Origin of the sequence: Polaromonas sp. C04 (assembly GCF_002002705.1) — a bacterium.
Lineage (GTDB): Bacteria > Pseudomonadota > Gammaproteobacteria > Burkholderiales > Burkholderiaceae_C > Rhodoferax_A.
Map to the genome: position 1 here is coordinate 225,507 of NZ_MUNS01000020.1, position 114,730 is coordinate 340,236.

At 64.5% G+C, this 114,730-nt stretch carries 97 protein-coding genes, 3 tRNA genes and 1 riboswitch (2 of these 101 only partly in view); of the genes, 50 read left to right on the forward strand and 50 right to left on the reverse strand.

The features are described from left to right. The 4 genes from B0E49_RS02335 to B0E49_RS02350 form a co-directional block, all read left to right on the forward strand. A protein-coding gene (locus B0E49_RS02335) for a branched-chain amino acid ABC transporter permease (RefSeq protein WP_077560354.1) crosses the window boundary here: on the forward strand, positions 1-446 show its 3' portion. 637 nt of this gene lie to the left of the window's left edge; 446 of the gene's 1,083 nt are visible here — the last part of the coding sequence; the start codon falls outside the window, past its left edge; it ends in the stop codon at positions 444-446. 10 nt (positions 447-456) lie between these two features. Then, positions 457-1,233: an ABC transporter ATP-binding protein gene (locus B0E49_RS02340; RefSeq protein WP_077560355.1), complete on the forward strand. Its 777-nt coding sequence runs from the start codon at positions 457-459 to the stop codon at positions 1,231-1,233. 1 nt (position 1,234) lies between these two features. Then, complete coding sequence (locus B0E49_RS02345; RefSeq protein ID WP_077560356.1) at positions 1,235-1,963, forward strand: ABC transporter ATP-binding protein; 729 nt, start codon at positions 1,235-1,237, stop codon at positions 1,961-1,963. Positions 1,964-2,153: 190 nt separating this feature from the next. Next, the gene (locus tag B0E49_RS02350) at positions 2,154-3,233 is read left to right on the forward strand and encodes a branched-chain amino acid ABC transporter substrate-binding protein (protein ID WP_286137747.1); all 1,080 of its coding nucleotides are present in this window, start codon (positions 2,154-2,156) and stop codon (positions 3,231-3,233) included. Positions 3,234-3,277: 44 nt separating this feature from the next. On the opposite strand, the gene B0E49_RS02355 is transcribed toward B0E49_RS02350, so the two are convergent. Continuing rightward, positions 3,278-4,270, reverse strand: a complete 993-nt coding sequence (locus B0E49_RS02355; protein ID WP_077560358.1) for a Bug family tripartite tricarboxylate transporter substrate binding protein — start codon at positions 4,268-4,270, stop codon at positions 3,278-3,280. Between the two features lie 117 nt (positions 4,271-4,387). On the opposite strand from B0E49_RS02355, the gene B0E49_RS02360 reads away from it, so the two are divergent. Then, on the forward strand, positions 4,388-4,786 hold the full coding sequence (locus B0E49_RS02360) for a hypothetical protein (protein ID WP_077560359.1): 399 nt from the start codon (positions 4,388-4,390) through the stop codon (positions 4,784-4,786). A gap of 8 nt (positions 4,787-4,794) precedes the next feature. Here the strand turns inward: B0E49_RS02360 and B0E49_RS02365 are convergent, their stop codons facing one another. Further along, the gene (locus tag B0E49_RS02365) at positions 4,795-5,835 is read right to left on the reverse strand and encodes a CDP-6-deoxy-delta-3,4-glucoseen reductase (protein WP_077560360.1); all 1,041 of its coding nucleotides are present in this window, start codon (positions 5,833-5,835) and stop codon (positions 4,795-4,797) included. 46 nt (positions 5,836-5,881) lie between these two features. Here B0E49_RS02365 and B0E49_RS02370 point away from each other — a divergent pair, with 46 nt between their 5' ends. Then, on the forward strand, positions 5,882-6,829 hold the full coding sequence (locus B0E49_RS02370) for an NAD-dependent epimerase/dehydratase family protein (protein ID WP_077560361.1): 948 nt from the start codon (positions 5,882-5,884) through the stop codon (positions 6,827-6,829). Here B0E49_RS02370 and B0E49_RS02375 read toward each other — a convergent pair. Together B0E49_RS02375 and B0E49_RS02380 are read right to left on the reverse strand one after the other, a co-directional pair. Beyond that, positions 6,826-7,860, reverse strand: coding sequence for a S1C family serine protease (locus tag B0E49_RS02375; RefSeq protein WP_077560362.1), 1,035 nt, complete (start codon positions 7,858-7,860; stop codon positions 6,826-6,828). The genes B0E49_RS02370 and B0E49_RS02375 overlap by 4 nt on opposite strands. Positions 7,861-8,006: 146 nt before the next feature. Continuing rightward, positions 8,007-8,091: transfer RNA gene (locus tag B0E49_RS02380), tRNA-Leu, on the reverse strand. A gap of 39 nt (positions 8,092-8,130) precedes the next feature. Between B0E49_RS02380 and cysM the strand changes: the two genes are divergently transcribed. Then, on the forward strand, positions 8,131-9,033 hold the full coding sequence (gene cysM, locus B0E49_RS02385) for a cysteine synthase CysM (RefSeq protein WP_077560363.1): 903 nt from the start codon (positions 8,131-8,133) through the stop codon (positions 9,031-9,033). Continuing rightward, positions 9,030-9,557, forward strand: coding sequence for an NUDIX hydrolase (locus B0E49_RS02390; protein ID WP_077560364.1), 528 nt, complete (start codon positions 9,030-9,032; stop codon positions 9,555-9,557). Before cysM ends, B0E49_RS02390 begins: the two co-directional genes overlap by 4 nt. Before the next feature lie 100 nt (positions 9,558-9,657). Here B0E49_RS02390 and B0E49_RS02395 read toward each other — a convergent pair whose 3' ends face one another. Continuing rightward, entirely contained in the window at positions 9,658-10,650 is a 993-nt protein-coding gene (locus tag B0E49_RS02395) for a Bug family tripartite tricarboxylate transporter substrate binding protein (protein ID WP_077560365.1), read from the reverse strand. A 48-nt stretch (positions 10,651-10,698) separates the two neighbouring features. After that, complete coding sequence (gene rpoH / locus B0E49_RS02400; RefSeq protein WP_077560366.1) at positions 10,699-11,634, reverse strand: RNA polymerase sigma factor RpoH; 936 nt, start codon at positions 11,632-11,634, stop codon at positions 10,699-10,701. Positions 11,635-11,953: 319 nt separating this feature from the next. Here rpoH and gnd point away from each other — a divergent pair, with 319 nt between their 5' ends. The 12 genes from gnd (at position 11,954) to B0E49_RS02460 (ending at position 26,774) form a co-directional block, all read left to right on the forward strand. Then, entirely contained in the window at positions 11,954-12,973 is a 1,020-nt protein-coding gene (gnd, locus tag B0E49_RS02405) for a phosphogluconate dehydrogenase (NAD(+)-dependent, decarboxylating) (RefSeq protein ID WP_077560367.1), read from the forward strand. Between the two features lie 13 nt (positions 12,974-12,986). Further along, positions 12,987-14,375, forward strand: a complete 1,389-nt coding sequence (zwf, locus tag B0E49_RS02410; RefSeq protein ID WP_077560368.1) for a glucose-6-phosphate dehydrogenase — start codon at positions 12,987-12,989, stop codon at positions 14,373-14,375. Then, positions 14,372-15,079, forward strand: coding sequence for an HAD family hydrolase (locus B0E49_RS02415; RefSeq protein ID WP_077560369.1), 708 nt, complete (start codon positions 14,372-14,374; stop codon positions 15,077-15,079). The genes zwf and B0E49_RS02415 overlap by 4 nt, the downstream gene beginning before the upstream one ends. Then, complete coding sequence (tal, locus tag B0E49_RS02420; RefSeq protein ID WP_077560370.1) at positions 15,076-16,182, forward strand: transaldolase; 1,107 nt, start codon at positions 15,076-15,078, stop codon at positions 16,180-16,182. The genes B0E49_RS02415 and tal overlap by 4 nt, the downstream gene beginning before the upstream one ends. After that, positions 16,179-17,834, forward strand: a complete 1,656-nt coding sequence (gene pgi, locus B0E49_RS02425; RefSeq protein ID WP_077560371.1) for a glucose-6-phosphate isomerase — start codon at positions 16,179-16,181, stop codon at positions 17,832-17,834. Before tal ends, pgi begins: the two co-directional genes overlap by 4 nt. After that, positions 17,831-18,799 (forward strand): 2-deoxy-5-keto-D-gluconate 6-phosphate aldolase domain-containing protein, encoded by a 969-nt coding sequence (locus B0E49_RS02430; RefSeq protein WP_077560372.1) that lies wholly within the window; start codon positions 17,831-17,833, stop codon positions 18,797-18,799. The genes pgi and B0E49_RS02430 overlap by 4 nt, the downstream gene beginning before the upstream one ends. Beyond that, entirely contained in the window at positions 18,796-20,442 is a 1,647-nt protein-coding gene (gene pgm / locus B0E49_RS02435) for a phosphoglucomutase (alpha-D-glucose-1,6-bisphosphate-dependent) (RefSeq protein WP_077560373.1), read from the forward strand. Before B0E49_RS02430 ends, pgm begins: the two co-directional genes overlap by 4 nt. A gap of 34 nt (positions 20,443-20,476) precedes the next feature. Continuing rightward, positions 20,477-22,543, forward strand: coding sequence for a transketolase (tkt, locus tag B0E49_RS02440; protein WP_077560601.1), 2,067 nt, complete (start codon positions 20,477-20,479; stop codon positions 22,541-22,543). After that, the gene (locus B0E49_RS02445) at positions 22,540-22,749 is read left to right on the forward strand and encodes a hypervirulence associated TUDOR domain-containing protein (RefSeq protein WP_077560374.1); all 210 of its coding nucleotides are present in this window, start codon (positions 22,540-22,542) and stop codon (positions 22,747-22,749) included. The genes tkt and B0E49_RS02445 overlap by 4 nt, the downstream gene beginning before the upstream one ends. Positions 22,750-22,761: 12 nt before the next feature. After that, on the forward strand, positions 22,762-23,331 hold the full coding sequence (locus B0E49_RS02450) for a DUF488 domain-containing protein (RefSeq protein ID WP_077560375.1): 570 nt from the start codon (positions 22,762-22,764) through the stop codon (positions 23,329-23,331). Positions 23,332-23,557: 226 nt separating this feature from the next. Next, positions 23,558-25,999 (forward strand): membrane-bound PQQ-dependent dehydrogenase, glucose/quinate/shikimate family, encoded by a 2,442-nt coding sequence (locus tag B0E49_RS02455; protein WP_077560376.1) that lies wholly within the window; start codon positions 23,558-23,560, stop codon positions 25,997-25,999. A gap of 28 nt (positions 26,000-26,027) precedes the next feature. Further along, the gene (locus B0E49_RS02460; protein WP_174571052.1) at positions 26,028-26,774 is read left to right on the forward strand and encodes a hypothetical protein; all 747 of its coding nucleotides are present in this window, start codon (positions 26,028-26,030) and stop codon (positions 26,772-26,774) included. A 506-nt stretch (positions 26,775-27,280) separates the two neighbouring features. Here the strand turns inward: B0E49_RS02460 and pgl are convergent. The 3 genes from pgl to B0E49_RS02475 are packed head-to-tail and all read right to left on the reverse strand — an operon-like array spanning position 27,281 to position 30,833. Beyond that, the gene (gene pgl, locus B0E49_RS02465; RefSeq protein WP_077560377.1) at positions 27,281-28,000 is read right to left on the reverse strand and encodes a 6-phosphogluconolactonase; all 720 of its coding nucleotides are present in this window, start codon (positions 27,998-28,000) and stop codon (positions 27,281-27,283) included. Beyond that, entirely contained in the window at positions 27,997-29,529 is a 1,533-nt protein-coding gene (locus B0E49_RS02470; RefSeq protein ID WP_077560378.1) for a mercuric reductase, read from the reverse strand. Before B0E49_RS02470 ends, pgl begins: the two co-directional genes overlap by 4 nt. Further along, positions 29,529-30,833, reverse strand: a complete 1,305-nt coding sequence (locus B0E49_RS02475; RefSeq protein WP_077560602.1) for a glucoamylase family protein — start codon at positions 30,831-30,833, stop codon at positions 29,529-29,531. The genes B0E49_RS02470 and B0E49_RS02475 overlap by 1 nt, the downstream gene beginning before the upstream one ends. Positions 30,834-30,982: 149 nt before the next feature. Between B0E49_RS02475 and B0E49_RS02480 the strand changes: the two genes are divergently transcribed. The 4 genes from B0E49_RS02480 to B0E49_RS02490 all read left to right on the forward strand — a co-directional run bounded on the left by B0E49_RS02480 (position 30,983) and on the right by B0E49_RS02490 (position 45,018). After that, complete coding sequence (locus tag B0E49_RS02480) at positions 30,983-34,909, forward strand: GH36-type glycosyl hydrolase domain-containing protein (RefSeq protein WP_077560379.1); 3,927 nt, start codon at positions 30,983-30,985, stop codon at positions 34,907-34,909. Positions 34,910-35,028: 119 nt separating this feature from the next. After that, on the forward strand, positions 35,029-35,790 hold the full coding sequence (locus B0E49_RS02485) for a hypothetical protein (RefSeq protein WP_353647336.1): 762 nt from the start codon (positions 35,029-35,031) through the stop codon (positions 35,788-35,790). Positions 35,791-36,051: 261 nt separating this feature from the next. Then, on the forward strand, positions 36,052-36,294 hold the full coding sequence (locus B0E49_RS19955) for a hypothetical protein (RefSeq protein ID WP_144264397.1): 243 nt from the start codon (positions 36,052-36,054) through the stop codon (positions 36,292-36,294). Positions 36,295-36,297: 3 nt separating this feature from the next. After that, positions 36,298-45,018, forward strand: coding sequence for a GH36-type glycosyl hydrolase domain-containing protein (locus B0E49_RS02490; protein ID WP_077560381.1), 8,721 nt, complete (start codon positions 36,298-36,300; stop codon positions 45,016-45,018). Positions 45,019-45,078: 60 nt separating this feature from the next. Here the strand turns inward: B0E49_RS02490 and B0E49_RS02495 are convergent, their stop codons facing one another. From B0E49_RS02495 to B0E49_RS02515, 5 genes are all read right to left on the reverse strand, one after another. Continuing rightward, on the reverse strand, positions 45,079-46,383 hold the full coding sequence (locus tag B0E49_RS02495; protein WP_077560603.1) for an APC family permease: 1,305 nt from the start codon (positions 46,381-46,383) through the stop codon (positions 45,079-45,081). Between the two features lie 226 nt (positions 46,384-46,609). Next, a complete protein-coding gene (locus B0E49_RS02500) occupies positions 46,610-47,347 on the reverse strand; it encodes a DUF3047 domain-containing protein (RefSeq protein ID WP_144264398.1) in 738 nt (245 codons plus the stop codon). Positions 47,348-47,471: 124 nt separating this feature from the next. Next, positions 47,472-48,104: a LysE family translocator gene (locus tag B0E49_RS02505; RefSeq protein ID WP_077560382.1), complete on the reverse strand. Its 633-nt coding sequence runs from the start codon at positions 48,102-48,104 to the stop codon at positions 47,472-47,474. 7 nt (positions 48,105-48,111) lie between these two features. Next, positions 48,112-49,053, reverse strand: coding sequence for a LipP1 family hormone-sensitive lipase (gene lipP1, locus B0E49_RS02510; protein ID WP_077560383.1), 942 nt, complete (start codon positions 49,051-49,053; stop codon positions 48,112-48,114). A 26-nt stretch (positions 49,054-49,079) separates the two neighbouring features. Then, positions 49,080-49,328, reverse strand: a complete 249-nt coding sequence (locus B0E49_RS02515; protein ID WP_077560384.1) for a DUF3297 family protein — start codon at positions 49,326-49,328, stop codon at positions 49,080-49,082. A 95-nt stretch (positions 49,329-49,423) separates the two neighbouring features. On the opposite strand from B0E49_RS02515, the gene B0E49_RS02520 reads away from it, so the two are divergent. The 3 genes from B0E49_RS02520 (at position 49,424) to cysK (ending at position 52,094) form a co-directional block, all read left to right on the forward strand. Continuing rightward, positions 49,424-50,008: a molybdopterin-dependent oxidoreductase gene (locus B0E49_RS02520; protein WP_077560385.1), complete on the forward strand. Its 585-nt coding sequence runs from the start codon at positions 49,424-49,426 to the stop codon at positions 50,006-50,008. A 431-nt stretch (positions 50,009-50,439) separates the two neighbouring features. Then, a complete protein-coding gene (locus B0E49_RS02525) occupies positions 50,440-51,048 on the forward strand; it encodes a class I SAM-dependent DNA methyltransferase (protein WP_077560386.1) in 609 nt (202 codons plus the stop codon). Between the two features lie 128 nt (positions 51,049-51,176). Further along, on the forward strand, positions 51,177-52,094 hold the full coding sequence (cysK, locus tag B0E49_RS02530; RefSeq protein ID WP_077560387.1) for a cysteine synthase A: 918 nt from the start codon (positions 51,177-51,179) through the stop codon (positions 52,092-52,094). Positions 52,095-52,865: 771 nt separating this feature from the next. On the opposite strand, the gene B0E49_RS02535 is transcribed toward cysK, so the two are convergent. The 3 genes from B0E49_RS02535 to B0E49_RS02545 form a co-directional block, all read right to left on the reverse strand. Next, the gene (locus tag B0E49_RS02535) at positions 52,866-53,603 is read right to left on the reverse strand and encodes a type 1 glutamine amidotransferase domain-containing protein (protein ID WP_077560388.1); all 738 of its coding nucleotides are present in this window, start codon (positions 53,601-53,603) and stop codon (positions 52,866-52,868) included. Between the two features lie 32 nt (positions 53,604-53,635). Next, positions 53,636-53,995: an oleate hydratase gene (locus B0E49_RS02540; protein ID WP_286137749.1), complete on the reverse strand. Its 360-nt coding sequence runs from the start codon at positions 53,993-53,995 to the stop codon at positions 53,636-53,638. Between the two features lie 366 nt (positions 53,996-54,361). After that, positions 54,362-55,258 (reverse strand): LysR family transcriptional regulator, encoded by an 897-nt coding sequence (locus tag B0E49_RS02545; protein WP_077560389.1) that lies wholly within the window; start codon positions 55,256-55,258, stop codon positions 54,362-54,364. Between the two features lie 181 nt (positions 55,259-55,439). Here B0E49_RS02545 and B0E49_RS02550 point away from each other — a divergent pair, with 181 nt between their 5' ends. Beyond that, complete coding sequence (locus B0E49_RS02550; RefSeq protein WP_077560390.1) at positions 55,440-56,756, forward strand: MFS transporter; 1,317 nt, start codon at positions 55,440-55,442, stop codon at positions 56,754-56,756. 5 nt (positions 56,757-56,761) lie between these two features. After that, positions 56,762-56,852, forward strand: a riboswitch (glycine riboswitch). A gap of 170 nt (positions 56,853-57,022) precedes the next feature. On the opposite strand, the gene B0E49_RS02555 is transcribed toward B0E49_RS02550, so the two are convergent. Then, a complete protein-coding gene (locus tag B0E49_RS02555; protein WP_077560605.1) occupies positions 57,023-58,183 on the reverse strand; it encodes an IS30 family transposase in 1,161 nt (386 codons plus the stop codon). A gap of 359 nt (positions 58,184-58,542) precedes the next feature. Here B0E49_RS02555 and B0E49_RS02560 point away from each other — a divergent pair, with 359 nt between their 5' ends. After that, positions 58,543-59,676, forward strand: a complete 1,134-nt coding sequence (locus B0E49_RS02560; RefSeq protein WP_077560606.1) for an MBL fold metallo-hydrolase — start codon at positions 58,543-58,545, stop codon at positions 59,674-59,676. Position 59,677: 1 nt separating this feature from the next. On the opposite strand, the gene B0E49_RS02565 is transcribed toward B0E49_RS02560, so the two are convergent. Beyond that, entirely contained in the window at positions 59,678-61,138 is a 1,461-nt protein-coding gene (locus tag B0E49_RS02565; protein WP_077560391.1) for an NCS1 family nucleobase:cation symporter-1, read from the reverse strand. Positions 61,139-61,453: 315 nt separating this feature from the next. Between B0E49_RS02565 and B0E49_RS02570 the strand changes: the two genes are divergently transcribed. Genes B0E49_RS02570 through B0E49_RS02590 form a run of 5 tightly spaced genes read left to right on the forward strand, consistent with a single transcriptional unit; the run spans position 61,454 to position 65,989 of the window. Beyond that, a complete protein-coding gene (locus B0E49_RS02570) occupies positions 61,454-62,710 on the forward strand; it encodes an ABC transporter substrate-binding protein (RefSeq protein ID WP_502688693.1) in 1,257 nt (418 codons plus the stop codon). Between the two features lie 45 nt (positions 62,711-62,755). Beyond that, positions 62,756-63,607 carry a branched-chain amino acid ABC transporter permease gene (locus B0E49_RS02575; RefSeq protein ID WP_077560392.1) on the forward strand — a complete coding sequence of 284 codons (852 nt, stop codon included), beginning with the start codon at positions 62,756-62,758 and terminating at the stop codon, positions 63,605-63,607. A 1-nt stretch (position 63,608) separates the two neighbouring features. Then, on the forward strand, positions 63,609-64,574 hold the full coding sequence (locus B0E49_RS02580; RefSeq protein WP_077560393.1) for a branched-chain amino acid ABC transporter permease: 966 nt from the start codon (positions 63,609-63,611) through the stop codon (positions 64,572-64,574). After that, on the forward strand, positions 64,555-65,277 hold the full coding sequence (locus B0E49_RS02585) for an ABC transporter ATP-binding protein (RefSeq protein WP_077560394.1): 723 nt from the start codon (positions 64,555-64,557) through the stop codon (positions 65,275-65,277). Before B0E49_RS02580 ends, B0E49_RS02585 begins: the two co-directional genes overlap by 20 nt. Positions 65,278-65,281: 4 nt before the next feature. Beyond that, the gene (locus tag B0E49_RS02590; protein ID WP_077560395.1) at positions 65,282-65,989 is read left to right on the forward strand and encodes an ABC transporter ATP-binding protein; all 708 of its coding nucleotides are present in this window, start codon (positions 65,282-65,284) and stop codon (positions 65,987-65,989) included. A 230-nt stretch (positions 65,990-66,219) separates the two neighbouring features. Here the strand turns inward: B0E49_RS02590 and B0E49_RS02595 are convergent, their stop codons facing one another. From B0E49_RS02595 to B0E49_RS02635, 9 genes are all read right to left on the reverse strand, one after another. Continuing rightward, complete coding sequence (locus B0E49_RS02595) at positions 66,220-67,437, reverse strand: MFS transporter (RefSeq protein ID WP_077560396.1); 1,218 nt, start codon at positions 67,435-67,437, stop codon at positions 66,220-66,222. Positions 67,438-67,560: 123 nt separating this feature from the next. After that, positions 67,561-69,045, reverse strand: a complete 1,485-nt coding sequence (gene xylB / locus B0E49_RS02600) for a xylulokinase (protein WP_077560397.1) — start codon at positions 69,043-69,045, stop codon at positions 67,561-67,563. A 4-nt stretch (positions 69,046-69,049) separates the two neighbouring features. Then, positions 69,050-69,985, reverse strand: a complete 936-nt coding sequence (locus B0E49_RS02605) for an AraC family transcriptional regulator (RefSeq protein WP_077560398.1) — start codon at positions 69,983-69,985, stop codon at positions 69,050-69,052. A gap of 39 nt (positions 69,986-70,024) precedes the next feature. Further along, entirely contained in the window at positions 70,025-70,810 is a 786-nt protein-coding gene (locus B0E49_RS02610) for an L-iditol 2-dehydrogenase (RefSeq protein WP_077560399.1), read from the reverse strand. Next, the gene (gene dalD / locus B0E49_RS02615) at positions 70,807-72,192 is read right to left on the reverse strand and encodes a D-arabinitol 4-dehydrogenase (RefSeq protein WP_077560400.1); all 1,386 of its coding nucleotides are present in this window, start codon (positions 72,190-72,192) and stop codon (positions 70,807-70,809) included. Before dalD ends, B0E49_RS02610 begins: the two co-directional genes overlap by 4 nt. A gap of 57 nt (positions 72,193-72,249) precedes the next feature. After that, positions 72,250-73,281: an ABC transporter ATP-binding protein gene (locus tag B0E49_RS02620; RefSeq protein ID WP_077560401.1), complete on the reverse strand. Its 1,032-nt coding sequence runs from the start codon at positions 73,279-73,281 to the stop codon at positions 72,250-72,252. Positions 73,282-73,299: 18 nt separating this feature from the next. After that, a complete protein-coding gene (locus B0E49_RS02625) occupies positions 73,300-74,124 on the reverse strand; it encodes a carbohydrate ABC transporter permease (RefSeq protein ID WP_077560402.1) in 825 nt (274 codons plus the stop codon). Between the two features lie 14 nt (positions 74,125-74,138). After that, entirely contained in the window at positions 74,139-74,996 is an 858-nt protein-coding gene (locus B0E49_RS02630) for a carbohydrate ABC transporter permease (protein WP_077560403.1), read from the reverse strand. A 44-nt stretch (positions 74,997-75,040) separates the two neighbouring features. After that, positions 75,041-76,348, reverse strand: a complete 1,308-nt coding sequence (locus B0E49_RS02635; RefSeq protein ID WP_077560404.1) for an ABC transporter substrate-binding protein — start codon at positions 76,346-76,348, stop codon at positions 75,041-75,043. 117 nt (positions 76,349-76,465) lie between these two features. Between B0E49_RS02635 and B0E49_RS20410 the strand changes: the two genes are divergently transcribed. Both B0E49_RS20410 and B0E49_RS02645 read left to right on the forward strand, forming a co-directional pair. Continuing rightward, positions 76,466-76,645 carry a hypothetical protein gene (locus B0E49_RS20410; protein ID WP_077560405.1) on the forward strand — a complete coding sequence of 60 codons (180 nt, stop codon included), beginning with the start codon at positions 76,466-76,468 and terminating at the stop codon, positions 76,643-76,645. A gap of 137 nt (positions 76,646-76,782) precedes the next feature. Next, positions 76,783-77,604: a nitroreductase family protein gene (locus B0E49_RS02645; protein ID WP_077560406.1), complete on the forward strand. Its 822-nt coding sequence runs from the start codon at positions 76,783-76,785 to the stop codon at positions 77,602-77,604. A gap of 57 nt (positions 77,605-77,661) precedes the next feature. Here the strand turns inward: B0E49_RS02645 and B0E49_RS02650 are convergent, their stop codons facing one another. The 4 genes from B0E49_RS02650 to ftsY form a co-directional block, all read right to left on the reverse strand. Beyond that, positions 77,662-78,009: a winged helix-turn-helix domain-containing protein gene (locus tag B0E49_RS02650; RefSeq protein WP_077560407.1), complete on the reverse strand. Its 348-nt coding sequence runs from the start codon at positions 78,007-78,009 to the stop codon at positions 77,662-77,664. 68 nt (positions 78,010-78,077) lie between these two features. Beyond that, on the reverse strand, positions 78,078-79,340 hold the full coding sequence (locus B0E49_RS02655) for an Hsp70 family protein (protein WP_077560408.1): 1,263 nt from the start codon (positions 79,338-79,340) through the stop codon (positions 78,078-78,080). Beyond that, positions 79,340-80,017, reverse strand: a complete 678-nt coding sequence (locus B0E49_RS02660) for an alpha/beta hydrolase (RefSeq protein ID WP_077560608.1) — start codon at positions 80,015-80,017, stop codon at positions 79,340-79,342. The genes B0E49_RS02655 and B0E49_RS02660 overlap by 1 nt, the downstream gene beginning before the upstream one ends. A 53-nt stretch (positions 80,018-80,070) precedes the next feature. Then, on the reverse strand, positions 80,071-81,156 hold the full coding sequence (gene ftsY / locus B0E49_RS02665; protein WP_077560409.1) for a signal recognition particle-docking protein FtsY: 1,086 nt from the start codon (positions 81,154-81,156) through the stop codon (positions 80,071-80,073). A 28-nt stretch (positions 81,157-81,184) separates the two neighbouring features. On the opposite strand from ftsY, the gene B0E49_RS02670 reads away from it, so the two are divergent. From B0E49_RS02670 to B0E49_RS02695, 6 genes are all read left to right on the forward strand, one after another. Then, complete coding sequence (locus B0E49_RS02670; RefSeq protein ID WP_077560410.1) at positions 81,185-82,618, forward strand: M16 family metallopeptidase; 1,434 nt, start codon at positions 81,185-81,187, stop codon at positions 82,616-82,618. After that, entirely contained in the window at positions 82,615-83,961 is a 1,347-nt protein-coding gene (locus B0E49_RS02675; protein ID WP_077560411.1) for a M16 family metallopeptidase, read from the forward strand. The genes B0E49_RS02670 and B0E49_RS02675 overlap by 4 nt, the downstream gene beginning before the upstream one ends. Before the next feature lie 79 nt (positions 83,962-84,040). Further along, the gene (gene rsmD / locus B0E49_RS02680) at positions 84,041-84,616 is read left to right on the forward strand and encodes a 16S rRNA (guanine(966)-N(2))-methyltransferase RsmD (RefSeq protein WP_077560412.1); all 576 of its coding nucleotides are present in this window, start codon (positions 84,041-84,043) and stop codon (positions 84,614-84,616) included. 61 nt (positions 84,617-84,677) lie between these two features. Next, positions 84,678-85,178, forward strand: coding sequence for a pantetheine-phosphate adenylyltransferase (gene coaD / locus B0E49_RS02685; protein WP_077560413.1), 501 nt, complete (start codon positions 84,678-84,680; stop codon positions 85,176-85,178). Between the two features lie 78 nt (positions 85,179-85,256). Next, positions 85,257-85,700 (forward strand): universal stress protein, encoded by a 444-nt coding sequence (locus B0E49_RS02690; protein ID WP_077560414.1) that lies wholly within the window; start codon positions 85,257-85,259, stop codon positions 85,698-85,700. After that, positions 85,697-86,362, forward strand: a complete 666-nt coding sequence (locus B0E49_RS02695; protein ID WP_077560415.1) for a histidine phosphatase family protein — start codon at positions 85,697-85,699, stop codon at positions 86,360-86,362. Before B0E49_RS02690 ends, B0E49_RS02695 begins: the two co-directional genes overlap by 4 nt. A gap of 7 nt (positions 86,363-86,369) precedes the next feature. Here B0E49_RS02695 and B0E49_RS02700 read toward each other — a convergent pair whose 3' ends face one another. The 6 genes from B0E49_RS02700 to B0E49_RS02725 all read right to left on the reverse strand — a co-directional run bounded on the left by B0E49_RS02700 (position 86,370) and on the right by B0E49_RS02725 (position 93,133). Next, the gene (locus tag B0E49_RS02700) at positions 86,370-87,773 is read right to left on the reverse strand and encodes an amidase (protein ID WP_077560416.1); all 1,404 of its coding nucleotides are present in this window, start codon (positions 87,771-87,773) and stop codon (positions 86,370-86,372) included. A gap of 82 nt (positions 87,774-87,855) precedes the next feature. Further along, positions 87,856-89,349: an ABC transporter substrate-binding protein gene (locus B0E49_RS02705; protein ID WP_077560417.1), complete on the reverse strand. Its 1,494-nt coding sequence runs from the start codon at positions 89,347-89,349 to the stop codon at positions 87,856-87,858. Positions 89,350-89,440: 91 nt separating this feature from the next. Further along, positions 89,441-90,328 (reverse strand): ATP-binding cassette domain-containing protein, encoded by an 888-nt coding sequence (locus B0E49_RS02710; protein ID WP_077560418.1) that lies wholly within the window; start codon positions 90,326-90,328, stop codon positions 89,441-89,443. Then, on the reverse strand, positions 90,325-91,311 hold the full coding sequence (locus tag B0E49_RS02715) for an ABC transporter ATP-binding protein (RefSeq protein WP_077560419.1): 987 nt from the start codon (positions 91,309-91,311) through the stop codon (positions 90,325-90,327). The genes B0E49_RS02710 and B0E49_RS02715 overlap by 4 nt, the downstream gene beginning before the upstream one ends. Before the next feature lie 5 nt (positions 91,312-91,316). Continuing rightward, a complete protein-coding gene (locus tag B0E49_RS02720) occupies positions 91,317-92,186 on the reverse strand; it encodes an ABC transporter permease (protein ID WP_077560420.1) in 870 nt (289 codons plus the stop codon). Further along, positions 92,183-93,133, reverse strand: a complete 951-nt coding sequence (locus B0E49_RS02725) for an ABC transporter permease (protein ID WP_077560421.1) — start codon at positions 93,131-93,133, stop codon at positions 92,183-92,185. Before B0E49_RS02725 ends, B0E49_RS02720 begins: the two co-directional genes overlap by 4 nt. Before the next feature lie 80 nt (positions 93,134-93,213). On the opposite strand from B0E49_RS02725, the gene B0E49_RS02730 reads away from it, so the two are divergent. Beyond that, on the forward strand, positions 93,214-93,486 hold the full coding sequence (locus tag B0E49_RS02730; protein WP_077560422.1) for a YfhL family 4Fe-4S dicluster ferredoxin: 273 nt from the start codon (positions 93,214-93,216) through the stop codon (positions 93,484-93,486). 12 nt (positions 93,487-93,498) lie between these two features. On the opposite strand, the gene pth is transcribed toward B0E49_RS02730, so the two are convergent. The 7 genes from pth to B0E49_RS02765 all read right to left on the reverse strand — a co-directional run bounded on the left by pth (position 93,499) and on the right by B0E49_RS02765 (position 99,232). After that, positions 93,499-94,104, reverse strand: a complete 606-nt coding sequence (gene pth, locus B0E49_RS02735) for an aminoacyl-tRNA hydrolase (protein WP_077560423.1) — start codon at positions 94,102-94,104, stop codon at positions 93,499-93,501. A gap of 76 nt (positions 94,105-94,180) precedes the next feature. Further along, complete coding sequence (locus tag B0E49_RS02740) at positions 94,181-94,861, reverse strand: 50S ribosomal protein L25/general stress protein Ctc (protein ID WP_077560424.1); 681 nt, start codon at positions 94,859-94,861, stop codon at positions 94,181-94,183. Between the two features lie 85 nt (positions 94,862-94,946). Further along, the gene (locus tag B0E49_RS02745; RefSeq protein ID WP_077560425.1) at positions 94,947-95,921 is read right to left on the reverse strand and encodes a ribose-phosphate pyrophosphokinase; all 975 of its coding nucleotides are present in this window, start codon (positions 95,919-95,921) and stop codon (positions 94,947-94,949) included. Positions 95,922-95,967: 46 nt separating this feature from the next. Continuing rightward, positions 95,968-96,044, reverse strand: a tRNA-Gln gene (locus B0E49_RS02750). Positions 96,045-96,089: 45 nt separating this feature from the next. Beyond that, complete coding sequence (gene ispE / locus B0E49_RS02755) at positions 96,090-96,956, reverse strand: 4-(cytidine 5'-diphospho)-2-C-methyl-D-erythritol kinase (RefSeq protein WP_077560426.1); 867 nt, start codon at positions 96,954-96,956, stop codon at positions 96,090-96,092. A gap of 21 nt (positions 96,957-96,977) precedes the next feature. Then, a complete protein-coding gene (locus B0E49_RS02760; RefSeq protein ID WP_286137752.1) occupies positions 96,978-97,442 on the reverse strand; it encodes an outer membrane lipoprotein LolB in 465 nt (154 codons plus the stop codon). Between the two features lie 32 nt (positions 97,443-97,474). After that, a complete protein-coding gene (locus B0E49_RS02765; protein ID WP_144264399.1) occupies positions 97,475-99,232 on the reverse strand; it encodes a tetratricopeptide repeat protein in 1,758 nt (585 codons plus the stop codon). A 31-nt stretch (positions 99,233-99,263) separates the two neighbouring features. Here B0E49_RS02765 and mutM point away from each other — a divergent pair, with 31 nt between their 5' ends. From mutM to mutY, 3 genes are read left to right on the forward strand one after another with little or no spacing between them, the layout of a single operon-like run. Further along, positions 99,264-100,079, forward strand: a complete 816-nt coding sequence (gene mutM, locus B0E49_RS02770) for a bifunctional DNA-formamidopyrimidine glycosylase/DNA-(apurinic or apyrimidinic site) lyase (RefSeq protein ID WP_077560429.1) — start codon at positions 99,264-99,266, stop codon at positions 100,077-100,079. A gap of 51 nt (positions 100,080-100,130) precedes the next feature. After that, positions 100,131-102,092 carry a dynamin family protein gene (locus tag B0E49_RS02775; protein WP_144264400.1) on the forward strand — a complete coding sequence of 654 codons (1,962 nt, stop codon included), beginning with the start codon at positions 100,131-100,133 and terminating at the stop codon, positions 102,090-102,092. Beyond that, complete coding sequence (gene mutY / locus B0E49_RS02780; protein ID WP_077560430.1) at positions 102,089-103,132, forward strand: A/G-specific adenine glycosylase; 1,044 nt, start codon at positions 102,089-102,091, stop codon at positions 103,130-103,132. Before B0E49_RS02775 ends, mutY begins: the two co-directional genes overlap by 4 nt. Positions 103,133-103,150: 18 nt before the next feature. Here mutY and rapZ read toward each other — a convergent pair whose 3' ends face one another. From rapZ to B0E49_RS02795, 3 genes are read right to left on the reverse strand one after another with little or no spacing between them, the layout of a single operon-like run. Further along, entirely contained in the window at positions 103,151-104,065 is a 915-nt protein-coding gene (gene rapZ, locus B0E49_RS02785) for an RNase adapter RapZ (RefSeq protein ID WP_077560431.1), read from the reverse strand. Positions 104,066-104,120: 55 nt separating this feature from the next. Then, positions 104,121-105,791 carry a DNA repair protein RecN gene (gene recN / locus B0E49_RS02790; RefSeq protein ID WP_077560432.1) on the reverse strand — a complete coding sequence of 557 codons (1,671 nt, stop codon included), beginning with the start codon at positions 105,789-105,791 and terminating at the stop codon, positions 104,121-104,123. A 2-nt stretch (positions 105,792-105,793) separates the two neighbouring features. Further along, positions 105,794-106,690 (reverse strand): NAD kinase, encoded by an 897-nt coding sequence (locus tag B0E49_RS02795; RefSeq protein WP_077560433.1) that lies wholly within the window; start codon positions 106,688-106,690, stop codon positions 105,794-105,796. Positions 106,691-106,718: 28 nt separating this feature from the next. Between B0E49_RS02795 and hrcA the strand changes: the two genes are divergently transcribed. The 3 genes from hrcA to yjjJ all read left to right on the forward strand — a co-directional run bounded on the left by hrcA (position 106,719) and on the right by yjjJ (position 110,197). After that, a complete protein-coding gene (hrcA, locus tag B0E49_RS02800) occupies positions 106,719-107,723 on the forward strand; it encodes a heat-inducible transcriptional repressor HrcA (protein ID WP_077560434.1) in 1,005 nt (334 codons plus the stop codon). A gap of 23 nt (positions 107,724-107,746) precedes the next feature. Beyond that, positions 107,747-107,823 (forward strand) — tRNA-Ile (locus B0E49_RS02805). Positions 107,824-108,838: 1,015 nt separating this feature from the next. Further along, entirely contained in the window at positions 108,839-110,197 is a 1,359-nt protein-coding gene (gene yjjJ / locus B0E49_RS02810; protein WP_077560435.1) for a type II toxin-antitoxin system HipA family toxin YjjJ, read from the forward strand. Positions 110,198-110,734: 537 nt separating this feature from the next. Here yjjJ and B0E49_RS02815 read toward each other — a convergent pair. After that, entirely contained in the window at positions 110,735-112,075 is a 1,341-nt protein-coding gene (locus tag B0E49_RS02815) for a sigma-54 dependent transcriptional regulator (protein WP_077560436.1), read from the reverse strand. 10 nt (positions 112,076-112,085) lie between these two features. After that, a complete protein-coding gene (locus B0E49_RS02820) occupies positions 112,086-113,423 on the reverse strand; it encodes an acetate kinase (RefSeq protein ID WP_077560437.1) in 1,338 nt (445 codons plus the stop codon). A 910-nt stretch (positions 113,424-114,333) separates the two neighbouring features. Here B0E49_RS02820 and B0E49_RS02825 point away from each other — a divergent pair. After that, on the forward strand, positions 114,334-114,730 hold the start of the coding sequence (locus tag B0E49_RS02825; protein WP_077560438.1) for a hypothetical protein. It continues 803 nt past the right edge of the window; only the first 397 of its 1,200 coding nucleotides appear in the window; its start codon is at positions 114,334-114,336; the stop codon falls past the right edge of the window.

Sequence of the window (114,730 nt, forward strand, 5' to 3'; positions counted from 1 at the left end):
GCATCGGCCGCGCCTGGATGGCCATTCGGGAAGACGAAATTGCGGCCAAGGCCATGGGCATCAACACCCGCAACATGAAATTACTCGCGTTCGGCATGGGCGCCACCTTTGGCGGCGTGGCAGGCACCATGTTTGCGGCTTTCCAGGGCTTTGTGTCACCCGAGTCATTCAGCCTGATGGAGTCGGTGATGATCGTCGCCATGGTGGTGCTGGGCGGTACCGGGCATTTGCCCGGCGTGATCCTGGGCGCCGTGCTGCTGTCGGCGCTGCCCGAGGTGCTGCGTTTCGTTGCCGGTCCGCTGCAGGGCATGACCGGCGGCCGGCTCGACTCCGCCATCCTGCGCCAGCTGCTGATTGCACTGGCCATGATCATCATCATGCTGCTGCGTCCGCGCGGCCTGTGGCCCTCGCCCGAGCGTGGCAAGTCACTGCTAACCAAGAAATAAGGAGGGCGATATGGCAGATACAGATACAGTCCTCAACGTCTCCGGCGTTTCCAAGCGGTTCGGCGGTTTGCAGGCGCTGAGCGACGTGGGCATCCGCATCGAGCGCGGCCAGGTCTACGGCCTGATCGGGCCCAATGGCGCCGGCAAGACCACGTTCTTCAATGTACTCACGGGCTTGTACACCCCTGACAGCGGCACCTTCGAGCTGGCCGGAAAACCGTACAAGCCGCATGCCGTGCACGAAGTCGCCAAGGCCGGCATTGCGCGTACCTTCCAGAACATTCGTCTGTTCTCCGACATGACGGCGATCGAGAACGTGATGGTGGGACGCCATGTGCGGACCCATTCGGGTGTATTCGGCGCGATTTTTCGCGGCCCCGGCTTCAAGGCCGAGGAAGCCGCCATTGCCAAGCGCGGGCATGAGCTGCTCGACTACGTGGGCATTGGCAAGTTCGCCGACTACAAGGCGCGCACGCTGAGCTACGGCGACCAGCGCCGCCTGGAGATTGCGCGAGCGCTGGCCACCGACCCGCAGCTGATTGCGCTGGACGAGCCCGCGGCCGGCATGAACGCAACTGAAAAAGTGCTGCTGCGCGAACTGATCAATCGCATCCGCAATGACAACCGCACCATCTTGCTGATCGAGCACGACGTGAAACTCGTCATGGGACTGTGCGACCGCGTCACCGTGCTGGACTACGGCAAGCAGATTGCCGAAGGGACACCCGCTACCGTGCAGAAGAACGAAAAAGTGATCGAGGCCTACCTGGGGACAGGGGGACACTGATATGGCCAACACCAACGCAAATACATTACTCAAAGTGAGCGGCCTGAAGGTCGCCTACGGGGGCATCCAGGCCGTCAAGGGGGTGGACTTCGAGGTGCACGAAGGCGAGCTGGTCTCGCTGATCGGCTCCAACGGGGCCGGCAAGACCACCACCATGAAGGCCATTACCGGCAGTCTTTCCATTGCCGACGGCGACATCGAATACATGGGCAGGAGCATCAAGGGCCAGGGGCCCTGGGATCTGGTCAAGCAGGGTCTGGCCATGGTGCCCGAGGGCCGCGGCGTGTTTGCCCGCATGAGCATTACCGAGAACCTGCAGATGGGCGCCTACGTGCGCAACGACAAGGCCGACATAGCGGCCGATATCGACAAGATGTTCACCATCTTCCCGCGCCTGAAGGAGCGCAAGGACCAGCTGGCCGGCACCATGTCGGGCGGCGAGCAGCAAATGCTGGCCATGGGCCGTGCGTTGATGAGCCGGCCCAAGGTGCTGTTGATGGATGAGCCGTCCATGGGCCTGAGCCCCATCATGGTGGACAAGATCTTCGAGGTGATTCGCGACGTGTACGCACAGGGCGTGACCGTCCTGCTGGTCGAGCAGAACGCCAGCCGGGCGCTGAGCATTGCGAATCGCGGCTATGTCATGGAGTCGGGCATCATCACCATGAGCGGCGATGCCAAACAGATGTTGAGCGACCCGAAGGTGCGCGCGGCCTATCTGGGCGAGTGACGGGGTTTTGCCGCGGCAGGGGTGTGATCGCGCAGGGCAAAGATGTAGGATGACGCTCTTCGGGCGGCCCTGCGGGGCGTCCCGTCGAATCCTCCTTTATTTGTTCAAGAACGACATGATGAAACACTGGGCACAATCGACTTTCTCCTTCCAACTTGCTGCTGCGACCGCGTTGACCGTGGCGGCGTCCATGGCTATGGCCCAGGACGTGCAAATCGTCAAGATCGGGCATGCGGGTCCGATCTCTGGCGGGATTGCCCACATCGGCAAGGACACCGAGAACGGGGTTCGCCTGGCCATTGACGAAATCAATGCGCAGAACCCGGTGATTGGCGGCAAGAAAATCAAATTCGAAATCGATGCCGAAGACGATGCCGGTGACCCGCGGCAAGCCACCGCCGTGGCGCAGAAAATGTGCGACTCCAAAGTTGCCGGGGTGGTCGGGCATCTCCAGTCAGGGACGTCCATTCCCGCGTCGGCCATCTACAACCGGTGCGGCATTCCCAATATCACGGCCTCTGCCACCAATCCGGATCTGACCAAGCCTGGCTACAAAACCACCTTCCGGCTGATTGCCAATGACAATGCGCTGGGTGCCGCGCTGGCGTTGTACGCTGCGGACGCGCTGAAAGTCAAGAAGGTGGCCATCATTGACGACCGGACCGCATACGGCCAGGGGGTTGCGGCGGTGTTCAAGGAGACCGCGGTCAAAAAGGGTCTGCAGGTTGTCGGCGCGGAATACACCAATGACAAGGCAACCGACTTCATGGCGATCCTGACGTCGCTCAAGAGCAAGAAGCCGGATGCGATTTTTTACGGCGGGCTCGATGCCCAGGCCGGTCCGATGCTGCGCCAGATGGAGCAGTTGGGCATGGTCGACGTGAAGTTTTTCGGCGGCGATGCGCTGTGCACCGAAAAACTGGCCGAGCTCGCCTCGAATGCAGGCGCCCTGAAGAACGTGACCTGTGCGACAGGCGGCGCTTCAATAGAAAAAATGCAGGGTGGACCGGCCTGGAAGAAACGGTACGACGCCAAATTCCCGGGGCAATTCCAGATCTACAGTCCCTATGCCTATGACGCGACCTTTGTGCTGGTGGACGCCATGAAGCGGGCCAACTCAGTCGACCCCAAGGTCTATGTTCCGTTCCTGGCCAAGACGCACTACAAGGGCGTAACCGCGAATATCTCTTTTACGGCCAATGGCGAACTGACCAACCCTGCAGTGACGCTTTACGTCTACAAGAACGGCGTCCGAACCGCGCTTAACTGAAGGCGCCGACGCTGATGCCGGACCGTGGGCCGGGCGGATGGGCCTCAGTCCACGGTGGCGCCCGAGGCCTTCACCACTTTCTCGTACTTCGCGAGCTCGCTCTTCATGAAGGCGCCGAACGCCTCGGGCGTGCTCGGGACCGGTTCCGCCAGCAGGCTGGCGAAGCGTGTTCTGGTGTTGGGGGCATTCAGCGCCGCCACAAACGCGTGATTCAGCCTGGCAATCACCTCTTTCGGTGTGCCCGCCGGCGCCACCAGGCCCCACCAGGTATCGATCGAAAAGCCCTTGAGCGTGTCGGCCACGGGCGGCACGTCCGGCAACGCGGGTGAGCGCGCGAGCGTGGTCACGGCGATGGCCTTGAGCTTGCCCGAGCGGATGTTGGGCGCGGCGGTCGCAAGGTTGTCGAAGTTGAAGTCGACCTGGCCGCTCAGCAACGCCAGCTGCGCCGGGTTGCCGCCGTTGTAGGGAATGTGAACGGCAAAAATCCCGGCTTGCGCCTTGAACATTTCGCCGGCCAGGTGGCCCGCACTGCCATTGCCGCCGCTGCCGTAGTTGAGCGTGCCGGGATGGGCCCTGGCATACGCAATCAGGTCGCGCACGCTGCTGATCTTGAAGCGCCGGGCTGTCTCGGCGTTCATCACCAGCACGTTGGGCACACGCAGGATTTGCGTGATGGGCGCGAAATCGGTCGCCGCGTTGTAGGGCATCTTGCGGTACAGCCAGGGGTTGACGGCGTTGGTGGCGGTCGCTGCGATGCCGATCGTCAGGCCGTCGGGAGCGGCCTTGGCGATCATGTCGGCGCCGATGTTGCCGCCCGCACCCGGCTTGTTGTCGATGATGACCGGCCCGAGCGTCTCCTTCACGGCCTCTGCCAGAATGCGGGCCGTCAGGTCGATCGGGCCACCCGCGCCGTAAGGCACGATGAGCCGGATCGGGCGCGCCTGGGCTTGCGCGAGGGACGGGGAGAGGATCAGCGCAGGGATGGCAGAAAGTGCCAGCGCCTGGGCCAGGGCAGGGAAGAGGTGTCGACGTTTCATGCCCTTATTGTGCAAAACATTGGCCCGCGCGCCACCGTGACAATCCCTTACATCACTTTTCGTGAACGCTGTCTGTCTCCATGTCGTCCTCTGCGTTATGGGTGTGGAATGTTTTCCATGATTTTGAAGGAATCCAAGATGAAAATTCACCCATTACTGATTGCAGCTGCCCTCGCCACCGGTGGCCTCGCGTTTGCCCAGACTCCCCCAGCGACTCCTGCCGTCACCCCGGCTACCGCCCCTGCGACCGCCGCGCCCGCTGCCCCGCACAAGGCGGCAGCGCACAAGACGCGGATGCACGGGCACGCCCACAAGGCTGCCGCTGCTGCGGCGCCGACCGGGGCCGACTCGACGACGACGCGGGAGGAGCGCATGGCTGCCGCGGAGGCCGACTACAAAGCCAGCCTCGAAAAAGGGGATCAGGCCGCGCCAGTCCACAAGATGACGCATCACCACCATGGCGGCCACCCCATGCACAGGCATCAGCCGGCAAAGGCGGCTCCGGCTTCCTCCTGAGCGCGGCCTCAGGCCGCGATGCCGGCCTGCGCCTTGTCGGCCTCGGTGGTGAACGCGTCGGCGTAGAACTCATCCGGCGACAGACCCGCCAGGCGGGTGTAGTCGGCGCGCGCCGAATCCACCACGATGGGCGCGCCGCAGGCATACACCTGGTAGCCTGAGAGGTCCGGAAAATCCTCCAGCACGGCTTGGTGCACGAAGCCCGTGCGCCCGCTCCATTTGTCCTCGGGCAGCGCGTCGGAGATTACCGGCACATAGCTCAGGTTGGGCATTTCGGCCACGCGTGCCCTGACCCAGTCGTCCAGATACAAGTCTTCGGGGCGGCGCCCGCCCCAATAGAGCGTGGCGGGGCGCTCGATGCCCTTGAACTGCATGTGCTCGATCACCGCCTTGATCGGCGCAAAGCCCGTGCCCGAGGCCAGCAGGATCATCGGTTTGGTCGAGTCCTCGCGCATGAAGAAGCTGCCATACGGGCCCTCCACGCGCAGGATCTCCTTGTCTTTCATCGCATGGAACACATGGTCGGTGAACTTGCCGCCGGGCATATGGCGAATGTGCAGCTCCACGCCAGGTCCGCGGTGCGGCGCGTTGCCCATCGAGTAGCTGCGCCGCGCGCCATCGCGCAGGATGAATTCGATGTATTGGCCCGCGTGGTATTTGAACGTGTCGTTGGCCGGCAGTTGCAGCTTGACCAGCATGACGTCGTGCGATTTTTTCTCCAGCCCGACCACGCGCACGGGCATCTTGCGGATCGGGAAGGCGCTCTCGTCCGTCACCTGGCGCGACTCCAGCACCACGTCGCTGTGCGGTACGCCGCAGCAGGTCAGGATGAAGCCGCTGGCTTCTTCTTCCGGGGACAGCGCCTTGCTCTGGTGCGGGCCGTGCACCACCGTGCCTTCAATCTTTTTGCACTTGCACGAACCGCAGGCGCCGTCCTTGCAACCGTAGGGCAGCCCCACGCCGGCGCGAATGCCTGCCGCCAGAATCGCTTCGCCGGGATTGGCGACAAAGCTGCGGCCACTGGGCAGCACAGAGATATTGAAGGTCATCTTTTCGGTATCCTCGGGGGAGTCTTCTTTTCACCAACTCCCGATTTTGCCTTCAAACCAATCCCCTCCTGGCGCCTTGCCCGCGCGCTTTCGCCGCGAACGGGTGTTGATGGTGGGCTGTGGCGACGTCGGAATGCGTGTGGCGCGCGGCATGGCGGGCCGCATGCGGCTGCTCGCGCTGACCTCGTCGCCGCAGCGCGTGAGCGAATTGCGCGCGCGCGGCATCACCCCTTTGCACGGCAACCTGGACGTGCCGGCCAGCCTGCGCCGGCTTGCCGGCATTGCCACGCGCGTGGTCTATCTGGCGCCGCCGCCGCCCGAGGGCTGGGGCGATCCGCGAACGCGCGCGCTGACCCAGGTGCTGCGCCTGCGCTCTGCACCCGCTTCTTTCGTCTATGGTTCGACCAGCGGCGTGTATGGCGACTGCCAGGGTGCCCTGGTGGCCGAGACCCGGGCCGTGAGCCCACGCACGCCCCGGGCCAGCAAACGGGTGTCGGCCGAGCAGGCCGTGCGGTTTCTGGGTCGCAGCACGATGCCGGCCGGCCGGGTACGCACCAGCATCCTGCGCATTCCGGGGATCTACGCTGCGGACCGCGAAGGCGGCACGCCGCGCGCACGCCTGCTCAAGTGCACCCCCGTGCTGGTAGATCAGGATGACGTCTACACCAACCACATCCACGCCGATGATCTGGCGCGGGCCTGTGCTGCGGCGCTGTGGCGCGGCAAGCCGCAGCGGGTCTACAACGTGAACGATGACACCCGGCTCAAGATGGGCGCTTATTTCGACCTGGCGGCCACGCTGTACGGCTTGCCCAAGCCCCCGCGCGTGCCGCGCGACACCGCGCAGGACCAACTGCCGCTGCTGCTGCTCAGCTTCATGAATGAATCGCGCCTGATGGACAACACGCGCATGAAGCGCGAACTGCGGCTGATCCTGCGCTATCCGACCGTCGATACAGGGCTGCTGCCAGAAATAGAGTGCCGCAAGGTTTAAATGCCTGCAGGTTTTTGCAGAGTCGTCATGCGGTCCACCGCATGCACGCTGATGGTCTTGACGTCGGCGCCTTGCAGTACCGTCAGCCGGATTTCGGCATTCGGCTCGGCGTGCTCCCAGAGTTTTTTATAGAACGCATCGAGTGTGACCACCTTGGTGCCATCCACGGCCAGTACCAGGTCGCCCGGCTGCAGCCCCGCCGATTGCGCGGGGCTGTCCGGGTTGACGCGCAGGATCTGCACATGACCGCCCTGGTCGCTGGACGTCAGCCCCAGCCAGGGGCGCCGGCTTGGTTTGCTGCTGCCGGTTTTTTGCAGCTCCGCCAAAATGGGTTTGAGCAGGTCGACCGGCACAAACATATTGCCGGGCAGGCCTTCACCCTCGCCCGTGGCATCCAGCACCAGCAGGCTGCCAATGCCCACCAGCTCGCCCCTGCGGTTGAACAGTGGTGCGCCCGCATGATCGGCAATGGGCGGGCTGGTGAACAGCGCCGCTTCGATGTGGTATTCCCAGTTGCCGGAAAATGCGCGCTTGCTGACCAGCTCCGTAATGGCCACCCCGCCGCCGTCACCGCCGGTGGCCACAATCACCGGCTCGCCCAACTCCAGTTCTTTCAAGCTGCCCAGCTTCACGGGTTTGATGCCGCGCAGCGGCAGCAGCGGTTTGATCAACCCAAAACCGGTGGCCAGGTCATAGGCCACGGCTCTGGCGGGCAGCGTTTTGTGGTCCTGGGTCACGATCTGGATCTGGTCGGCCTCCAGCATCAGGTAGCCAATGGTCAGGATCAGTCCGTCCGGCCCAATGACCACGCCCGAGCCGCTGCGCTCCTGGCCCAGCGTCTCGGCCGTGCGTGCACCGTCTATCGCCGTGACCTGCACGCCCACGACGGCCGCATCGGCCCGGTTGAGCGCATCCAGCATGGCCTGTACCTGCGCAGACTGGGGCGCCGCTGTGGCGGCCTGGCTCAGCGCCAGCAGCGACGCTGAAAAACCTCGCCAGAACCAGCTGGACCAACAACCGAGCGTGCGCATGATGAGCTCCCGAACAGGTGTACTTATTTATAGTTCGCGCGTTCGAATCTGCTGCACCGGTCTGGCTTGCCCCGCCTGCCAGCACCTGCATTTCCCATAAAAAAGCCCCATATCCGTTGGGATAGGGGCTTGGAGTCTTCTAGCGCTGGTGCCCGGGGCCGGAATCGAACCGGCACGCCTTGCGGCGGGGGATTTTGAGTCCCCTGCGTCTACCAATTTCACCACCCGGGCGGCAGGAGGGTAATCCGAAATTATGGCACAGTGCTGGCTATGAACTACCTAACGATTGAAGACACTATCGGCAAAACCCCGCTGGTGGCGCTGCAGCGCATCAACGCCGACGGCAACGCCCAGCGCGGCAATGTAGTCCTCGGCAAGCTCGAGGGCAACAACCCGGCCGGTTCGGTCAAGGACCGGCCCGCCCTGTCGATGATCAAGCGCGCCGAAGAGCGCGGCGAGATCAAGCCCGGCACCACGTTGATCGAGGCGACCTCGGGCAACACCGGCATTGCGCTGGCGATGGCGGCCGCGATCCGGGGCTACCACATGGTGCTGATCATGCCGGAGGACTTGTCGGTCGAGCGCGCCCAGACCATGAAGGCGTTCGGCGCCGAGCTGATTCTGACGCCCAAGAGTGGCGGCATCGAATACTCGCGCGACCTCGCCGAAAAAATGCAGAAGGAAGGCAAGGGCCATGTGCTCGACCAGTTTGCCAACGCGGACAATCCGCGCATTCACTACGAGACCACCGGCCCCGAAATCTGGGCCGACACGCACGGCAAGGTGACCCATTTTGTGAGCGCCATGGGCACCACCGGCACCATCACCGGCGTGTCGCGCTATTTGAAAGAGAAAAACCCGGGCGTCAAGGTGGTGGGCGCGCAGCCGTCCGAGGGCTCGCGCATCCCCGGCATCCGCAAGTGGCCGCAGGAATATTTGCCGAAGATTTATGACGCAACCTATGTAGACGAGCTGGTGTACGTGAGCCAGGACGAGGCCGAGGAGATGGCCCGGCGCATGGCACGCGAGGAGGGGATCTTTGCGGGGATTTCGTCAGGCGGGGCATGCTGGGTGGCGCAGGAGATCGCCAGGCGCGAAGAAAACGCGACCATCGTGTTCATCGTCTGCGACCGCGGCGACCGCTACCTCTCGACCGGCGTGTTTCCCGCATGAGCCAGGAATTCCGCTTCTGCCCCAACTGCGCGACGCCGCTGGAGTGGATCGCCCAACTGGAGGACGGCGGCGAGAAGGAGCGGCTGCGCTGTGTGGCCTGCGGCTACACCCACTGGAACAATCCCACGCCCGTGCTGGCGGCCGTGATCGAATACCAGGGGCAGATTTTGCTGGCGCGCAACGCCGCGTGGACCGGCAAGATGTATGCGCTGATCACGGGTTTCATGGAAGCCGGCGAAACGCCCGAGGGCGGTATCGCGCGCGAGATCAAGGAAGAAACCAACCTGGAGGCCCGCGCGCTCGATCTGATTGGTGTGTACGACTTCCAGCGCATGAACCAGATCATCATCGCCTACCATGCGCTGGCCGAAGGCGAGGTGCGGCTGTCACCCGAACTGGCGGATTACCGGCTGTACACGCCGCAGGCGGTGAAGTGCTGGCCCGCCGGCACCGGCTACGCGCTGGCCGACTGGCTCAAATCGCGCGGGCATGAACCGCAATTCGTGGAGTGGCCAAAAACTTGATAAAAAGTGACTGTAGCCCATGTCCAGCGTTCGCGTATAGCTATTAATTCAATAGCAAACGATGGCTTGCCCCGCCCCCTCGGACGGGACCGCGAACCCCTCAATCGACCCGGATGCCGCGCATCGCAATCACGCCACCGAGCAGCGCGGTGTCGGACTTGATGCGGTTGGCCAGCCCCTCGGGCGAGGTGCCGGCAACCTGCCAGCCCTGAATGAACAACTTCTGGCGCATCTCGGGGGTGCGCACAATTTCGCTGATCAGGGCCGAGAGGCGCGCCACGATGGGCTTGGGCATGTTGGTGGGAGCGGCCGCGGCGGTCCAGATTTCAAGCCGGTAGCCCTGGATGCCGGCTTCGGCCAGGCTGGGAATCTCGGGAGCCAGCGAGCTGCGGCCGGCGGAGGTGACGCCAATCGCGCGCAACTTGCCCGCGCGTATTTGCGTGGTCGCCAGGCCCGGCGGCAGCAGCGCCAGGTTGATCTGGCCGCCGATCATGGCGGCGATGACCTGCGGGTTGCCCGGGTAGGGAACGTGCACGGGATCGATGCCGGTCTTGGCCTTGAGCAGCTCCATGCCGATGTGGCCCACCGTGCCCACGCCGGGGCTGCCGTAGCTCCATTTGTTGCCGGCATTGCGCGCCGCCACAAAGAAATCCTGCGCGTTGTGGCCGGGCGCTGACACCGGGACTGTCAGCACCAGCGGCGCAGTGCCGATCAGGCTGATCGGCGCGAGGTCTTTTTCGGGATCGTACGGGGTGGCCGGGTTCAGCAGCTTGGCAATCGTCATGTTGCCGTTGATCATCACGCCGATGGTGTGGTCATCCGTGGCCTTGGCCACCAGGTTGGCGGCGATGTTGCCGCCCGCGCCGGGGCGATTTTCCACGATCACGGGCTGGCCCAGGGCCCTGGACAGGGGCTCCTGTAGCGCGCGCGCCACCAGGTCGGGCGAGGAGCCGCCCGGAAAGCCGACCAGGATCCGCAGCGGTTTGGTCGGCCAGGCGGCCGGTTCTTTGGAGATTTTTTGGGCCAAAGCCCCGGTGGATACTGCGGTAGCAGCTATCAGAAATATAGCGTTCTTGAGGAGGTGGCGAAGCATGCGTGTTTCCGTAAAAAACACGATGTTACCGCCAGCACCAATGCGCGCTCAGGCGTACTCGACCAGCGCCTTTTTCATCTTCTTCATGGCCGCGACCTCGATCTGGCGAATGCGTTCGGCGCTGACGCCATAGACCGCGGCCAGGTCGTGCAGCGTCATGCCGCCCGAGCCGTCATCGTTGACCTTGAGCCAGCGCTCCTCGACGATACGCCGGCTGCGGTCATCGAGCGTGGCCAGGGCGCTGGCAATGCCGTCGCTGGCCAGTACGTCGCGCTGGTGCGCCTCGATCATGGCGGTCGGTTCGTGATGCGCGTCGGCCAAATAGGCAATCGGGCCATAGCCGTCGTCGCCATCGTCGGATGCGCCCGGGTCGAGCATCACGTCGCCGCCCGAGAGACGGGTTTCCATCTCCGTCACGTCGGCGCGCTTGACATTGAGTTCGCGTGCCATCACGTCGATCTCGGACTCGCTCAGGGTCTCGCGGTGCGTGTCGGCGTCCAGCGCATCGGACTTGAAGCCCTGCTTCATCGAACGCAGGTTGAAAAACAGCTTGCGCTGCGCCTTGGTGGTGGCCACCTTGACCATGCGCCAGTTTTTCAGGATGTATTCGTGAATCTCGGCCTTGATCCAGTGCAGCGCATAGCTCACCAGGCGCACGCCCTGGTCGGGGTCGAAGCGTTTCACGGCCTTCATCAGGCCGATATTGCCCTCCTGGATCAGGTCGCCATGCGGCAGGCCATAACCCAGGTACTTGCGCGAGACCGAAACCACCAGCCGCAGGTGCGACAGCACCAGCTTGCCGGCGGCTTCCAGGTCATTGTTTTGTTGGAGCTTGTGGGCAAACTCCTGCTCCTGCTCCAGGGTGAGCATGGGCAGGCGGTTGACCGCCGAAATATAGGCGTCCAGGTTCCCCAGCGGGGGCATCAGCGCCCACGGGTTTACGACCGCCAAGGCGGTGCCAGAGGCTCCAGTTTGAGTTGACATACCAGAAGTCCTTTCGTCTGAGTTCAAATATTAGCACTCTATTGGAGAGAGTGCTAAACGATAAGTTCAATGCCATCGGTAGTTTTCGGCTATCGGTGACCACCGGGTGCGCTCCGGCCCTGCGCATTTGCCGCATCCGGATTCGTAGGACATTTACTACAGCAGGTGGGGGCGCCGTCCGCTAGCCGCAAGACGAGGCGCGTTCCATGCTTGAGTTTGGGTTCGGTCACGTGGCCGGGCTTTGAGGGGCCGCACCTTGCTCATCCTGCCATCGGGCGCAGATGCCGTCACCGCATCCATGAAAGATAAGGGGCTCACTATGCAACTCGGAATGATCGGATTGGGACGTATGGGCGCCAACATGGTGTGTCGCCTGGTCAAGGCAGACCACGAGTGTGTGGTCTACGACCGCACCCCGCAGGCCGTCAAGAACCTGCAGGCCCAGGGCGCGACCGGGACCTTTTCGGTCGAAGATTTTGTCGCGCGACTGGCCGCGCCGCGTGCGGTGTGGTTGATGGTGCCGGCCGCGGCGGTGGACGATATGCTGGCCACGCTGATTCCGCTGCTCCAGCCAGGTGACATCATTATCGATGGGGGCAACTCGTATTACCGCGACGATATCCGGCGCGGGGCCGAGGCGAAATCGAAGCAGATCCACTACGTGGATGTCGGAACGAGCGGGGGCGTCGCCGGACTCGATCGGGGCTATTGCCTGATGATCGGGGGCGAAAAAGAGGTCGTCCAGCACCTTGCCCCGATCTTTGCCACGCTCGCTCCTGGCATCGGCGCGGCGCCGCCCACGGCCGGCCGGCAAAAACCCGGCGGTACCGCCGAGCAGGGCTATCTGCACTGTGGCCCGCAAGGCGCCGGCCACTTTGTCAAGATGGTTCACAACGGCATCGAGTACGGCATCATGGGCGCCTATGCCGAGGGACTGAATGTCCTGCGCAACGCCAATGTGGGCAAGCAGAAAAGCGACTCGGATGCCGAAACGACACCGCTGCGCAACCCGGAGTTTTATCAATACGAACTGGATCTGCCCGAGATCACGGAGCTCTGGCGCCGAGGCAGCGTGATCGGCTCCTGGCTGCTCGATCTCACCGCGAGCGCGCTGCTGACGGATCCGAAGCTGGAAAGTTATGCGGGCCGCGTGTCGGACTCCGGAGAAGGCCGGTGGACGATTGCGGCGGCAATCGAAGAAGCCGTGCCGGTACCCATCCTGAGTGCCGCGCTCTTCGAGCGTTTCAGTTCGCGCGGGGAGGCCGGCTTTGCCGACAAGGTGTTGTCAGCCATGCGGCATGGATTTGGCGGCCATGTGGAAAAGGCCGCCAAGCAGTAAGGGGGAGCGAACCATGACGGTATCCCACTGCGACGCCTTTGTTTTCTTTGGTGCCACGGGTGACCTGGCTTACAAGCAGGTATTCCCCGCGCTGCAGGCGATGATCAAGCATGGGCACCTCGATCTGCCCATCATCGGGGTGGCGAAATCGGGCTGGAATCTTGACCAGTTCCGGGACCGCGCGCACGACAGCCTGCAAAAGCATGGCGGTCTGGATGCCGGTGCATTTGCGAAGCTCTCCGCCCGACTCCAGTACGTCGATGGCGATTACCAGGACGACGCGACGTATGAGCAACTGCACCGGGCGTTGGGCAGCGCGGTGCGGCCGTTGCACTATCTTGCCATTCCGCCGGGCATGTTCGAGTCCGTCATACAGGGGCTCGCCAAATCCGGCTGCGCCCGGGATGCACGGGTTGTCGTGGAAAAGCCTTTTGGCCGCGATCTTGCTTCGGCGCAGGCACTCAATCGCACGCTGCACAGATCCTTTGCCGAGGACGCCATTTTTCGCATCGATCACTATCTCGGCAAGGAAGCGGTCGAGAACCTGCTCTATTTCCGTTTTGTCAATACCATCCTTGAGCCGGTCTGGTGTCGCGACCATGTGGCAAGTGTGCAGATCACCATGGCCGAGCAAATGGGGGTGCAGGGGCGCGGCGCCTTCTATGAGGAGGTCGGAGCGATACGCGACGTGGTGCAGAACCACATGCTGCAGGTCATGGCCCTGCTCACAATGGAACCCCCGACGGATGGCGGCCCGGATGCGATACGCGACGAAAAGTTGCGGGTGCTGAGCGCGATGCGCCCGCTGGCCCCGACAGAAGTCGTCCGGGGTCAATTCCGCGGATATCTCGGCGAGGACGGCGTGTCGCCCCACTCGCAGGTAGAGACGTTCGCGGCGCTGCGGCTGTATATCGATAATGCGCGCTGGGAAGGGGTGCCTTTCTACATTCGTGCCGGCAAACAACTACCCGTCACGTGCACTGAGGTGCTGGTCGAGCTCAAGCCGCCGTCCCGTGCGATATTCGATGCCGACGATTGCGGCCGGTCGAACTATTTTCGCTTCCGGCTCAGCCCCGATGTCTTGATTTCGGTCGGGGCACGAACCAAGGCACCCGGAGAATCGATGGTTGGATCGGCCACAGAACTGATCGCACATCACAGTCCCGGCGACGAGATGACACCTTACGAGCGTCTGCTGGGCGATGCGCTGCGCGGAGACGCCGCGTTGTTCACGCGCGGCGACACGGTCGAAGCAGCCTGGCGCGTGGTGGATCCGGTCCTCGGCAACGCCGTGCCAGTCACCAGCTATGAACCGGATACCTGGGGGCCTGCGGCAGCGGAGCAGCTCATGGCCGACGGTGATCAATGGCACAACCCCGCACCGGAGGTGGCGTCTCCATGAAAACGCCAGAGGACATGGTTTTTCTGTTTGACTGCGATAACACGCTGCTCGACAACGACCGCGTGCAAGCCGATCTGCGCACCCACCTCGAGCGTGAATTCGGCGCCGCGAACCGGGATCGCTACTGGGAAATTTTCGAAGCGTTGCGCACCGAACTGGGATACGCGGATTACCTGGGCGCATTGCAGCGTTACCGTCTGGACGCAACGAGCGATCCACGCTTGTTGCAAATGTCTGCGTTTCTATTGGACTACCCGTTTGCCGACCGCTTGTATCCAGGCGCGCTCGACGTGATCAAACATCTTGGCCTGCATGGGCCGACGGTTGTGTTATCGGACGGCGACGTGGTCTTCCAGCCGCGAAAAATCCAGCGCTCGGAGCTATGGCAGGCAGTCGAAGGGCGCGTGCTGATCTATGTTCATAAAGAGAGAATGCTCGACGACATGGAGCGGCGTTATCCGGCCCGCCATTACGTCATGGTCGATGACAAGCTGCGCATTCTGGCCGCCATGAAGAACGTGATGGGCGAGCGGCTGACAACCGTCTTTCCACGCCAGGGGCACTACGCCCTCGATCCCCACAACATCGCGACTTACCCCGCCGCCGATCTGACGGTCGAGCGCATCGGCGATTTGATCCATTGCGACTTGCCGGCCTCGCTGGATGCCATCCGCGCGGGCCATACAGAAAAGAGGTCATCATGAACGCTACCCAACAGCTTCACGAGCTCGGGCAAAGCCTGTGGCTCGACAACATCACGCGCGGACTGCTGGAAAGCGGTACGTTGCAGCGCTACCTGCACGACTTCGCGGTGACCGGGCTCACTTCGAATCCGACGATTTTCGATCTCGCCATTCGAGGTACGAACTTCTACGACGAGGCGATTCAGAAAAAGGCCGCCGCAGGAAAATCAGGCGAGGCCTTATTTTTCGATTTGGCACTGGAAGACCTGACCCGGGCCGCGGATCTGTTTCGCCCCAGCCACGAGGCCACGGCCGGCGTGGACGGCTGGGTCTCGCTGGAAGTATCGCCATTGCTGGCCAACGATGCGGCGGCCACGGTGCGCGAAGCCGCGCAACTCCATGCACGCGCAGCGCGGCCCAATCTGTTCATCAAGATTCCAGGCACGCCAGCGGGCATCATTGCCATTGAAGAGTCGATTTTTGCCGGTGTGCCGGTCAACGTCACCTTGCTGTTCTCCCGCGAACAATATCTCGCGGCCGCCGGCGCCTACATGCGCGGCATCGAACGGCGCATCGCCGCGGGGCGCGACCCAGTCGTCGGCTCGGTCGCCTCGATTTTCGTGAGCCGCTGGGATGTGGCCGTGAAGGACCAGGTTCCCGAAGCGCTTCGCAATCGTCTGGGTATCGCCATTGCGCAGCGCACCTACCGCGCTTATCGCGAGCTTCTGGTCTCGTCGCGCTGGCGCACGCTGGCAAACGCCGGCGCCCGGCCGCAGCGCCTGTTATGGGCCAGCACCGGCACCAAAGACCCGGCAGCGCCCGATACGCTGTATCTGGAGGCGCTCGCTGCGCCCGACACCATCAACACCATCCCCGAGAAGACGCTGCTGGCTTTTGCCGACCATGGCGTCGTGAACGCTGCGATGGCGGCGGATGGCGGCGATGCGCAACAGGTGCTCGCTGCCTTCGCGCAGGCCGGCGTGGACGAGGCAGCGCTGGCCATCCGATTGCAGCGCGAGGGGGCCGAATCGTTCAGCAAATCCTGGAGCGATTTGATGGCGGTCATTGCAAGCAAGAGCGCAACGCTCGCGCAAAGCCAGCGTGGCGGGGGTGCGCAATCATGAATGACCCGGCACCCATATCCCACCCGCGACTTGCCGACCGGCCCGCATGGAAGGCTCTGGCGGCGCATCACGAACAAGTGCGCAATCTGCATTTGCGGCAGATCTTTGCCGACGATCCACAGCGGGGCGAGCGGTTGACCGCCGAAGGCGCCGACCTCTATCTCGACTATTCCAAGAATCGCGTGACCGACGAGACGCTCAAGCTGCTCCTGCAGTTGGCCACCGAGTGCGGTTTGGCCGACCGCATCGAGGCCATGTTCAGCGGCCAGAAGATCAACGCGAGCGAGCAGCGGGCGGTGCTCCATGTCGCCCTGCGCGCGCAGTCAGGCGAGCGGATCGAGGTCGATGGCGCCGACGTCGTGCCGGAGGTCCATGCCGTTCTCGATCACATGGCGATTTTCTCCGAGAGCGTGCGCAGCGCGAGCTGGCTGGGGTATACCGGCCGGCCCATTCGCAACGTCATCAACATTGGCATCGGTGGCTCGGATCTCGGCCCGGTCATGGCCTACGAGGCGCTGCGCCACTACAGCCAGCGCGACATGACGTTCCGCTTCCTCTCCAACGTCGATGGCACGGACTTCGAGGAAGCCACGCGCGACCTGGACCCGGAAGAAACGCTGTTCGTCATCTGTTCCAAGACGTTTACGACGCTGGAGACGCTGACCAATGCGCACTCGGCCCGCGCCTGGAGCTTGCGCAAGCTGAAAGATGAGCGGGCAGTGCAACGGCATTTCGTCGCCGTCTCGACCAACGCCGAAGGCGTGGCGAAGTTCGGCATAGCCACCGCCAACATGTTCGGCTTCTGGGATTGGGTTGGTGGCCGCTACTCCATGGATTCGGCGATTGGCCTGTCCACAATGCTTGCCATCGGAGCGGAGAATTTTCGCGCGATGTTGTCCGGCTTTCATGCCATGGACCAGCATTTTCGCCGCACCCCGTTCGAGCGAAATCTGCCGGTTCTGATGGGGCTGCTGGCGATCTGGAACAACAATTTCCTCGGTGCCCAGACGGTCGCGGTGCTGCCGTATGAGCACTACCTCAAGCGTTTTCCTGCGTACCTGCAGCAATTGACGATGGAGAGCAACGGCAAGCATGTCACCCTGGAGGGCTGTCCCGTCGACGTGTCGACCGGGCCGATCTACTGGGGCGAGCCGGGCACCAACGGCCAGCATTCGTTCTATCAGCTCATCCACCAGGGCACCCGGTTGGTGCCCTGCGATTTCATCGGCTTTTGCCAGTCACTGAATCCGCTGGGGAGCCATCACGACCTGTTGCTGGCCAACCTGCTCGCGCAGACCGAAGCGCTGGCGTTTGGCAAGACGAAAGAGCAGGTCGAGGCCGAAGGAACTCCCGCCTGGCTGGCGCCGCATCGCACCTTTGAAGGCAACCGCCCGACCAACACCGTCCTCGCCGAGCGGCTGACGCCGCAGACGCTGGGGCAACTGGTCGCACTGTACGAGCACAGTGTCTTCACACAGGGGGTGATCTGGCATATCGACTCGTTCGATCAGTGGGGGGTCGAACTGGGCAAGGTACTGGCGCAGCGCATCATTCCCGAGCTTGAAAGCAAGGACGAGCCGACGCTCGGGCACGACAGTTCAACCAACGCATTGATCCGGCGCTACCGCCGGCTCCGGGGGAAAGCATCATGAACCTGGGCTATACCGAGCCGCTTTACCTGTTGCCGTTCGACCATCGCGGCTCCTACGTCAGCGGCATGTTTCATTTCAAACCGCCGCTGACGGCGGACGAGCACGACAGGGTGGCCCGCAGCAAACGACTGATCTACGACGGATTCCGGCAAGCGCTCACGGGCGCGGTGCCCGTCGCCTGCGCCGGCATTCTGGTCGATGAGGAATTCGGCGCCGACATTCTCCGCGACGCCGCATCGAGCGGCTATGTAACCGCGGTCTCGGTGGAGAAGAGCGGCTCGGACGAGTTCGAATTCGAATATGGCGACGCGTATGCCGCGCACCTCGAAGCCTTCAAACCGACCTTCGCGAAGGTGCTGGTGCGCTACAACCCGCAGGGCGACATGGCGCTCAATCAACGCCAGACGGCCCGCCTCAAGCAGCTGTCCGATCACTGCCGGGCGACTGAGCAGCGGTTCATGTTCGAGCTGCTGGTGCCGGCCACGAAGGCGCAGATGGAGCATGTTGGGGCGGACAAGAACGCCTACGACGATCAGCTTCGTCCTGACTTGATGCGCCAGGCCATTCGTGCGCTGCAGGATGCGGGTATTGAGCCGGATGTCTGGAAGATCGAAGGCCTCGAGCGCCGCGAGGATTGCGAACAGCTGGTCGACATTGCGCGGCGTGACGGCCGGGGCGACGTCGGCTGCATCGTGCTGGGACGCGGTGCCGATGAAAAGAAAGTGGTGGACTGGTTGGAGGCCGCCGCGCCAGTGCCCGGGTTCATCGGCTTTGCGGTGGGGCGCACCACGTTCTGGGATGCGGTGGCAGGCTTCGAAGCTAAGGAAATGACGAGACAGGAAGCGGTATCCCACATTGCCGAACGCTACCGAAAATGGGTAAAAATCTTTGAAAAAGCGCGTGTACCCCATGCCAGTTCTGCACATCATGCTACTGAATCAGTAGCAACAAGGACAAAACCATGAAAATCAGCCCCTTGGCTGGCAAGCCGGCCCCGCCGGAGATCCTGGTGAATGTGTCCAAACTCGTCGCGGCCTATTACACGGGTGTGCCCGACCCTTCCGTGCCCGGGCAGCGCGTGGCATTCGGCACCTCGGGCCATCGGGGCTCCTCGTTCGAGACCAGCTTCAACGAATGGCATGTGCTGGCGATCAGCCAGGCGATCTGTGACTACCGCGCTGGTCAGGGTATCAACGGCCCGCTGTACATCGGCATCGATACGCATGCGCTGTCGCAACCGGCATTTGACAGCGCGCTGGAGGTGCTGGCCGCCAACGGGGTGGAGACGATGATCGCGGCCGGCGGCGAATACACGCCGACGCCGGGCATATCGCATGCGATCCTTGGCTACAACCGCGCTCGCACGACGGGCCTGGCCGACGGCATCGTGATCACACCGTCACACAACCCGCCCGACAATGGCGGCTTCAAATACAACCCGCCCAATGGCGGGCCGGCCGACACCGGCGTCACCGGCTGGATCCAGCATCGCGCCAATGCATTGCTGGAATCCGGCCTGAAGGGCGTCAAGCGCATGCCACTGGCGCAGGCGCGCAAGGCCGCGACAACGCACGCGCACGACTATCTCAATGCGTACGTCGCCGACCTCGGCAACATCATCGATTTCGACGTGATTCGCAGCGCCGGTATTCATCTGGGCGTCGATCCACTGGGCGGCGCCGGCGTGCATTACTGGGCGCCGATCGCCGAGCACTACAAACTTGGTCTGACCGTGGTCAGCGAAGAAGTCGATCCGCAGTTCGCGTTCATGACGGTGGACTGGGACGGCCAAATCCGCATGGATCCGTCGTCGTCGTACGCGATGCAGCGGCTGATTGGCCTGAAGGACCAATACGACGTGGCGTTCGCCTGCGATACCGACCACGACCGCCACGGCATCGTCACGCGCAGTGGCGGCTTGATGGAGCCGAATCATTACCTGTCGGTGCTGATCGATTACCTGTTCCAGCATCGACCGCAATGGAACAAACGGGCGGCGATCGGCAAGACCGTGGTCAGCACATCGATGATTGATCGGGTCGCCAAGCGGCTGGATCGCCCGCTTTTCGAGGTGCCCGTCGGCTTCAAATGGTTCGTCGACGGCTTGTTCGACGGCTCACTCGGTTTCGGCGGCGAAGAAAGCGCAGGCGCGGCGTTCCTGCGCAGGGACGGCGCCGTGTGGACCACCGACAAGGACGGCATCGTGCCGGCATTGCTGTCGGCGGAAGTCACCGCGCGCCGCGGCCGCGACCCTGCCGAGCTGTATCGCGATCTCGTTCGCGAGTTGGGCAAGGTGGTGGCCGATCGCATCGAGGCGCCCGCGACGCCCGAACAAAAGGCTGAGCTCGCGAAGCTGTCACCGCAGCAGGTGCAGAGCACCGAGCTGGCCGGCGAGAAGATCGAGGGCGTGTTGGACCATGCCCCGGGCAACCAGGCGCCGATCGGTGGCATCAAGGTTGTCGCCGCCAGTGGCTGGTTTGCCGCAAGGCCATCCGGCACCGAAGACATCTACAAAATATACGCGGAGAGCTTCAAGGATGAGGCGCATCTGCGCCTGATCCTGCAACAGGCGCAGAAGATCGTTGATGGCGCGCTCGCGCAGCATTAACGCTCTGTTTTGGCCGCAGCAACAAGGATTGACCATGTCAGACCCACTCGACCAGCAATGCATCAACACCCTGCGCTTTCTGTCGGTGGACATGGTGCAGAAAGCGGACAGCGGCCATCCGGGGTTGCCGCTGGGCGCCGCACCGATGGCCTATGCGCTGTGGACGCGGCACCTGAAGCACAACCCGCGCAACCCGCACTGGTTTGATCGTGATCGCTTCGTGCTGTCGGCGGGGCATGGCTCGGCGTTGCTGTACAGCTTGCTGTTTGTGACCGGCTACGACCTGTCGCTGGACGATATCAAGCAATTCCGCCAATGGGGCAGCAAGGCGCCGGGCCATCCCGAGCGCGGTCACACGCCGGGTGTCGAAGTCACCACCGGTCCGCTCGGGCAGGGCATGGCCAATGCGGTGGGCATGGCGATGGCCGAAGCGCAACTGGCCGCGCGTTACAACCGCGATGGACACACGCCGGTGGATCATCGGACCTGGGCTATCGTCAGCGATGGCGACCTGATGGAAGGGGTGGCGTCGGAGGCCGCGTCCCTGGCCGGACACCTGCAGCTGGGCAAGCTCACCTGCCTGTACGACGACAACTACGTCACCCTGTCCGCCGGCACGGACATCACCTTCTCGGAAGATCGCGCAGCCCGTTTCGAGGCCTATGGCTGGCATACGCTGACGGTAGCCGACGGCAACGACCTGGCCGCGATCGATGCTGCGTTGCAGGCCGCGCGCGCGGAAGCGGCGCGGCCGTCGCTGATTCTCGTGCGCACCCATCTCGGCTATGGCGCGCCCGAGCAGGACAGCTTCAAGGCGCATGGCTCCCCGCTCGGCGCGGAGGACGTGCGCAAGACCAAGCAGAAACTGGGCTGGCCGACCGAGCCTGACTTCCTGGTGCCCGACGGGGCGCTGGCGCACTTGCGCAAAGCGGTGGACCGCGGCGCGCAGGATGAGGCGGCGTGGAACGCGCGCATGCGCGCCTATGCCGAGGCATTTCCGGATCTGTCCCGCGAATTTGAGGGCCGCTCAGGCGGCGAACTGCCAGCGGGCTGGGATGCGGACATCCCGGTTTTTCCCGCCGATGCCAAAGGCATGGCCACACGCGTTGCCGGCGGCAAGGTGATGAATGCGATCGCACCACGACTGCCGGCACTGACGGGTGGCTCGGCCGACCTGGACCCATCGACGAAAACGGCCTTGAAGGGCCTGGGCGACTTCAATCCTCCGCCCCCACAGGGCGAGGATGAGCAAGGCTCGGAGGGAGGTGGCTGGAGCTACGCGGGGCGCAACCTGCACTTCGGCGTGCGTGAGCACGCGATGGGTGCCGTCATCAACGGCTTTGCTGCACACGGGGGTTTTATTCCTTATGGCTCGACCTTTCTGATCTTCTCCGACTACATGCGCCCGCCGATGCGCCTGGCGGCGTTGATGAATTTGCATGTGGTGTATGTGTTCACGCACGACAGCATCGCGCTGGGCGAGGATGGCCCCACGCACCAGCCGGTGGAACAATTGGCCGGTTTGCGCGCCGTCCCCAACCTCACGGTGATTCGCCCCTGCGACGCGAATGAAACCGCGGTGGCCTGGCGCGTCGCGCTGGAGTCGCTGGATCGCCCGGTAGCGCTGGTATTGACCCGGCAGGACCTGCCCACGCTGGACCGTAGCCGCTACGCATCGGCCGATGGCCTGCGGCGCGGCGCGTATGTGTTGAGTGACCCGCCCGCTGGTGCGCCGGAACTGATTCTTATCGCCACCGGCTCCGAGGTCAGCCTGATCCTGCAGGCGGCCGAGCGCCTGCAAGGAGAGGGCGTCGCGGTGCGTTGCGTGTCTATGCCCAGTTGGGAATTGTTCGATGCGCTGCCGCAAGCCGGGCGCGATGCGGTGCTGCCGCCCTCGGTTCATGCGCGTCTGTCGGTTGAGCTGGGTGCGACCCAAGGGTGGCGCCGCTATGTCGGCGACCGGGGCGATGTGCTCGGCGTCGAGCGGTTCGGCGCTTCCGCGCCGGCCGACGTCTTGCTGCGCGAATACGGATTCACCGTCGACAACGTCTGCGCGCGCGCCAGGGCGTTGCTGAGCACCAAGGGGGTGCAAAAGTCATGACCACGAAATTCAAGATTGGCGATCACGTGCGCTGGAATTCGGAAGCCGGGCACGTCAGCGGCAAGATCATCAAGGTGCACACGAAGGACACCGACTACAAAGGCTATACGCACCACGCCAGCACCGATGATCCGCAGTATGAAATCAAGAGCGACAAGACCGAGCACATTGCCATGCACAAGGGCACCGCGCTGCACAAGATCTGACCGGTGAGAAGCATGGCAACAGCGGCAAACGATCCGGGGCGTGAACTCACGGTCTGGACGATCGGCCATTCGACGCGCCCGATCGAGGAATTCCTTGGCCTGCTTGCCGCGTACCGCATAGAGGCCATTGCCGATGTGCGCAGCTTCCCTGGCTCACGCAAATATCCGCAGTACGGCAAGGAGGCGCTGGCGGCCACCCTCGCAGCGCATGCGCTGGACTACCACTGGCTGCAAGCCCTCGGCGGGCGTCGGCGTGTCTCACCCGATTCGCCGAACACCGCCTGGCGCAATGCCTCGTTTCGCGGCTACGCCGACTACATGGCCAGCGACGGGTTCGCGCAAGGCCTGGATCAATTGCTGGCGCTGGCGAGCCGATCGCGCACCGCGCTGATGTGCGCCGAAGCCGTCTGGTGGCGCTGCCACCGCTCGATGATCGCCGATGCGCTGTGTGTGCGTGGCGTCAAGGTGATGCACATCCTGGATGGCAAGCATGCCACCTTGCACCCGATGACGTCGCCCGCCCGCATTGTGGATGGCCACCTGACTTACTCGTCGCTGGATATCGGTGCGTCCATGCACTGATACGCCGGTGTCCTGGATTAGCCCGGGCGGCGTCAACTTCCAAGTGCGACACCTCATCACGTAACGCAAGAGTTAGGCAATCACAAATTGATGCGCGTATGTTGGCAAGCACACAGACTCCCCCCCGAAGACGCGAAACACTCGCAGAATGCGACGCGATGCGCAACGGCGATTTCGTCGCGCGTTCGGCGGTGGGCTTGTTCATCAACCGTTGCTAGGAGTCGCCATGCTAATCATGATTACCGGATGGATACTTGCGATGCTTGGCGCATTGCTTGCAATGGGGGGAGTGTGGCTCGCCTTCGTCGGCGGCAGTTGGGCTTACATCGCTCTCGGTATCGGATTGCTAGTCAGCGGCATATTGCTGGCCCGATGCCGCCGCGCCGCGCTCAGTGTGTACGCGGCACTGTTGATGGCCACTCTTGTCTGGGCACTCTGGGAAGTCGGCCTCGATCGCTGGGCGCTGATACCCCGAGGGGCGCTCTTTTCCGTCATCGGGCTGTGGCTTCTGACGCCCTGGATCAACCGCCCGTTGAATGCTGTGGCCACCGAGAAAATGCAATCGCGATCGTCCTGGCGGGGCTCGCGCGGCTGGCTTGGCGGCGCGATGATCGTCGTGGTTCTGGTCACCTTGATCTCGATCTTCCGTGACCCGTTCGATGTTGCGGGGCAGTTGCCGCAGGCCACGGCGCAAGCGGCCATCGTTCCAGGCGCGTCCGGCGACGACTGGCTGGCTTACGGAGGCACCGGTTATAGCCAGCGCTATTCGTCGTTGACCGACATCACGCCACAAACGGTGGGCCGGCTGGCACTGGCCTGGACCTTCCATACCGGAGACCCCAAGGGCCCGAGCGACCCGCACGAGACCACGTTCGAGGTCACCCCGCTGAAGATCGGCAACACGCTATATTTGTGCAGCGTGCATGAAAATGTGATCGCGCTCGACGCCGCCACCGGCACCGTGCGCTGGCAGTTCGACCCGCACATAAAGGTCGGCCCCACCAGCCAGCATTTGAGCTGCCGCGGGCTTGCTTACCACGATGACGCAAGCGACGCGGCTTTATCGACTGCGCTGCCAAATGCAACCACTCCCGAAGCCAACCCCGCATCGTCCGCGGTTTCGGCGCCGAATACGCTCGCCGATACACGCTCCGAATCGACCTCGGCCTGCACGCGACGAATCATCCTGCCGACCATCGACGGCCGGCTGTTCGAGCTGGATGCGCTAACCGGCCGCCCCTGCACCGAGTTTGGAGATGGCGGCATCCTGAACCTCGCGGTCAACATGCCCAACTTGCTGCCCGGTTATTACATGGAGACCTCCCCGCCGGTGGTCACGCGCAAGCTGTTGATCATCGGTGCATCGATCAACGACACCGAGTCGGTCACCAATCCATCGGGCGTGATCCGCGCTTTCGATGTGCACACCGGGCGCCTGGTCTGGAACTGGGATCTGGGGCGTCCCGACGTGACGACACCATTGCCGCCAGGGCAGCTTTATACGCCCAACACGCCAGGCAGTTGGCCCGGCGGCAGCGTCGACGAAAAGCTCGGACTTGTCTATTTCCCGATCGAAAACCAATCGCCAGATCAACTGGACTTCGATCGCAGCCCTGAGGTGCAGCGATTTTCGAGTTCCATCGTCGCGCTGGACATCGCCACCGGACAGATGCGCTGGGTCTTCCAGGGGGTGCATATCGACCTGTGGGACCGCGATATGCCGGCACAGCCCACATTGGTTAACCTCACGGTCAGCGGCAGCACGGTGCCGGCGTTGATCGCACCGACCAAGCAGGGCGACCTGTACGTGCTCGACCGCCGTACCGGCAAGCCGATCTTCCCGGTGCGGGAGTTGCCTGAGCCGAAGAGCACCGTGCCCGGCGAAAGGATCTCGCCGACGCAGCCAAGCTCGTCGCTCAACTTCATGCCGCCGCCGCTCACCGGCCGCGACATGTGGGGTGCGACGCCATTTGACCAACTGGCCTGCCGCATCGAATTCCATTCGATGGGCTACCAGGGCCCCTATACCCCGCCTGCTACGCAGCGCACGCTGGTGTACCCGGGCAATGCCGGCGTCTTCAACTGGGGTGGCATCGCCGTTGATCCTGTCAGGCAAGTCATGGTCGCGACACCGGTGCGTCTGGCGTTCACCTATCAGCTCTTTGCGCGCCACGACGCGACCACGAACTACGTCAGCGCCGGCCAAAAAGAACACTGGAACGAGAACTATGGTGGCCGTTATGCGATCAAGATCGGACCCTTCATGTCGCCGCTCGGGCTGCCATGCCAGCAGCCGCCATGGGGCTCGATTGCCGGCGTCGATCTGCGTACCGGCAAACTCGCCTGGATGCACCGCAACGGTACCGTACGCGACCAGATGCCCAAGTTCCTGCCGATCCCGTTACCGATGGGCGTGGCCAGCCTCGGCGGCCCGTTAATTACTGCCGGGGGCGTCGCGTTCTACAGCGGCACGCTCGACAACTACCTGCGTGCCTACGACGTGACGACCGGGCGCAAGCTCTGGCAAGCGCGCCTGCCCGCAGGCGGACAAGCCACGCCAATGACGTATCGGGTCAATGGCAAGCAGATGGTGGTGGTCGCCGCGGGCGGCCATGGCTCCTTCGGCACCACGCTGGGCGACGAGGTGGTCGCCTACACGTTGAAATAAACGGCACGCTTTGCATCAAGGAGGACTGATGGCGATCTCGAGAGAAGCACCGTCGCTTCACGATCCGCTGGCGAATAAGCTGAGCACCGCCGACGACCGCGTCTTGCTCAGCCACTGGTTGCCGCCGCAAGCCGGCGTCGCGCCGAAGGTTCGCATCGGCCGGCATTGGGTCAATGCGCTGTGGGCATTGCCACTGATCTTTGTGCTGCTCGTTATCTGTGTGGCCGTGGCCCAGGCGTTGCGGCTACTTCCTGCGGTGCAGGAGTTCCTGGTGCGTTACCCGGGCATTCCACCCTCGGTTGCCGTCACCACTGGTTTCCCCGGCTGGCTCAGGTTGCTGCACTTCCTGAACTTCTTCTTCATGGCCTTCATCATTCGCGCCGGAGTGCAAATTCTCGCGGACCATCCGCGGCTGTACTGGAAGCGCGACTGCACGCCGGGCACCGAGTGGTTTCGCTTCCAGAAGGCGGTGCCGACCGGGCGGATCTGGACCGCGAAGGACGATTCGGTAACGATTCCGTCGTGGCTGGGCATCCCCGGCATTCGCCATTCGATCGGGCTGGCGCGCTGGTGGCATTTTTCGGTCACTTTATTGTGGATGATCAACGGCATCGCGTTCTACGTGCTGCTGTTCACCACCGGCCAGTGGTTGCGGCTGGTGCCGACGACCTGGAGCGTGTTTCCGAACGCCGTCTCGACCGCAATCCAATACTTCTTGCTGTACGTGAAATCAAGGCAGCGTCAGACAGCCTGTTTCGCCGCCGCACCATCATGAACTGCTCCGAGGTGTGTCCCCAAAGGCTGGAGTCGGCCCATGCCATCGAGATGGTCAGGCTCAAAATGTTGAACGGACACAAGGACGGCGCTCTGCAAGTCCATCCTGTGCCGCCGATACGGTAGGACGCAGAGCGCCTCTTGCCATCGCGTTCAGGCGAGTGGTACGACGCGAAACTGAGCTGCACGCCCAATCAGGCTGATCATTTCGACTGCGGCATGAATGGTCAGTCGGTGCGCGGTAAAGCGTGGCCTCGGTGCGATGCGGATGGCCATGTCGCGAGCGAGATCGAGACCGGACTGCACTTCGCCCGATGGGAAGCCCTCTTGGGACCGCATGGCCCTGAGCCGCCCTCGTTGTCCCACAGCGAAAGCGCCCGTTGGCGCAGTTGTGCGGTACTTGGAAAATCAAGCTCTTTGTTATGCATGAGGAACTCCTGCAAGGTGTTTCAATCGGCAAGTGATGATGAGCCAATTCCGGGCGCTGGTTTCAACCCTGTTTTCAATCTAGGCCGTGCCAGCTGGCAACAGCATCGCCTCCACCAGCACGTCGACTCCCCCCTCTGGGTGAATGGCGCGCGCCGGAATATCGGCGCCTGCGCGCCATTGCATCACCGCATCACGTTTGGACTCGCCTTCGACCAGGAACAGCACCGCACGCGCGCGACTCAGGCGCCTGGCGCTGAGGGACACGCGCTGCGCCGGTGGCTTGGGCGCATCCAGCACGGCCAGCGCGTCCGCCGCGTCTGCATCGGTACCCCAGTCGTGGTCTGGAAACAGGCTGGCGGTGTGGCCGTCTTCGCCGAGCCCCAGCAGCACCAGATCAAAGTCGCCAACATGGCGCAAGGTGTTGGCGTAGGCCTGCGCGGCCGCTCGCGCGCCACGTTCAGCGGGCAGGGCATGCATCTGGCTTTTCGGGATCGCAACATGGTAGAGCCATGCTTCGGCCGCCATCCGGCTGTTACGTTCGGGGTCAATGGTGGGAAGGCAGCGCTCGTCGCCGAAATACACCTGCCAGCATGACCAGTCGGTGTCGGCGCCGCGCAGCATCCGGTACACGCCCTGCGGCGTGTTGCCACCGGCAAGCACGATCGCGAAACGGCCGCGTTGCTGGATGGCGTCGGCCGCGGCCACCAGAATGCGCTGGCAAGCCGCATCGCGCAGCGCTGCGGCGTTGGCGACACCGTGCCATCGCACGGCGGCGGCGTTGGGTGCTGGGGGACTCATGGCGTGTTCCTGGCCAGCCAGCGGCGCAGTCGCGACTGGATTCGCGGGGTCAGACGCGTGCGGTTGTAGGCGTCGGCCGCCTGACGGATCGCTTCAGCCTGCGTGGGATAGGCATGAATGACCCGGGCCAGCGTGCGCAGACCGATACCCGCCACCATGGCCAGGGTGATCTCGTTGATCATGTCACCCGCATGGCGGGCAACGATGGTCGCACCGAGAATCTGGTCCGTTCGCTCCCTGACGTGGATTTTCACGAAACCGCCATTCTCGCTGTCGGTCACCGCGCGGTCGATGTCGTGCATCGGAATCGTAAAAGTCTTGACCGGAATGTGCTGCCGGTTGGCCTCCCGCACATACAGGCCGACGTGGGCGATTTCCGGATCCGTGAAGGTGCACCAGGGGATGACCAGCGCGCTCAAGCGTTCGCGGCCGCGGAACAGCGCGTTCTGCACCACGATGCGCGCCGACGCCGTGGCGGTATCGGTGTACTGGTATGTCAGGCAGACGTCGCCGGCCGCATAGATATGGGGGTTGCTGGTGCACAGGAAATCGTCGACGCGGATGCCGTCTCCCGCTGCAAAATCGACGCCGGCGGCTTCCAGGTTCAGCCCTTCGACATTCGGTGAGCGGCCGACGCCGGTGAGAATCGCATCGACCGCGATCGTGTTGCGGTAATCGTCGCTAACAAGATCGACCAGTTTCTGCCCATTCTCCATGCGTATGGCAACGACGTTGGTATTCAGCCGTACCTCGATGCCGTCGCGCTCAAACGCATCCGACAGAATCTGTGCCGCGTCACGTTCCTCCTTGCCGAGAAACAGTGGCATGTCCTGCACGATGGTGACTTGAGCACCGAACCGGCAGAACGCCTGCGCCAGTTCGCAACCGAGCGGGCCGCCGCCGATCACCAGCAGGCGGCGCGGCAGTTCGGTCAGCTTGAAGACGTCTGCGTTGGTCAGGCAACCTGCCTCTCGAAGGCCGGGGATGGACGGAATATGCGGCCTCGCGCCGGTCGCGATCACGGCTTTCTTGAAGTGCAGCGTTTTATCATTGACCGTCAACGCGTCGGTCCCGGTGAAGCATGCGTTGCCGAAAAACACATCCACACCGAGCGCGGTCAATCGCCGCGCCGAATCGCCGCGGCTGAGATGACTGCGAATACGGCGCACGCGCTCCATGACCGCGGCAAAGTCGACCCGGATATCGTCCGGGATCTGCGCGCCATAGTGCGTGGCGTTGCGCATATCGGCATACAGCCGGGAGGTGCGGATGAGTGTTTTCGACGGTATGCAGCCGGTATTCAGACACGTACCACCGATCAGGCGGCGTTCGATCAGCGCCACCCTGGCACCGAGCGCGGCGGCCGTTTCCGCTGCGGCAATGCCAGCCGGCCCGGCACCGACGATCACCAACTGGTAACAGTCCGCGGGTTTCGGATTCTGCCACGCGGCAGGATGCACATTGGCAAGGCGCGCGTGCTCATAGGCGTCCTGCAGGGTGGCTATCGGTACATTGTTCTGCGGCGACATCAGCGTGCTCCATGGATGCACGGTGGCTGCAGCCAGCCGCCGCGAAATCCCGCATGGTGCAAACCGCTCCTGATGCAGGGGCAACTGCGCATCAGCTGCCAGATCCACCCGGTGCGATGGTTCTCTATCATCATGAGCACAATGCCCTGATCGAGTCCGTAATGCCCAGCGGAAGTCCACGGCCGCCCGTCGGCGTCAGCCAGTGTCGGGTTGAAGCTGCTGCAGAAGCGACCTTCGGTCAGCGTCTGCGGATAGCGCTCCATTATGTTGCGCACGGCATCCAGCACGATCTCGGGCGCGAACGGCAGCGATGACAGCACGGACGGGGCGGACAAGGTGCCGTCGTCCGGTCCGTACGGCACACCGCGGGCGGCATAACCGAACAGGCGCCGGGTTTCGTTGGATACATCGGCCTGCTCATCGCTGGGGCCATCGCAGGCGGACAGGCCCCAGCAGTTCTGGTCGTAACCGGCGAATTCGTGCGGGTTGCGCTGCGCGTACTCACGCTGGACGTAGGCAGCGCGCCGGCTGTTTTCGAAATAGTCCGAGCGCTTTTCATGCATGAAACTGTCATGGATGCCCCGAAAATCAATCCAGGCGTGCGAGAAATGATGCACGAACAGCGGGCCTGCATAAAGGTAGTCGTGGCCGTACAGGTTTTCCCACTGGTAGGTGGCCGTCCATGCCTGGTAGCAATCGCCCTTGATCGGGTGCGTGGGCGAGCCCATGGCAAGCACGTACAGCAGGATCGCTTCGCTATAGCCTTCCCAACCGTAGTGCAGGAATCCGCATTCGGGCTTCCAGCCTTGCCGGATCGTCTCACCATCGTCCTGTGCCCAATGCCAGTCAATACGGCGGTAAAGAAAGTCGACCAGGCCACGCAACTCGATTTCATCGGCCGTTTCTGCCGTGAAATACATGCTCGCGGTCAGCGCGCCGGCGATGAGCAGCGCCGTATCGATCATCGACAGCTCCGATCGCCAGACACGCGCGCCTGTGTGGATGTCGAGAAAATGATAGTAAAACCCCTTGAAGCCGGTCGCCGTGGGGCTGCCACTCTGGTCGCTGTTGCGGAAAAAACGCAGTGCGGCGAGGCTGCATTGGACCGCATCGGAACGCGCCATCCAGCCTCGCTCCACAGCCACCGGATACGATGACAACGCAAAACCGACCACCGCGATGCTGACGGGCGAGTTGTCACGCGATGTGTCGGCCACCAGGCCGTTGAGCGGATTGACCGTTCGCAGAAAGTAGTCGAATGCCGCTCGCTGCAGGGAATCAAGCAATGCTTCGTCGGTTGGCATGGGCAGGTAAATCACCTATGGATGCTACTCCGACCACTGCGCGTGTGTACAAGTTCCCGCGACTTTGCGCCGCTTCAAGCGTATGCTAATAGCAGCTCTTGCACCGCATCGCAGATCAACACGGATCGCAGTCAGGGAGCACGCACCTCATGCAGTATTGCCAGACATCCTTCACCCACGCGCCGCCACCGGTGCAGTTGCTGTCGAACGGCCGCTATACGGTGATGTTGAACGCTGCGGGCTCGGGTTACAGCAACTGGCGTGAATTCGCCGTGACCCGTTGGCGCGAGGACCCTGTGGCCGACGGCTGGGGCAGCTACCTGCTGCTGCGCGATGAGGTCAGCGGTGCGGTTTGGTCGGCAGGACTGCAGCCTTGCGGCAAGGAGGCAGATGACTATGCGGCCGCGTTGTCAGACGGCCACGTCGGCATCACGCAGCGCTGGGGCACGCTGACCACCGCACTCAATGTGGCGGTCGCTGCTGATCGCGATGTCGAACTGCGCCGCGTCACGCTCACCAATCACGGCGACATCCCGCGGGAGCTCACGTTGACCTCGTATGCGGAATTGGTGCTTGGACCGGCGGGCGCCGATGCGGCCCATCCGGCGTTCTCCAAGATGTTTGTGCAGACGCAATGGGTGGAGCAGGGCGGCATTCTTCTCGCTACGCGACGGCGTCGCTCGCCCGACGAGCCCCAGGTGTGGGCAGCCCATGTGGCGATGGTCGAGGAAACTGACGGGGGTGTTGGCACGTTCGAAACGGATCGCGTGCGCTTTCTCGGCCGTGGCCGCACACTGCGCCACGCGCTGGCCATGGAGCCCGGTGCGGCACTGTCAAACACCTGCGGGTGTGTGCTCGACCCGATTTTCAGCTTGCGCCGGCAGGTGTGCGTGGCGCCCGGCGCGAGCGTGCGGGTGGCGTTCTGGACCGCACTGGCTGACTCGCGTGAGGGTGTACTTGCGCTCGTGCAGCCATTGCGTGCGAGCGGCGCCTGCGAGCAAGTGCTGGCGGGATCACTGGCCCATGCCGTCGCAGAGCAGACGCGCCTCGGTATCGATGCCGTGCAGGCGGAGCGCTTCGGATATCTTGCCGGTGCCCTGATTTATGCCGACAGCCACTTGCGCGCACCTGCCGCAATGCTGGAGCGCGGCAGTGGTGGGCCGCCCGTGCTCTGGAGCAGCGGCATTTCCGGCGACCGTCCCATCGTGCTGGCGCGCATGGCCGGCGAATCTGATCTGGCATGTCTGGATGAGTTGCTGCTGGCGCAGCAGTACTGGCAATCGAAGCGCCTGGGGGTTGATGTGGCGCTGCTCGACACCGCGGTCAGCGATGGCGATCCCCTGCATGCCTGGCTGGATGTGCGAATGCAGGCGCAGAATGCCCGGCTGAAGGCCGATCGCGAGGCCGTTGGCGCCGCGGTGTTCATGCTGCGCGACACCCTTATTTCCGATGCCTTGCGCGCCGGCTTGACCACCGCCGCCCGCGTTGTGCTGGATGCGGAGCACGGTTTGCCTGCGCCCGTCTCCAAAAATGCCCACGACGACTGCGAACTGTCCACCGCACCGTCTGGCAATTCCTACCCCCCCACACAAGCAGCAGATGAGGACGTCACTTCCACTGTCCCAAGCCCGATTCCGAAACGCGAGTTCGACAATGGCACAGGGGGGTTCATCGAGTCCGGCCGCACTTATGCCATTACGCTCACCGGCGATCGCTGTACGCCGGCGCCTTGGGTCAACGTGATCGCCAACCCGTGCTTCGGCTTCCTGGTGTCAAGCGAGGGCGGCGGTTATACGTGGTCACTCAACAGCCAGCAGAATCCGCTGACGCCCTGGCCCAACGATCCGGTCAGCGACACGCCGCATGAGGTGCTGTACCTGCGTGATGAGGACAGCGGTGCCTTGTGGAGTGCGACGGCGTTGCCGATCCGTGTGGTGGACGCGACCTACACCGTACTCCATGGCAAGGGCTATAGCCGCTTCGAACACCATGCATATGGCGTCGATGTGGCGTTGTTGCAATTCGTGCCACCCGCAGATCCGGTCAAGCTGTCGCGCCTGCGCCTGTACAACCGTTCCTCGCGCACGCGCCGCCTGTCGGTGACCGGCTATGTGGAATGGGCCCTGGGTGCAAATGGCACGGTGCCGGCGCCGTTCGTGGCAACCTCGTGCGATGCCGCGACCGGCGCGCTGTTTGCGCGCAATACGTGGCGTGCAGAGTTCGGTGAGCGCATGGCGTTCATCGACCTGGGAGGGCGGCAGCAGTCATGTACCGGCGACCGCCTGGAGTTTCTCGGGCGCTATGGTGCGGTCGATCGTCCGGCCGCGCTGGCGGGCAGGGCTCCATTGTCGGGGCGCGTCGGTGCCGGGTTGAACCCCTGTGGGGCGCTGCAGACCTTCATTGATTTGGCGCCCGATGAGCAGGTCGACATTGTGTTCATGCTCGGCGACGCCGCTTCGGTTGACGAGGCGCGGGCGCTGGTTGAGAAATATCGCACAACCGATCTTGACGCCGTGTTGGGTGAGGTGCATGCGCAATGGGATGCGGTGTTGGAGACGGTGCAGGTGCGCACGCCGGATCGCGCGATGGATATCCTGCTGAACGATTGGCTGCTGTATCAGGTGCTGGGTTGTCGGGTCTGGGCGCGCACGGCGTATTACCAGGCCAGCGGTGCCTATGGCTTTCGCGATCAGTTGCAGGATGTGATGGCGCTGTGCGTCAGCCGCCCCGACATTGCGCGCGAACACCTGCTGCGGACGGCGGCGCGGCAATTCAGGGAAGGTGATGTCCAGCATTGGTGGTTGCCGCCTTCAGGGCAGGGCATCCGCACGCGCATCAGCGATGACCGCATCTGGCTGGCGTATGTCGCGACCCATTACGTCCAGACGACCGGCGATGCCGCTGTACTGAACGAAAGCCTGCCCTTTCTCGAAGGCGCCGCGATCAAGGCGGGCGACACCGATGCGTTTTATCAGCCTGGTGTTGCCAGCGAGCAAGCCAGTCTGTACGAGCACGCTGCGCGAGCCATCGATTCCAGCCTGACGTTGGGCCCCCATGGCCTGCCATTGATGGGCACCGGGGACTGGAATGACGGCATGAACAACGTGGGCGCGCTGGGCCGCGGTGAAAGCGTCTGGCTAGCCTGGTTTTTGCTGGCCACGATGAATGCCTTCGCGCCATTTGCCGACGCACGCGGTGAGCATGCTCGTGCTGCCTCCTGGCACAGATATGCGGCGGCGTTAAGGAGCGCGCTCGAAGGCCCGGTGGGCTGGGATGGCGAGTGGTATCGGCGAGGCTACTACGACGATGGCACGGCACTCGGGTCGCAAGATAGCGAGGAATGCCGGATCGACACGATTGCGCAATCTTGGAGCCTGATGTCAGGTGCCGCCGATCCCGGCCATGCCGCCCAGGCCATGGCCGCAGTCGACAAATACCTGGTCCGGCACGACGACAAGATCGCGCTGCTGTTCACGCCGCCCTTTGACCACACGCCACTCAATCCCGGCTACATCAAAGGCTACCCGCCCGGAATTCGGGAAAACGGGGGGCAATACACGCATGGTGCGACCTGGTCAATTTTTGCCCGCGCGATGCTCGGGCAGGGAGACGGCGCAGGCGAATTGTTCAGCATCCTCAATCCCATCCGGCACAGTGCAACCGCCGATGCGCTGGCGCGCTATCAGGTCGAGCCCTACGTAGCCTGCGCCGATGTCTATTCGGTGGCACCGTACATCGGGCGCGGTGGCTGGACCTGGTATACGGGCTCGGCCGGCTGGCTTTATCGTGGCGGGCTGGAGGCCATCCTGGGGTTTCATTTGCAGGGTGATCAGCTGCTGCTCAGCCCCTGCATTCCCAAGTCCTGGCCAGGCTACCGGATTGTGTATCGCCGTCGTGGCAAGCACGGCACAGTCACCCGTTACGAAATCACCGTGGAAAATCCGGCCGGCGTTAGTTGTGGCATCGCGTCCGTTGCACTCGATGGCGCGGCGCAAGTCAACGCCGCCCGCAACGTGGTTCCTATCCCGTTGCTCGACGATGGGCGGGTGCATCTGGTTCATCTTGTGCTTGGTTAGAACGTGATGCCCGATCGGGATTGACATCCTGATGCGGGGTGCCGTTTGGATCCGGCCTTGTCAGTGGCGTCCTACGCCAGATTTCTCGCCTTGCCGACGGGCGTACGGCCGGCAAGCCTATGGCCGCCATGCGCGCCGCAAACGACACTCAACTCATCGGAGCCAATCCGCACGCAGGCCCTGTACCGAAGCAAGACGCAACGGTTAAAGGCCGCACCGATTTGGCGAAGAAATGCTTGGGTTCGGCATTGCCTGCCAATCCATCACTCCCAATCTCGTCATATGAAGGAAGAACAATGAATAAATTCAACACTACCATTAATGCAATCGCGCTTGCGGCAGGCCTGGTGTTCAGTGCCGGTGCGATGGCGCAAACCATGTCCAAGAACGACTACAAGGCCGGCCAGGCCAGGATATCGGCGGACTACAAGGCGGCCGAGACAGCCTGCGCATCGTCCGCCGGCAATGCCAAAGATATCTGCATGGCCCAGGCCACAGGCAACGAGAAGACTGCCAAAGCCGTACTCGAAGCCAGCTACAAGCCCAGCCCCAAAACACGTTACGAGGCCCGCGAGGCCAAAGCAGATGCCGACTATGGGGTAGCCAAGGAGCGCTGCGACGACGCGGCCGGCAACGCGAAGGATGTTTGCCTGAAAGAAGCCAAGGCCGCGCAAGTCAGCGCCAAAGCCGACGCCAAGGCGCAGATGAAGACCACCGACGCAAAGACGACGGCCAACAAGAAGTCCGCCGACGCGCATAAGGACGCAGCAGCCGACAAGAGTGACGCCGAGTACGCGGTAGCCAAGGAAAAATGCGATACGCAAGCGGGAGCAGCCAAGGACAACTGCCTGATGGAAGCCAAGGCGCGCTTCAGCAAGTAGTTAAACATGCCATTCAGGCATAAGTCCGCCAACATGGCGCATGGTCACACTCAAATGTGACCATGCGCTATCAAGAACGGACTCCATAGGACTTGTCCTACATGCCGGAGCGTGACCGGACGACAGACGCCGGACCGTACCTTGTGTACGATTTATGCATCGCCTGGTAGCCGCTTGACATGCGTGGCCAAAGCCGCGAACGCGAATTCCATTTTCGCAATTTTCCGCCCGGCTGTTTGCCGGTTCGGAAGGAGAATTTTCATGGGCATTCATATCACTGGCGCCACTCGCTGGAGCACTTCATCGTTTGGCGACGCCGCAGACACCTCCCCCGTGGAGTTATCGGCTTTAGGAAATCATCTGAACTTGTGCCGGGGTGCGCGCGGGCGCCTGTTTACCTTGCATTGCATCGCAGAAATCACGAACCGCTTTGTGGCGCCGCGCTTCGTGACGACGCTGGTTGTGATAGGGCTGGCCATCGGTCTTGGTTCCCTGGTGTTGTAAGGTATGGCGCAACCCGAGTTGCGGCGCCTGATACCAGATGCACCACGAGCTTTGTGCGACATTCTGGATGGTACGCGCGGACCTGTTGAGCCGCCGCTCCGCTCCGAGATATTTGGCTCGCAGCGCTTTGCTCAACATGGCCGCAGTTTGGGAGAGACGCACCGCGCCGCCAGGTCCGGCTCCCCTGCGGCAACCTTTTTTCCGCGCCTGCAAAGCAACATCCAGACGCTGCGCGAAGCCCACCACTATCTTGGCGTGCAGGCGTCCACAGGCTACGACATCAGTCCGGCGGCCGAATGGCTGCTTGACAATTTTCACCTGATCGAAGCGCAGCTCAAAGAAATTCACGACGGACTTCCACGCCTGTATTTCCGTGCGCTGCCGGTGCTGCTGGATGAGCCGCTCGCCGGCTTGCCGCGTATCTATGGGGTGGCCTGGGCCTTCGTGGCGCATACCGACGGTGCGTTCGACGAGGATTTGCTGACGCAGTTTCTGTGTGCCTACCAGGAAACCCGGGATTTGAACCTGAGCGAGATGTGGGCACTGCCCACCACCTTGCGCGTCGTCCTGGTCGAGAACCTGCGTCGCCTGGCCGAACGTGTCGCGAGCAACAAGGCGGCACGCGAAGTTGCAAACCTCTGCTGCGATCACATCGAGCGCTACACCCTGCATGCGCTTGACCAGTTGCTGGCCCTGCTCAACCGGCGCGGGGTCGGCCGGGTGTTTCTGGCGCAGATGGCGCAGCGCCTGCAAGACCATCACACGACCAATCACGTGGGCTACCGCGAATGGCTGCACAGTGCGCTGCCCGACATGGCTGCAGCGCAGGCACAGCAAAGCGCCGACCAGGCCGCTGACAACCTGAGTGTGAGCAACGCGGTCAGATCGCTGCGCTCCATCGGCGATGCCGATTGGTCCGATATCGTCGCCCGCACCAGTACGCTCATGCGGCTGATGCTGACTTCGGCGGTGTTCGAGGCCGAGAGCACCATCACGCGCGACCAGACGCTGCACGGCATCGAGCTGCTGGCCCGGCGCACGGGTCGCAGCGAGACATCCGTGGCACAGACACTGCTCGATCTGATGCGGGCAGCCGACGTCACCCATAGCGACGCGGCAATGCCCAGGCACTGGTTGAGCGGCGCAGGCCGGCCGGCACTCGTGGCCGCACTCGGCCTGCATGAGCGCATGGCGGTCCGGCGGCGGGCGCTGGCCCGCTGCGCGGCGCTACCTGTTTACCTGGGTTCGCTGCTGCTGGGTAGCGTGGGCGTTGTTGCGTGGATGCTGTTGCGCCATCACGGGGTGATCAGCGCGGGGGGCGCCCCACTGGAGTGGGCTCTGTTCGGCGCTGTCCTGATGATGTTCCCGGCGTCTGAAGCGGTGGTGGCGGTGATCAACCGGCTCATCAGCGAGTCGGTCCGGCCGCAGCGCCTGCCCCGCCTGGCCCTGTCCAACGGTATACCGCCAGAGCACCGGGTGATGGTGGTGATTCCAGCCATGCTCACGACCGCTGCATCGAGTCGCGACCTGGTGCGCCGGCTGGAGCTGCACTACCTCGCCAACCCGGAACGTCATGCGCAATTTGCGCTGCTGACCGATTGGACCGACGCCGATGCATCGCACCTGGCTTCGGACGACGCCTTGCTGACCGGTGCGGTGCGGCAGATCCGTGCGCTCAATGCGCGTTATCCCGGCGATGCCAGCGATGCCCCCCGCTTCATCGTGCTGCATAGGGAGCGTCATTTCAGCAAAACCGAACAGTGCTGGATCGGTTGGGAGAGAAAGCGCGGCAAACTGGAACTGCTCATCGCGGGACTGGTAGAAGATTCATCGGCTGCGTTTCTGGATTTGGGCGAAAACTCCCGTATCGCAGCCGGCACGCAGTATGTCGTCACGCTCGACAGCGATACCCAATTGCCGCCGGGGCGGCTGCGCGAACTGGTGGGCGTGGCCGCGCACCAGCACAACCAGCCGCGTCTGGATACCGGCGGGCGCGTCGTGGTGGCCGGTTATGGCATCTTGCAGCCCCGTATCGTGACGCCATTGCCCGCACCCAGCAACGTCACGCTTTACCACTGGCTGTTTGCCGGACGGTGCGGCATCGACCCGTACAGCGCCGCAACCTCCGAGGTGTATCAGGATCTGTTTTCCGAGGGCACTTTCACCGGCAAAGGGTTGCTCAACGTGCGGGCGATGCATGCGGTACTGTCTGGGCGCCTGCCCGAGGGCCGGGTGCTCAGCCATGATTTGCTCGAAGGCTCATTGGCGCGCTGCGCTGCGGTGACCGACATCACCGTCATCGAGGATGCACCGTTCCATGCCGACGTCGCGGCGTCGCGCGTGCACCGCTGGACGCGTGGTGACTGGCAGTTGCTGCCGTTTCTGCTGCATCCGATGCGCTACCCGCTTCGTGCCATCAACCGCTGGAAGATGTTCGATAACCTGCGCCGTTCGCTGGTGGCGCCCGTTTCGCTGGCGTTGTTGCTGCTGGCGCTGGCCGGCGTTGTCGTGTCCCCCTGGGCGGCGCTGGCGCTGGTGATGGCCGCATTTTCTGCCGGACCGCTGATGGGTGCCATTGCCGGTTTGTCGCCCACCCGTGACGATCTTGCGAAGCGTCATTTCTACCGTCAGGCAGGGGCGGACCTGGCACGTGCGTTTTTGGGAGGGGTGTGGCATTTGATCCAGTTATTGCAGGAGTCCCTGATGGCCGTGGATGCCATCGGGCGCGCGCTCTATCGCATGACCATCAGCCACCGCCGACTGCTGCAATGGACCACCGCTGCTGCTGCGCAGTCGGCGGCGAAGACGGGGCTCGCGGCGCTAACGCGCCAGCATTGGAGGGCGCCGGTGGCGGCGTTGCTGCTGTTCGGTGGGCTGTATGCTGCGAATACGCCATATCCCTTGCTGGCGCTGACCTTGTGCGTGCTGTGGGCCGCATCGGCGCCATGGACCTGGTGGGTCAGCCGGGAGCGCCCGGCGCGCCAGGACGCAGCCCTGCCAGCCAGGGACCAGGCCTACCTGGAGGGCATCGCACGTGACACCTGGCGTTTTTTTGAACGCAGCGTGGGACCCGGGGACAATCACCTGCCGCCCGACAACGTGCAGACCCTGCCGCATGATCTGGTGGCGCATCGCACCTCGCCCACCAACATAGGCCTGTACCTGCTGAGCGCGGCCTGCGCCCGCCAGTTTGGCTGGATCGGCACGCAAGAGTTGCTGGAGCGCCTGGAAGCGACGCTCGCCACGCTGGGTACTCTGCAGCGGTACCGCGGCCATTTTCTGAACTGGTATGAAACGCAAACATGCGCGCCGCTGCTACCCATGTACGTGTCCACCGTGGACAGCGGCAATCTCAGCGGCCACCTGCTCGCGGTGGCGCAGGCCTGCCTGGAGCTGGCGCTTGCGCCGCATGATGCGAGTGCGGCCCAGCGTGCCATTCGCGCTTCCAGGCAAAGGCTCGCGCCGCTGCTGGCAAGGTTGCCCGATCTGGTGCCGGCGTTGCTGGGAGACGCCGCCCTGGCGCGTTTGCTGGCCCTGCCGGAGCCGCTGGCCGAGGGCCAACATAGCGCGGCGCAGATGGAGCGTCTGCTGCGCGAAGCCACCGATGAACTGGCCCGGCTGTTGCCCGGCAGTGCCGAGTTCACGGGTCCTGCCCAGTCGACGCCGCGGGATGAACTCGCCTGGTGCCTGGGTGACCACTTGGCAACGCTGCGTTCGGCGTGGCGGGACATTCGCGCCCACAGGACAACCGATGCCGCAATAGTGGGTACGGGTGACACCGGCGTGCGCTTGCGAGCGCTGGCCCGTGCCTGCGAGGAGTTGGCCTGGCAGCCGGACTTCCGCTTTCTGTACCACCGCAAGCGGCACCTGCTGCACATCGGATACCGGGTCGAAGAACGGCAGCTGGACGCGAGTTTTTACGATTTGCTGGCGTCGGAATCGCGGCTGACCAGTTTGCTGGCCATCGGCAAGGGCGATGTGCCGGTGCGTCACTGGGCCTCTCTGGGGCGGCTGTTCTATGCCATTGGCACCGACGCCGGCCTGCGTTCCTGGTCGGGCTCGATGTTCGAATACCTGATGCCAACCCTGGTGCTCAATGAGCCATATGACAGCGTGTTGCGTGAAGCCGGCCATGCGGCGGTTCTGGAGCAGATCGCCTTTGCCCAGGCGCGGGACGTGCCCTGGGGCATCTCGGAGTCGGCCTATGCCGGGCGTGACCACACCTTGGCCTACCAGTATGCGCCGCAAGGCGTGCCCAGGCTGGCGCTGCGCCGAACCCCTGTTGACGAGTTGGTGATTACGCCCTATGCCACGGCACTGGCAGCGCAGATTGCACCGCACCGTGCATGTCTCAACTTTGCGGCGCTGCAAGCCCTGGGCGCGCGCGCGCGCTACGGGTTTATCGAGGCGCTGGACTTTTCCCCTGCGCGACAGGTGAATGACGAGTTATTCACGCCGGTGAGCACCTTCATGGCGCACCACCAGGGCATGAGTATCGTGGCGTTGGCCAATGTGCTGCTGGATGGCCCGGCGCAGCGCTGGGGCATGGCCAATGCGCATATCGAGGCGGTGGCCTCGCTGTTGCATGAGCGGGTCCCACGTGAAGTTTCAAGGCTCCATGCGCCGCCAATGGGCCCGCCGCCGCAGACGCTGCAACGGCGTGCCTTGGGGCTGCTGCGCGACGTGTCGCCGGGCGCGATGGCGGTGGAGCCCACCCATGTGCTCTCCAATGGGCGCTACAGCGTGTCGTTGCGCGCCAACGGCGCCGGCTGGAGCCGCCAGCGCGGGATCGGCATCACGCGCTGGCGTGACGATGCGCTGCGCGACGCCTATGGGAGCTTCATTTATGTGCGCCGGGACCCGCAGTTGTACCCGGTCTCAATCACCCAGCACCCGGCCCCCGACCCGGCCGCGCACTACAGCAGCACCTACCATGCCGACCGCGTGTGCTTCGATGCCGTCTGGCCCGAGTTTCAGGCTCACACCACGGTGTGGGTCAGCCCGGAGGACGATATAGAGTTCCGGCAGGTCGAACTGCGTAACCTGAGCGGTCGCACGCTCGACATCGAGTTGATGTCGGCCTTTGACGTGACGCTGGCCGAGCCGCGTGCCGATGAAGACCACCCCGCGTTCACCAGCCTGTTCGTACGCGCCCAATGGCTGGCTGCACAACAGGCGCTCCTGTTCGAGCGCAAACCGCGCCTGCCCACCGAACAGGGATTGCAGGCAGCGCATTTCCTGGCCGACACTGACCCGCAGGTCGTGAGCGTGCGGGTGCAAACGGACCGGCAATACTGGCGAGGCCGCAACCACGACGCAAGTCAGCCGCTGGCATCATTCGTGACCCTGCCGGCTGCCACCGAAGGCAGCGCGCAAGACGTCACGCTTGACACCGGGCTGGACCCGGTGTGCGCCCTGGCCGTGCGCCTTCGCATCGCGCCCGATGCAAAGGCACTGCTGACCTTTGCGACAGCCGCCTCCGATAACGGCGACACCCTGCGTGCCGTGATCGACAAGTACCGGCAACCCAGCCACGTGCGCCGCGCCTCGCTGATGTCGGCTACGCTGGCCGGGATCCGCCTGGGGGCCCTGCACGTCAGTCCGAGAAACTTCGCGGCCATTCAGACACTGACCACGGCGCTGGTGATGAGCCTGACGCGTCCGCAGTCCAGCGAGAGCCGCTCCGGGGCCGCAGCCTCGGTGTGTGACCGGCGGCTGCTTTGGCGTTTCGGCATCTCGGGCGATCGCCCGCTGGTCCTGGTGTCTGCCGGTGTGGCTCAAGGCCTGGGCATGCTGCGCTCGCTGGCCCAGGCCCTGAGCCTGTGGGCGTGGGGCGGTATCGCGTGCGACCTGGTCATCATCAATTCCGAACCGGCCTCGTACCTGATGGAGCTGCAGCGCGAGATTGCTGCGCTGCGCGAGCGCCATCTGGCCGAAGGCGATGCGCAAGCCAGGCCGGCCGTTACGGCGATCCACGTCTTGCGTGCCGACGAGCTCTCCAGCGATGAGCAGAGCACACTGGAAATCCTGGCGCGGGTGCGGCTGCGCGCCGACGGGCGACCGCTGTCGCACCATGTGCAGGAATGGGTCGATCAGCATGAACTGGCGTTCGAGGAGCGATATGACGCCTCGATCTCGGCGCTGGCTCTCGCCTGGGGCGCCGACGCCGCAACCCCGGCACCATCGGGTCAGTTTGTTGCGGCCACGGGTGAATTCTGTTTCGACGTCGGTGCCGGTTCGCGACCGGCGCGGCCGTGGATCAATGTATTGGCCAATTCGTCTTTCGGCGCCCAGCTCTCGGAAGCTGGTGGCGGCTACACCTGGGCCGTGAACAGCCGCCTGAACCAGCTCACCGGGTGGTCCAACGATCCGGTGGCCGATCCGCCGGCCGAATGGTTCTTGCTGCAGGATCGCAAGACCATGGAGGTATGGAGCGTCGCACCCTGCGCCTGGGGCGACGGCGCCGTGGACTATCGCGTCTCGCATGGACAGGGCTATAGCGTCATCAGCCACCGCCGTGCAGAACTGGAGGTCACGGCAACGTGGTGTGTCGATGCGAAAACCTGTGTCAAGCAGGTGCAGTTGCGGCTCATCAACCACGGCGCGAAGACGCTGCACTTGCGGGTAATCGGTATTGCCGAATGGATGATGGGGGCGAGCCGGTCTGACCGCAGCACGGTGCTGACCGCGTTGCATCGCCAGCGCCTGCCCGTGGTGCAGCAGCCGGGCGTTGAATCCGGCAGCGGGCGCGAGCAAAAGCTCACCGCCCTGCTGTGCACGCAGCGCGAGCGCGCTGCGGGGTTCGGCGATGGCACGGCCTTCCTGGGCATCGCAGGCGCCGCGGACGAGCCCGAAGACTGGACTTGCGACCGGCGTGAGTGTTTCGATGCGCGCGGGCGCCTGGTGCTGCCGGATCACTTCGGCCAGCGCAGCGGTGCCGGGCTCGACCCGTGCGCGGCCCTGTCAACACGCGTTGCGCTGGCCGCCGGCGAATCGGCGGAGCGGGTGTTCCTGCTGGGCTATGCCGACAGCGCGAATGCTGCCCGCCAGCTCGCGACTGTGGCAGCGGCAACGCCGGCCGCGCAGCGCGTGCAGCAGGTCCACCGCAGCTGGGATCAATTGCTGGGTGCTACCGTGGTGAAGACTCCCGACCCCTTGTTCGACGCCATGGTGAACCGCTGGCTGCTGTACCAGACGGTGTCGTGCCGCTTGTGGGCCAAGGCCGGCTTCTACCAGGCGGGCGGCGCCACCGGTTTTCGCGACCAGCTGCAGGACGCAATGGCGCTGGCATGGGCCGCCCCCGCCATGCTGCGCCAGCAGATCGTGCTGTGCGCGTCACGCCAATTCACCGAGGGCGATGTGCAGCATTGGTGGCACGCACCGCTCGGCGCGGGTGTGCGCACGCATTTCTCCGATGACCTGCTGTGGCTGCCCCACGCCTGCGTGCATTACCTGCGCGCCACCGGCGACGCCACGCTGCTCGATCAGGGCGTGCCGTTCATCGAAGGCGCGCCCATTCCCGAGGGGGCGGAGGACGCGTATGACACGCCTGCCGTCAGCCGCCAGGAAGCGTCGGTCTACGAGCATGGCGCGCGGGCCATCGACCGCAGCCTTCGTGTGGGCGCGCACGGCTTGCCGTTGATGGGCAGCGGTGACTGGAACGATGGCATGAACCGGGTCGGCGCGCAGGGACGCGGCGAGTCGGTGTGGCTGGGCTGGTTCCTGTGTCAGCTGGTCGATGGGTTCGCGCCGCTGGCGCGCGCGCGTGGCGACGAGGCGCGTGCATTGCGCTGGGAAAGGGCCGCGCTGGGCTGGAAAAACGCCTTGATCGGTCCCGCGTGGGATGGGCAATGGTTCAAACGTGCCTTTTTCGACGACGGGCAGGCGCTGGGTTCACACGCCAACCCGGAAGCGCGCATCGACTTGATCGCGCAGGCCTGGGCGGTCCTCTCCAGGGCTGCGCCAGCCGACTTGCAGCATACGGCGCTGGCGGCGATGGAGGATCACCTGGTAGATCATGAAGCGGGCCTGATCAGGCTGCTGGATCCCCCACTGGTTCATGCCGTCCCGAGTGCCGGCTACATCCAGGCCTATCCGCCGGGCGTGCGCGAAAACGGCGGCCAATACTCGCACGCCGGTGTCTGGGCGTTGATGGCTCAGGCCGACTACGCCACAACCCTTGCGGATTCAAGTGGCGGCGACGTCGCCTACCGCTATTTCACCTATCTCAGTCCGGCGCACCGCGCGCGCCATCCAGCGCACGGGGCGGTCTACGGCATCGAGCCGTATGTCATGGCCGGAGACGTGTACAGCCAGCCGCCCTACGTCGGACGTGGTGGCTGGAGCTGGTACACGGGTGCTGCGGCCTGGATGCACCGCGCCGCCATCGAGTCGATTTTCGGACTGCAGCAAGGCGCGCAGGACTTGTGCTTCACACCTTGCCTGCCCTCGCATTGGCACCAGGCCGAACTGACGTTGGCGCGTGATGGCCGCACCATGCGCTTCATTCTGGTTCGTGCCACCGCACCTGCTGCGCTGGCCGCTACGGCGCAATGCGGTGCCCGACTATTGCTCCCCGGACAGCCGCTGAACTGGCGGAGTCTGGCGCCGGATACCTGCTTCGCGATCCCGCTGTTGGGTGAGCCCGCGCTTGTGCCGCCGCCCGCTGCCGGCGCTGCCGCAGCGGCTGGGCGCCCCTGGCCGGAGGTGGTGCCTGAAGGGTGAACAAGACGGTAAGTCGAAGCTGGGCGCGTAGTTCGTCCAGATGGTCTGGCTTTCGAAAACTCAAGCCCGCAATGGATGACGCCGATTCCACAGCAGCGGCACGACGCCGATCGCGATGCCGCCCAGTCCGACAAGGTTGGTCACCAGATCGAACGTAGGGATGCTGTAGGCCGCGATGAACCACAGGAAGCCCGCGCTGCAGGCCGGCCACAGCAGCAGAAAAATCAGCTTGCTGCCCGAGCGCAGGGCCTCGCGCCGGAAATGCCAGGCACAGGCGAAGCCCGCCAGCCCATAGTAGAACGCCACCTGGAAGCCGATGGCGTTAACGGAATCCTTGATGATCAGGTTGACGCTCGGGAAATACGAGGACAGGAACAGAAAAACCAGCCCGAACGAGGTGATCACAGCGGTGGCGACCCACGGCGTGCGCCAGGTCTTGTGCAGCACCGCATAGCGGGGGTGCAGGCTGCCGTCGCGGCCCTTGGCGTACATGGTGCGGGTGAACTGCAGGATCGAGGTTTCCAGCGTGCCGACCGTGCTGAGCGCCACGGCAATGACGGCCAGGTAATTCCACGGCTTGGGGAACAGGCGACCTGCGATCGCAAACACCACGTTGGTGCTTGACTGCTGGATCTCCTGGTCGGTCAGCACCAGCAGGGTGACGGCCGCGAACGCAATGAACAGTGCCAGCACGATCACCATCGCCAGCAGGGCGCCGCGGCCCGGCGCGTGGGAGGAATCCCGCGTTTCCTCGGTCAGGTTCACCGTGACGTCCCAGCCCCAGAAAAAGAACAGCGCGGTCAGCGCCCCGGTGGCGAACAGCCGGGGGGTGAAGGCGAACGGGGAGAACCAGGCCAGCGAAAACGCATGGGCCGGCCGCGCGCCGTACTGGAGCAGCGCGGCGATGATCACGGCCACCAGCACGCCGACTTCGATGACGGTCATCACCACCTGGGTATAGCTGGTGGGCTTGATGCCCTTGACGATGACCGCGCTTACCGCCAGGAGCCATGCGGCCGCGACGAAGGTCACGGCCGCCGGGTTGCTGGCCAGCTTGGGGTCGAACAGCACCAGCGTGGCGGCGGCGGCGGGAATGGTGCCCGACACCATGAAGACCGCCGAGGCCACCAATAGCGCCCACCCGGCGAAGAAGCCCAGCGTCGGGTTGAAAATCGCGCCCACCCACGCGTAGCAGGCGCCGGCGTTGGGGCTCAGGCGATTCAGGTGCAGGTAGGCAAACGTCACCCCGAACATGATCAGGCCGCAAAACAGCAGGCTGGCCGGCGACTGGATCCCGACCGCGGCGATCAGGGTCGCGGTGGTCGCCGCGATGCTGAACGCGGGAGCGGTGCCCGCCACCCCCATGATGACGGATTCACCCAGTCCCAGGGCGCCCCCTTCCAGCTTGACTTGATCGTGCACGGTCGTTGCCTCGAAGAATCAACTATTCTCAAGCTTGTGTGCGCTGCCTTTGCACGAAGCGCCGGCCGATCGCGTCTTTCCGGCGCCAGACCCAACGTGGCCAGCATCAGCAGACAGGCGTGGCCGGCGCCGAGCAGCACGAACTCCCGGATGCCTTTCAACATCCGGTCTAGGGCAGCCAGCGCAGATCGCGCACGTACCCCAGGCTCTGGCCCTGCGTGTTGTCGGCGTCCGCACCCACCAGCACGCCGGCGACGGGCGGCATATCCGGGTCCTCATCGCCAAACAGCTTCATGAAGTCCTGCGCCACGTTGCGTGTTTCCGCGGCCCACACCGCGAGCGGCGCCTCGGGTCCTTGCAGCACGATGTAGCGCAGGCGATTCGTGAAGGCGTTTTTGCCCGCGGTGCCCGCCGGGTATTTGCTGTCCCACAGGTAGCACAGCGTAGCCGCCGGCAGGTTCTGGCCGGTGCTCGACCGCTCGACGCGCAGCACGGTGCGCTCCAGCGTCGGCACGCGCTCCAGCGGCTCGTCGAACAGGACGCAGACCTTTAGCGCGGAATCATCGCCGGCCCTGGTGTGGATGTCCGTGTTCTTCAAAGGCTGATCGAGGCGCCAGCGCCACGCCAGTTGTCCGGGCAACGCCCCCCCGCTCAACTCATCCACCAGATTGCCGTACGAGCGGTCGGTGCGAATGCGCAGGGCCCGTTCGCCATCGAGCGTCACGACATCGAACTGCGTGACCGGCTTTTGGGTATTCTTTTGGGGAAAACCAAGGATCTGCCACGGTGCGGGGGGCTTGTCGCTGGTGCCCCCGGTAATACTGGCCAGCGGGCTCAAGGTCTGCGCCGATCCCGCGCCGCCCCAGGCCAGCAGTAAAAATAAACAGACCATCTGACGGTACAACATGATTCAGCTCCGTTTCCAGTCGTGAAACCTTGCCACCCAGGCCAGCAGCTCTTGCGGCATGCGGGCGCGCCTTAATTTCCCACTATGGATGGTGCCGGGTGGTTTGGTCAACCCCGCCCGAGCTTCATCGCCTATACGCCGACGACACCAGCTCAAGGCCCAGGGCCATCATCACGCCACCGGCGACGCGGTCCATCCATGCCTTGTAGTGCAGATATGTGTTGCGGGGCCGCTCCGACGCCAGGGCTAGCGCCACCAGGGCGTACCAGCCCGTCTCGATGACGAAGACAATCGTCACCAGCGTCAGGTTGAATCCCAGCGAAGGCGCCGGTGGAAGGAAGGCGGCAAACACGCTGGCGTAGACGATGGCGGTTTTCGGATTGCTGATCTGGGTGGTGAAGCCCAGCAGCAGCGACCGGTGTGTGTTCTTGCCCGCGCCCTCTCCCAGGCCCGTGATGTTGAGCGCTTGCCGGGCAGACCGCCAGATGCGCAGCCCGAGCCAGGCCAGGTACAGCCCGCCCGCCACCTTCAGCGCCAGATACACCAGCGGCACCGCGAGCATCAGCGCATTCAGTCCGAGCAGGGCCGCGCTGGCAAACAGCACGCCGCCGCCGCCCATGCCCACGGCGGCGGCCACGCCTTCCGAGCGCGAGGTCGCCACCGCCGTGCGCGCCACCATGACGAAGCTGGGGCCCGGACTGACGACGCCCACGGAGAGGGCGCCGACGAGCCCGAGAAGAGCAGGAAGATTTTGCATAAACGAATCAGCCCCGGAAGGCGCGTCGCAACTCGGCCGCGCACAGCGCTACGGCCGAGTTCGCCTCGTCAAGCGCCTTGCCCATAAGGATGAAACCGTGAATCTGGCGCTCGAAACACACTTGAGTGACACGGTTCCCGGCCTCGCTCAAACGCTGCGCGTACTGCAAACCCTCGTCGCGCAACGGGTCGTAGCCCGCGGTCAGCACCAGCGCTGGCGGCAGGCGGGCGAGGTCCTGGCTCAGCAGGGGTGACGCACGATCGCTCAGCTTGTCTTGCGCTGTCCTGAAGTAGTGCCCGAGGTAGTAGGCCATCGAGTCGGTGGTGAGCAAATAGCCCTGGCCATTGGTCTGGTGCGATGGCGCGCTGCAACGCGCGTCGGTGGCGGGGTAAATCAGCAGCTGAAACACGATGGGCGGGGCACCCGCATCCCGTGCCAGCAGCGACACGACGGCCGCCAGATTGCCGCCGGCACTGTCGCCGCCAACCGCCAGGCGCGTGGCATCGAGGTGCAGTTCGGGTGCGTTGTCCGCCACCCAGCGGGTAGCGGCCAGGCAGTCGTCCACCGCGCAGGGAAATGGATGCTCGGGCGCCAGCCGGTAGTCCACCGCGACCACCGCGCAACGGGCGCCGTTGGCGAGTTCGCGGCACAGCACATCGTGCGTGTCCAAGTCGCCAATGACAAAACCGCCGCCATGAAAGTAAACGAGGACAGGCAGTAGCGCGGCCTGCGGCGCACCTGCGGGGCAATACAGGCGCAGCGGGATCGATCCGTGCGGACCCTGTGCCTGCAGTTCGCGCACCAGGGACACGGCGGGCGGCGCCGGCTGGGTGAAGCTGCGGCGGTCGCGGTACAACGCGCGTGCGTCAAGCGGGGATAGCGTGTGGGTCGGGGGCAAGCCCGACCTTTCGATGAGGTCGAGCAAGGTACGAACCTGAGGATGCAGCATGTTGATTTCCGTGCAGGCTGATGGATTCAGCGATAAAACGCTTCGACCTTGCCCTTGAGCTTGATCAACAGCGGATGGCCCTTGCGGTCCAGCGTCTTGCCGGCGGGCACCTTGATCCAGCCCTCGCTGATGCAGTACTCCTCGACATCCTGACGCTCCTTGTCATTCAATCGAATGCCAACGTCGTGTTCGAACACGGCAGCGACGTGATGCGGGCTGCGCGGATCAATGGACAGTCGGTCGGGCAGAGAGGGAAGCTGGGTTGTTTCGTTCATGAGTATCGTTTTTTGGATTTTCGCTCACTTTACGCCAGCCGGCGCGACAGGCGCCGCGGCAGACGAAGGCAAGTGTATTGCTCCACAATCGGCCAATGAATAAACGACACTTTCTGGGCACGGCGACACTCGCCGGCCTGCTGCCTGCGGCGCGCGTGTCGGCGGCGCAGCAGACCCACAAGAGCCCGGGCCTGCTAACCGTCAGCGGACTGATCGGCAGGTCCAACCGGGGCCCCGTCGATCCGGCGCTCGATCAGTTGATGGTCAAGCACGGCGTCAAGTTTGACAAGGCGTACGTGTTCGACGCCGAGGCATTGGGCCGCCTGCCGGACGTTCGAATCCGGCCGACGCTGGAGTACGACGCCAGGGTGCATACGCTCTCGGGTCCGCTGCTGACCAGCGTGCTGGAGGCAGTGGGTGTGCCGCCGGCCAGCGAAGTGATGCTCGGACTTCGAGCGGTGGACGGCTACGTCGTACCGCTGAGCCTGGCCGGCGCGCGCCGCTACCGCATGATTGTGGCCAACGACATCGACGGCGGCCCACTCGCGCTGGGCGGGCTGGGCCCGCAGTGGGCCATCTACGAGGCCGATACGCTCGCCGCGTTCAAGGATAAGCCACTCAAGGAACGATTCGCCCTGTGCCCCTGGGGGCTGTACAGCATCGAGGTCACGCGCGGCTGATGGCTGGCGCGAAGACGGACCCTTCCCCATAAGGTTCGGCGCCTCATCATGAGGTTGCGGCAGCAGCTACAGACTGAATGCTGTCGTTCAAAGCTTGCTGGCGGATGGCGGCGCGTAACCAAAGCGGGCGGTGAGATTTTCCCGCGCGGCAGACCGCTCTACTTTGACACTTGACGTTCGCCAGCCGTACCCGCTTGCGCCGGCGACTGATAGAACACGCTCGGTGGCGAGTGCCTGTTTCGACTCGTCTCTGTTGCTCTGATCCTCACCTCACGGTGGGCAGCCGTTAGCTGCTATGCTGTCTTGTGCAGTGCGGACGTTCCTCCAGCGCCTGGTTTCCCAGATTGCACCAGCAGCGGCCTGGCGTGCTTCACGGGGGCGACTATCCCTGACCCACGCGCCCCGTTCACCCCTTTTTCAAGCCCAGCACCATGACCACGCCCGCCACCACCCATTTCGACACTGCCGCCCGCGATTGGGACCAGCGCCCAACGTCGCTGCAACTGGCCGCCGTGCCCGAGCGCCTGCTGGCGCAGTTGCCTTTGCAGACCAGCGACCATGTGCTCGATTTCGGCGCGGGCACCGGGCTGCTGTCCACCGCCATTGCGCCCCAGGTGGCGCAGGTCACGGCGCTCGACATGTCGGGCGCCATGCTGCAGGTGCTCGATGAAAAGGGCTTTTCCAACATCACCACGCGCCAGAAAGACATCTTCGCGGGCCTGCCCGAGCAATACCACGCCATCGTGAGCTGTATGGCGATGCACCACGTTGCGGACACCGCCGCGCTCCTGCGCGCATTTGCCGCTGCGCTGCACAGCGGCGGGCGCATTGCCTTGGTCGACCTTTACGCGGAAGACGGCAGCTTTCACGGCGACAACGCCGCCAAGGGCGTGCAGCACTTCGGCTTTGCACCGGACAGCTTGCGTGCGCTGGCCGAGCAAGCAGGTTTTGTGGACATCGCGTTCAGCGAAATTCTTCGTCTGCAGCATAGCAATGGGCGGGCCTATCCGCTGTTCCTGATGACCGGGCGCAAGCCCTGATCGCCTCGGAACCGCAAGCGCCGCGGCAGGAATACCACCGATCCGGCATATCTATATGGCTGAACCGACAGAACATCTGGTTCAGAATAAACGCCACTGCTTTTCCACCCAATCTTTCAGGGGACGCCATGAAAGTCGACAACATTCTGCAAACCATTGGCAACACGCCGCACGTGCGCATCAACCGCATCTTCGGGCCGCACGCGAAGGTCTGGATCAAGTCCGAGCGGAGCAACCCGGGCGGCTCCATCAAGGACCGCATCGCACTGGCCATGGTCGAAGCAGCAGAAAAATCAGGTGCGCTCAAGCCCGGTGGCACCATCATCGAGCCAACGTCGGGCAACACCGGCATCGGCCTGGCGCTGGTGGCCGCCGTCAAGGGTTACAAAATCATCCTGGTGATGCCCGACAGCATGAGCATTGAGCGGCGCCGCCTGATGCTGGCCTACGGCGCCAGCTTTGACCTGACCCCCAAGGAAAAAGGCATGAAGGGCGCCATTGCCCGCGCCGAAGAACTGCAGGCGCAGACGCCCGGCGCCTGGATTCCGCAGCAGTTCGAGAACCCGGCCAACATCGATGTTCACGCCGAAACCACAGCGAAAGAAATCCTTGCCGACTTCCCCGATGGCCTTGATGTGCTCATCACCGGCGTCGGCACCGGCGGTCACATTACCGGCTGCGCACGCGTGCTCAAGGCGAAATTCCCGAATCTCAAGGTGTTTGCTGTCGAACCCGCCGGCTCGGCTGTGATTTCAGGCGGCCCACCCGGCCCGCACGCCATTCAGGGGCTGGGCGCCGGATTCATTCCGAAGAACCTCGACACCAGCGTGCTCGATGGCGCCATCGTGGTGCAAGCCGAAGACGCCCGTGAATATGCCCGCCGCAGCGCCCGCGAGGAAGGCATCCTGGTAGGCATTTCGTCGGGAGCCACGCTGGCGGCGATTGCCCAAAAGCTGCCCGAACTGCCCGCCGGCAGCCGCATCATCGGCTTCAACTACGACACCGGCGAGCGCTATCTGTCGGTGGACGGCTTCCTGCCCGCCTGAACCAGACAGTGCCCGTGAGCGGGGTGGGAGCCGCACTTTTAAGGATGCCGACGCAGAATTTCTGGGCGTCTGCGAAGAGTTTGCGAGCAAAGGGCTTGCATCTGCCACCGAAAAAGCCTTGACGGTAGCGACCAACCGGTAACGCTGCAACGCGGGTGCTCCACCCGACCCAAAGCCGACGCGGAATTTGAACGGCAGCAATCGGCGAAGGTGATTGGCTCCAGCAGACTGACTGCTGTCGGTCAAAGCTCTATGCCGAATGACGGCGCGCAACCAAAGCGGTCGGTGAGATTTTCCCGCGCGGCGAACCGCTCTACTTTGACACTTGACGTTCGCCGGCCGTTGAGCGGATGGCAGCCACTGGCCTTCCAGGCTGTGGCCGAGAACACGCGCGTTGCCAGTCATATGCGCAGGCGCCATGCATCCAGCAACATGGCCAGTTTGTCGCGCCAGGGCAGGGCCAGTCCCTCGAAGTGCCCCTTCAGGGCGAGTGCGCTTTAAAGATCGCCTTCGACACCGATCTGGCCGCGCAAATAGGCGTCTGCCAGCAACAAGGGGCCCCGTGCGGTGACGAGGCTGCGCAGCAGCATCGGTTCCCGCAGCACGAGCGTAATTGCGGCGGCCCCTGACCGACGCCGTGGGAACTGTCGTTTCACAGGCGCAGATGGGCACCGCCAGCGAAACCTTGCAGCAGGCGCTTCAGGATGCGCAGGACGGCATCGGCATGCGCGCTCGCCGTAGGCACTGATGGCTCCGGCACGGCGGCCATGCTCATTTGGTGGCCTGGCGAGCGCGAAGATGGGTCAGCAGCGCCTGGGCAGCAGGCGCGGAGGAGGCCGGGTTCTGACCGGTGATCAGCAGCCCGTCGACCACGACATGCGGTTGCCAGTCGGCTGCCTTCGTGAAATGGCCGCCACGCTCTGTGAGCATGTCTTCCACCAGGAACGGCACGACTCGGGTCAGTCCGGCGGCTTCCTCCTCGGTGTTGGTGAAGCCGGTGACGTTCTTGCCCTTGACCAGCGCCTGACCGCCGAGCCCCCGGGCATGTCCAAGCACGCCTGGCGCGTGGCAGACGGCCGCCACCGGCTTGCCTGCGGCGATCATCGCGTCGATCAGGGCGATCGACGCGGCGTCTTGCGCCAGGTCCCAAAGGGGTCCGTGGCCGCCGGGGTAGAACACTGCGTCGAAGCCGGTCGCGCGCAGCGTCGACAGCTTGACCGTATGGGCCAGCGCGAACTGCGCGGCGGCATCGGCCTTGAAGCGGCGAGTGGCCTCGGTCTGCGAGCTATCCTCGTCGCTCTTCGGGTCCAAGGGTGGCTGCCCGCCCAGCGGCGAGGCCAGGGTCAGCGTGGCGCCAGCATCCTGGAAGGCGTAGTAGGGTGCGGCGAACTCCTCCAGCCAGAAGCCGGTCTTGCGGCCGGTGTCGCCGAGCTGGCCGTGCGAGGTGAGAACCATCAGGATGTGCGTGTGGTGTTCCAGGGGACTGCGGTGGGTGGTGGTTTGTGGCATGGGGCTGCTCCTTTGTCGGTTGGTGACGCGTGCTACTTCAGTGCTCTGACCAGCGCGTCGAACTTCGCATGAAGCGACTTGTCGTGCGGGGTCACGGATGGAATCGGCTTCGTGATGCCAAGCAGCTGGTACACCGCCATCTGCGCTGCCCGCACCGAGAACTCCACCGTGAAGATGGTGTCCTGTGGGATCTCGACGAACTGGCTGATGAAGGCGAAGTTCTTCGTGTCGGACGGCACCGGCACCGGCACCGGCACCGGCACCGGCAGCGGGCGGTCGCCGGGCGCGCGCGGCATGAACATGCTGGTGATGTAGGGCATGCGGCAGGGGATGCAGTCGGCCAATGGCCCAATGCCCCCACCGGCGAAGTAGGCCTTGCGCGTCGAACTCATGCTGTCTGCATCCTTGTGAGCGCTATTGTGATTCGGCTTGTTGAATAGCACACCCATCCCACAATGCGAACGGGAAGCAGTGGACTACAGCTTCAAGCTTAGGCGAAGATCACCTCGTGGTCTGTGCGGTAGACAACATTCTGGTTCGGAGAGCGTTGGCAAGGGCGGCCATGTGCGCGAGCGCGCCAAGCGCGTTGGCGCTGACATAGTACGTTGTCAACGACGTATTGTGACTGGGTCCAGCCGGTCAAGTTTGGCGGCCCAGTGACCGCTGCCGGCGAGACCGGTCGCTCATCGTTTCCCGAGTCGAAAGTTTGCAGCGCCTTCGAACCCACCGGGTGGTCACCGGGACGCATCCAGCTTGCTCTAGAGCGCCGGGGCGTCCTGCAACAGCCGCTGCACCAGTGTGCGCACGGCCGACAGCGCCGGCGCCTGGGTCCGACGGGCCAGTGTGACGATGCCAAAGCGCGCGGTGGCGTTGAGCGGCGGAACGGTCTTCAGTTCGACCAGTTCGGGCGCAGCAGCACGAATGGCCAGCAGCACGGCATCGCTGCGGCGGGCGACTTCCACCAGGCTCGTCAACTCCTCGCATTGCAGCGTGACGCACTGGTCTGGGTGCGCCTGCGCGCCGTAGTGCTCAATCAGCACTTTTGCAACTTCGTCAGAAAGCGGCGTCGATGCGATGGGGTACCGGGCGATCGCCTCGAATGTAACGCCTGACCGCAACCGCGCAAGCGGATGGCCGCGCCGCACCATGAAGGTCCCACGCATCTCCTGCACGGAGTCAACGCGCAAATCAGGCGCAGCACGCAACGAGCGCACATCCACCACCATTGCGTCCAGTGAGCGCGCGCGCAGCGCCTGCGCCAGCAGCTCCGTGCCAGCTCTGGAAATCTCGACATGCAGTCTGGGCCGCTCCTGGGCTATGTGCAGCAGCAGCGGCGTCATCAGCATGGCTCCGGGGCCGGACCCCAGTCCAATGCGCAACGTGCCCGACAAACCGTCTTCCAGGCGCGCAGCGCCAGCACGTAACTCGTCGGCGTCCAGCACGAGATGGCGTGCTCGATCGAGCGTCATCTGCCCAACGGGCGTCAGCTCGATGCGCCGCCCGATGCGGTCGAACAAGGGGGTCTGCAGTTCGTCCTCGAGCGCCCGAATGCTGCGGCTGAGTGCAGGCTGCGTCAGGAACACTGCCTGCGCCGCCCTGCTGAACGAGCCTGTTTCGGCCAGAGTGATCAAGTGCCGGAGTTGAACCAGAGTCATGGAGGTTCCTATTTCAATGTATGCATTGAAATCATGCTAACGCATAAACGAATGCATTGGACGTCTCAATTGACTGTCCCGAGAATCGCCACTGAATAGCCTTTGGCGCGGCTCGTTGGGCGCTCGCCAGTCGACCGGTCCTTGTCCACCACTGTTCCCATCCATAAAGCGAGACTCACCTATGAATTCCGAAGCCCTTGTTGCCGGTGGCCCTGCCGCCATGGCGCCCGGCCGCCCCGTCGCGACTGCGCGCATACCCACCAGCGTCATCGTCGCCACGGTGGCCGGCAATGCCCTGGAGTTCTACGACTTTGTGGCCTACGCGTTCTTTGCCGTGTACATCGGCAAGACCTTCTTTCCGGCATCGACGCCATTGGGCAGCCTGCTGCTGTCGCTGGCGGTGTTCGGTGTCGGTTTTGTCGCGCGGCCCATCGGGGGCATCGTGATCGGCGCTTTCGCCGACCGCGCCGGTCGGCGGGCAGCGCTGTTGCTGACCATTGCCTTGATCACCATCGGCACGCTGGGTCTGGCGCTGACGCCTTCATTTGCCAGCATCGGCCTGGCCGCGCCCATCATCGTCGTCATCTGCCGCCTGATTCAGGGACTCGCCCTGGGTGGCGAAATTGGTCCGTCGGCCGCGTTTTTGATTGAAGCGGCACCGGCAGACAAGCGCGGCATCTACGGCAGCTGGATATTGGCCTCGCAAGGCATCGGAATCCTGATCGCGGGCTTTCTGGGCCTGGGTCTCTCCGCCACCTTGTCCTCCGCCGAGATGCTCGCGTGGGGTTGGCGCGTGCCATTTGTCGTCGGCATCTTGCTGCTGCCGGTTGCACTGTACCTGCGCCGCAACATGCCCGAGACACTGCACACCGAGGCGGTGGAGCAGGCGGACACTGGCATGGCCGGGTTGGCCCGCCATCGCGGCATCATCGTGCTGGCGGTGCTGATCGTTATTGGCGGCACGGTCTCGACCTATCTGGGCAACTACATGACCACCTACGCGATTGCGACGCTCAAGATGGCGCCAGTCAACGCCATGGGTGCGACCGTGATCGTGGGCCTGAGCACCCTGGTCTTCGCTGTGATGGGGGGCTGGATGTGCGACCGCTACGGCCGCCGCCCCGTCATGCTCTGGCCGCGCGTGGCCGCAGCGGTGTTGACAGTGCCTTGTTTCCTGCTCCTGGTTGCGCATCCGACGCCTTCGACCCTGTTTTTGGTGTCGGGCTTTCTTGCCGCGCTCACTGCCATCAGCGGCGCCGCGTCCCTGGTAGCGATCCCGGAGCTGCTGCCGCGCGGCATCCGCGCCACCGGCATGGCGATCGCCTATGCGGTGGGCGTCGCGCTGTTCGGTGGTACCACACAGTTCATCATCACCTGGCTCATTGGCGCCACGCACAACCCGGTTTCTCCGGCGTGGTATGTCGCGGGCGCCAGTGTCATCACGGCGCTGGCGATGCTGGCTTTGCCTGAAACCAAAGGTCGCGCCCTGCAAAACTGAAAGAGTTCCGTATCGCAGGAGAGTGCCGGAGCCGTCCGGCCACCGAAGGCGCAAACTCCCGTGAACGCGCAGGTAGCCAATGACCGGGGCGGGGCATACAACACGAGTCCGTCCAAATCACGTTCCAGGAATGGGAAGCACTTCCATGACCTCCACAGGCTCTCCAGGAAATATGGCAAAGCTCGGATGGGGTCTGAATGACCGCAATGTGCCAGAGACCGTGCATGCAGGGGGCCTGCCATGAAAGTCCGTTCCCGCTGGCGGATTCAACCGGTCGATGCAACAGATTCGCTGAACATCTCAGCGGGCGTGTGGAAGCCGAGCGTCTTACGCGGCCTCTCGTTCAATTGTCGCGCGATCGCATTGAGCTGAGCCTGTGAGTAACCCGAGATATCGATGCCCTTCGGCATGTACTGCCTGAGCAGCCCGTTCGTGTTCTCGTTGCTTCCGCGTTGCCAGGGGCTCCGTGGGTCGCAGAAGTAAACCTGGATGTCAGTGGCCATCGTGAATTGCTTGTGCCCATGCATCTCCGTGCCTCTGTCCCAGGTCAGTGACTTGTAGAGCTCCTGCGGCAGCTTGCGAGCATTCTTGATGAGCGCGTTCACGACCGTCTGCGTGTCTTTGCCTTCCAGCTTCACCAACATCACGTATCGCGTTTGGCGCTCAACGAGCGTCGCAATTTGGCTATTGGCGCTGCCGCAGACCAAGTCTCCTTCCCAGTGCCCAGGCACTGCCCGATCCTCGACAGAGGCGGGGCGCTCACTGATCGAAACGGCATCGACGATCTGCCCATGGATCGCCGTCTTCTGCGTGTGATGACGGGAGCGACGCATGCCGCGTGTACGTCTCAGGTGCTCCAGCAGCTCCTTCTTCAAGGCGCCACGCGCTTGGATGAACAGGCTACGGTAGATAGTCTCGTGTGACACGTGAAAGGTCTCGTCGCACGGATAAGTATGCTTGAGCCACCCAGCGATTTGCTCCGGCGACCACAGCGTGCGCAGCTTGTCGGTCACGACGCGCGCCAAGGCACGGTTTTCACCCAGTTTGCAGAGCTTGGGACGATGTGCCCGATCCCAAGCTCCGCTGTCGGCCTGGTTCGCTCGATAGCCAGCTCGCCCGCCATTGCGCTCGATCTCGCGGCTAACCGTAGAGGGCGCTCGTCCGATTCGCGCCGCGATCGCACGGGTCGAGTGACCGATCACCAGAGAGCGAGAGATTTCCTCTCGCTCAGCAAGCGTCAGCGCCAGCCTCGAGCGATGCCGTTCGGGCGGGCGAATCCCGCCCGTCTGAGCCAGGATGCCTCGTACAGACCCGTGCGATCGATCAAACAGGCGAGCGATCTGATGAAGCGTCCAGCCAGCTTTCCAGCGCTCCCACATCAATGCCTTCTGGCTGTCCGTGTAGTAGGTTCGTTTCCGGTATTTCATCTGCAACACTCCTTCCGCTTGGGGCGGGTCATAGTGTGTTGCATCGACCGGTTGAATCCGCCCTGCGTTGCCGTCATTCGGAGGTCGAGTCATGAGTGCCTGCTCCGGGGCGCGTTGGAGTCGATGGTAGTTGGCAGGTTTGAAGCACTCCCACCTGGCAGATTCCGTTTCTCTGAGCAGACGGCTGCGAGCCACCGCATTGTGATCACCTACGGAAATTTAAGAGAATAGTGGCTCTATCCCATATGCAGTATCGGTAGTTAGCTATGAATTAAATAGCATCCATCATCCTTAAATGCCTGCGCTCGCCGCGCCGCGCTGGTAGAGTGGAACGCTCTGCATTGCCACGCGAGGTGCGCATGAAATCACTCGGCAAGAAGCCTGACGGGCTGCGGCTCGATCGCATGAAATCGTCCCTGCTGTGGGCCGGCGACGGGTTCCGCAACATGCACCCGGTGCTGCCGGGATTGCGCAACCTGGACGTGCCGCGCCCGACCCTGAGCGAGTTCCTGTACGGCGGGACCCGGCGCGTGCCACGCGGGCCGCTGCCGTCGGTCGATCCGCGGGACGGCTGGCGGAGCCAGCCCGGCACCGGACTGCGCGCCACTTGGCTTGGCCATTCCACCGTGTTGATCGAGATCGACGGCCTGCGCGTTCTGACCGATCCGGTCTGGGGTCTGCGCGCGTCGCCCTCCAGGCTGGCCGGCCCGAGGCGCTTCCAGCCTGTGCCGATCGCGCTGCGCGATTTGCCGCCTATCGACTTGGTGCTGGTGTCGCACGACCACTACGACCATCTGGACTACCCGACCATCCGCGAGCTGGCGCGGCGCGAGGTGCCGTTTGTCACCTCGCTGGGCGTCGGCGCGCATCTGGAGGCCTGGGGCGTGCCGGCGCAGCGCATCACCGAACTCGACTGGTGGGAGTCTTGCACGCTGCCGAACGCCGACCTGAGCGTCACCGCCGCGCCGTCGCAGCACTTCTCAGGGCGCGGACTGAAGGATCGCAATGCAACGCTGTGGTCGTCGCTGGTGATCCGTTCGTCGCGTCATTCGGTGTTCTTCAGTGGCGACACGGGCCTGACTTCCGAGTACGCCACCATTCGGGAGCGGCTCGGCCCCTTCGACCTGGTGATGCTGGAGGTGGGCGCCTTCCACCCGTCGTGGGGCGACATCCATCTCGGGCCAGCCAATGCGCTCAAGGCCCACGCCTTGCTGGGCGGCGGAGCCTTCCTGCCGGTGCACTGGGGCACGTTCAGCCTGGCGCTGCACGCGTGGGACGAGCCGGCGGAGACCCTGCTGGCGCTCGGCCCGAAGCAGGGCGTGCAACTGGTCATGCCGCGCCTGGGCGAGCCGGTGGAGCCGGCGCAGGTTGACGGTGTCACGCCTTGGTGGCGCGGCGTTGATGAGGTAGAGAGCCGCGATGCGCCGGCCGAATCGCCCGCCGAATCACCCGTTATGACGCTGCCGAAGTCGATGCCATGGCCGGTTGACTGAATCAGGCCCGCAGCGCAGCAGCGGATGCCGTCCTGGGCCGGATCGTGGCCAGCGCGAAATACACCACGCCGCCGATCGCGACGCCGAAGAACCAGCCGTAGGTGCCCCACCACGACGGCAGCAGGTGGGTCAGGTTCGGCAGGATGCTGGAAAACACGGCACCGATGGCGGTCGCGATCAGTGCGTTGACGTTCCAGCCGCCCTCATAGCGGTACTCGCCGTTCTCGTGATACAGCGCCTCGATGTTGACCTTGCCTTTGGCAATCAGGTAGTAGTCCACCAGGATGATGCCCAAGAGCGGCCCCATTGTGGCGCCGATCGCGTTGACGAAATGCGAGGCATCGCCATCCCACGGCGCGAACGGATACAGCACCAGCGCGATGAGCGCCGCAATGTAGCCGCCCCTCTTGAAGCTGATGACGCGCGGGAATGCGTTGGAGAAGTCGAACGCCGGCGAGACGAAGTTGGCCACCACGTTGATGCCCAGCGTGGCCACAGCGAAAGTCAGCGCCGCCAGCGCAGCCAGGAACCAGCTGTCGAACTTGGCCGAGATCTGCTCGGGGTGCAGCAGCACTTCGCCATAGACCGTGAACGCGGCGATGGTGGTGATGCCGGCGACCAGCGAGAACAGCAGCAGGTTCACCGGCAGCCCCCACAGGTTGCCCTTGGTGATCGCGGCTCTGTTCCTGGCGTAGCGCGAGAAGTCGCAGAAGTTCAGGTACAGCGCCGCGAAGTAGGTGACCCAGGTCGCGCCCACGGCCATCAGCGCCCAGAACGAGCCGGGCTCGCCGGTCACGCCGGCATCCTTGGTCTTCTCGAGCAGCACGGCTTGGGGAATCCCATGGTCGAACGAGAAGCCGCCCGCCTTGATACACAGACCGATGGCCAGGATCAGCATCGCCACCCAGACGGCGGGGCCGGCCCAGTCCTGGAACCTGCGCACGGTCTCCATGCCGTTCTGGATGATGAGCAGCTGCAGCGCCCAGATGACGATGTAACAGATGACCTCCAGGCCCGAGTGGCCAAGCCAGTGCGTGTTCTGGTGGAACTGCATGATGGCATCGGAGCGCGTCAGCAGCGCGACGATGGCGCCCGAGGCCGCGGCCGTCTGCGCGCCGTACCAGAAGCAGGCGACGATGGCGCGCACCAGCGCCGGCAGGTTGGCGCCCCAGACGCCGAACGAGGCGCGCGCCAGCACCGGGTAGGGCACGCCGGTCTTCTCGCCCGCGTAGCCCACCAGGCTCATCAGCGCGAAGATGATGAGCGAGCCGAGTCCGATGGCGACGATGAAGTTGAGGAAGCTGCCGCACAGCAGGAACAGGCTGGCCGCCAGGTAGTAGCCCCACAGGCTGTGCACGTCCGAGGTCCAGACGTTGAAGATGCTGAAGGCGCCCCAGTGGCGCTCCCGCGCCGGTGCCAAGTCTTCGTTATAGAGGCTGGGTGAAGGATTTCGGATGTCCATGGAATGACCTCGGGTCGGTTGAGTGCTGACGATCAAGATTCGCGCATACCTTGCAAAAGAGTACCCATAGATTGATGGAATGCAAGTTCGTATATAAAAGTGTATACAAAATGGGGACAGCGATTACCGCGGGTTTACCCTGTAAAAATCTCCGTCCTTTTCACAAAGCACAATGAACTGCAGGCCACGCAATGGGTCCGTGCCACGAGCCAACGTTCGGCCCGGGTAATCTCTGTGGCGCCGGCGGCCCGATCAGGCAAATAATGGGCCGCCGGTTTCCGTTCGTATCCGGGTTTTGGTTTTTCAGGAGCAACCATGATGACAATGAAGAAGCTGATGGCGGGCGTCGTCGCCTGCGCCGCACTGGCGTTGGGGCAGCCCGCTCTGGCGCAGCAAAAAACCGTGCGCATCGGGGCCATTTACCCGCTGAGCGGCGCCCTGGCGTCCACCGGTGCGGAGATCAAGGCCGCCATCGAACTGGCGGTGGACATTGTCAACAACCCGCACCCCGAACTCGGCGGTATCCCGCTGGCGGCCGGTGCCGGCCTGCCCAGTCTCGGCGGCGCCAAGATCGAAGTGGTGTTCGGCGACTCCCAGGGCAAGCCCGAGACGGGCCTGGCCGATGCGCAGCGCCTGATCGACCAGGACAAGGTGGTGGCGCTGACCGGCGCGTATCAATCGGCCGTGACCAAGACGGCCAGCCGTGTTGCCGAGCAGGCCGGTATCCCCTTCCTGAACGGCGAGTCCAGCAGCCCCGACCTGACCGATCGCGGCTACAAGTGGTTCTTCCGCACGACGCCCAACGATGATACGTTCGTGGACAACATGATGCAGTTCCTGAAGGGCGTGAAGAAGGTGCCGACGAAGAAGATTGCCGTGGTGTACGAGAACACCGACTTCGGCGTGAACACCTACAAGGCGGTCGAGAAATTTGCCAAGAAGTACAACCGCGACATCGTTGCCAACATCGCCTACGCGGCGGGGTCGGCATCGGTCACGGCCGAGGTGCAAAAACTGGCGGCCGCCAAGCCCGACGTGGCCATCTTCGCCAGCTACACGTCCGACGCCATGCTGTTCGTGCGCACCATGCGCGAGACCAAATACGCGCCGCCCGTGCTGCTGGCCAACGATGCCGGCTTCATCGATTCGCGTTTCGTGCAGGAAGTGGGCCCGCAGGTGCAGGGCGTGCTGACCCGGGACGTTTGGGGCAACGACCTGGCCAGCGCCAAGCCGATCATCAAGACCCTCAACGACATGTACAAGGCCAAGACCGGCAAGGACATGAACGGCAACAATGCGCGCTCGATGCAGGGCGTGCTGGTGCTGGCCGACGCCATCAACCGCGCCGGCTCGACCGACCCCGAGGCCATCCGCAAGGCGCTTGCCAGCACCAACCTGGCCGAAGCGCAAGTGATCATGCCGTGGGCCGGCGTCAAGTTCGACGAGAAGGGCCAGAACGACAAGGGCTCGGGCCTGATCCTCGAACTCAAGGGTGCCCAGTACCACACGGTCTGGCCCGAGAAGTACAAACTCGACAGCACGATGCCGACCCTGCCTTTCAGCTGGAAATGAAAGACGGTAGGGGGCGGTCCGTGAGACCGGCCGCAGGAGCCTGGCGTGTTTGAAGCGCTTGCCGCCGGCCTTTTCAATGGCCTGATCTATGCCGCGGTGGCGGTCGGTCTGGCGCTGATCTGGGGCATCACCGATGTCCTGAATTTTGCGCACGGCGAGTTCCTGATGCTGGGCATGTACGCCGCCTACTGGATGTTCACGCTGGGTCACCTCGATCCCCTGTTTTCCGCGCCGCTGGTGGCCTGCGTGCTCGGATTCGTCGGCTTCATGACCTATGCGCTGATCATCCGCCGCCTGCAGAAGGGCCCCGCCATGGCGGCCATTCTGGCCACCTTCGGACTGGGCCTGGTGCTGCGGCAGCTGGCCTTCATATTTTTCAGTCCCGACTACCGCAGCCTGCCCGACACGCTGGTCTCCGGCAGCGTCAGCCTGGCCGGCATCTCCACGGGGCGGCCGCAGGTCATCACCGGCATCGTGGCGCTGGTGGTCATCGTCGCGCTGTTTTTCCTGGTGTACCGCACGCGCTGGGGCCATGCGCTGCAAGCGGTGGCCGAAGACCGCCAGGTCGCCGCGCTGGTGGGCATTGCGCCCGACCGCGTCAACGCGCAGGTCTGGGTGCTGGGCAGCGCCGTCGTCGGCCTGGCCGGTGCGCTGCTCACCACCTTTTTCTACGTGTTTCCGTCGGTGGGCACGGTGTTTGGCCTGATGGCGTTTGTCGCGGTCTGCATGGGCGGCTTTGGCTCCTTGCCCGGCGCCTTCATCGCCGGGATTCTGATCGGCATCATCGAGGCGATGACCGGCTATTTCGTGGAACCGGCGCTGAAGACGGTCAGCGTTTTCATCGTGTTCGTGCTGGTTCTGTGGTACCGGCCGCGCGGCCTGTTCGGGCGGTGGTGAGATGAGCCGCCCCTCCATTTCGCGGCTGCCGCTGCTGGCCGCCGTGGTCATCGCGGCGCTGCTCGCGCTGGTGCCCGTGGTGGTGAAGGACTCGTTCACCATCCAGGTGCTGCTGCTGGCCATCATGTTCGGCGCGCTGGGCGCCTCGTGGAACCTGGTCGGCGGCTTTCTGGGCCGCATTTCGTTTGGGCACAGCGTCTTCGTCGGGATCGGCGGCTACACCACGCTGCTGTTGCTGCACCATCTGAAAATCACGCCGCTGATCGGCATTCCGGTGGGCGGCCTGATCGCGGGCGCCATGGCCTACCTGGTCGGCGGGCCCACCTTGCGGCTGTCGGGCCATTATTTTGCGATGGCGACGATCGCCTTGCTGCAGATCGGCCTGATTCTGGTCACCAACTGGCAGTGGGCCGGCGGCGCCGTGGGCATGGAGGCGCCGATCGCCAGCGCGCCCTGGATGCTGCTGTTTCGCACCAAGGTGCCGTACTACTGGATCGCCGTCGCCCTGGCGCTGCTGACCTTTGTGGCAACCCACTTCCTGGTGCACTCGAAAAGCGGCTTTTACTGGCGCGCCATCAACGGCGACGAGGCTGCCGCCCGCAGCCTGGGGGTGCCGGCCGAGCGCTACAAGATGCGCGCGTTCGTGCTGTCCGCCGTCATGACCGGCGTGTGGGGCGGCTTTTTCGCCATGTACGTCGGCTTCATCGACCCCGATTCGATGTTCAACCTGACGTTCTCGGTGCAGATCGTGCTGGTGGCGATCCTGGGCGGTGTCGGGACGCTGTCCGGGCCGTGGCTGGGTGCCGCGCTGCTCATTCCGCTGTCGGAGGGCACGCGCGTGTTGTGGGGCAGTTCGGGCAAGGGGCTGGACCTGCTGGTGTTCGGCCTCGCCATCCTGCTGGTGACGATGTTTCTGCCGGGTGGTCTGGTCACGCTTCGGAGGCGTCGTGGCGCTGCTGGACGTTAAAGGCCTGAGCAAGCGCTTTGGCGGATTGGTGGCCAACAAGGACATCAGTCTGGCGGTCGAGCCCGGCGAGATTCTGGCCATCATCGGACCCAACGGGGCCGGCAAAAGCACGCTGTTCAACGGCCTGGTGGGCCATCACGCGCCGACCTCCGGCAGCGTGACGTTCAATGGCCAGTCCATGCTCGGACTGGCGCCAGAGCAGGTCGCCGCGATGGGGCTGGTGCGCACCTACCAGATTCCGCGCAGCTTCGGCCAGATGACCGTGCTGGAGAACACCATGGTGGGCGCGTTGCTGCGCCATCCCAAACTCGCCGATGCGCGCGAGGCGTCCGAGCGCGTGCTGGCACTGGTGGGCCTGCGCGAGCGCACGGACGTGCGTGCGGCGGAGCTGAACGTGGCGGGCCAGAAACGCGTGGAACTGGCGCGCGCGCTGGCCACGGAGCCGAAAATGCTGCTGCTCGACGAGGTGGCCGGCGGGCTGAATCCGAGCGAGGCGATTGCGCTGACCGAGATATTGCGCGGCATTCACACCGCCGGCGTCACCCTGATCATTGTCGAGCATGTGCTGGAGGTGGTGATGCGTCTGGCGCACCGCGTGCTGGTGCTCAATTTCGGGCAGATGATCGCCGAGGGCGCACCGCAGGACATCGTGCGCAATCCGGCCGTGATCGAAGCCTATCTGGGAAGGAAGCACCGTGCCTGATGCGATGTTGAAGGTCGACGATCTGCACGTGGCCTACGGCGGCGTGCAGGCCGTGCGCGGCATTTCACTGGAAGTGCGCACCGGCGAGGTTGCGGCCTTGCTGGGCGCCAACGGCGCGGGCAAGTCCAGCACCTTGCTGGCCATCGTGGGGTCGGTCAAACCGGCAGGCGGGCGCGTGACGTTCGAAGGGCAGGACATCACCGGCCAGCCGCCCGAGGTATTGATCAGGAAAGGCATCGCCCTGATCCCCGAGGGCGCGCGCGTGTTCGCACGCCAGCCCGTCGAGCAGAACCTGCGCCTGGGTGCGTACATCCTGCGCGATGAAGCCCTGTATCGGCAGCGCCTGCAGCGGGTCTACAAACTCTTCCCGCGCCTGCTGGAGCGGCGCGAACAATTGGCCGGCACCATGTCCGGCGGCGAACGCCAGATGCTGGCCATCGGCCGCGCACTCATGAGCGGGCCGCGCCTGCTGCTGATCGATGAGCCCAGCCTGGGCCTGTCGCCCATCCTGATCGAGCAGGTGTTCGATGCGCTGGTGGCGCTGAACCGGCAGGACGGCCTGGCCGTGCTGCTGGTCGAGCAGAACATGGCGCAGGCGCTCGAAGTGGCAACGCGCGCGTATGTGATGCAAAGCGGGCGCATCGCCCTCGAAGGCACCGCCGCCGACCTGGCCGCGTCCGACGAAGTTCGCAAGGCCTATCTCGGGATGTAGATGAAAACGGGCTGCAGCCCTTGTGCTTCAATGGAAGGTAGCTATGAATTCAATAGCGACTGAGGCACCCGACCCAGGCTGCCAGGCCAAACCCCCAGCATCGGCGGCCGCCATTGCAACCAGGCGTGGGCGGCGGTTGGTGAGCACTGCGCGCTTGCTGTTTCGAGAAAGCAGTAGCTCGCAAGCCTTGCGTCCAGGACCGCATCGACTGATTCCGGTGGTCCGGAGTTTCAGCTCCGTTCGGAGCCGTGCGTTTCAGGAATCCAATAGGCCAGCGTCCCCGCCGCAGCGAAGGCGATGAGCCCGGTGGCGGCGATTCCTGCTGCCAGTGACAAGCTGCCCGCCAGGAATGACAGCAGTACCGGTCCGCACGAGGAGCCGATGTCGGACATCAGGCGCCACACACCGAGGAAGTGCGCACGTCCATGCCGCGGGGAGTGGTCGGCGCCCAGGGTCATGATCATTCCCGAGCCAATGCCGTTGCCGAAACCGATGGACAGCGAGGCGAGCAACAACGTGTTGAAGCCCGACGTGAAAGGCATCCACAGCATCGCCATGCCCATGATGAGCATCGATGGAACCGCGACCCAGCGCCTGCCCTTGTGATCCATCACCTTGCCGGCCGGGTAGAAGACCAGCATGTCGATGCCGCCTGCCAGGCCGTAGACCAGCGATGCCACGGCAGGTGCCAGCGCGAGGTGATCGGCCCACAAAGGGATGACCACCTGGCGCGATGCCCGCACGGCACTGACCAGCACAACGCCCAGGCCCAGCGTGAGGAACACATGGCGATGATCCCTGAGTGTCGAGACGATGGTCGTGGCGGCCGGTGGCGTCTGGCCGGGCGGGGTGGGGGGTGTCTCCAGGTCCGGGACACGCGCACCGATGGCCGCTGCGCCCAGCACGCCCGCAATCCCCACGCCGAAGGCCGCCTGCAGGCCAAACGCATGGATCGCAGCGGCTCCGAGAAAGGGGCCGATGAACATGCCGATGCGCATCACTCCCCCCAGTGTCGACAGCGCCCGCGCCCGGTACGCGATCGGAACGGCCTCCGTCATGTAGATCTGGCGCGCCAGGTTGTACACGGCCTGTGACATGCCCACCATGAGGCAGCCGGTTGCGAACAGGGCCAGGTGCGACGTCAACACGCAAAGTGCCAGACCGAGGCCACTCCAAAGACCCGCGGCGACGATGGCCCCGCGCTCGCCCCAGCGCATCGTGATCAGCGACGCCGGAATGTTGTTGAGCAGCGAGCCGATGCTGATCAGGGCGACGACCAGCGCGGCCATCGGCACGGAGGCGCCCAGGTCACGCGCCATCAAAGGAATGATCGGGAGAACGGCGCCTTCGCCCAGCCCGAATAGCAGCGAGGGGCCAAAGGCCGGCACGGCGATTTGCCTGAGAGAAAACTCAGCCGAAGAGGCAGGCGTGGCAGGAAGGGACGACATGCGGACAGTCAGGGCGCGAACACCCGCCTGGAAACGGCGGGCGGGAAGCCATTATCTCCTTGCGCGAAACGGGGCCGGACTCGAACTGGTCTACCAGCATTTCGCCAAACACGACAACGCGCGTCATGCTGCTTCCTCCGGGATATTCGCGAAGTGCGGCGCCAGCGCGGGGTAGAGCGCACGAAAGCGCTGGTAGCGCGGCCGCAGCAGCGCGGTCTCCATGGTGTTGGGCTCGAACAGGCGCCCGCCCTGGGGCGCGCGGCACACCTGTGCTTCGTCCCCGCCATCCGCCAGCCAGCCCAGCCGTGCGGCGCCCACGGCCGCGGCGGCGTGTGCGCCCTCATGCCGGCGCAGCGCGCAGCCCAGGCCGCAGGCCAGCAGCTGCGCCCACAGGTCGCTGCGCGCACCGCCGCCCACCAGCGCCAGTTCGTTCGCCAAAGGGCCGCCGCCGCGCATCGCGGCGAAACCGTCCATCAGCCCAAAGCTCACGCCCTCGACCACGGCGTAGCCGATATCGGCGGCGCCGTGCTCCTGGCGCAATCCCGTGAAGGACGCGCTGGCGTGCGCGTTGTTGTGCGGTGTGCGCTCGCCCGACAGGTAGGGCAGGAACAGCGGCGCCTGCGCGCGCCGGGCCGGCTGCAGCAGCGCCACTTCTTCCAGCAGCGCCGCTTCGCTGCGTCGCCCCGTCAGGCGCGCGGCCCAGGCCAGTGCGCTCGCGGCACTCAGCATCACCGACATCTGGTGCCAGCGCCCGGGGAGCGCATGCGCAAAGGCATGCACCGCCTGCGCGGGCGCCGGGCGAAAAGAGTCCGTGGCGAGAAAAATCACGCCTGAGGTGCCCAGCGAGACAAAACCCTCACCCGCGCGGACCACGCCCATGCCCACCGCGCTGGCGGCATTGTCGCCCGCGCCGCCGGCCACCACCACACCGGCAGGCAGCCCCCAGGCCTGCGCGATCTCGGGGCGCAACGAGCCGCCCGGCGCGCTGCCTTCCACCAGGCGCGGCATGTGGGCCAGCGTCAGGCCGCAGGCGGCCAGCATGGGCTCGCTCCAGCGCCGTGCTCCCACGTCCAGCCAGAGCGTGCCGGACGCATCGGACATGTCGCTGACCGCCTCGCCGGTGAGCTGCAGCCGCAGCCAGTCTTTGGGCAGCAGCACGGTGCGGGTCTGCGCGAACACGGCCGCTTCGTGCTGGCGCAGCCACAGCAGTTTGGGCGCGGTAAAGCCGGGCATGGCCAGGTTGCCGGTGATGGCGCGCGACCTTGGCTCGGCGGCCTCCAGCTGCGCGCATTGCGCGAACGCGCGGCCGTCGTTCCACAGCATGGCCGGCCGCAGCACGTGCTGGCGCGCGTCCAGCAGCACGGCGCCGTGCATCTGACCCGACAGGCCGAGCGCGCGCACGCGCGCCAGTGCGCCCGGCGCGGCATGGCGCAACTGCTGCATGGCCCGGTCCAGCGCCAGCCACCAACTGTGCGGAGCCTGCTCGCTCCACAGGGGCTGCGGGTGCGAGACAGCCAGCGGCGCATCGGCCACGCCAGCGAGCTGCTGCGCCTCGTCCAGCAGCACCACCTTGACGCCCGACGTGCCCAGATCGATCCCGAGGTACATGGCGCTAGCGCTTGATGCCGAAGCGGCCGTCCACCTGGCGCCGGAACTCGCCCGGCGTCATGCCCTTGAAATCGAGGAAGCGGCGGTTGAAGTTGGCCACGTTGTTGAAGCCGACCTCATAGCAGATGTGGGTGATGTACTGGTCCGACTCCATGAGCAGCTGGCAGGCGCGGTTGATGCGCACCTGGTTCACGAAGTCGGTGAAGGTGTTGCCCGTGGCGCGGCGGAAGAAGCGCGAGAAGCGGCTCTCGCTCATGCCCAGCTCCGCTGCGAGCTGCGCGGCCGACAGCGGTTGCCCCAGGTCGGCGGTGATGCGGCTCAGGATCGCATTGATCTGGTCCAGCTGGGCCGCGTTGTCCTCGCTTTGCAGCTGCGCGTGCGACAGCAGCCGGTAATCGGTGCAGCGCGCCAGGTCGGCCAGAAATTCGCAGAATGCGCCCAGGCGCGCCAGGCCTTGACGAGCCTTGACCTTGTGCCAATGGTCGACCGCGCGCTCCGACAGGCCGAAGAACTCGACACCGTTGCGTGCGCGGTCCAGCAGCGGCAGCAGCTCGGCCAGCTCGGGCAGATGTGCGGCCGCCTGCGCGATCGGCGCGTGCGCAAACTGGATGACCAGGTCGCGCTCGGCGATGCCGCCTTCCGGCAGATCCAGCGAGATCCAGTTGTGCGGCAGGCGCGGGCCGGTCAGCACCAGGTGGCCGGGCTGGAAGTAGCCGATGTAGTCGCCCACGAAGGTCTTGCCGGAAGAGGCCACGATCAGGTGCAACTCGTATTCGTCGTGGTAATGCCAGCGCGCCAGCGGCGTGGGGAAACCGTGTGCCAGGCAGCGGATGGAGCCGCTCGTGTCGGGCGGCTCGTAGCCCAGCTCGGGGCTGCGCCCGCGGTCGTGCTCCAGTTCGGGCTGGCGCTGGCGGGGCAGGGTGCGGCGACGGGCGGTCATGGGGTCATTCGAGTCATGCGGGGTGAGTGCTCTGCAAGCCTAGCTCATCACCGAGCCACCGTCCACGTTCAGCGTCTGGGCGGTAATGTAGGAGGCCTCGTCGCTGGCCAGAAAGACCGCGGCGCCCGCGATGTCGGCCGGCGCACCCATGTAGCCCAGCGGCACCGCCAGGCCGACCTGCTTCTTCTTTTCCCCCAGTGGCAATTTCTCGTATCGCGCGAACAATGCATCCACCTGTTGCCACATCGGCGTGTCGATCACGCCCGGTGCGATCGCATTCACGCGGATGCGGTGCGGCGCCATGGCCAGTGCAGCGCTCTGGGTGTAGCTGATCACCGCGGCCTTGGTCGCGCAGTAGTGCGCGACCAGCGCCTCGCCGCGCCGCCCGGCCTGCGAGGCCATGTTGATCACCGCGCCGTGCACGCCCTGCGCGACCATGCGCGCCAGCACCTTCTGCATCACGAAGAACATGCCCTTGACGTTGACGGCGAACAGCCGGTCGTACATGGCCTCGTCGCTGTCCAGCAGCGGCGCCAGGTCGAACACGGCAGCGTTGTTGAACAGCACGCCCGGCGCGCCAAAGCGGCTCTCGGCCGCGTCCAGCATCGTCTCGATCTGCCCGGGCCGCGTGATGTCGGCGCTGACGTACTGCAGCCGCCCGGCATGGGCATCCAGCAGCGGCGCCAGCACGGCGGGTGCGGTGGACGCGATGTCCACCACGGTGCAGCGCGCGCCCTGTGCCAGATAGGCCTCGGCGACGGCCAGGCCGATGCCCCCTCCCGCGCCTGTCAACAAGGCGTGCCGATCCTGCAAACGTGCGCTCATGAATGATCCTTTTGAAAATCAATAACTCGTTGTGCGGCGCGTCGCAATGCGCCGAGCAGCCGTGCGTCGCCGGCCAGCTCCGCCCACAGCCCCGCGTCGGCACCCATCGCGGCCACCGGATCTGCTGCTGCGCAGATCCCGTGTGCGGCGGCCGGGTCCATCCCCTGGTCCTCATAGGTGTAGGCCAGCTCACCGCGGTGCCAGCGCTGCAGGAAGGCGAGAAACAGTGCCGGCAGCATCGCCACGCTGTCGATCGTCTGTCCCTGCGCCAGCCGTTCGCGCACCGTGGGCGCGATAAAGCCCGGGATCTTGGAGAAGCCGTCCATCGCGACGCGCTGATTCGTGTCGCGGATCGCGGCGTTGCCGAATCGCTCCAGCACCACGTCGCGGTAGGCCGGCAAATCGACAGGACTGGGGTTGCCGGGTTGGCTCAGGCACGGGATGACGTCGTCGGTCACGTAGTCCCAGGCCATCTGACGGATCGCCGGCGTGTGCGTGCCCTCGTGAATGAATTGCAGGCCGATCAGGGTGCCGGCCCAGGCGATGCAGCTGTGCGTCGCGTTCAGGACCCGGATCTTCGCCTCCTCAAACGGTGCGACCGAATCGACCATCTGCACGCCCACGCGCTCCCATTCGGGCCGCCCGGCGATGAAGTTGTCCTCGATCACCCACTGGATGAAGCTCTCCGCCGTGACCGGCGCGGCATCGATCCAGCCGGTGGCGCGACGCACGCGCTCGCGCAGTTCGGGCGGCGGGCGCGGCGTGATGCGGTCCACCATCGCGTTCGGGCAGGCGGTGTTGGCGTCAACCCAGCCTCGCAGCGCGGCGTCGCCGCTGCGCTCGATAAACTCGAGCAGGCCGGCGCGAAAGCGCTGGCCGTTGTGGCGCAGGTTGTCGCAGCACAGCAATGTCACCGGTCCGGCGTCGGCCGCACGGCGCGCGCGCAGGATGGCGCACACCGCGCCGTAGATCGTGTCGCCCGGCCCACCACGTTTCGCGCGTTCGATGTCGGCTGCGAGATCGCTGAAACCCAGGTCGAGCCTGTCATGGGCGTCGAGGTAGTAGCCGGCCTCGGTCACGGTGAACGAGATCACGCGCGTGGCCGCGTCCGCGCCGCGCGCGATCAGCGCCGCGAGCGTGGGCTCGTAGGGCAGCACCTCGCGGATCGACTCGATGCGCTGGTAGCGGTACTCGCCGGCCGGCGACACGGTCTCCAGCGTATAGCGCCCGCCCTGCGCCCGCAGTGTCCCCAGCAATCCGGCCATGTCGGCGCGCAGGTTGCCGCCCGAGAGCGACCAGCGCGTGTCGCCGGCCTCGATGAGCTGCTGCAGGTAAGCTGCCTGGTGCGCGCGGTGAAACGAGCCGAGCCCCAGATGGAGCATGACCCGGGAAGTGGCTGGCGCTGCTGCGAGTGTCACGTCGAATTCTCCGGAAAATTCTCAGGCGGCGAGTGCGCGGCCTTCTCGATTGAACAGGTGCAGCACCGCGGGGTTGAGCTCCACTCCTACGTCGTCACCGATCTTCAGTGGCGTGCGCTCGTTCTGGCGCGCGATGAGTTGCACACCGCCGACGTCCACGTGGATCAGCGTGTCGTTGCCCAGCGCCTCGATCAGGTCGACGCGGCCCGGCACGCCGGCGCCATGGCCCTGGTGCACGCGCAGGCCCTCGGGGCGCACGCCCAGAAAGCCGTCGCTCGGCAGGCGTCCGCCGGTCTGGTTCGAGAAGCTGGGGATCGCTCCCGCGGCGACCATGTTCATCGACGGCATGCCGATGAACTGCGCCACGAACTGGCTGGCCGGGTGGTCGTACAGATCGAGCGGCGAGCCGACCTGCTCGATCCGGCCGTCGCGCAGCACCACCACGCGGTCGGCCAGCGTCATCGCCTCGACCTGGTCGTGCGTCACGTAGATGGTGGTCGCACCGAGGGCTACATGCAGTTTGTGGATTTCCACGCGTGTGTTGCCGCGCAGCGCTGCGTCCAGGTTGGACAGGGGCTCGTCGAACAAAAACACCTTGGGGGCGCGCACGATGGCGCGGCCGATGGCCACGCGCTGTCGCTGGCCGCCCGACAGCTCCTTGGGCGTGCGCTCCAGGTACTGGGCCAGGTTGAGCTGTCTGGCCGCGTACTCGACCTTCGTCCTGATCTCGTCCTTCGGCACGCCCGCGAGCCTGAGCGCGAACGACATGTTGTCGTACACGCTCATGTGCGGATACAGCGCGTAGCTCTGGAACACCATCGCGAGGTCGCGCTTGCCCGAGGGCATGTGCGTGATGTCCCGCCCGTCGAGCAGCAGCTTGCCGCTGGTGACCGGCTCGAGCCCCGCGATCAGGCGCAGCAAGGTCGATTTGCCGCAGCCCGAGGGGCCGACGAAGACGATGAACTCGCCCTTGGCGATCTCCAGGTTCACGCCCTGGATGACGTGCGTCTCGCCGAAGCTCTTGCGCATGTCCTGAAGCTGAAGGTAAGCCATGCGTTTCTCCTTGTCTGGTTATTTCACGGCGCCGAAGGTCAGACCCTGGACCAGTTGTTTCTGGCACAGCCAGCCGAACACGATGATCGGTGCAATGGCCATCGTCGAGGCGGCGGAGAGCTTGGCCCAGAACAAGCCCTCGGGGCTCGAGTAGGACGCGATCATCACGGCCAGCGTGCCGGCCTTGGCCGAGGTCAGGTTGAGGGCCCAGAAGGCCTCGTTCCAGCTCAGCACCAGGCACAAGAGCCCGGTGGACGCGAGTCCGCCCACGGAAAGCGGCAGCACCACATGGACAAACTCCTTCCACAGGGTGGCGCCATCCATGCGCGCCGCTTCCAGAATTTCGCCCGGGATTTCCTTGTAGCTGGTGAAAAGCATCCAGACCATGATGGGCAGATTCGAGAGCGTGAACACGATGATCAGCGCGGGCACCGAGTCCAGCATGCCGGCGGTCTGCGCCAGCACGTAGATCGGCACGAGGGCGCCGACCGCCGGCATCATCTTGGTCGAGAGCATCCACATCAGGATGTCGCGCGTGAACCGGGTCTTGAAGAACGCCATCGAATAAGCCGCCGGCACCGCAATCAACAGGCCCAGGACGGTCGAGCCCAGGCTCGTGACGAGCGAGTTGCGTGCATACAGCAGGTAGTCGCTGCGGCGCTGCACCTCGCCGAAGTTTTCCATCGTCGGATGGAACACGAACAGCGGGGGCACGTGGATCGCCTGCAGTTCGGTCTTGAATGACGTCAGGAACAGCCAGCCGAGCGGGAAGAACAGCAGCAGTGTCACGAGCCACGCGGTGACGGTGCGCAGCGCCAGGGGCAGGATGTCGTTGGGTGGCATGGTCTTGTCCCCCTTCAGTCCAGGTTCTTGCCGATGATGCGGATCAGGAAGACCGCGGCGATATTGGCCAGCACCACCGCGAACAGCGCACCGGCAGAGGCGACGCCGACGTCGAAATTCAGCAGCGCCTGCTTGAAGATCATGTAGGTGATGTTGGTGCTCGCATTGCCTGGACCGCCGCTGGTTGTGATGGCGATCTCCGCAAAGATGCTGAGCAGAAAAATCATCTCGATCATGATCACCACCGCTATCGGCCGGCCCAGATGCGGCAGCGTGAGGTAGAAGAAGCGCTGCGGCGCGCTGGCGCCGTCCATGCGCGCCGCTTCCATCTGCTCACGGTCGAGCGATTGCAGCGAGGTGATGAAGATCAGGCAGGCAAAGGGCAGCCACTGCCACGCAACGATGACGATGACCGAGAGCAGCGGCCAGTCGGTCATCCAGTCCACCGGGGTGGCGCCAAAGGCGCGCCACACATCGGCCAGCACGCCGTAGATCGGGTTCATCATCATGTGCTTCCACAGCAACGCATTCACCGTAGGCATGACGAAGAACGGGGAGATCAACAGCACGCGCACGATGCCGCGCCCCGGAAACGGGTCGTTGACCAGCAATGCCAGCAGGATTCCGAACACCACCGTGATCACGATTACGCTGCCGATCAGCAGCAGCGTGTTCCAGACCGCCGGCCAGAAGTCCGGGTCGGTGATGAAGTACTGGAAATTCTCGATGCCGGCAAACGTGTGCGCGCCCGGCTGCAGCAGGTTGTAGTTGACGAAGGAGAAATACAACGTCATCGCCAGCGGCACGATCATCCAGAGGAAGAGCGTGAGCACCGCAGGCGCCATCAGCGATCGGGGCATCAGTCGGTTCATGATGGGCTTGTCACCCCTTCCCCCAACGGGGGAGGGGATGGGGCTCACTTGTAGTAGCCGGCCTTGCTCATGTCGCGCTCGACAATCGTCTGCGAGGTCTTCAAAGCCTGGTCCACCGTGACCGTACCGGCCAGCGCCGCACTCATTTGCTGGCCGACCGCAACGCCAATGGCCTGGAACTCGGGGATGGCGACATACTGGACACCGACATAGGGTGACTTCGGCAGCGTGGGGCTGCTTGGATCGGCGCTGTTGATCGCCTCCAGCTCCGCCGGGGCGAATGTGGCGACCTTCTGGAATTCAGGATTGGCATAGGTTGATTTGCGCGTGCCGGTCGGCACCCGCGCCCAGCCGTCCTGTTGCGCCACCAGGTCGACGTAGGCCTTGGAGGTGGCCCAGGTCACGAACTTCTGCGCCGCATCGGCCTTTTGGGTGCTGGCCGGGATGGCCAGATTCCAGGACCACAGCCAGTTGGCCCCCTTCGGCGTGACAGCCACCGGCGACTGCGCGAAGGCCACCTTGTCGGCCACCTTCGACTGCTTCGGATCGCTGATGAACGAGGCCGCGATCGTCGCATCCACCCACATGCCGCACTTGCCCTCGTTGAAGAGCGCCAGGTTCTCGTTGAAGCTGTTGGCCGATGCGCCGGGCGGGCCGTATTTCTTCATGATGTCGACGTAGAAGCTGATCGCGTTATGCCAGGGTTTGCTCTCCAGCTGCGGCTGCCACTTCATGTTGAACCACTGGCCGCCCCAGGTGTTGACCATGGTGCTGAGCAGCGCCATGTTGTCGCCCCAGCCCGGCTTGCCGCGCAGGCAGATGCCATAGACCCCGGCCTTCGGATCGCTGATCTTGGCCGCGGCATCGCGCACCTGGTTCCAGGTCGGGCGTCCGGAGAACGTCACGCCGGCCTTGTCCATCAGGTCCTTGCGGTACATGAGCATCGAGCTTTCACCGTAAAACGGCGCGCCATAGAGCTTGCCCTTGTAGGACAGGCCGGTGCGGATGGCGGGCAACAGATCGTCCACGTCGTAGGCCGCGTCGGTCGCAATGGGCTTGAGCCAGCCCTTCTTCGACCAGATCGGCACTTCGTACAGGCCGATCGTCATCACGTCGAACTGGCCGCCCTTGGTGGCGATGTCGGTCGTCACGCGCTGGCGCAAGGTGCCTTCTTCCAGCGTGACCCACTTGAGCTTGATGTCGGGGTACGCCTTCTCGAAGAAGGGCGTGAGTTTTTGCATCTCGATCATGTGGCCGTTGTTCACGGTCGCGATGACGAGCTCGGTGGCGGCGTGCGCCGTGCCTGCCACGGCCATTGCGGCGGCCAGGGCGAGGGTCGTTGAAAATTTCATGAGCCAGTCTCCTGAAGTTTGTGATGGGAACGATCTGCATGGCGTCGACAACACCGCGCCGACAGTGCGAAGAATAGGTGCTCCCTGTTGTGGGATAAATACTCAAATTGGAAAAAGATGTACTTTATTTCGGCGGCTGCTCGGGAGTTTTACCAATATGGTGCCAGAGCGTATCTGTTTCAGGGCCTGGCTGACGCATGGCTCGACCCCCGGCCCCAATCCCCGCAACGGCGTTGTGTCTGGGGCGCGGCCTGCGCCATCATCAAGGCCTCCAGCGTGATGATTGGCGCGGACTGACGCGCTGCGCAGGGCGATCCCGATCCGTTGATGAAGGGGCGTCTCGGCGATACACTGGCACCCTCCATCCTTGTATATCAACGGATATAGCGATGTGATCTTCCAGGTGCATTGCCGAATTCGTCGATAAAAGCAGCATGCGTGATCTCGAGCACAACACGGTCGTCCATTCCATCTCCGGCGAGGCGGCACTGCGCCGCGTGGCCGAGGTGGCGGAATGGCGCATCGAACAGGAAGTTGACTCAAGCTCCGTGGTGATGTCGGTGATCACGTCCGGCGGCGCGAGACAGTCGCTGCGGATCTCGCTGCTGGACGCGCAGGACATTGGCGAGGTGCTCAGATGCAAGGCCGGCCCGGGCACATTGGATGGCGGTGCGCCGGCTCTGGAAACCCTATTGGCACGACGTTCGGTCTCGCCCAGGCGCTTGCACTCGCCCGGGCCCGACGCCGACGAACTGGACCGCCTGATCCAGGCGGGCCTGCGCGCGCCCGATCACGGCGGCTTGCACCCGTGGCGCATCATTGAATTTCGCGCGCGCAGCCGGGCGGCGCTGGCGCAGTGCTTCGAGCAGGAGAAGCTGCGGCGCGACCCGCTCGCCACCGCGCTGGATCTCAAGCGCGCCCGCGAGCATGCGACCCGCGCGCCCGTGCTGCTGGGCTTTGTCGTCTCGCCGCGCCAGCTCAGCAAGGTGCCGCTGCGCGAGCAATGGCTGGGCGCCGGCGCCGCGCTGGGCAACATCCTGAATGCGGCGCACCAACTGGGCTTTGGTGCCATCGTGCTCAGCGGCGAGCGCTGTTTCGACGCCATCCTGGCGCGCCAGCTCGGCCTGGCCGAGGCGGAATTCCTGGCCGGCTTCATCAGTCTGGGTACGGTCAGCGAGCCGCCACCGCCCGCGAAGCAGCGGCTCTCGCAAGACGTATGGTCATGCTGGATGGGGCATGAGTTGCACCGAACATGACGGCGGATGCGAAGATCGCAAAGGCCTGCGGGCTGTCGCCCGCGCCGTCCACCGCCGTCATGGCGCGAGCAGCCGGGTCAGCGCCGTGATGTCGGCGGCAGCGGCCATGCGCGCCGTGCTCTCTATCGCGCGGTAGTGCTTGACCAGTTTCTTGCCCACGGGTGTCAGCGCCGAGCCGCCACCACGCGTGCCGCCCGCCGAGGTGCTGACCGCGGGTGATCTGAGCGAGCGATTCACTTCATCGATCAGCACCCAGGCGCGCCGGTAAGACATGCCGAGCTGCCGCGCCGCCGCGGAAATCGAGCCGGTCTCGGCGACGGCCTCCAGCAGCGCCACCTTGCCAGGGCCGATGGCAATGCATTCGTCGCGATAGATCCGAAAGCGGAACTGCACTTTGGATTTCATGCCGGCGATTGTTGCAGGCTTGCGCGCCGGTGCCAATGGCGGCCGACTAGATGCTATCAAGTTTGTAGCTAAGTAAATTCCTTGCGCGACACCCAGCCGCTGGTCGCCAGGCCCGCGGCCACGCTGCCAAACCGGTCGCCGCGCACGATGGACGCGCTGGAGAACGCCGCCTGCAGCGCTGCGCCCAGCGGGGCCAGCGCCGACGAGCCGCCGGTCAGGTACACCGCGTTCACCTCGCGCACGCCGGAGGCCGTCACGCATTCCTGCGCGCAGTGGACGATCTGCGCCACCTGCTGCTGCAACACCTGACTCAGGCCCGCCGGCGACAGCAGCGCAGCCAAGCCGCGCTCGATGCAGGCCAGGTCGATTTCAGCCGGCGCGTTCAGGCTGGAGCAGGCGATTTTGGCCGCTTCCACATGCGACAGAATCCGGTGGCCCTCGTGGTGGTTCAGCACGCGCATGAGCCGGCTGTGCAGCGCGGGGTCGGCAAACGCACTCTTCAGTTCGCGCGCCGCGTGCAGGCTTTTGCGGCTGTACAGCGGGTGGATCAGGTGCCAGGTCGACAGGTTGAAAAAGACGGAGGAGGGCACCTCGCGGCCGTTCGGCCCTACGTGGCCCAGGCCGAGCAGCGGCATCACATGGCGCAGGTTCAGCAGGTAGTCGAAATCGGTGCCACCGATGTGCGTTCCCGTGGTGGCCAGGATGTCCTGCGCGCGGTCGGTGCGGGACAGCCGCTGCGGCCCCACGCGCAGAACAGTGAAGTCGGAGGTGCCCCCGCCAATGTCCACCACCAGCACGGTCGTGTCCGTGGCCACGCGGCGCTCGAAATCGAAGGCGGCGGCAATCGGCTCGAGCTGGAACCGAATCGCCTCGAATCCCGCGGCCCGCGCTGCTCGCTCCAGCGTGGTCTGGGCCAGTGCGTCGCGCGTGTCGTCGCCGTCGACAAAGTGCACCGGACGCCCGAGCATGGCGGCGCGCACCGGATGGCCCAGGAAGGCTTCGGAGCGGGCCTTGAGTTCCCTGAAGAACAGCACCACGATGTCGAACAGGCTGGTGGCCTGGCCGTTCACCAGCGTCTGTTCGTCCATCAGGCTGCTGCCGAGCAGGCTTTTGATGGAACGCATGAGTCGCCCCTGCGTGCCCTGCAGGTAGGCCTGCAGCGCGGCGTTGCCGTAGGCCACCGGGTCGCCGTGACCGTCTTCGCTGGAGAAGAACAGCGCGGTCGGCATCGAGGCGCTGGCACCGTCCAGCGGAATCGGGCACACGCGGCCGCCGGTCTGGACGATGGCCGCCGCCGAGTTGGAGGTGCCGAAGTCGATCCCCAGCACCATCAGGCGGCGGCTCCCAGCACGGAGCGCAAAAACTGGCTGATGTCGGCAATCTCCTGCGGGTGCACGCTGTGCGGCATCGGGTAGCTGTGCCACTGCACCGCATAGCCCAGGTCCAGCAGGGCCTGGCGTGAGGCCTGCGCGCGCGCGATCGGCACGACCGGGTCGGCCAGGCCATGCGCCATGAAGATCGGCGTGTCGGCATTGGCCGCGCTGCGCTCGGCGGCCAGCGTGCCGGCCAGCGGCAGGTAGCCCGACAGCGCCATGAGGCCGGCCAGCCGCGCGCCATGGCGCAGCCCGACCTGCAGCGCCATCGCGCAGCCCTGCGAAAAACCCGCCAGCACGATGGCGCCGGGCGCGATGCCGCGTTCTACCTCGTGCGCAATCAGCGCCTCGATGGCGCGCGCCGAGTGCTGGATGCCCGCCGCGTCTTCGCGCTTGGCCAGGTCGGTGCCCAGGATGTCGTACCAGGCGGGCATCACATAGCCGCCGTTGAGCGTGACCGGCATGCTCGGTGCATGCGGAAAGACAAAGCGGATCGGCGGGCAGCCGCTCAGTTCCAGCTCGGGCACGATGGCGGCAAAGTCGTTGCCGTCGGCGCCCAGGCCGTGCAGCCAGATGACGGCAGCGCGGGGGTGCGGGGCGCTCTCAAGTTCAATGCGGGGCAGCAAGGTGGTCATGGGTGTGTCGTGATCAAAGGGTTTGGTGGATAAGCGTGGTGGTTCATTGCCGGTCATGCCAGCAGCGCCTGCGCAAACTCGCGCGCGTTGAAGGTCTCCAGATCGTCGAGCTGTTCGCCGACGCCGATGAAATACACCGGCACGGGCCGCTCCTGCGCGATCGCGGCCAGCACGCCGCCCTTGGCGGTGCCGTCCAGCTTGGTGACGATCAGGCCGGTCAGCTGCAGCGCGTCGTCGAAGGCTTTCACCTGGGTCAGCGCGTTCTGGCCGGTGTTGCCGTCAATCACCAGCAGCACTTCGTGCGGCGCGGTCGGGTCGGCCTTTTGCACCACGCGCTTGATCTTGCGCAGCTCCTGCATCAGATGCAGCTGGGTCGGCAGGCGGCCTGCCGTGTCCACCAGCACCACGTCGCGCCCGCGCGCCTTGCCCGCGCTCACCGCGTCGAAGCTCACCGCGGCCGGGTCGCCGCCGTCCTGGCTGATGATCTCCACCGTATTGCGGTCGGCCCACACGCCGAGCTGCTCGCGCGCGGCGGCGCGAAAGGTGTCGGCCGCGGCCAGCAGCACGGAGGCCCCGGCGCTGGACAGATGCTTGGTCAGTTTGCCGATGGAGGTGGTCTTGCCCGCGCCATTGACGCCGGCGACCATGATCACGGTGGGCTTGTGCTCGCCGATGACCAGCGGTTTTTCCAGCGGCTTGAGTAACTGGGTCAGCGCCTCGATCAGGATGTTCTTGACGGCCACGGGGTGCGTCACGCCGCCCTCCTTGACGCGGCGCTTGACCTCGCCGAGCAGGTACTGCGTGGCCTGCACGCCGGTGTCGGCCATCAGCAGCGCGGCCTCCAGGTCTTCATAGAGCGCCTCGTCGATCTGCGCGCCGGTGAACACCGTGGAGATGCTGGAGCCGGTCTTGCGCAGGCCGGCCTTGAGTTTGTCGAGCCATTTGGCGCGCTCGGGCGGCACTGCTTCGGGCACCGGGATGCCGATCGGCGTGACCAGCGCGCTGCCGATCAGCGAGCCCGGCGCGGCGCGGCCCGGCACCGCGGGGCTGGGCGCAGCAGCAGGGCTCGTCGGCGCCGGTGCGGGCAGCGGCGCAGCCACGGGAGGGGCAGGAGGTTTTTTCTTGAAAAAGCTGAACATTGCGGGGTTCTTAGAATCACAGCATTCTATGAAACGCCTCCTGCCCCTACTTTGCCTGCTGGCTGGCTTTGCCGCCGGCGCCCAAACGGGGCCTTCGCCGGCGCCGCTCTCCGCACTTCTGCAGCAACCGGCGGCGCCCGCCACGGTGCAACAGTTCACGCTGGCCAACGGCCTCACGCTGATCGTCAAGCCCGACCGGCGCGCGCCCACGGCGGTACAGATGCTGTACGTGCGCGTGGGCTCCATGGACGAGGTCGACGGCACCTCGGGCGTGGCCCATGCGCTGGAGCACATGATGTTCAAGGGCACGCCCAGCGTGAAGCCCGGCGAGTTCTCGCGCCGTGTGGCCGCGCTGGGTGGGCAGGAAAACGCCTTCACCACCACGGACTACACCGGTTTTTACCAGCAGATCCCTGCCAGCCGGCTGGAAGAGGTGATGAAGCTGGCGGCCGACCGTTTCGCGCACAACCAGTGGCCCGACGAAGAATTCAAAAAAGAGATCGAGGTGGTGAAGGAAGAACGCCGCATGCGCACCGAAGATTCGCCGCGCGCGCGCCTGTATGAAGCGCTGAATGCCGCAGTTTTCGAGGCGGCGCCGTACCACCGTCCGGTGGTCGGCTGGATGAGCGACCTCGATGCCATGACGCCGGACGACGTGCGCCATTTCTACCACCGCTGGTATGTCCCGGCCAATGCGGCCGTGGTGGTGGCGGGCGATGTGGATGTGGCGCAGGTCAGGCGGCTGGCCGAAAAATACTACGGCGGCATTGCGGCCCGGCCCGTGCCGGTGCGCAAGCCGCGCCTGGAGCCCGAGCAGGTCGGGCTGCGCCGCATCGACTTCAAGGCGCCGGCCGAGCAGGCCTATGTGGCGCTGGCGTTCAAGGTGCCGGCCCTGCAATCGCTGGATGGCAGCAGCGACGCGTTTGCGTTGAGCGTGCTGGCGGCGGTGCTGGACGGCTACAGCGGCGCGCGGCTGGAGCGCGCGCTGACGCAGGGGCCGGATCGGGTGGCCGACAGCGCGGGCGCCTCGAACGGCTTTGCGGGGCGGGGCCCGCAGCTCTTCATGCTCGACGGCGTGCCGGCACAGGGCAAGAGCGCGGAGCAGGTCGAGGCGGCCCTGCGCGAACAGGTCGCCAAGGTGGCGCGCGAGGGGGTCAGCGAGGCGGAACTGAACCGCGTCAAGACCCAATGGGTGGCCAGCCAGGTGTACAAGCGCGATTCGGTGATGAGCCAGGCCCGGGAGCTGGGCAGCAACTGGGTGCAGGGCCTGCCGCTGGATGCCGACGAGCGCATCATCGCGCGGCTGCGCGCTGTCACGGCCGAGCAGGTGAAGGCGGTGGCCGGCAAATACTTTGGCGATGACCAGCTCACGGTGGCGGTGCTGCGGCCGCAGCCGCTGGACAAGAACCGCAAGCCGCGCACGCCCCTGCCGGGGATGCGCGACGATCGGGCGCCATCATGATTGCTCTTAAAAAAATAGCTACCGGCGCACTGCTGGCGGGGGCTACGGCCCTGTTTTTCTCAAATTCCGCGCTGGCGGGCATTCCCATCGAGCACTGGACGCAACCCAGCGGGGCGCAGGTCTACCTGGCGCAAAGCCCGGGCATTCCGATGCTCGATGTGCAGATCGATTTCGACGCGGGTGGCCGGCGCGACCCGTTGGACAAGGCCGGGCTGGCCAGCGTGACGGCCGACATGACTTCCGCCGGCGTGCTGGCCCGCGGCACTGATCCCGCATTGGACGAGAACGCGCTGAGCGACGCCTGGGCCGACCTGGGGGCGGGGTTTGACGGCAGCGCCGGCAATGACCGCATGAGTTTTTCGCTGCGCTCGCTGACCTATCCCGATCTGCTGGGCCGCGCGGTGCAGCTTGCGGCGCGCCAGCTCGGCGAGCCGGCCTTCCCGGACGACGTGTGGCAGCGCAACCGCCAGCGCCTCGACGCCTCGCTCAAGGAGGCGCTGACCCGGCCCGGCACCGTTGCAGGCCGCGCCTTTGCGGCCGCCGTGTACGGCATTCACCCCTACGGCTACGAGACGACGCAGGCGTCGCTGGCGCGTATCAGCGTGGCCGACATGAAGACGCTGTACGCCAGCCTGATCGTGCCCTGCCGCGCCAAGGTGAGCCTGGTCGGCGCCGTCACGCGGGCGCAGGCCGATGCGCTGGTAACGACCCTGCTCTCGCGCCTGCCGGCCACGACCTCGTGCGCGCCGCTGCCCACGATTCCCGAAGTGCAGCCACTGGCCAAGGCGCAAGACATCCGCATCCCGTTTGATGCGGCCCAGGCCCAGGTGCTGATCGGCCAGCCGGGCTTCAAGCGCGACGACCCGGATTATTTCGCGCTCACGGTAGGCAACTACATCCTGGGCGGCGGCGGTTTCGTGTCGCGCCTGTCCAGCGAGGTGCGGCAAAAGCGGGCCTTGAGCTACAGCGTGTACAGCTACTTTGCGCCGGGCCTGCACGCGGGGGCTTTCATGGTGGGGCTGCAAACCCGGCCGGATCAGGCCGGCGAGGCCGTGCAGGTGGCGCGCAGCGTGGTGGCGAAGTTCGTCGCCGATGGTCCGACCGAGGCCGAGCTCAAGGCCGCCAAAGACAACCTGATCGGCGGCTTTGCGCTGCGCATCGACAGCAACCGCAAGCTGCTGGGCAACATCGCGAACATCGCCTGGAACAAGCTGCCGCTGGACTACCTGGACACCTGGACCCAGCAGGTGCAAAAGGTGACGGTGGCCGACATCAAGGCGGCCTTTGCGCGCAAGCTGCAGCCCGAGCGGATGGTGACCGTGGTGGTGGGGGAGACGAAGTGAAAAATGACCCCCACGCTCCACCGCTGCGCGGGTCGCTGCCCCCGGAGGGGGCCGCTTTTCATCTTGGGGCGGCCCTGCGATGAAAAAGGCCCCTGCCGGCGAAGTGCGCCTGATCGGCGGCCAGTGGAAACGCACCCGGTTGCCGGTGGCCGACAAGCCCGGCCTGCGCCCCACGCCCGATCGCGTGCGCGAGACGCTGTTCAACTGGCTCGGGCAGGACCTGAGCGGCTGGCGCTGCATCGATGTCTTTGCCGGCACCGGGGCCCTGGGCTTCGAGGCCGCATCGCGCGGCGCGGCGCAGGTGCGCCTGCTGGAGCAGGACGGCGCGCTGGTGGCGCAACTCAAGGCCATCCAGATCAAACTGCAGGCCAGCGCCACGCAGATCGAGCGCGGCGACGGCATCACGGCGCTCAGGCAACTGGCTCCCGCCAGCATGGATGTGGTGTTTCTCGATCCGCCTTTTGACGCGGGCCTGTTCGAGGCCGCCCTGCAGGCCGCGGGCCGCGCCGTGGCGAGCGGCGGCTACGTCTACCTCGAAGCCCCCTCGGCCTGGAGCGACGGGTTGCTGGCGGGTTTTGGCCTGGCCGTGCATCGCCACCTGAAGGCCGGCGCGGTTCATGCACACCTGCTCAAGCCCCTGGCCGGCGCGGTTTAAGGCGCGCCGCGCGGCTCGCGCCGTCGCCGGCACTGCATAATCGGGCGAGGAGAAGCACACCATGGCCCTGAACGTGACTGCCGTTTATCCCGGCACCTTTGATCCCATGACGCTGGGCCACGAAGATGTGGTGCGCCGGGCCACCCAGCTGTTCGATCGCGTGATCGTGGCCGTGGCGGCGGGGCATCACAAGAAGGCCCTGTTCAGCCTGGACGAGCGCATCGAGATGGTGCGCGAGGCCGTCAAGATTTACCCGCAGGTGAGCGTGGAGAGCTTTTCCGGCCTGCTGCGCGATTTCGTGGTGGCGCGGGGCGCCAAGGCCATGGTGCGCGGCCTGCGCGCCGTGACCGATTTCGACTACGAATTCCAGCTCGCCGGCATGAACCGCAGCCTGATGCCCGATGTGGAAACGGTGTTTCTCACGCCCAGCGACAAGTATCAGTTTATTTCCAGCACCTTCGTGCGCGAGATTGCCTCGCTCGGTGGCGAGGTGAACAAATTTGTCTCGTCCATGGTGCTGGAGCGCCTGATGAACAAGGTGCGCAGCGCTCCCGGCGAGTGATTGAGCACATCGACCCGCGGCGTTGCGTGCAGACGGTCGTATGCGCCTGGTCCTACACTTGAAACTGGAGAACGATGAATGAAAATTTTGCTGCCCGTGGATGGATCCGAAGTCTCGCTCAAGGCGGTGCGTTTTGCGATCGAGCTGATTAGACAAGGCCTTCAGGCCGACGTGGTGCTGGCCAACGTGCAGGACCCCATGTCGCTGTACGAGATGGTGATGGCGCCCGATCCGCAGGTGCTCGAGAGCGTGAGCGAAGGCGCCGGCGTGTATTTGCTGGAAGGTGCCCAGGCGCTGCTCAAGCAGGCGGGCGTGGTCTATGAATGCGAGGTCGCCTCGGGGGATCCCGGACATACCATCATCGATATCGTCGAGCGGTTCGGCTGCAACATGGTACTGATGGGCTCCCATGGCAAGGGCAGCTTGCGCAGCGCGCTGCTGGGCTCGGTGTCGCAGGCCGTGCTGCATGCCGCCAAGGTGCCGGTGATGATCGTCAAACGCGACGAGGATGCCACCGCTTGACGACCGAACTGATTCTGATCCGTCATGGCGAGACCGACTGGAATCGCGAGCTGCGGTTTCAGGGGCAGCTGGATGCGCCGCTGAACGCCGTGGGGCACGAGCAGGCGCGCCGGCTGGCGCTGCGCCTGGCGAGTGAGTCCGTGCATCACCTGATCTGCAGCGACCTGCAGCGCGCCCGGCAAACCGCGTTGCCGACCGAGCTGCAGCTGGACTTGCACAGCCTAGCGAACAGCGGCCTGCGCGAGCAGAGTTTCGGCATGGTGGAGGGGATGCGGGTGGACGACATCCGCGCGCAGCACCCCGATGTCTGGGCACAGTGGGTGCAATTTCAGGCGGACTACGCGATTCCGGGCGGCGAGAGCACGCGCCAGTTTCATGCGCGCGTGATGAACGCCATACGCCAGCTGGTGGCCGCGCACGGCCAGCAGACCCTGGTGGTGGTGACGCATGGCGGTGTGCTGGACATGATTTACCGCACGGCGCGCGCCTTGCCGCTCGCCGGACCGCGCCAGAGCGAAATCCCCAACGGCGGGCTGAACCGCGTGCGCATGGAAGGCGACGCGATCGACGTCATCAGCTGGGCCGACACGCAGCACCTGGCCGATATGCCGGCGCAGCCCGTGTACGACCAGGCCAAACTGGCCCAGGCCGGATCAACCTGACCTTCTCTCAGACTGGGGGCGGTTCGGGCCAGGCCCGTTGCGGCCCCCGGATCAGCTCGAAGGCGCGCGCAATCTGCAGCACTCCGAGGTCATCAAAACGCTGCCCGGCGATCTGCAGGCCGATCGGCAGGCCACCCTCGCTGTAGCCGCAGTTGATCGACGCGGCGGGCTGCTCCGACATGTTGAACGGTACCGTGAAGCCGATGTGCTCGAGCGGGCGCAGCGGGTCGTTGGTGGGCGAGGGGTCTTCGGCGGGCGCCGGCATGTTGGGCGACACGGGCGAGATCACGTAGTCGTACTTTGCGCAGGCGGCTACGGTTGCGGCGCGCGTCGCATGGAACTGGCTGAAGGCGCGGAACACGTGTTCGCCGCTAAAAGCCGCGGCGCTCTCGGCCCATTGCCGGATGTAGGGCAGCACCCTGGCGCGCTGCGCGGGGGGCAGCGCGTTCAGGTCGGTCAGCGAGCGCATGCGCCACAGGTGGTCCATGCCATCGAGCATGGCCTGCGACATGAAGGGCCGCATCGGCGCCACGATGGCGCCGGCCTGCTCGAACAGGCGCGCCGCCTGCGTCACCGCGGCCCGGATTTCGGGCTCGACCGCGAGGCCGCAGCCGGCGTCCAGCAGCAGGCCGATGCGCACGCCGCGCAACCGGTCCACTGCCACATCGGCAGACGACCATGCGATGTCCTGGGCCGGCAGGCTCATGCTGTCGCGCGCGTCGGGTTGTGCCAGAGCCTGCATCATCAGCGCGGCGTCCAGCACGGTGCGCGTCATCGGCCCCGCCGCGCGGCCCATGTAGGGCGGGTCGATCGGGATGCGGCCCAGGCTGGGCTTGAGGGTGAAGATGCCGCACCAGGCGGCCGGCAGGCGCAGCGAGCCGCCGATGTCGGTGCCGATGTGCAGCGGCCCGTAGCCGGCCGCGGCCGCGGCGCCGGCACCCGCGCTGGAGCCACCCGGCGTGCGCGTCAGATCCCAGGGGTTGCGCGCCAGCGTATGAAAGCTCGACAGGCCCGAGGAGAGCATGCCGTAGTCGGGCATGGTGGTCTTGCTCACGATCACCGCGCCGGCTTCGCGCAGGCGCGCCGCCGGCGGCGCATCGGCCGCCGCGGCCCGGAGTTCGACCGCCGCGGTGCCGGACGGTATCGGGTCGCCGCGCGTGGCGATGTTTTCCTTGATCGTGACCGGCACACCGTCGAGCGGCCCGCGTGCCTCGCCCCGCTGCCAGCGGGCCTGCGAGGCCCGCGCCTGCTCCAGCGCCGCATCGGGCCGCAGCAGGTAAGTGGCTTGCAGGTGCGGCTCCCAGCGCGCGATGTGCGCCAGCACCGCCTGCACGACGTCGACCGGGGACAGGCTGCGTTCGCGGTACGCGCGGCCAAGCTCCCGTGCCGACAGGTCGTACAACGCCGTCATGTCAGCCCCCACGCTCGGCACTTCGTGTCCTCGCTGCCCCCGAAGGGGGCTCGCTCGCTTGGGGCGGCCCGGCGCGGCGCGTTCACGACCAGCTCAGCGCCGAGACGTCGTTCACGAAAATCGGCATGTCTTTCCACAAGCCCTTCACGCCCTTTTTGGCGATGGTGGGGAACTGCGGCTGGTAGAGGAAGCCGTTGGCCGCATCCACGGCCAGCATCTTCTGCGCATCGCCCAGCAGTTTGTTGCGCTCGGCGGTATTCGCGGTGGTCTTGATCTTGTCGTAAAGCGTGTCGAAGGCCTTCGACTGGTAGCCCCAGTAGTAGTCGGGCTTGGTGTAGTTGCCCAGGTCGAAGGGTTCGACGTGCGAGACGATGGTCAGGTCGTAGTTGTGGGGGCCGCCATAGGTGGTACTCAGCCACTGCGCCCATTCGACGTTCTGCACCTTGACCGTGATGCCCACCTTGGCGAGCTCGGCCACGATCACCTCGCCGCCCTGGCGCGCGTAGGGCGGCGGCGGCAAGGTCATCGTGAGTTCGAGCGGCAGCTTGACGCCCGCCTCGGCCAGCAGTTTTTTGGCCTTCCCGGGGTCGAACGGGTTGATGCCGGTCGTGTCCACGTAGCCGGCCGCGCCGGGCACATAATGGCTGCCGATCGGCACGCCGAAGCCGTCGGCCGCGCCCTCGATCACGGCCTTGCGGTCGATCGCGGCGAGGATCGCGCGGCGCACGCGCACATCGTCCAGCGGCTTGTGCTTGTTGTTGATGGCCAGGATGGTCTTGGCGCGCGAGCCGCCGATGAGCACCTGGAACTGCGGGTTGCTCTTGAACTGCGGCACCACGCGCGTGCCGATGCGCGGAAACGCGTCGACGTCGCCCGCCAGTAGCGCCGCGGCCTGCGCGGCCACGTCGGAGATGAAGCGGAACGTGACCTTCTTGAGTTTGGCCTGACCGGGGTTGCGGAACCCGTCCCACTTGACGAGGGTGAGCGACGAGCCCTTGGCCCAGCTGTCCAGCTTGTAGGGGCCGGTGCCGACCGGCTGGGTCGCATTGGTGTCGGCGCTCTTGGGCTCGACGATCACGGCGGTCGCCTGGCCGAGCAGGAACGGCAGGTCGGGATCGATCTCCTTGTTGAGCAGGACCACAGTGTAGTCATCGACCGGGCGAGTGCTCAGGTTCGCGAAGGTGCGCTTGTCCTTGTTCGTGCTCTTGTCGCCGCCGGCGCGGTCGAACGAGAACTTGACGCTCTGGGCGTTGAACGGCTCGCCGTTCTGGAATTTCACGCCGCGGCGCAGCTTGAAGGTGTAGGTCTTGAGGTCGGGCGAGACTTCCCAGCTCTCCGCCAGCAGCGGCGTGACGCTGCCGTCGGCGTTGATCTTGGTCAGCGTCTCCAGGATGTTGTATTGCACGATCTCGGCAATCGCCGAAGCCGCGCCGGCGGTCGGATCCAGCCCCGGCGGTTCGAGCGACATGCCGATCACGATGGAATCCTTGCGGCCCTGCGCCAGCGCTGCGTGCGGCAGCGCGAGCGGCACGGTGGCAAGTGCGGCGGTGGTCAAAAGGGTACGGCGTTTCAACATGCTCAAGGCTCCAGGAAAATGCTTGGAAAAGCGGGACGAGATACATAACCATACATCACGCGCAAGGGGCGCGCATGAGGGCAAGCCCCTGTCATGTGGGAGCGGCGGCCGGTTCGGCGCGCGGCACGGCCGCCAGCAGGGCCTGCGTGTAGGGATGCTCGGCATGGGCAAACAGCTGCTGCGGCGTGCCGCGCTCGACGATCACGCCGCGGTGCAGCACGCAGACCTCGTCGCACAGGTGGTTCACCACCGCGAGGTCGTGGCTGATCAGCAGGTAGCTGATGCCGAACTGCTGCTGCAGGTCCTGCATCAGGTTCAGCACCTGGGCCTGCACCGAGACGTCGAGCGCGCTCACCGGCTCGTCGGCCACGATCAGTTTGGGCCGCGTGATCAGCGCGCGCGCGATCGCGATGCGCTGGCGCTGGCCGCCCGAGAATTCGTGCGGGTACTTGTCCATGTCGCTGGCGCGCAGGCCCACGGCCGCGAGCGATTCGCCGGCGCGCTTGCGCTGCTCGGTACGGGTGGTTTCGTCCAGCGCCTCGAGCGGCTCGGCCACGATGCGCGCCACGCTCTGGCGCGGGTCGAGGGAACCGTAAGGATCCTGGAACACCATCTGCACGTCGCGCCGCGCCGCGCGCAGTTCGGCCCTGCCGAGCGCCTGCAGGTCACGCCCGAGCAGCCGCACGCTGCCGGACGTCGGCACATCGAGCGCCATCACGAGCCGCGCGATGGTCGACTTGCCCGAGCCCGACTCGCCGACAATGCCCAGGCTGCAGCCCGGCTGCACGCTGAAGCTCACGCCGTTCAGCGCCCGCACCTGCGCCGGCGGCGAGAACAGCTTCTCGCGCGGCAACGCATAGTGGCGCACGAGATCCCGCACCTCGAGCAGCGGCACGTCCTGAGAATTTGAATCAAATCGGCCTGTAGCCCTTACTGCATCTGCACTGGAAGCTATAGTATTGATAGTATTGGCGTTCATGCGGGCACTTCCCCGGCAGCGATCTCTTCAAGGCGGATGCAGCGTACTTCGTGCCCCGGCGCCAGCACGGTGGCCGGTGGGCGCGTGCTGTAGCAGGCGTCTGCGGTAAAGCTGCACCGGCCCGCGAACGGGCAGCCTGGTGGCAGGTCGACCAGCTCGGGCACGCTGCCCCGGATCGTGGCGAGCCGCACACCGCGCGGCGCATCGAGCGCGGGCCGCGCGGCGAACAGGCCCCGGGTGTAGGGATGGGCCTGCTCCGCAAACACGGCCGCCGTCGGCCCGCTCTCGACCACGCTGCCGCCGTACATCACCAGCATCTTCGACACGCTTTGCGCGATCACGCCGAGGTCGTGCGAGATCAGGATCAACGCCATGCCACGTTCCGCGACCAGATCGCGAATCAGGTCGAGGATGGCTTTTTGGATCGTGACGTCGAGCGCGGTGGTGGGTTCGTCGGCGATCAACAGGTCGGGCCCGCAGGCCAGCGCCATCGCGATGCCGATGCGCTGGCGCTGGCCGCCCGAAAACTGGTGCGGGTAGGCGTCCAGGCGCGACGCCGCGTCGGGCAGGCCGACGCGCTCGAGCAGCGCCAGCACCTGCCGGCGTGCTGCGGCGCCCGTGAGGCCGCGATGCAGCCGCAGCGGCTCCCCGACCTGGCGCGCAATGGTGTGCACCGGGTTCAGCGCCGTCATCGGCTCCTGGAAGATCATGCCGATGCGGTTGCCGCGGATCTCGCACATGGCGGGCTCGGGCAGGCCCACGAGCTCGGTGCCGTCGAAGCGGATGCTGCCCGTGACCTTCGCGGAGGGCGGCAGCAGGCCCATGAGCGACTGTACCGTGATCGACTTGCCGCAGCCGGACTCGCCCACGATGCCCATGGTCTCGCCTCGCTCCAGCGTGAAGCCGATGCCACGCACGGCCTCCGCCGGGCCGCGCTGCGTTTTCAGCTGGACGTGGAGGTCGTTGACTTCGAGAAGAGGCATATCGCTCACCTTGCCCGTGCGAGGCGCGGATCCAGCAGGTCGCGCAGGCCATCACCGAGGAGGTTGAGACCCAGCACCGCCAGCGCGATCGCCATGCCGGGCCACACCGCCAGCAGCGGCGCCTGGAACATCATGGTCTGGGCCTCGCTGAGCATGCGGCCCCACGAAGGCTGCGGTGGCTGCGTGCCCAGACCGAGGTAGGACAGGGCGGCCTCGGCCAGGATCGCGATCGCGAAGCGGATCGTGATCTGCACGATCAGCACCGCCGAGATATTCGGCAGCACATGCTGCATCGTGATCGCGAACGGGCCCTTGCCGCAGGCGCGCGCGGCCGTCACGTACTCGCGCGACCAGATCGCGTTGGCCGAGGCGCGCGTGATGCGCGCGAAGGTCGGGATGTTGTAGATGCCGATTGCGACGATGGCGTTGACGATGCCGGCGCCGAACACCGCCGTCAGCATGATGGCCGACAGGATCGCGGGAAAGGCCATCGAGAAGTCGGTGAACCGCATGATGGCTTCCTCGACCCAGCCGCGCCGCGCGGCGGCGAGCAGGCCGAGCGCCGTGCCGGCCGTGAGGCCGATGCCGACCGCGATTACGCCCACCAGGATGGACGCGCGTGCGCCGACCAGCAGCAGCGAGACCACGTCGCGGCCATAGGTGTCGGTGCCGAGCCAATGGGCGGGGGATGGCGGCTGGAGCTTGGCGGCCATGTCCACGTCGTAGGGCGACCACGGCGTCCACAGCAGCGACAGCGTGGCGGCCAGCAGCAGCAGCAGCGTCAGCACGGCGCCGATCGCGAAGCTGCGGTGCCGCAGCGCGCGGCGCCAGAACCCCGGAATTCTCAAAGCCACTGCGCTCGGGACGGCGCTCATAGGTCGGACGCCTTGACGCGCGGGTCGATCACAGCGTACAGGATATCGACGACAAAATTCACGATGACCACCATCGCGGCCAGCAGCATCACGCAGTCGCGCACCACGATCAGGTCGCGGTTGCCGATGGCCTGGAAGATCAGGCGCCCCAGGCCGGGCAGGTAGAACACGTTCTCCACCACGATGGTGCCGGCCAGCAGTTCGGAGAACTGCATGCCCATCACCGTGACCACCGGGATCAGCGCGTTGCGCAGCACGTGGGTCCACAGCACCGCACGCTGCGACACGCCCTTGGCGCGCGCCGTGCGCACGAAGTCCTCGCGCATCACCTCGAGCACCGCTGAGCGCGTGAAGCGCGCCAGGATCGCGGCCTGCACCACGGCGAGCGACAGCGCCGGCAGCAAGAGCGACTTGAGGCCCTGGAAGACGCCATCGCCCCAACCGTCGAAGCCGCCGGCGGAGAACCATTGCAGCTTGACCGAGAACAGCAGGATCAACAGGATCGCGAACCAGAAATTCGGGATCGCAATGCCGACCTGGGTCAGACTCATCAGGCCGACGTCGCCGAGCTTGTTGTGGCGCGCCGCGGCAGTCACGCCGACCAGCAGCGCGAGCACGGTGGTGAACGCCATCGCCAGCAGCGCCAGCGGCACGGTGAGCGCGAGGCGCTCGCGGATCAGGTCCAGCACGGGTGTGCTGTAGGCATAGCTTTGGCCGAGGTCGCCCACCAGCAGTCCACTGATCCAGTGCCAGTAGCGTTCCAGCGCCGGGTGATTCAGTCCCAGCTTGATGGCCAGCGCCTGCACGGCCTCGGGCGCCGCATCAGGGCCCATCAGCATTTGGGCGGCGTTGCCCGGCAGAATTTCCAGCACCCCGAAAACCACGATGGACGCCCCCAGCAATGTGACGATCAGCGTGATGAAGCGCTTGATGAGAAAGAGACTCATGAAGGGAGGTTGGGCATCAGGTCTGCATGAGGGCAGTGGGGGGATTCAAGGGGCTGTTGTCGGGAACCGATAATAGCGTCATGGCGCTAATCATTACCGACGAATGCATCAACTGCGACGTGTGCGAGCCGGAATGCCCCAATGAAGCCATTCATCTGGGGCTGGAGATCTACGAGATCGATCCGACCCGCTGCACCGAATGCGTGGGCCATTTTGACGAACCCCAGTGTGTCCAGGTGTGCCCGGTGGCGTGCATCCCGCTCGACCCCCGGCATGTCGAGAGCCGCGAGACCTTGTGGCAAAAATACCAGCGCCTGCAGGGGCTGGTGCCGGCCGATTCACCGACCCGCTGACCACTATTCCCGTCAATTCTCGGGTCGTGGCGGTTTTGGGCGTGGCGGCTTGCTGGTGTGCACGATCAGGGTCGCCTTTTCCATTTCGCCCGCGACCAGGTGCGGTACCGCCTTCAGGGTGCGGGTGATGCAGTCCTCGATGGCGATGCGCTGTTCCGGCGAGGGTTTTTTTAGAACCCAGTTGATGACCTCTGCTTTGACGCCAGGGTGTCCGATACCCAGGCGCAGGCGCCAGTAGTCGGCCGAGCCCAGTTGCGCATGGATATCGCGCAGGCCGTTGTGCCCCGCGTGGCTGCCGCCCAGTTTCAGCTTGACCTGACCGGGCACCAGATCCAGTTCGTCGTGCACCACCAGGATTTCGCCGGGCTGGATCTTGAAGAAACGCGCCAGCGCTGCGACAGACTTGCCGGACAGGTTCATGAAGGTTTGCGGCTTCATGAGCCACAGCGGCTGGCCATGCAGCGTGGTTCGCGCGAGCAGCGCGTGGCAGCTCTTCTCAGGGGCAAGCGAGACCTTGAGTTCGCGCGCCAGTGCATCGATCCACCAGAACCCGGCGTTGTGCCGCGTGGCCTCGTATTCGGGCCCCGGGTTGCCAAGGCCGACAAACAGTTTGATCATGAAGCGCCATTATGAAGGTAGAGCCGCAAAACAAACGGCCCACCGAAGTGGGCCGTTTGGGGCGAAGCCGCAGGCCTTATTTCTTGGCGGCCGGCGCTTTCGCGGCCGCAGCCGGAGCCTTCGCGGCAGCAGGGGCCGCAGCGGCATCCGCGGTCGCTGCGGGGGCAGCGGCTTCTTCCGGGGCAGCCTCTTCGGCACCCGCAACCATGACCACGGACACCACGACAGGGTTTTCCTTGCCATGGGTCACAACCGTCACGCCCTTGGGCAGGGTGATGTCATTGACGTGCAGCGACAGGCCCTTTTTCAGGCCGCTCAGGTCCACGCCAATGAACTCGGGCAGGTCGCCCGGCAGGCAGGAGACTTCGAGTTCGGAGATCACGTGGTTGAGCACGCAATTTTCGAGCTTGACGGCCTGCGATTCCTCGGCGCCGGTGAAGTGCAGCGGCACCTTCATGTGCAGCTTGGTGTTGGCATCCACACGCTGGAAATCGATATGCAGCACGAGTTGCTTGAACGGGTGCATTTGCACGTTGCGCAGCAGCACCTTGCTGGTCTGGCCATTCAGTTCCATGTCCAGCACGGTGGAATGGAAGGCCTCTTTTTTGATGGCATGCCACAGCGCGTTGTGATCGAGTTCGATCATTTGCGGCTCACCGCTGCCACCGTAAACAATGCCGGGCGTCTTGCCGGTAATGCGGAGACGGCGGCTCGCACCCGTACCCTGCTTGGCGCGCTCGAAGGCGACGAATTTCATAACTCACTCCTGTAAGAGTCCACCGCGACCAGTGTGACTCCGGTTGAAAAGGGTCTGCAGATTGCAGACCTGCTTTTTGCCCCGATCAGAAAAGGGTTTCCTGATCCGAGAACAAACTCATGACCGAATCGCCCTTGGCAATGCGCTGGATCGTCTCGGCGATCAGCGGTGCCACGGACAACTGGCGGATTTTTTTGCAATTGCTGGCCGCAATGCTCAGCGGAATCGTGTCGGTGACCACCACTTCGTCCAGCCCCGGGCTGTTGGTGATGCGCTCGATCGCCGGGCCGGAAAAAATCGGATGGGTGCAATAGGCATAGACCTTTTTGGCACCGCGCTCCTTCAATACTTCGGCCGCCTTCACCAGGGTGCCGGCCGTGTCGATCATGTCGTCCATGACCACGCAATTGCGGCCGTCGATCTCGCCGATCACGTGCATGACTTCGCTCACGTTGGCCTTGGGCCGGCGCTTGTCGATGATCGCCATGTCGCAACCCAGCTGCTTGGCCAGCGCCCGGGCGCGAACCACGCCGCCAACATCGGGCGAGACCACGATCAGGTCCTCATAGTTTTGCCGGCGCAAATCACCCAGCAGCACGGGCGACGCATAAATGTTGTCGACCGGGATGTCGAAGAACCCCTGAATCTGGTCGGCGTGCAAATCCATGGTCAGCACGCGGGCCACGCCCACAGCCTGCAGCATGTTGGCCACCACCTTGGCGCTGATCGGCACGCGTGCCGAACGCGGGCGCCGATCCTGCCGGGCGTAGCCAAAATACGGAATCACCGTGCTGATGCGCTCGGCCGATGCACGCTTGAGCGCATCCACGATGATCAGCAGCTCCATCAGGTTCTCGTTGGTCGGCGCACAGGTGGACTGCACCACGAAAACGTCGCGGGCGCGCACGTTCTGGTTGATTTCCACGTTGACTTCGCCGTCGGAGAAGCGGCCTACGCTGGCCGCACCGACCTTGATGCCAAGGTGCTGCGCGATCTCGGCGGCCAGGCCAGGATTGGCGTTGCCCGTGAAAATCATGAAATCAGGGTGATGAACCTGCATGAGCGTCCCAGCGATCTAAGTTTTGTGCCTGTACGTCTAACGTATTTGGCAGGGGAGGAAGGATTCGAACCTTCGCATGCTGGAATCAAAATCCAGTGCCTTAACCAACTTGGCGACTCCCCTACACGGGTCGATGGCTGCCGTCTTGAGAACGTCAGCCACCCACCATCAATCGTCGCTGGTTGCCCATCCCACCAGAGGATGAACAGCCAAATTGCTGCATGCCCGCACATTCCAGCCCGCTGGCGCAAGCGCCCATCGCGCCGGGTCCGTTTCATGCCGCATTCGCGCAAACACCGCACTGCCTGAGCCTGTCATCCGCCCCTGCAATCCTTGCACCGCAAGCCATTCGAGCGCTTGCGTTACATCAGGGCAGAGCCTTTGGGCAACCGGCTGCAAGTCGTTTTGGCCAAAGCCAAAGGGGTCCGCAGCAAAGCCTGAAATTATAGCAGTTCCGGTGTCGCGTTTGAGGTCGTGCGCTGCGAAAATCAGGCGCGTTTCCAGTCCGGCCTGCGGTTTAACCACCACAAACCGGGCCGCCGGCAGCTGGAATTCACCCTCAAGCGGCGTTATTTTCTCGCCGATTCCCTGCACCCAGGCGTTGTGCCCGCGCAAAAAAAACGGCACATCGGCACCCAGTTGCAGGCCAATATGCTCCAGCTTTGATAGCGGGAGGTGAAGATTCCATAAGCGGTTCAGGGCCAAAAGGCAGGAAGCTGCGTCGGAAGAGCCGCCGCCCATGCCGGCCTGGGCAGGTATCCGTTTGTCTACGCCCATGTGCACGCCCAGGTGCGGGGCCGCCAGGGCTTGCAGCGCCCGCGCCGCGCGCAGCGTCAGATCATCCAAGGGCAGGGCGGGGCCCAGGTCTTCGCGGCTGATGTGTCCGTCGGATCGCAATTCGAAGTGCAGCGCGTCGCACCAGTCCACCAGCATGAAAGCCGATTGCAGCAGGTGGTAGCCGTCCGCCCGCCGCCCCGTGATGTGCAGAAAAAGATTGAGTTTGGCCGGGGCCGGAACGTCATACAGCGCCTTCATGGCGTGATTATCCCGGGGCGCTTATTTTTCCAGCGCCAGCCGCAGTTCGGCCGCGGGTGTGGGTGCCGAGCGCCGCGCCACCAGCCGCCCGCCGGCGAGTTGCGACAGGTCAGCCTGCCAGCCCGGCACGGGCGTGTTCACGCCTTGCAGCCAGTCGAACAGCGCTGCCACGGGAATGGCCGTGCCGATCGCATGGCGGACCAGTTCATCGAGCGAACCGAAATTGCGGGTCTGGTCGTTCGAGCGCAAGGTGGCGGAGCCCGGCGCCCAAGCCAGCACCGCCAGCGTGCTGCCCAGCGGGTTGTACAGTGCCAGTTCGCCGGTCTGGGCGTTGCCCTGGAGTTCGAAACCCGCCGAGAAGGACTGCGCCTGATCGGCGTCGACCCTGAGTGCGAGGCGGCCACTCCAGAATGAGTTATTTTGATTGTTTTGGTCTGTAGCCCTTATCGGGCTTTCGCATCCAGCTATAAAAAATAGAGCAACCACAAGCAGCCATCGACCTGGCTGGGGGCGCCATCTCACAGTTTCACGCGCAGGCGCTTGAGCGTGGCCTGCAGGGTTTCGTTGTTGGTATCGGCCAGCTGCCCCTCCTTCCAGACGGAAAGGGCGCGCTCGCGCTGCCCCAGGCTCCACAGGACTTCACCCAGATGGGCCGCAATTTCGGTATCGGGCTTGGTCTTGTAGGCGCCCTCCAGAAGGCGTGCGGCCTCCTCCTTGTTGCCCATGCGAAATTCGACCCAGCCCAGGCTGTCGATGATGAAGGGGTCGCTGGGTGCGTATTCCAGCGCCTTTTGAATCAGCTGCTTGGCCTCGGGCAGGCGCTCGCCGCGATCGGCCAGCGAATAACCCAGGGCGTTGTAGGCCTGAGCGTCGTCCGGTTTGAGGGCGATGAGCTGGCGCAGCAGCCGTTCCATATCGGCCGGATGGTTCAGCTTTTCCGCCAGCATGGCCTGGTCATAGAGCAGGTCGGCGTCCTGGGGGGCCTGCGCCGAGGCGGTCCCGAGCAAATCGTAGGCGGCCTGGTACTTCTTGTTGTCGCGCAGCAATTGCACCTCGGCCATGAGTTTCGCTCTGGCGTCGTCGGGCGTGCGCTCGGGGATGCTGCGGATCAGCGCGAGCCCATCGTCGAGTTTGCCCTGCCTGGCCAGAATCGATGCGCGCTGGCTTTGCACGCTGACCAGGTCCTGTGAATTGTCAATCCGGTCGAGCCAGGCCTGAGCCGTCGGGTAGTCGCTGCGCTTCTCGGCAATCTGCGACAGGGACAGGTAGGCCGGTAGCAGGCCGCGGTCGCGTTCTTCGCCCTGTTTTTGTGCCTTGATCAAATCCACGTAATGTTTCAGGGAGGCTTCGGCGGCGCTGCTCTGCTTGTTCTGTTCCTGCAGTGCGCCCTGGACCAGCCAGGCTTGTGCAAAATCGGGCTGCGAGGTGGTCAGGATCTGCAGCTGCTGGCCGGCCTCAGGGTAGCGCTGGGCATCGAGCAGCACGCGCACGTAGGCCATGCGCACCTCGGGCGCGGGGGTGCCCTCGTCGAGATATTTGCGCACGATGGGCTCGGCCGGCGGCACTTTGGAGCCCATCATCTCAAGGGCCAGCAGGGCGGGGCCTTCAGACCGCGGGTCCAGGGCCTGCCCGCGGCGTGCCGCATCCAGGGCGCCCGCCGTGTCGTCGGCCGCAAGCCGCATGCTGCCAACCGTCGTCCAGGCCGCGGCGCCCGTTGCCGGCTGGGCCAGCTCGTTGGCCAACGCCTTTTCCACCACGCTGGCCGCCAATTTTTTGTCGGACGCGCGCGCGTAGATGCGTGGAATGGCCGATATGGCAGCGTTGCGCTTGTCCGGGGTGGCCATCGCAATCTCGGCCTTGAGCGGCGCCGTGCTGTCGTCGATGCGGTTCAGCGCAACCAGGATCTGCAGCACCAGCCGGTTAGCCTGGCGCGACTGGGGCTGGGCCTGTTTCCAGGCGCGGGCCGCCTGTAGCGCCGACTCGCCGGAACGGGCCTGCAGGGCAATGTCCACGGCGCGCTGGTACAGCGCCGCATCGTTGGTTTTGCGCGCAGCGTCGAGGATCAGGGAGTACCCGGCACCGGGCTCGCCCTCTTCGACCTTGATATCTGCCAGCAGAAGCTGGTAAAACAGATTTGCGTCCATCGCCGAGTTGACGGGCGGCGGCGCAGGGGTGTTGTCCGCGGGGCTTTCGGCCCGCGCCGCCAGGGCGATCGCCGCCAGTGCGGCTAGTACGAGAGGGCGTGCAAGGCAGTTAAATCGCTTCATCCGAACCATAATAATCCAAGCTTGTTAATTCTTCGTATCCATGCCTGAACTACCCGAGGTCGAGGTCACCCGGCTGAGCTTTGCCGATCGGATCGCGGGCGCGCGCATCGATGGCGCGCGCCTGGGCAAGCCACTGCGGTGGGCGCTGGGTTGTGACCCGGCCCAGCTCGCCGGGCGAACCGTGCGGGGCGTGCGCCGCAGGGGGAAATACCTGCTGCTCGACCTGGATCATGGCCTGTTGCTGCTGCATCTGGGCATGTCGGGCAGCTTGAGCTTCGCCGCCAGCCAGCCGCCGGCGGGCGTTCACGACCACTTTGATCTGCTGACGAGCCGGGGCGTGCTGCGCCTGCACGATCCGCGCCGGTTTGGCGCCGTGGTGTACGCCGACAATCAAGCCGCGCCGGTGGCGGCCCGGTTGCTGGGCAAACTCGGCATGGAGCCGCTCGGCCCCGATTTTGGCCTGCAGGCGTTCCATGCGGGGCTGAAGCGGCACCAAGCGGCGATCAAGCAGATCCTGCTGGCCGGCGAGGTCGTGGTGGGCGTGGGCAACATCTACGCCTGCGAGGCGCTGTTCCTGGCCGGAATCCGCCCCACCGTGCGGGGCGCGCGCATCAGCAGGCCTCAGGCGGCGCGTTTGTATGTCGCGATACGGGATGTACTGGCGCGAGCCGTCCAAAAGGGAGGCAGCACGCTGCGCGATTTTTCCAATGCGCAGGGCGAGAGCGGCTACTTCCAGCTGGAGGCCATGGTGTATGACCGCGCCGGCCAGCCATGTCGGGTGTGCGGTGTCGGCATCAAATTGTTGCGCCAGGGCCAGCGTTCCACCTATTTTTGCCCGGCCTGCCAGAGGTACTGAGGCCGCCGGCCCGCGTCAATGCTATAACCCAAAGCTAGGCAGGGAGACACAGTGCGCAATTCCTTCGGTGACCAGTTCGATCAACATGGTACGTGGCGGCGTGATTTTGCCCTGCGCCTGAAGCTTCTGGCCGAATGGATGAAGGATCATGAACTGATGGACGCGGCCGTTGAAGAGCGCTTGCACCAGATCGAAGGCCGGATGCGCACCGACAAGGTCATGGTCGCCTTCGTGGGCGAGTTTTCGCGCGGCAAGTCGGAGCTGATCAACGCGATTTTCTTTGCCGGCTATAAACGGCGCATCATGCCGGCCAGCGCAGGGCGCACCACGATGTGTCCGACCGAGCTGGGTTACGACGCCGACGTTCCGCCCTGTTTGCGCCTGTTGCCGATCGAGACACGGCTGCAGCCGAAAGCGTTGACGGAGTGGCGCGCCGTGCCCGAGAAATGGACGCGTATCGACCTCGATGTGAACAACCCGGCCGAGCTTGCACAGGCCCTCGAAAAAGTGGCGGAGGTGCGCATCGTCAGCCGCGAAGAGGCGCGGGCATTGGGCTTCTGGCACGACATGACGCCCGAAGACAATCCGCCGGTGGACGCCTACGGCCTGGTGGAGGTGCCCCGCTGGCGCCATGCCCTGGTGAATATGGCGCATCCTTTGCTCAAGCAGGGCCTTGTGATCCTCGACACACCAGGTCTGAACGCCATCGGCGCCGAGCCCGAATTGACCGTGAGCCTGATCCCGCAGGCGCAGGCGGTGGTTTTCATCCTGGCGGCCGATACCGGTGTGACCAAATCCGACATGGCCATCTGGCGCGAGCACTTGGTCACCGACAGTGACCATGCCGATGCGCGGCTGGTCGTGCTCAACAAGATCGACACCTTGTGGGACGAACTCAGCACCCCTGCGCGGGTGCGCGAGCAGATCGAGCGCCAGTGCGCCGCAACGGCCGAGCTACTGGGTATTTCCCCGGAGCAGGTTTTTCCCGTCTCCGCGCAAAAGGGTCTTTTGGCCAAGGTGACCGACGATGCGGCGCTGCTGCGGGAGAGCCGGCTGCCGGCGCTGGAGGCGGCGCTGGGCGTGGGGCTGCTGGGCCGGCGCCAGGGCATTCTGCGCAGCGAGATGTCGGCCGGTATTGCCGACTTGCGCGCGCAAGCCGGCCGGGTGATGCAGATTCGCCGCCGTGACCTTGCCGAGCAGGCGCTGGAGCTCAAGGGCCTGCGCGGCAAGAACGCAGCGGTGATCAATCACATGCGGGCGCGAGTCCACCAGGAACAGATCGAGTTCGATGTGAGTGGGGCCAAGATCCACGCGATTCGGTCGGTTCACCTCAGGCTGCTGCGGGAGTTGTTCACAATTCTCGGGGCGTCCACGCTGAAGGCGGAATTGGGCGATCTGAACCGGGCGCTGCGCCAGCGGGGCATCAAGCTGGGCGTCAAAAAAGCCTACAACCAGACTTTTCAGCGTCTGCGTGAGGGGCTGGGCCGGGCCCAGGCGACGGGCATCGAAATCCAGACCATGTTCGTTGCGATCTTCCGCCAGTTGAATGCGGAGCACGGGTTTTCACTGCAGCCGCCCAAGGAGCCGGACCTGCTGCGTTTCGAGCGCGATCTTGAACTGGTTGAGCGCAGCCACCTGCAATACCTGGGCGTCTCCAACGCGCTCAAGCTGGCGACGCCCGAATTTGCGGATCGCCTGGTGCGGGCACTGGCAACGCGCTTGCGGGCGGTCTATGAATCCGCGCTGAGCGAGGTGGAGCTGTGGAACAAGTCGGCCGCGGCCCAGCTCGATGTGCAGCTGCGTGAACGTCGTCGCAATTTCGGCCATCGCCTGGAAGCCATCGAGCGCATCCAGCAGGCGGCCACAGGGCTGGACGAACGCATTGCAGACATTGTCCAGCAGGAGGCGGCGCTCAATCAGCTCGATGCCAGGCTGCTGGTGTTGACGGAGCGCCTGCTGGATGTGCCGCAATCCGACGAACCGGTGGTTTTCGCCGCTCTCAAAACGGCATGACCGCCGGGCCGCAGGAGTTTGCCGCCCGCGTGGTGGGCTGGCAAAGGACGCATGGCCGCCGCGGCCTGCCGTGGCAGGACACACGGGACCCTTATCGGGTCTGGCTCTCGGAAATCATGCTGCAGCAGACGCAGGTGGCTACCGTTCTCGATTATTTCCCGCGTTTCCTGCGGCGTTTCCCTGACGTGAAGGCGCTCGCAAAGGCCAGCCTGGACGACGTGCTGGCGCTGTGGAGCGGGCTCGGCTATTACAGCCGTGCGCGCAACCTGCACCGCTGTGCCGTCGCCGTGGTGACGCAGCATGGCGGCGAGTTTCCGCCCAGTGCGCAGCAGCTGCAAACCCTGCCGGGCATCGGGCGCTCGACCGCGGGCGCCATCGCGGCGTTTTGTTTTGGCGAGCGGGTCGCCATTCTGGACGGCAATGTGAAGCGTGTCCTGACCCGTGTCTTGGGTTTTGATGCCGATCTGGCCGTGGCTACCAACGAGCGCGCCCTATGGGATCAGGCTACCGCCTTGTTGCCGCACCACTCACTGGCGCAGGCCATGCCGCGTTACACCCAGGGCCTGATGGATCTCGGGGCCACCATTTGCCTGGCGCGCAATCCGGACTGCCTGATCTGCCCGCTGCGCGAGCTTTGCATCGCGCAGCAACGGGGCGAGCCGGAAAATTATCCCGTCAAGACCCGCAAGCTCAAGCGCGGCGCGCAATCGCTCTGGCTGCTGCTGGCGCACGCGGCCGATGGCGCCGTCTGGCTGGCGAAGCGGCCGACACCGGGCGTCTGGGCCGGCTTGTACTGCCTGCCCGTGTTCGAGAGCCGCGAGGCACTGCAGGCGCAGCTGCCTGTGCGGATTCGGGCGCGCCTGCACGACGCGCCGGCGTTCACCCATGTTTTGACGCACAAGGACTTGCACCTGCATCCGGTGACGGTGCAATTGCCAGTCAGTGCAAAGACGGGCCTTGAGGGCGCCTGGTTTGCCGCAGATCAGTGGCCCGGCCTGGGGCTGCCCGCGCCGATTCGCAAGCTGTTGAGTCAGCGTTGAGTCGGGCCTGGGGCGGGCTCAACCCACATCCAGCTCGCGGTGGCGCCTCAGGGTGGTCCATTGGCTGGCAAAGATGTCGGCCAGTTGCTCGACCAGGTAGACCGAGCGATGCTGGCCGCCGGTGCAGCCAATGGCCACGGTGACGTAGCTGCGATGGTCGCGCGCCAGGGCACCCAGCCAGGCATCCAGAAAGTGCTGGATGTCGCCGAGCATCTGGGTCACCTCGGCTTGCTGGCGCAGGTAGGCGGCGACCGGCTCGTCGCGCCCGGTCAGCGCGCGCAGCGCCGACTCGTAATGGGGGTTGGGCAGCATGCGCACATCGAACACATAGTCGGCGTCCACCGGAATGCCGCGCTTGAAGGCGAACGACTCGAACACCAGCGTGAGATGGCTGGCAGGCGCCGAAATCAGCGATTTGACGTAGCCCTGCAACTGGGCCGACCGGATCATGCTGGTATCGATCACATGCGCCTGTTCGCGCAAATCCGACAGCAGTTCACGCTCCAGCTCGATGGCCTCGACCAGCGCGCGCTGCTGGTCTTGCGTGCTGCTTGTGGCCGTGTGACGGGTCAACGGGTGCATGCGCCGGGTTTCCGAAAAGCGGCGCACCAGCGTATCCGTGGTGGCGTCCAGAAACAGGGGCTTGATTTGCACGCCGTGCCGGCGCAGTTCGGCCAGTTGTTTGGGCACCAGCGGCAGCGAGGCCGCACTGCGCACGTCCATGGCGATGGCGACCCGGCCGGCGCGGTGCTGCTGCTCCAGGGCGACAAAGGCCTGCAACAGTTCAGGGGGAAGATTGTCCACGCAGTAGTAGCCCGCGTCCTCCAGGGCATGCAGCGCAACAGACTTGCCCGAGCCCGACATGCCGGTGATGAGAACGACCTCCGCGCTGCGCGCCGCGGCATTCGCCGTGGGAGCGGCCCGGCGGGTCATAAGGCAACCTGCGCGCGACGCGCTGCGGTATTCGCCTTGGGAGCGGCCCGGCGGCTCATGGCCTGAGCCCGGTTTTGGTCACGCTGGTCTCGAGCATTTCCTTGGCGTGAGCCAGCGTGGTGCTGGACAGGCGCTCGCCGCCCAGCATGCGTGCCACCTCGGCGACGCGCTGCTCGCCGTTGACCGGCGCCACGGTGCTGAGCGTGCCGGTTGTCCCCTGCTGCTTGGCGACCACCAAATGATGGTCGGCGCATGCTGCCACTTGCGGCAAATGCGTGACGGCCAGCACTTGCCGGTCGCGCCCGAGCTGCTTCATGAGGCGTCCTACCGTCTCGGCCACGGCACCCCCGACCCCGGCATCCACTTCGTCGAAGATCAGGGTCTGGGCGGTCCCGAGCTGGCTGGTGGTCACGGCAATCGCCAGCGCGATCCGTGACAGCTCGCCACCCGAGGCCACCTTGCCCACCGGGCGCGGCGTGCTGCCGGCATGGCCCGCCACCAGAAACACCACTTCTTCCAGGCCGCTTTGCATCGGGCGTTCGACCTTTTGCAGCGCGACTTCGAACACACCTCCCTGCATGCCCAGGCCCTGCATGGCCTGGGTAATGGCCTTGGCCAGCCGGGGGGCCGCCTTGCCGCGGGCTTTGGACAGGCTGTGGGCCTCGGCCATGTAGGCGGCCCCCGCTTTTTGTTCGGCCGCCTCCAGCGCCGCCAGATCGGAGGCAGCATTTAGTTTGGCCAGCGCTTCCTTCCACGATGCCAGCACACCGGGGAGTTCTTCCGGCATGCGCTTGTAGCGCCGCGCCAGGGAAAGCCACAAGGACATGCGCTCGTCGAGTTCGGCCAGGCGTTGCGGATCCAGATCGGTCTTTCGCAAATACGCATGCAGCGAGTGCGCGGCATCCTGTGCCTGCGCCAGACTGGACGCCAAAACCTCGGCAAGCCCTTGAAAATCCTTCTCAACATGCTCCTGATTCTGTAGCGACGTGTGCGACCGCGCGAGCCTTGCGAGCGCGCCGACGTCGTCGTCCTCCAGTGCACTCAGCGCCGCCTGCGCGGCATCCAGCAAGGCTTGCGCGTGCGACAGACGGGTGTGGCTGGTGTTGAGTTCGTCCCACTCATCAAAGCCCGGGGCGAGCTTGTCCACTTCGCCGATTTGCCAGGCCAGGCGCTCGCTCTCGCGCTGCAGGCTGTCCTGGGCCGCGCGGGCGTCTGTCAGCGATTTTTGCGCATCGCGCCAGGCGCTCCAGAGTTGACTCACCGGCTCGGTACTGATGCCCGCATAGGCGTCGAGCAGGCCGCGTACCGAATCGGGCCGCGTCAGGCTTTGCCAGGCGTGTTGGCCATGGATGTCGAGCAGTCGCTCGCCAATGTCGCGCAACTGTGTGGCGGTGACCGGGCTGCCATTGATCCAGGCGCGGCTCTTGCCTTGGGCGTCGACCGTGCGGCGCAACAGCAGGCTGTCCGACAGATCGAAGCCCGATTCGCCCAGCCAGTCGTTCAGGTTTGGCGCGGCGTCGAACTCGGCGCAGACATCGGTACGGCTGGCGCCCTCGCGTACCACGCCGGCATCGGCCCGTGTGCCCAGCGCCAGTTGCAGCGCACCGATCAGGATGGATTTGCCGGCCCCGGTCTCGCCGGTGAGCACCGTGAAACCATCGGCCAGATCCAGCTCCAGTTCATGCACGATGACGAAGTCGCGCAGGGTCAGGCGTTTGAGGGCCACGTTCAGGAAACTCCTTCGTTCCAGTGGAGCTTTTTGCGCAGCGTGTCAAAGTAGCTCCATCCTTTGGGATGCAAAAAGCGCACACGGTGCTGCGAGCGCTGCACGATGATGCGGTCGCCGCGCAGCAAAGAGGCCAGCGACTGCATGTCGAAGTTGGCGCTGGCCTCTCGGCTCGCTACTATTTCAATAGCAACCTCCGTTTGATCAGCAAGGACTATGGGTCGATTCGATAGATTATGCGGAGCGATGGGAACCAGCAGCCAGCCGGGGATAGAGGGATGCAACAAGGGGCCACCCGCCGACAGGGCGTAAGCCGTGGAGCCGGTGGGTGTGGCGATGATCAGGCCGTCTGCGCGCTGGTTCGCCACGAAATGGCCGTCCACCTCGACCCGCAGTTCCATCATGCCCGAGGTGCCTCCGCGATTGACCACGACGTCGTTCATGGCCAGGGCATCGAAGACGCAGCGCCCGTCCCGCATGACCCGGGCATGGATCAGGCTGCGGTGGTCTTCCTCGTACTCGCCGCGCAGCATGGGGGTGAGCGCGGTCTGGTAATTTTCCAGCGGGATGTCGGTGATAAAACCCAGTCGCCCCTGGTTGATGCCGATCAATGGGACGCCGTAACAAGCCAGCCGCCGGCCAATGCCCAGCATGGTGCCGTCGCCGCCAACCACCAGACCCAGATCGCATTCGGAGCCGATCGCCGCGGCATCGAGTACCGGATACTGGCTCAGGCCGGTACTGGCAGCCGTGTCGCGTTCCACGGCGACGTCGCAACCCTGTTTGCCCAGGTAATGGGCAATATCATCCAGCACCTGGCGCGAAGATGCGGTCAGAATGCCAGAGCCAGAGCCCTGGTATTTGCCGATCAGCGCCACATGGCGGAATATTGATTTCATTTGTAAATTACAACATTAAAATGACCGAATGCTCGACGATCGCGCCAAGTTGTTATTGAAAGCTCTGGTCGAACGCTATATAGCCGACGGGCAGCCTGTCGGCTCACGCACGTTGTCAAAGGCATCGGGCCTGGATTTGTCGCCCGCGACCATCCGCAACGTGATGTCGGACCTGGAAGAATTGGGGCTGATTGCCAGTCCGCATACCTCGGCCGGCCGCATTCCGACCGCGCGCGGCTACCGCCTGTTCGTGGACACCATGCTGACGGCCCAGCACGGGCCTCTGTCTGCGCCGAGCCTGGCGCAGGATCAGCCCCAGAAGGTGATTACCAATGCGGCCCAGCTGTTGTCCAACCTGTCGCATTTTGTGGGCGTGGTGATGGCGCCGCGCCGCACCTCGGTGTTCCGTCACATCGAATTTTTAAGACTGTCTGACCGGCGCTTCCTCGTCATCATCGTGTCGCCTGACGGCGATGTGCAAAACCGGGTGATCTTCACCGAAGTGGACTACACCCAGTCCCAATTGCTCGAAGCTGCCAATTATTTAAACACCCATTGCGCGGGCCTGGCCATCGAGCAGGTGCGCGAGCGGCTGCAGCAGGAGGTGGAAAAGCTTCGCGGCGAAATCGCCACGCTGATGCAGGCGGCCGTCACCATCAGTTCGGAGGCTTTGACCGAGTCGCAGGACGAAGTGGTGATTTCGGGTGAGCGCAACCTGCTGGCCGTCAGCGATTTCTCGAGTGACATGGGGCAGCTGCGCCGTGCCTTCGAGCTGTTCGAGCAAAAAACCCAGTTGATGCGGCTGCTCGACATCTCCAGCCGGGCCGAAGGCGTACGGATCTACATTGGCGGCGAGAGCCAGGTCGTACCGTTCGAGGAGCTGTCGATTGTCAGTGCCCCCTACGAGGTAGACGGGCAAATTGTCGGTACGCTGGGCGTGATCGGTCCGACCCGCATGCCCTACGACCGCATGATCCAGATTGTGGATATCACGTCCAAGCTGGTGAGCAACGCGCTGAGTCACCACAAGTAGCCTCTTACAATCGGAACCGGTTTGGGGCGTTAGCTCAGTTGGTCAGAGCAGAGGACTCATAATCCTTTGGTCGAGTGTTCAAATCACTCACGCCCTACCAAAAATTATTGAGCAAAATCAAGGACCTGCGTGTGCAGGTCCTTTTTTGTTGGGGCTTTGGCGGCGATTTATGCCAAATCTATGCCAAATTTCCTGCACTTGAATGCACCGGCGTGCGTTTGTGTGCCAGCCACCCAGCCCTGCGCGGCCCGGTCCTAAAGGCCTAAAAGCGCGGCGCGCGGTGGCAAAAAAGTCCTGTGTCTTTACGTTAAGCCAGATGTCCTGGCGCTACGTAAGTGAGACCAATATGCAGGAAATTATTTTGGGGGGCCGTGCGCCCCGGCCCGAGTTCCGTTTTGACGCGCCACAGCGCCCCACCCGGGAGGTGTGCTGATATGGCAACCTACGGCAAACAATCAGGAAAACATACCGCGCGGATTCGCCTGGGCACCTACAAAAACTTCCAAGGGGGCTTTGACACCAAAAAAGGAGGCCAGGCAGACCGTCGCCCAAACCCTTCGCCAAGAAATCGCCGACGCGCCCAAGCCGGTGAAGCGCGCTCGCGTGGCCGCTGAACCTCAGTGCAACGCGGCGGCTGGGACGGCCGTCATGTACGACTTCAAAGCCTTTGCCGATGAGCGCGCACGCAGGCATGCATTAGGCACCTGGCGCTGCGTGCGTGTAGGCGTACGGTTCGTCCTGGTCGAACGCGACCGCATGCTGCTGCGCAGAAATTGCCATGATGGCCCCCCAGAACGGGAGACCCGGTTGCTATACGTGTCATCGGTTCGCCCGCTGCGCCCTGCCTCTCCAAGCCGACCAAAGCAAAAAGAGAGGCAGGGCGTTTTTTTGTGCAGGCCACCCCATGTGGCCTGTAGTTCGCGTGTAGCGAACGAGTGCGTGCTAAAGGGCTTTAGGGGGCTGGAGCGGGTACCGGACTGGAAGGCTTGAGTTCAACTCGACAAGATGAGCTCGAGTAGCTAGAATTGTTTCATAAATCGTTTCACCTAATGCGGGCGTTAGAAATTACTGCCGTCCCATTAATCTAATCATTTTATAAAAGAATCGTTTCATATATGACTGTTGCCGACACTCTCCTGCAGACCTTGCGTGCCTCGCATCGGGTGCCCGCCCGGGAGCTGCTGGAGCGCTTGCAGGTGAGCCGCGCGACGCTCATGCGTGCCGTGCACGCCCTGGGGCCGCAGGTGGTCTCGCGTGGACGGGCGCGGCGCAGCGCCTACGCGCCCCGGCGCACCGTTCGGGGAACGTTGGAGAGCTTGCCCCTCTTCCGGGTGGACGAGCAAGGCCGCGCCCACGAGGTGGCCACTCTTATTCCGACCTATCCGAACGGCTGCGCCCTCGACTGCCGGGAGCCCTTTGCCTGGCCGCTGGATGAGGACATGGCAGACGGCTGGTTTGACGGCCTCCCATATCCCCTGGAGGATATGCGGCCACAGGGATTCCTTGGGCGGCACTTCGCCCGGCATAACGCCAGCCTGTTGCAGGTCAACGAGGACCCGCGGCACTGGTCCGAGGACGACACGCTGTACGCCCTTGCGTTGCTAGGCAGCGACCAGCCGGGTTGCTACATTCTGGGCGAGACGGCGCTGCGCCACTGGCTCATCCAAGCACAGCAGGACCCGACTGCGCTAGCCGAAGCGAATTTCCAGGATGCCTACCTGGCCCTGGCCGCGAACTCGATGGCGCTCGGTGTGGCCGGTTCTTCCGCCGGCGGGGAGTTTCCCAAGTTCACGGCCGTACGCCGGCGCGACGGCGGGCTCGTTCATGTCATCGTGAAGTTCTCCGGCTCGGACAACTCACCGGGAACCCAGCGCTGGTCGGACCTGCTCGTGTGCGAGCACCTGGCGCTCGAAGCGCTTGCCAAGCACCTGCGCCTGCCCGCTGCACGCAGTCACATCCACCAGGCAGGGGGGCGCACCTTCCTAGAAGTGGAGCGCTTTGACCGCCACCAAGCGCACGGGCGCTCGCCGGTGTGCTCCTGGGCCTCCCTCAATGGTGCGTTCTTTGGCCTGGGCGGCAAGCCCTGGACCAGCGCGGCGCAGGCCTTGCGCGACAAGGGCTTCATCGACGAGCCTGTGCAAGAGAGCATCGAGCTGCTGTGGCACTTCGGCCAACTCATCGCCAACAGCGACATGCATGAGGGCAACTTGTCGTTCTTGCCGGGACTGCGCATGGCTCCCGCGTACGACATGCTGCCCATGCTCTATGCACCGGTGCGCGGGGTGGAGCTTCCCCAGTGCGCGTTCGAGCCCGGCCTGCCCCTGCCGGCCCAACGCACACGCTGGCAGGCCGCGGCTGGCGCTGCACAGCAGTTTTGGAACGAAGCCTCGCAGGACAGCCGCATCAGCGCGGAGTTCCGCGACACCTGTGCCCGCAACGCACGGCATGTGGGCGACCTGCTCGAGCGGCTCTGACACCGCCCAGGCCCTTGCGACGGCTGGCAGAGGTGCCACGTCAAGCAGAGCGCGGGTTTGAAATCGTCTCGGCGCCGGTGCGGCTGTCTCGCCCACCGTCCGCAAGCGCGGGCGCGGTCCATTTGATAGAGATGCGCCAGGGATGCCCCGCAAAGGCTGTGGTGACCCGCCAGCGTGGCAGGGTGAGCGCGAGCAGCGGTGCCTATACCTCGTATTGGCCAGTCCTGAACCAACAAGCGCCGCTACAGCTAACCAGGTCCTGGCTTGGGGTTGCAGCGGCCCTGCGCGCAAGGTAGGATGCGCTGGCGTTTGCAGTTGATAGTTATGCCAAATCTATGCCAAATTTATGGCAAATCATTTGCAAACGGGTGCAAGTGGCTGCGTGTGACTGCTTTTGAGTGCGCGTAAGTGCTTGATTTTGCTAGGCAGTGCTTGGTAAAGACACCCACGCAGCACGAGACATTGCTCTCATAATCCTTTGGTCGTTGGTTCGAGCCCAACACGCCCTACCAAATCCCCATTGTCTGAATTCGTGGTCTATCCCGCTCCGGAGGCGATGCCGTGCTTTTCCATGAGGCGATACAGCGTCATGCGCGAAATGCCCAGTTCGCGCGCGGCGTGCGTGACGTTGCGCCCGACCCGGTTGAAGGTGATGGAGATTGCGTCGCGCTCGGCGATGGTGCGGGCGGTATCCAGGCCGACGCTGCTCTGACCTTCTTCAACGGTCAGCCCGAGGTCTAGCGGCGTGATCATGCGCCGATCGGTCATCACCACGGCGCGCTGCACCCGGTTGAACAGTTCCCGCACGTTGCCTGGCCAGTCGTAGGCCATCATGGCGGCGATGGCCTGCTTGCTGAAGCCTTCAACCCGGGTCTTCTTGTCTGCCGTGCAGCGCCGATAGAAGTGCTGGGCCAGCATTGGCACGTCGCCCTTGCGTTCGCGTAGCGCGGGCACCGCAAGAGTCAGCACGTTCAACCGGTAAAACAGATCTTCGCGGAAGTGGCCTGACGATACCGCTTCGGCCAGATCCACGTGCGAGGCCGCTACGACCCGCGCGTCCACCTGCAGCGTGCGCGTGGCACCGACGCGATTGATGGTTTTCTCCTGCAGAAAGCGCAGGAGGTTGGTCTGCAATTCGCGCGGCAGGTCGCCGATTTCGTCGAGAAAAATGGTTCCGCCATTTGCCATTTCAATCAACCCGCGCTTTTCTGTGGACGCACCGGTAAACGAGCCGCGCTCGTGCCCGAACAGTTCGGAGTGAATCAGGCTCGGCGAAATGGCACCGCAATTGACCGCGATGAACGGCCCGCTTGCGCGCGGTGAGCATTGATGTATGGCCTGTGCCGCGAGTTCCTTGCCGCTGCCGCTTTCTCCACCGATCAATACGGGCGCATTGGTGACGGCTACCTTTTTGATCTGCGAGCGCAGCAAATCGATGGCAGCGCTTTGCCCGACCATGCCCATGTGCTCGATGCAGCGCTGTTGCAGGTCATGACCCTCTCGCAAGGTCGCGCGGCCGTAGGCATGCCCCAATGTCCGGACCAGATAGCCCAGGTCCGCGGGATGCGTGTGGTAGTCGAAAAAGCAGTCGAGAATCAGGCCGCGAAAGGCTGGCGACTCGAGCGATTGCGGTGGGAAAACGCCAACCCACTCGGATGACTTTGATGCCTTCAGGCACGCCTCAATCCTGGCGATGAGATCAGGGGCTGGCTGGTTGAGCACCAGGACGCACACCAGGAAGTGGTTGCTCCCGAGGATCTGGCGGGCCGTCCCCAAATCGGTGGCCGAAACGACTTCCCAATCCTGGCTGCGCAGGTACTCTTCCACTGTGGACGGCCCGTTACCCAGTGTCAAACACAATATCTTTCGTGAGTGCATGGTGCCATTTCTAGAACGACAAAGGTATCCTGAGGTTCAGCGTCAGGTCCGGTGTATCGCGCGTCAAGCCCGCGCCGACCGTGAAATTCAGGGTGGTCTTGTCGCTGTAGCGATAAGAGAAGCCGAACAGCAGTTTTGCCAGCACAACCCGGACCGACCCTGTGACCGGCACGCCGTTTTGCAGCGTGCGGCCGACGGAGTTCACGTCGACGCCGACGCTGAAGGCGGTCTTTTCATTGAGCGCCAGACCCATGCCGAAGTTGGCGCCAATGATGTCGCCGGCCTTCACTGTTCCGAGAAATTCCTGCTGGCCCCCCAGCACCGAAAGGCTCACATTGTTGCGCGCGAAGTTGTGTGCATAGCTGAAGGTTCCGAAAAACACCGCAGGGTCTGACTGGAACAACCAGGTCAATGCCGGCTGCAGCAAATAAAAGCCCGAGCCGGTCGGTTGCTCGAGCGGCAACCCGGTGCCGGCAGGATTGCCGACGCAACTGGTTACGCAGTCGGTGATTACCTCAAAGGGATCCTTGCCGGTTCGGGTCTTGAAGCGCAGCGAGCCGATCAGGTAGGGTTTGGTGGCGCTGCCTTCATTAAACTGGTAGCGCGCGGTCATCTCGATGTCGCCGATCGCTTTGCCGCTGGTGTCAAATACGTCGTCAGCGGCCGACCCCGCGTTGAGTTGCCGGCCTACCGATGAATCCGAGCGATATACATAGGGAATCTTGGCTTCCACCTCCATGCGGTTGGTCAGGCCATAGCGGCCGGTTAACGCGCCGGTCAGGATGCTGTCCTTGACCTGCTGCACGTCGATCAGCCCGATCACCAGCGCCGGAATGATGGTGTAGCCGATCAGTGCAACCCGGTTGGTGGATGAGTAGCTGTACTCCAGTGACGGTTCAAACACGAACTTGCCCTTGGGCGTCAGAATGCCCGGCTGCTCGAACAGCCGTGGAATCTCGACTGCCGGTTGCGACTCCTGGCTTGGTGCGGCGCCGACCTGCACCGGATGCTGCTCCGTGTCCGCCGGATTTTGTTCACCCTGTGCATTGGGAGAGGCCTGCTCTGCATTCGTTCCCTGCGCCGTTTCGCCGGGCTGGGCATCCCTGGACTGCTGTCTCAACGCGCGTCGCAAGGCCTGGTATTTCTTCTCCTGCTCGGTCGTTATTCGCTTCAACGTGTCGATTTGCCGACCCTGTTCGGTCAACTGCTGTTGCAGCGATTCGATCTGCGCGCCCGAACTCTCCGGTGACGCCGACGGGCTTTGCGCCTGTGCGACGGCGCTTGATAACGCCAAGGTTGAATAAGCGAGCAAGGCAGCAGGCCTGTGCTGCAGACTTTTATTGTTCATGGCGAACCTCCTGTGCGCAGACTACATGGCCCGGTGCATTGCACCATCCCCTGAACAGGGGATGGTGCGGAAGACGCCCCGAATTCGTGTCACCTGCGCGCGAGCTGTTCCAGGGTACGCAGCGTTCTCAGACATGTACCGCGCTTTCATTTTGAATAGGAGTGCGCTATCACTTCAAGAACAATTTGCGAGAACTTTGCACCTCGTTTTCACCCGTTTATTCATCTCAGGTCATCAATGCGCTGGTTTGCACAGGCACTGCCAGCCTGGCGATTCAATCTGGGCGGGGTTGATGTTCCGCAGTAGCTCGAGTTTTTGTTCAATTTCCTGATACGTAAGCGGTTTTGAAACTTGCATCTAAACGTAAATACATCTGCTGTCGTCGCATCTGAGCGCGGATTTCATGGCCGGTTCTGTTCCAGGTCATTGGAATCAGGTGCATTCGAACCCCCTGTCACAAGATTGATGCAGTGCTTGCCTTCGCCCGAAAACCGGGCCCAAAGCGGGCCGTACGGCACTTGGCAAAGGCAGGCGCGCGTGCGCGGCCGTAACCCACCATGTAAAACTCGGTTCGAGGCGTCACAGAGTCGATACAGTTTGCATGCCCCATCTTTCCGGCTGGATCGCTTGATCCCGATTCATTTCATCGGTGATCGCAGCATCAGCAACCATGAGGGCGAAAAGGACTGTCAACAAGATGTGACACTCCGCCGATAAAAAGCGCACTTTCCCACGTTATGGATGCTGCCGTGTTGCGCGATAACACAGGAAGTAATCGTTTTGCCTTGAGGGATGAAGGGGATTGGGACGCTCGCTGTACCTGGCATGGATTGTGCTCAAAGACCCATGGGTGGCACTTTGCGCAACTCAAACCGTAACCTCAACGTCATTTACTTCAAGGAGAGATGGTATGAAAAAGACACTATTGGCCTCTGCCATTGCCATTGCGTTCGGCTTTAGCGGTTTGGCGATTGCCAACACCACCGATCAGACTACGACCGACGGCAATAACACCAACACATCAACGATCACCCCCACGGATAATTCCACGAACCATTCGAACAACACGAATAGCTCCACGAACCATTCGGGCAACTCGAACAGTTCAACGAACCATTCCTATAACACGGCCACCAGCCATTCCAATAACACGAGCACCAAGACGAAAACGATTACGCATAATGATGCAGATGCCTCAGCCGCGGGCTCCGCCGCAGCGAACTATGGCAACGCTACGTCCAACATCAGCGACGCATTCAACAAGTCTACGGTGGTTGCCAAGAGTGAACTGAGCGGCACGGTGACCG

Bases quoted from the DNA above. Each gene is read 5' to 3' on its own strand.
- B0E49_RS02350 (WP_286137747.1), top strand. From the start codon at position 2,154: ATGGCTATGGCCCAGGACGTGCAAATCGTCAAGATCGGGCATGCGGGT.
- B0E49_RS02355 (WP_077560358.1), bottom strand. From the start codon at position 4,270: ATGAAACGTCGACACCTCTTCCCTGCCCTGGCCCAGGCGCTGGCACTT.
- pgi (WP_077560371.1), top strand. From the start codon at position 16,179: ATGAATGACCCGGCACCCATATCCCACCCGCGACTTGCCGACCGGCCC.
- B0E49_RS02545 (WP_077560389.1), bottom strand. From the start codon at position 55,258: ATGACTCTGGTTCAACTCCGGCACTTGATCACTCTGGCCGAAACAGGC.
- B0E49_RS02395 (WP_077560365.1), bottom strand. From the start codon at position 10,650: ATGCTTCGCCACCTCCTCAAGAACGCTATATTTCTGATAGCTGCTACC.
- xylB (WP_077560397.1), bottom strand. From the start codon at position 69,045: ATGTACCTCGGGATCGATCTGGGCACGTCGGGCGTCAAGGTGGTGCTG.
- B0E49_RS02605 (WP_077560398.1), bottom strand. From the start codon at position 69,985: ATGACCGCCCGTCGCCGCACCCTGCCCCGCCAGCGCCAGCCCGAACTG.
- mutY (WP_077560430.1), top strand. From the start codon at position 102,089: ATGACCGCCGGGCCGCAGGAGTTTGCCGCCCGCGTGGTGGGCTGGCAA.
- dalD (WP_077560400.1), bottom strand. From the start codon at position 72,192: ATGCTCCATCTGGGGCTCGGCTCGTTTCACCGCGCGCACCAGGCAGCT.
- B0E49_RS02745 (WP_077560425.1), bottom strand. From the start codon at position 95,921: ATGCAGGTTCATCACCCTGATTTCATGATTTTCACGGGCAACGCCAAT.
- ispE (WP_077560426.1), bottom strand. From the start codon at position 96,956: ATGAAGGCGCTGTATGACGTTCCGGCCCCGGCCAAACTCAATCTTTTT.
- B0E49_RS19955 (WP_144264397.1), top strand. From the start codon at position 36,052: ATGGGCATTCATATCACTGGCGCCACTCGCTGGAGCACTTCATCGTTT.
- B0E49_RS02635 (WP_077560404.1), bottom strand. From the start codon at position 76,348: ATGAAATTTTCAACGACCCTCGCCCTGGCCGCCGCAATGGCCGTGGCA.
- B0E49_RS02550 (WP_077560390.1), top strand. From the start codon at position 55,440: ATGAATTCCGAAGCCCTTGTTGCCGGTGGCCCTGCCGCCATGGCGCCC.
- B0E49_RS02495 (WP_077560603.1), bottom strand. From the start codon at position 46,383: ATGGGGGTGGCGGGCACCGCTCCCGCGTTCAGCATCGCGGCGACCACC.
- B0E49_RS02705 (WP_077560417.1), bottom strand. From the start codon at position 89,349: ATGTTGAAACGCCGTACCCTTTTGACCACCGCCGCACTTGCCACCGTG.
- mutM (WP_077560429.1), top strand. From the start codon at position 99,264: ATGCCTGAACTACCCGAGGTCGAGGTCACCCGGCTGAGCTTTGCCGAT.
- B0E49_RS02535 (WP_077560388.1), bottom strand. From the start codon at position 53,603: ATGCCACAAACCACCACCCACCGCAGTCCCCTGGAACACCACACGCAC.
- B0E49_RS02360 (WP_077560359.1), top strand. From the start codon at position 4,388: ATGATTTTGAAGGAATCCAAGATGAAAATTCACCCATTACTGATTGCA.
- B0E49_RS02565 (WP_077560391.1), bottom strand. From the start codon at position 61,138: ATGGACATCCGAAATCCTTCACCCAGCCTCTATAACGAAGACTTGGCA.
- cysM (WP_077560363.1), top strand. From the start codon at position 8,131: ATGAACTACCTAACGATTGAAGACACTATCGGCAAAACCCCGCTGGTG.
- B0E49_RS02450 (WP_077560375.1), top strand. From the start codon at position 22,762: ATGGCAACAGCGGCAAACGATCCGGGGCGTGAACTCACGGTCTGGACG.
- rapZ (WP_077560431.1), bottom strand. From the start codon at position 104,065: ATGACCCGCCGGGCCGCTCCCACGGCGAATGCCGCGGCGCGCAGCGCG.
- B0E49_RS02445 (WP_077560374.1), top strand. From the start codon at position 22,540: ATGACCACGAAATTCAAGATTGGCGATCACGTGCGCTGGAATTCGGAA.
- B0E49_RS02670 (WP_077560410.1), top strand. From the start codon at position 81,185: ATGAAACGCCTCCTGCCCCTACTTTGCCTGCTGGCTGGCTTTGCCGCC.
- B0E49_RS02630 (WP_077560403.1), bottom strand. From the start codon at position 74,996: ATGAACCGACTGATGCCCCGATCGCTGATGGCGCCTGCGGTGCTCACG.
- B0E49_RS02460 (WP_174571052.1), top strand. From the start codon at position 26,028: ATGGCGATCTCGAGAGAAGCACCGTCGCTTCACGATCCGCTGGCGAAT.
- B0E49_RS02470 (WP_077560378.1), bottom strand. From the start codon at position 29,529: ATGTCGCCGCAGAACAATGTACCGATAGCCACCCTGCAGGACGCCTAT.
- B0E49_RS02650 (WP_077560407.1), bottom strand. From the start codon at position 78,009: ATGAAATCCAAAGTGCAGTTCCGCTTTCGGATCTATCGCGACGAATGC.
- pth (WP_077560423.1), bottom strand. From the start codon at position 94,104: ATGATCAAACTGTTTGTCGGCCTTGGCAACCCGGGGCCCGAATACGAG.
- B0E49_RS02655 (WP_077560408.1), bottom strand. From the start codon at position 79,340: ATGGTGCTGGGGATCGACTTCGGCACCTCCAACTCGGCGGCGGCCATC.
- lipP1 (WP_077560383.1), bottom strand. From the start codon at position 49,053: ATGCTGCATCCTCAGGTTCGTACCTTGCTCGACCTCATCGAAAGGTCG.
- zwf (WP_077560368.1), top strand. From the start codon at position 12,987: ATGACGGTATCCCACTGCGACGCCTTTGTTTTCTTTGGTGCCACGGGT.
- B0E49_RS02500 (WP_144264398.1), bottom strand. From the start codon at position 47,347: ATGTTGTACCGTCAGATGGTCTGTTTATTTTTACTGCTGGCCTGGGGC.
- B0E49_RS02375 (WP_077560362.1), bottom strand. From the start codon at position 7,860: ATGCGCACGCTCGGTTGTTGGTCCAGCTGGTTCTGGCGAGGTTTTTCA.
- B0E49_RS02620 (WP_077560401.1), bottom strand. From the start codon at position 73,281: ATGGCTTACCTTCAGCTTCAGGACATGCGCAAGAGCTTCGGCGAGACG.
- B0E49_RS02590 (WP_077560395.1), top strand. From the start codon at position 65,282: ATGTTGAAGGTCGACGATCTGCACGTGGCCTACGGCGGCGTGCAGGCC.
- B0E49_RS02690 (WP_077560414.1), top strand. From the start codon at position 85,257: ATGAAAATTTTGCTGCCCGTGGATGGATCCGAAGTCTCGCTCAAGGCG.
- B0E49_RS02560 (WP_077560606.1), top strand. From the start codon at position 58,543: ATGAAATCACTCGGCAAGAAGCCTGACGGGCTGCGGCTCGATCGCATG.
- B0E49_RS02740 (WP_077560424.1), bottom strand. From the start codon at position 94,861: ATGAAATTCGTCGCCTTCGAGCGCGCCAAGCAGGGTACGGGTGCGAGC.
- B0E49_RS20410 (WP_077560405.1), top strand. From the start codon at position 76,466: ATGTACTTTATTTCGGCGGCTGCTCGGGAGTTTTACCAATATGGTGCC.
- B0E49_RS02345 (WP_077560356.1), top strand. From the start codon at position 1,235: ATGGCCAACACCAACGCAAATACATTACTCAAAGTGAGCGGCCTGAAG.
- B0E49_RS02540 (WP_286137749.1), bottom strand. From the start codon at position 53,995: ATGAGTTCGACGCGCAAGGCCTACTTCGCCGGTGGGGGCATTGGGCCA.
- B0E49_RS02820 (WP_077560437.1), bottom strand. From the start codon at position 113,423: ATGAACAATAAAAGTCTGCAGCACAGGCCTGCTGCCTTGCTCGCTTAT.
- yjjJ (WP_077560435.1), top strand. From the start codon at position 108,839: ATGACTGTTGCCGACACTCTCCTGCAGACCTTGCGTGCCTCGCATCGG.
- B0E49_RS02455 (WP_077560376.1), top strand. From the start codon at position 23,558: ATGCTAATCATGATTACCGGATGGATACTTGCGATGCTTGGCGCATTG.
- B0E49_RS02730 (WP_077560422.1), top strand. From the start codon at position 93,214: ATGGCGCTAATCATTACCGACGAATGCATCAACTGCGACGTGTGCGAG.
- B0E49_RS02715 (WP_077560419.1), bottom strand. From the start codon at position 91,311: ATGCCTCTTCTCGAAGTCAACGACCTCCACGTCCAGCTGAAAACGCAG.
- B0E49_RS02520 (WP_077560385.1), top strand. From the start codon at position 49,424: ATGAATAAACGACACTTTCTGGGCACGGCGACACTCGCCGGCCTGCTG.
- B0E49_RS02415 (WP_077560369.1), top strand. From the start codon at position 14,372: ATGAAAACGCCAGAGGACATGGTTTTTCTGTTTGACTGCGATAACACG.
- B0E49_RS02675 (WP_077560411.1), top strand. From the start codon at position 82,615: ATGATTGCTCTTAAAAAAATAGCTACCGGCGCACTGCTGGCGGGGGCT.
- B0E49_RS02480 (WP_077560379.1), top strand. From the start codon at position 30,983: ATGCAGTATTGCCAGACATCCTTCACCCACGCGCCGCCACCGGTGCAG.
- hrcA (WP_077560434.1), top strand. From the start codon at position 106,719: ATGCTCGACGATCGCGCCAAGTTGTTATTGAAAGCTCTGGTCGAACGC.
- pgl (WP_077560377.1), bottom strand. From the start codon at position 28,000: ATGAGTCCCCCAGCACCCAACGCCGCCGCCGTGCGATGGCACGGTGTC.
- B0E49_RS02710 (WP_077560418.1), bottom strand. From the start codon at position 90,328: ATGAACGCCAATACTATCAATACTATAGCTTCCAGTGCAGATGCAGTA.
- B0E49_RS02505 (WP_077560382.1), bottom strand. From the start codon at position 48,104: ATGCAAAATCTTCCTGCTCTTCTCGGGCTCGTCGGCGCCCTCTCCGTG.
- B0E49_RS02700 (WP_077560416.1), bottom strand. From the start codon at position 87,773: ATGACGGCGTTGTACGACCTGTCGGCACGGGAGCTTGGCCGCGCGTAC.
- B0E49_RS02475 (WP_077560602.1), bottom strand. From the start codon at position 30,833: ATGCCAACCGACGAAGCATTGCTTGATTCCCTGCAGCGAGCGGCATTC.
- B0E49_RS02595 (WP_077560396.1), bottom strand. From the start codon at position 67,437: ATGTCGTCCCTTCCTGCCACGCCTGCCTCTTCGGCTGAGTTTTCTCTC.
- B0E49_RS02365 (WP_077560360.1), bottom strand. From the start codon at position 5,835: ATGACCTTCAATATCTCTGTGCTGCCCAGTGGCCGCAGCTTTGTCGCC.
- tkt (WP_077560601.1), top strand. From the start codon at position 20,477: ATGTCAGACCCACTCGACCAGCAATGCATCAACACCCTGCGCTTTCTG.
- tal (WP_077560370.1), top strand. From the start codon at position 15,076: ATGAACGCTACCCAACAGCTTCACGAGCTCGGGCAAAGCCTGTGGCTC.
- B0E49_RS02485 (WP_353647336.1), top strand. From the start codon at position 35,029: ATGGCCGCCATGCGCGCCGCAAACGACACTCAACTCATCGGAGCCAAT.
- B0E49_RS02660 (WP_077560608.1), bottom strand. From the start codon at position 80,017: ATGACCACCTTGCTGCCCCGCATTGAACTTGAGAGCGCCCCGCACCCC.
- B0E49_RS02815 (WP_077560436.1), bottom strand. From the start codon at position 112,075: ATGCACTCACGAAAGATATTGTGTTTGACACTGGGTAACGGGCCGTCC.
- B0E49_RS02555 (WP_077560605.1), bottom strand. From the start codon at position 58,183: ATGAAATACCGGAAACGAACCTACTACACGGACAGCCAGAAGGCATTG.
- B0E49_RS02720 (WP_077560420.1), bottom strand. From the start codon at position 92,186: ATGAGCGCCGTCCCGAGCGCAGTGGCTTTGAGAATTCCGGGGTTCTGG.
- B0E49_RS02515 (WP_077560384.1), bottom strand. From the start codon at position 49,328: ATGAACGAAACAACCCAGCTTCCCTCTCTGCCCGACCGACTGTCCATT.
- B0E49_RS02340 (WP_077560355.1), top strand. From the start codon at position 457: ATGGCAGATACAGATACAGTCCTCAACGTCTCCGGCGTTTCCAAGCGG.
- B0E49_RS02795 (WP_077560433.1), bottom strand. From the start codon at position 106,690: ATGAAATCAATATTCCGCCATGTGGCGCTGATCGGCAAATACCAGGGC.
- gnd (WP_077560367.1), top strand. From the start codon at position 11,954: ATGCAACTCGGAATGATCGGATTGGGACGTATGGGCGCCAACATGGTG.
- B0E49_RS02490 (WP_077560381.1), top strand. From the start codon at position 36,298: ATGGCGCAACCCGAGTTGCGGCGCCTGATACCAGATGCACCACGAGCT.
- rsmD (WP_077560412.1), top strand. From the start codon at position 84,041: ATGAAAAAGGCCCCTGCCGGCGAAGTGCGCCTGATCGGCGGCCAGTGG.
- B0E49_RS02570 (WP_502688693.1), top strand. From the start codon at position 61,454: ATGATGACAATGAAGAAGCTGATGGCGGGCGTCGTCGCCTGCGCCGCA.
- B0E49_RS02580 (WP_077560393.1), top strand. From the start codon at position 63,609: ATGAGCCGCCCCTCCATTTCGCGGCTGCCGCTGCTGGCCGCCGTGGTC.
- B0E49_RS02525 (WP_077560386.1), top strand. From the start codon at position 50,440: ATGACCACGCCCGCCACCACCCATTTCGACACTGCCGCCCGCGATTGG.
- coaD (WP_077560413.1), top strand. From the start codon at position 84,678: ATGGCCCTGAACGTGACTGCCGTTTATCCCGGCACCTTTGATCCCATG.
- B0E49_RS02430 (WP_077560372.1), top strand. From the start codon at position 17,831: ATGAACCTGGGCTATACCGAGCCGCTTTACCTGTTGCCGTTCGACCAT.
- B0E49_RS02390 (WP_077560364.1), top strand. From the start codon at position 9,030: ATGAGCCAGGAATTCCGCTTCTGCCCCAACTGCGCGACGCCGCTGGAG.
- rpoH (WP_077560366.1), bottom strand. From the start codon at position 11,634: ATGTCAACTCAAACTGGAGCCTCTGGCACCGCCTTGGCGGTCGTAAAC.
- B0E49_RS02625 (WP_077560402.1), bottom strand. From the start codon at position 74,124: ATGCCACCCAACGACATCCTGCCCCTGGCGCTGCGCACCGTCACCGCG.
- B0E49_RS02645 (WP_077560406.1), top strand. From the start codon at position 76,783: ATGCGTGATCTCGAGCACAACACGGTCGTCCATTCCATCTCCGGCGAG.
- ftsY (WP_077560409.1), bottom strand. From the start codon at position 81,156: ATGTTCAGCTTTTTCAAGAAAAAACCTCCTGCCCCTCCCGTGGCTGCG.
- cysK (WP_077560387.1), top strand. From the start codon at position 51,177: ATGAAAGTCGACAACATTCTGCAAACCATTGGCAACACGCCGCACGTG.
- B0E49_RS02765 (WP_144264399.1), bottom strand. From the start codon at position 99,232: ATGGTTCGGATGAAGCGATTTAACTGCCTTGCACGCCCTCTCGTACTA.
- pgm (WP_077560373.1), top strand. From the start codon at position 18,796: ATGAAAATCAGCCCCTTGGCTGGCAAGCCGGCCCCGCCGGAGATCCTG.
- B0E49_RS02610 (WP_077560399.1), bottom strand. From the start codon at position 70,810: ATGAGCGCACGTTTGCAGGATCGGCACGCCTTGTTGACAGGCGCGGGA.
- B0E49_RS02725 (WP_077560421.1), bottom strand. From the start codon at position 93,133: ATGAGTCTCTTTCTCATCAAGCGCTTCATCACGCTGATCGTCACATTG.